The organism is Streptomyces sp. NPDC038200, assembly GCF_055600785.1.
The window spans coordinates 1-113,853 of sequence record NZ_JBVJYH010000018.1 but is presented as its reverse complement, the minus strand read 5'-3'; the positions used below and the strand labels follow the sequence as shown (position 1 = coordinate 113,853).

Here is a 113,853-nt window from a genome sequence, read left to right as displayed (position 1 = left end):
AGGACCACTCCGCGGGCGCGCAGCGGCACCGTGATCAGCGAGTGGATGCCGTAGTCCAGCGCCAGCCGGGCCCCCACCGGGTCCTGCGCCCGCCAGTCCTGGGCGGTGCGCAGGTCCGGTTCCAGGACGGCCGTGCCCCGGCGCAGTGCCACCGCCATAGGGGAGTCGGGCATCACGAACCGGATGAGGTCGCCCACCGGCTGCAGGGGAGGCCGGGCCCGGGCGGCGCACAGCGCGGTCCGGCGCATCTCGTGCACCGCCCCCGTGGGCTCCTCGCCGCGCAGGACCGAGTCGAGAAGCTCCACGGTGACGAAGTCGGCCATGCGGGGGACCGCCACCTCGGACAGTTCCTCGGCCGTGCGCCGCACGTCCAGCGTGGTGCCGATCCGCATGCCCGCCTCGTACAGGAACGACAGCCGGCCCCGCGCCAGCTCGGCCTGCCCGGACAGGGCCCTCAGCTCCGTGGTGTCACGGAAGGTGGCGACCAGCCCCTGGGCGCCGCCGTACGGGGCCGTGGGGCGGACGTTCACCGCCAGCAGCCGCTCCCCGACCGGGATGACCTCGTCGGAGGCGGCCTCGCCCGCCTCCAGCAACCCCGTCAGATCCGGGCCCAGCCCCAGCTCCGTGACGAGCCGCTGGTCGGCGTTCCCGGGCAGGTCCAGCAGTCGGCGGGCCTCGTCGTTGGCGAGCAGGACACGCCCGTCGCCGCCCACGATCAGCACCCCTTCGCGCACCGCGTGCAGCACGGCGTCGTGGTGTTCGTACATCCGGGTCATCTCGACCGGGCCGAGTCCGTGGGTCTGCCGGAGCAGTCGGCGGCTGACCAGGGCCGCGCCGCCGGTCGCCAGGACGAGCGCACCCGCCGCCGCGCCGAGCAGCAGGGGGATCTGCCGGTTCAGGACGTGGCCCACGTTCGCGTACTGGATACCGGCGGTGACCATGCCGACCACGCGTCTGCTCGCGTCCAGCACGGGTACGACCGCGCGCACCGCGTCGGTCGGCCGGCCGTGGTACGTCTCGGTGAACGTCTCGCCCGCGGCGGCCCGGCCGACACCCTGGGCCTTCGTGCCGATCAGCGCGGGGTCGGAGTCGGTGAGCCGGACCCCGTGGGCGTCCAGCACGCTGATGAAATCGAGACCCGAGCCCTTCCTGGCCTGCTCCGCCGCCGACTGGAGCCGGGCCGTGGGATCCGGCGAACGCAGCGCGAGGGCCGTTCCGGGCGCGTGTGCGAACGCCTGCGCCGCGGCCAGCGAGCGGTCCTCGGCGCTCTCCTGGGCGTCGTACCGCCCCTGCAGCACCAGGGCGCCGGCCCCGACCGCGACCAGCAACAGCATGATCAGGGCTTGCAGCAGAAAGACCTGCGCGGCGAGCGTGCCGGCGCTCAGGGACGACGAGAGACGGCGTCCGCGTGACGGCCACGGCCGTCGGCTACGGGACGGATCGGATGACCACCCTGTGCCGGGCGGCGGCGCCGCTCTCGCCCGTGGGCGGCGGGAACGTCCGCGCATCTCCCCTTTCTAGCACCGCCGCTCCGTGCTCGGCGACCGGGACGCCCAGCCGACGCGGCGACGGCGACCCGCCGGGGCCACACGACACGGCCACCCACCTCGGCTCCGCCCCCGGCACCGCCGTGCTCACCGCCCTGCCGGCCGGCCGCGCCCCCACCACCGTGCAGCTCGGCGTGCGCCTCGTCGAGCCGGTGCTCGCCACCACCCCGGCACTGCGCCGCGAGGGCCGGGCCGGCCACCTCGGCCACACCACGGCGACCGCGCAGGCCCGGATCGGCGGGGCGGCCGGGGGCGGGTACGACGGCTCGCCCCCGGCCGTCATGTCACCGGCCCCGCGCCACGAAACGCTCCGCTACGGCCAGGGCTGCCGCCATGATGCTCAGCTGAGGGTTCACCTCCGGACAGCTCGGCAGCACCGAACCGTCGGTGATCAGCACGCCGTCCACCCCGCGCAACCGCCCCTCCGGGTCCGCCGGTGACCGTTCGGGGTCGGCGCCGGCCGCCGCCGTGCCCGTGGGGTGGAACGCGGAGACATGGAGGTGCCGCGCGCTCACCGTGTCGAGCAGTGTCTCCAGCTCGGCGGGGGTGCGGGCGCGCGGGGCGTGCGGAACGCCCGTCAGCACCTCCTCGGCGCCGGCGGCGAACAGCAGACGCCCCATGGCGCGCTGGGCCCGGAGCAGCCGGCCCGCGTCGCGCGGCGCGAGGTCGTAGCGGGGCAGCGGGCGGACGCGCCCGAGGACGCGGCCCGAGGGGCGGTCGGCGATCATGGCGCCGAGAGTCGCCAGCCGTTCCGTCTCCTCCAGTTCGCGTCGCAGCGCGCGGCCGACACCGGGCAGGACGAACGAACTCATCCCCGCGGGCGCCGCGGTGGCCTCGATGAGGATGCCGTCGGCGCGCAACTCCTCCACCCCGACGCTCTGCAGGACGTTCCGCCGGCCGGTGACCGGGTGGCCGAAGCGGCCCGCGACGCTGAGCGCGGGGTGCACGCTGAGGTTGCGGCCGAGCCGCGGGTGGCCGCCGAGGCCGGAGCGGCGCAGCAGCGGCGGGGTGTGCAGTGTCCCGGCGGCGACCACGACCAGGGGGCTGAGGATCTCCAGTGCGCTGCCGTCCGGGCGGCGGACCAGCACCCCGGCGGCCCGGGGGCCGCCCGGCCCGTCCCGGTCGGTGAGGATCCGCCGCACCCACGCGCCGGTCACGATCCGGGCGCCGGCCGCGCACGCGTCGGGGAGCACGGACAGCTGGACGCTCTGCTTGGCGCCGGCGGGACAGCCGACGACACACTGGCAGGAGCCCCGGCAGCCGGGGGCGTTGCGCCGCAGGGGCGCGGCGGCCCATCCCAGTTCCCTGGCCCCGGCCAGCGCGAGCAGCCCGTTGCCGCCGAGGACGTCCAGCGGCTGGGGTGCCACCTGAAGAGCGCGTTCGACGTCGTCGAGGCGGGTGCCGAAGCCCTCGGCGGCCGCGAACCCGTGCCGGTTCAGCCAGCGGGCGACGACATGGTCCGGTGTGCGGTAGCAGGTACCGGAGTTGACCACGGTGGTGCCGCCGACGGCCCGGCCCACGGGCAGGAGCAGCGGGGGGTTCCCCACGGCGATGGTCGCGCCGCCGTCCCGGTACAGGTCGGCGAAGCGGTCGAGCGGAGCCCGCCGCCCGAACGACGCGGTCGAGTGGTGCTCGCCCTCTTCGAGGACCACCACGCGCATGCCGGCGGCGGCGAGCGTCCGGGCGGCCGTCGCACCCCCGGCGCCCGATCCCACGACGACCGCGTCGGCGGTGGACCGCGTGGGCCAGTCCCGGGAGGGCGTGCAGTCGAGCGGCGGGTCGTCGGGGGCGGACACCGAAGGCGCGGGGCCGTGGTGCAGCATCCGTTCGGTGCCGGCGGCCAGCAGGAGCGGCATCTTGACCGCGTCCAGGAGCGGCAGCAGGGTCCGGCGCGCGGCGAGCGACGCCAGCACGCGCTCCCGCTCCGGCGCGCCGAGCGCGGACAGCCGCCGGCCCGTGCGGGCGACGGCGTAGGCGTCGATCGCCGCGGCGGCGCCCCGTACCGCGACGCGTGCCGGGGCCGGCATGACGTCGAGCAGGGCCGTGACGCGCCGGGGCACGGCACCGGTCCAGGGGGCCGTCCCGTCGTCGGCGAGGACGGCGGCCACCAGGCCCGTCAGCGCGCGGGGAGCCGTGTTCACCGGTCGCCCACCTCCGCGTGCGCGGTGCCCGCCAGCCGCCACGCGGCCTCCGGCCGCCAGCGGCCCCGCCAGCGCTCCAGGCACACCTCCGCGTCCGCCCGCTCGCTGTTGCGGCACACCGCGGCGGAACCGTCCGGGTCGGTGTAGTCGAGGGCGAGCGTCCCGTCCGGCGGCAGGGTCACGGTGACCCGGACACGGCGCAGGCCCGCACGGCCCTCCACCCGCCACCGCGGAAGGCCGATGTCCGCGCGGAACCGCCCGACGCCCGCCCAGCCCACGGCCGGCCGCTCCGCCCGCCGGGGCCAGCCGCGGCCGTTCCGGTACAGGCGCAGGAACACCAGGGGCGGCAGCCGGTCGAGCCCGCGCCGCATCGACACCGCGGCGACGACCTCCAGCACGTCACCGCCTCCCAGGTCGGCGTGGAGCCAGGCCCAGCGGCGGGCATTGCCGTGGCCGTAGATCCGGGCGCTCGCGCCGGGCGCGTCCGTGAGCCGCAGCTCGCCGGTGCCGTGGCGGACGGTTCCGCCGTAGCGGGCGCTGGCCGCGGGCAGCATGTGCGAGGCAGGCAGCCAGGGATGCCGCCAGGACCAGCGCGGAAAGGTGTGCAGCGGCGGGCCCTGGGGCTCCTCGGTGAGGTCCCAGGCGAACGGACCGGCCGACCCGCTGAGGCGGCCGGGAGCGACACTGACGCCGTCGGCGGAGAAGCCCCGTGGGTCGCCCGTCCAGGGGGTGGGGCCGAAGCGGGCGTGCTCGGCCGGGCCGTCCTCGGGGAACACGGCGATCCAGCCGTGGGCGTAGGCGGGCGCACCGTCACGCGGTGCGACGACCTCGTGATGCAGCCAGACGCCGCTGCCGGTCGCCGGATCCGTCAGGGTGGTGTACCAGACCTCGGTCCGCCCCGCGGTCCCGTCCCAGCGCGGCGCGAGACTCCGCTCGACCTCGGCCGCCCGGGGGAACCGGAAGCCGGCGAGGAAGGGCAGCAGGCCGGTGGCGAGGGGGAAGCGCAGAACGCCCTCGCCGACGGGTTCACCGTCCTCGTAGAGGGTGTACGGCAGTACGGTCGTCGAGGACACGGGACGTCGGAGCGACACCGACTTCCAGCCGTCCAGGAGCAGCCGCCGACCCTCCAGCCGGAAGCCCAGCCGGTAGCGGATCCTGCGGCGTGCCAGCGGCGAGATCTCCAACTCGCCCTCGGCTGCCGGGTCGTCGGCCCGGCCCGCGATCCGGACCCGTCCCGTCAGCCGCGCCCGGGTCGTGCGACGGGGCAGCAGCAGGCTGTCGGCACGGGCGAGGAGGTCCAGCCGCACCGGGCGGTCGCTCTCGTCGCCGGCCAGCCGGACCCGGCCCAGCATCGTCTCCCGGAACATCGTGCCGCGTGGGGTCACCGGGCATCCTCCGGGCGTCCGCCGGAGCGTGCGAGCCCTTCGAGCATGATGCGTTCCGTCGTCGACAGATAGTGTCCCGCGGCGGTGCGGGCGGCTGCCGGGTCACCGGCCGCCACGGCCTCGACGACGGGTGCCAGCCGGTCGTGCGCCGCCCGCGCGTCCGCGAACGGCCCCACCAGCGCGGCCCGGACCGGCAGGTACGCGTTGAACAAGGTGTTGGTCAGCAGGACGTAGACGCGGTTGCCGGTGGCCCGGGCCAGGGCCCGGTGCACCTCGGCGTCCGCCAGCTGCGCGGGGTCGCCGCCGTCCGCGGCCCCCACGGCCGCCAGCAGCCGGCGCAGTTCGGTGACCTGTCGCGCCGTGGCGCGATCCGCGGCACGTTCGGCGATCAACGCGCCGACGCTGCGGCGTACTTCGAAGATCTCCCCGATCCAGTCGGGGCTGTGACGCACCAGCATGGGCAGCAGATCGGTCCCGCCCAGACGCAGGAAGTCCCGTACCCGCGTCCCCACGCCGTGGCGCGTCTCCAGCAGTCCGGACTGCACCAGCCGGCCGAACGCGTGCTTGAGCGTGGTGCGGGTGACCCCGAATCCGTCGGCGAGTTCGCGCTCGGGGGGCAGATAGCTCCCGGCCGGGTGACGCCCGGCGAGGATGTCCTCGCGGAGCTTCCTCTCCAGTACGTCGACGATCGTCTCGCGTGGCAGTGCTTCCACCCGGGCCTCCAACGACACAGTGGTTCAGTGGCTGAGCCACTCAACCAATAGCGGGTCGGGGAGTCAATGGCCATGACGGAACATGCCGTTGAGTGGAGCAATCCCGGCGTGCCGCGGTCCGGCACACCAGGCTGGACGTCTTGTCGAGTTCCTGTGACAGGAGTCCGTGTGCGAAGACCACGTATGCCGAAGTCCGGACATACCGGTCGAGAGTCGGAGGACGGTGCCGGCCCGCGGACGCACTTGGCGGCCCCTCCGGCGTGGATGCGGTGGCTGCCGGTCCTGTACGTCGTGGTCCTTCTGCTCCTGGAGCCCGTGACGCCCGTGCAGTGGCCGGTGAGCTTCGTGCTGATCGCCCTGCCGCTGGTGACGGCCTTCGCCCACGGGCCCGCCGTCGTCGCCGGTGCCGCAGCCTTCGCCATCCTCCTGGAAGGAGTCCTGGCCGGCACCCCGTGCTGCGCCGGCCGGGAGGTCGGCTATCTGTGGGACCGCCACTACGTGGCCGCCTACATCTGCACCGCTCTGGTGGGCGTCCTCGGCACGATCCTGGCCGCGCACCGCACCCACCGTGAACGCACGCTGGCCGACGTGCGCTTCGTGGCCGACATCGCACAGCGAGTGCTGCTCAGGCCGGTGCCCCACCGGATCGGCGGTCTGCACCTGGAGAGCCTCTATCTGTCAGCCGCCGCGGAGGCGCGCATCGGCGGCGATCTCTACGAGGCCGTCCCCACCCGGTACGGCGTCCGTCTGCTCATCGGCGACGTCCGCGGCAAGGGGCTGCTGGCGGTGGAGACCGCCGCGGCCCTGCTCGGCGCGTTCCGCGAGGCGGCTCACGACGAGGCCGCTCTTCCCGCCCTGGTCGACCGGGTGGAGACGAGCATGAGCCGCAGGGCGACACTGCTGGGCGGAAGCGAGGTGGGCGAACGGTTCGTCACCGCCGTCTTCGTCGAGATCCCCACCCACGCCCCGCGGATCCACGTCGTCAACTGCGGCCATCCGCCCCCGATCCGCATCCGCTGCGGCGAGGTGGGCGAACTGGACCGGGGACGCTCGGCCCCGCCGCTCAACCTGGGCATGCTCCTCGGCGAGCCGTACCACGTCGACGACTACTCGTTCCACCCCGGCGACCAGCTCCTGCTGTACACGGACGGCATCACGGAGACGCGCGACGCGGCCGGCTCCTTCTACCCCCTGCTCCAGCGCCTGCGTTCCTGGCCCACCCTGCCGCCGCGGGGGCTCCTGGAACGGCTCCACCACGACCTGCTGGACTACAGCGGCAACCGTCTGGAGGACGACATCGCCGCGCTCGCCGTCTGCCTCTCCGCCGACTACCGACCCGTACCGCCTCCGTCACCGGCCGGCTGAGCGCGGTGCACGGAGCACGGCCGCCTTCCTGGTGTCAGAAGGCCGTGTGCGCGAACCAGCGGTCGAGGACCGTGACGTCTCCCGAGACGTCGAACACGGGCTCCCGGTACGACCGGCGCCCGTAGAGCAGGAGCAGGAGATCCGCGGCCGGCCCCTGCACCACCGCGGTGGGGGCCGCGGACTCCGCGTCGCCGCCGCCGCGCGGCAGCAGCCGGAAGCCGTCCGGGTCGAGCCGCACCCGCCACTCCTCGCCGCCCGCGCCACCGGCATCCGCGCACCGGAACGCTAGGGTCTCGCCGTCACCGCGCAGCTTCGTCACCTCGGGAGCGAAGAGTCCCGCGTGGGGCAGGTTGACGAGGAACTCGTCCACGCCGTCCGCCGCCAGCACGGGGTCGACGTCCGGCTCGCGGCCCACGGCGCGTTCCGCGTCCACCCGGTGCACCAGCGTCTCGAAGAGCATCCGGCGGGCCCAGAACCGCGCGTGCTGGTCCACCCCCCAGGCCCACATCGCCGCGTGCGGGTCGGTGTCCCGCAGCACGGCCGACACCTCGGGCACCCCGGCGGCCACCCAGTCGGCATAGTCCCGCGCGCGGTCGGGCAGCCCCAGTTCCACGTCGCGGCTGCGCGGAGGTTCCTGCACGCGCCGGGTCAGCAGCACGCAGAACCAGCGCTGCACCGCCCCCACGTGCCGCGTCAGGTCGGCCAGCGTCCAGTCGGGGCAGGAGGGTACGGGCCTCGCGGGGTCGGCGCCCGCGACCACGTCGGCGAAGACGCGGGTCTCCCGTGCGATGGCCTCGCGGTAGGTGTCGTACGGCAGAGGGTGCCCCGCCCCGCTCGTCGTCGCCATGTGTGCCGCCGTTCTGTCCTCGACCCGGATTCCCGTCGTGGTCAGTGTGGACGCTGGAGCGCACTCGAAGGCAAATCGGCGCACGTCGGCGATGGCGCGCCGTACGGCAGCCGCCCGGTGCCGGGTCCGCGGCTCAGTGGCGGATCCGGCACCCGGGCGGCTGCCGGCCGTGGTCAGGACTGGGGGACCAGCTGGAAGCTCTGGGTGCCGGAGCCGTCGCACGGCCGCTGGGTGAGCCGGACGCTGTCGGTGGCGGAGGCGGACGCGGTCAGGCACTTCCCGCTGTGCCGGGCGGTGAAGCGGTACCGGCCGGTGGCCTCCTTCACCGGCTGCCACTGCTGGTTGGCGCCTCCGGCGTAGGACCACAGTTGCAGGGGCGCGTCGTCCGCTGGGGAGCGGTCGACGACATCGATGACCTGCTGGGGGTTGTTCCGGGCGGTGATGCGCAGGTAGCCGCTGTCGGTGGACCGGAACTGGAACTGCTGGGCCGTGGTGGCGTTGCAGGTGTACTGCTGGACGACCGTCCCGTCGGCCGTGCCGGCCGCGCGGGTGTCGACGCAGGTCCCGTTGCCCTGGTTGCGCACGGTGTACCAGGAGGTCTCGGAGATGCCGTCCGCGGGCGGCTGGGTGGACGTCGCCCCGCCCAGCCACTTGAGCCCGTCCAGGAGGAACCGGTTCTGCGTCGCGCTGGCGAACGTGGACGACAGTGTCGTGCCGGTGTCGTAGTTCATCGCGTTGTGGCCGAAGTTCGCGTACAGCATCCGGTACTTGGTGTTCGTCCACAGGATCGGGTAGTAGCCGCTGTACCAGGTCTGGCCGGGGTCGGTGCCGAGCGGGAAGGCGGCGGCGTCGACGGAGGCCAGGATCTTGATGTCGGGGTTCTGGCGCAGGTCGTTGGACCAGCTGTACCACTCGCTGACCGACGAGGTGAACGTCGCGGGCAGGTTCTTCGTGGCGGGATGCGTGCGGTCCTCCACCCGCAGGACCGCCGTGGTCGGCCCCCAGGTGTTGGAGCGGAAGTTGCCGCTGCCCAGGAACTGGTCGTGGTACCACGGCCAGCTCCGCGCGTCCGTGGTGAAGGCGGACACGTGGAAGCCCAGCCACGCGCCGCCGTTGCGCATGTACCGCTCGAAGCCGGTTCGCTGGGCGGCGGTCTGCGGCAGGTCGTCGAGGAAGAGGACGACCTGGTAGTCGTCGACGCCGCCGTTCGCGAGGAGGTCCCAGTCGTGGCTGGCGGTGTAGGTGAAGCCGTTCGCGGCCGCCTGCTGGGGGAACCAGCTGTTGGCCTCGTGGACGAAGCTGATGTGGGCGGCGTCCCAGGTGCCGTTGTAGAGCGCCAGCACGCGGAACGGCTGCGCGGCTGCCGCCGCCTGGGCGGGCGGCTGGGCCGTCAGGCCGAACAGTGCCGCGAGCAGAAAAGCCAGCCATGTGGGCACGCGCACTGCACCGGGTCTCACCTGTCGCATCCGATCTTCCCTTCGGGTGGGCCGCGAGGCGAAGTGGTTCATGTATGTGACCGCTGGGCGTATGCGTGGAAGGTGCTGGCCCGTGAAACTAAAGGTATGGACCAGGGCCGTCAAGAGGTGACGTCAAGAAAGTCCTTTCGGGCCAAACGAGTTGAGCACTTGGAGGCAGGAACCGCCGCGGCGCGGTCAACGCTCCGGCAGGGGCCGGCCGTCCCGGGACGGCAGCGGCTACGGAGACTGGAGACTCAGCCCACCGGCTCGACGGCACCCTCCGCGGGCAGGGTGCGCATGCCGCGCAGCGGTGACAGGAAGGCGGGCAGGACGCTCAGCGTCATGCCGGCCGTACCGATCCACAACGTGGCCGTCGCCCCGAACGCGGCGCCCGAGGCTCCGCCCAGGAGTCCACCCAGCGGAATGCCGCCCCAGGACACGAACCGGGCCGTCGCGCTCGTCCGGCCCAGCAGCCGGTCGGGGGTGAGGGCCTGCTGGAAGCTGGACTGGGCCACGACGCGGACGACCCCGCCGAGGGAGAGACCCGCGAGTCCGAGCGCCGCCACGCACACGCTCCAGCCAGGCCGGGCGAGCGGCATCAGAGCGGTCGGCGGACAGGTGACCAGCGGCGCGAGCCAGACGACCGGGCCCTGCCCGATCCGCCGGGAGACGGCGGTGGCCGACAACGCACCCAGCAGCGCGCCGCACCCCATTCCCGACAGCACGAGTCCGATACCGAACGACCCGAGTCCCGTTTCCCGCGCCAGGAAGACCAGCAGCATGGTCTGGTACATGACCAGGAAGAGATTGAACGTCGCGTCCCCCAGCATGATGGCCCGCAGGGCGGGCTGCCGGAGGACGAACCCCAGCCCTTCCCTGATCTCCCGGCCCAGCCGAGGGCGCCCGCTCGGCTCCGGCCGCTGTTCGCGTCGGCGGATGGTGAACGCCAGCAGCCCCGACATCGCCATCCCGGCCGAACTCGCCAGCAGCGTCGCCGGGGCCCCGACCAGACCGACCAGCGGCCCTGCCACCGCCGGCCCGCCGATGCCGGTCACCGAGCGGACGGCCGCCAGTTTCGCGTTTCCCTCCACAAGCTTGCCGCGCCCCACCAGGTGCGGGAGATAGCTGACGTAGGCGACATCGAAGAAGACGGTCAGCACCCCGTGGACCAGGGCGACCGTGTAGAGCCACCGGATGCCGAGAACCCCCGCCCACCACGCCACCGGTATCGTCAGCAGGACCAGCGCGCGCACGAGATCGGTGCTGATCAGCACCGACCGCTTCCGCACCCGGTCCACCCACGCGCCCGCCGGCAGTCCCACCAGCAGCGAGCCCGCCGTGGTCGCCGCGGTCAGCGCCCCGACCTGGAACTCGTCGGCACGCAGGGCGGTGACGGCCACCAGAGGCAACGCCAGGAAGATGATGCGATCGCCCAGTTGGCCGAGGGCGGTGGCGGCAGACAGACGGCAGAAATCCGGATCCCGTAAGAGCCCGGACCGAGGGGGATGCGGCATGCGAGTCTCCTGCTGTCGGAAGTGAGGTGTCGTGACCGTGCGCCGCATCGGCTACGGCCGGTCGACTCCGAACTCGTAGACCACTTCGCGGCGCGCGTCCGGGATGACGATGTCGGCGGTTTCCACCGGCCGTCCGTCCGTGTCGTGGATGGTCCGCTCGATGCGCAGCACGAGGTCCCCGACACCGATCCCCAGCAGATGCGCCTGCGCCCGGGTGGCACGAGCGGGACGCGGCACCTCGACCACGGTGTCGACGACCACGCCGATGGAACGCATCCGCTCGACCACCCCCTTGCCCGCCAGGGGGCCCGTTTCGGGCAGGACGACCGGCGTGCCGGCCGTGAGGGCCATCGGTTCCCAGGACTCGGAGAGCTGGACGGGCTGCCCGTCGGCGAGGAACTCGTACCGCGTGCGGACGCACGGGTCGCCGGAGCCGATGGCAAGCCGCTCGGCGATCGCCGCGGGGGCGGGGACCCGTGCCCGACTGTCCGCGTCCCAGGCGTCGGCCCTGCCCCGTTCCCCCAGGCCGAAGCGGGCGCGAGAGCCGGCCCGGCGCTCGCGGTGCCGGGAACGGACCAACCGCAGGCGCTCACGGGGCGGACGGACGTAGGTGCCGGAGCCGGCGCGTCCTTCGAGGAGACCGTCGACGATCAGACGGTCCATGGCCCGCTGCACGACATTGCGCCCCACCCCGTACTCCTCGGCGAACCGCAGCCGGGACGGCAGGCGCTCCCCGATCGCCCACTCTCCCGCGAGGAGCCGGGCGCGCAGCGCCTCGGCCACTGCGAGATACGGTGCCTCTCGGGGCATGCGGTCGACCTCTCTGTGCTCCACTGCGCGCACCCGGTGGTCCCGGGCGGAGTTGGAAAGCTACTGCACCGGGAGAAAGCTGCTGCAGTAGAAGTACGCCGGGCGTTCGCCCCCCTGCGGCCCGGCATGCTTCACCGGAACCGGAGCGGGGCAGGACGGCTCCATGACCGACCTTCCCCAGGAGATCCGCGAGAGGTTCGAAGCCCCGGAGATCTGGTTCGTCGCCACGGTCGACGCCGACGGGGCGCCGCATGTCAGCCCGATGTGGGTCGGCCTCGAAGGCGACCTGGTCTTCTTCAACACCGCCGTCGGACGCGTGAAGGAGCGCAATCTGCGCCGCGATCCGCGCGTGTGCCTGTCCCACGCAGACCGGGCCGACCCCTACGACCGCGTCCAGATCCGCGGCCGGGTGGTCCGGTTCGTCGAGGGCCCGGAGGCCGACCGGAACATGGACCGGCTGGCGGCCCGCTACGTCGGCACCGAGCGGTTCGAGTGGGGGATCCCGGGCGAACGGCGCGTCGTCGTGTACGTCGAGCCGACCAAGGTACGGCACGTCACCGGCGTCGAACCCCTCCCGCCCGGCGCCCCCGGCGCGGGGACCCGGTCCGGGGCGGAGGAGTGAACCGCCCACCTTCCGGACCGTTCGCGCGGACGGAGCGCGTCCGGGCACGTCGTCCACCGACGCGCGGTGGGCGCGGGCCGGGCCCGTGACCGGCCGGACGGCCGCCGGGGCGCGCGTGGGTCGAAGGGCGCAATTCACGTGCCGCCGTGTCTGACCGCGCCGATCCAGGGCATTCGGTGTTGCGAATCGCCGTACGAACGGCCTTGTGGAAGGAGCCTCGCCATGCCCCAGGACTTCACCCCCGCGTACACCGTGCCCGGTATCGAGCGGGAGGAGGCCGGCCGTCTCATCGGCCTGCTGCGCACGAGGCTGCACGCGTTGAACGACCTGCACCTCACCCTCAAGCACGTGCACTGGAACGTCGTGGGACCCCACTTCATCGCCGTGCACGAGATGATCGACCCCCAGGTGGACCGGGTCCGTGAGATGGCCGACGACGTCGCCGAGCGCATCGCCGCGCTCGGGGGAGTCGCCCAGGGCACGCCGGGCGCGCTGGTGGCCGAGCGGAACTGGGAGGACTACTCCATCGGCCGGGCCGACGCGATCGCCCACCTCGGCGCCCTCGACCTCGTGTACACCGGGATCGTCGAGGACCTGCGCGCCACGATCAAGGTGGCCGGTGAGATCGACACCGCGACGGAGGACCTCCTCATCGAACAGCTGCGGGACCTGGAGCAGTTCCAGTGGTTCGTGCGCGCCCACCTGGAGAGTGCGGGCGGCAAGCTCGCGACCGCGGGAGCCCGCACCGAGGAGGAGGCGGCGGAGCGCGGCGACCGGATCGGCTGACGTCGTACGGCGCTGTGACGGCAGACGCGCGCGGGCGCGCCGCCGTCACAGCCGTCGCACCGCACACGGACGCGGCCCCGCCGCGACCAGTGAGCACCCCGGTAGGATGCGCCGGTGGACACGGAGACGAGCAACGGGCACTCGGCGCGGCGGAGCGGCGGGGACACCGGTGAGGCGTCCCGTGTCGCCGGCGCCCTGCACCCCGCGGCCGGCACCCCCGCCACCGGCGACCTCCCTCCCTTCTCGGGCGACCTGCCGGCTTTCGCGGTGCAACTGCGCCGGATGCACGGCGAGGTCGGCCGGGTCATCCAGCAGTACGCGGCCCGGCAGAATCTGCACGCCACCGACGTCCAGGCGCTGGCCGCCATCCTCGACGCGCCCGAACCGATGACCCCCGGCCGGCTCCGTGCCGTGCTCGGCCTCACCTCGGGCGCGGTCACCGCCTGCGTCGACCGGCTGGAGCGCGCCGGACACGTCCGCAGGGTCCGGGAGGACACCGATCGCCGGGTGGTGCACCTGCACTACGCCGCCGACGCCCGCGCCGCCGCCCGGACCCACTTCCGTCCGCTCGCCGACGCCCTGCGCCGGGCCGGGGCGGACTTCGACGAGCACGAGCTGACCGTGGCGCTGCGGTTCCTGACGGCGCTGAACGACGCCCTCGCCCAGGTGCCCGGGGAACCCGTCGGCCGCTGAGACGACCGGTCCCGCCCCAGGGTGGCGACGCCCGCATCCGACCGGGCGGCGCACGGGGAAGCGGTGGTGATCTCGCATTCCGTCTTCGGGCAAGATTAACTCAATCATTGAGATTGTTTATGGTCGAGATTCTCAAGCCTCCGCATCGAGGAGTCGCATGACGCCCCCGCCTCGCCGAGCCCGCAGGCTCGTGCCGCTCGCGCTGATCGCCGTATGGCTGGTGGCCGGAGCCCTCTTCGGGCCCTTCGCCGGACGACTCGGCGAGGTCGCCACCGACGACCGGGCCGCCTTCCTCCCGCGCAGCGCCGAGTCCACCCGTGTCCTGCGCGAGCAGTCCGCCTTCCAGCAGCGCGAGACCCTCCCGGTCATCGTGCTCTGGACCGCCGACGGCGGGGGGACCGTCGACGGGCGGCAGCGGCCGGCCACCGCGGCGGTGGCCACGCTCGCCGGTACACCGGGCACGGCCGGTTCTCCCTCCCCGGCCCTGCCCTCGCAGGACCGCGGCGCGCTCCAGGCCGTCGTACCCCTGCGCCCCGATCTCGGCGACCGGCTCGCGCCCACGCTGGAACGGGTGCGGGCGGCGGCCGAGAAGGTGCCCGGCACCCGGGTACGGTTGGCCGGGCCGGCCGCGACCCAGGCCGACCTGGCCGACGCCTTCTCCGGGATCGACGGGGTGCTGCTCGCCGTCGCGCTGGCCACCGTCCTGGTCATCCTGCTGCTGGTCTACCGCTCCCTGCTGCTGCCGCTCGCCGTCATCACCGGCGCGGTGTTCGCCCTGGGACTCGCCTGTGCCGTGGTCTACGTGCTGGCCGACCACGACCTCGTGCGCGTCGACGGGCAGGTGCAGGGCATCCTCTCGATCCTGGTCATCGGCGCCGCGACGGACTACGCGCTGCTGGTCACCGCGCGCTGCCGGGAGGAACTGGCCGCCGGCCGGGACCGCCGCGACGCCGCCCGCGCCGCCCTGCGCCGCTCGGCCCCGGCCGTCCTGGCCAGCGCCGGCACCGTCGCCCTCGGTCTCCTCGCCCTGCTGCTGAGCGACCTCACGAACAACCGGGCCCTCGGACCGGTCGGCGCCGTCGGCATCGCGTGCGCCGTCCTCAGCGCGCTCACCTTCCTGCCCGCCGTCCTGGCCGTCCTCGGCCGCCGCGCCTACTGGCCGGCGAGGCCCGAGAGCGGCACCGGTGCCACCGGGCTGTGGCAACGCGTCGCCCGCCTGGTCGACCGGGCGCCGCGCCGGGTCTGGGCGCTGACCCTGACCGGCCTGCTCGTCTGCTCGGCGGGCGCCTTCACCCTGGACTCGCGGGGCGTGCCGCTGAACGAGACGTTCGTGCGGGACGTGCCGTCCGTCGCCGCCGAGCAGACCCTGGCCAGGCACTTCCCGGCCGGCGCGGGCACCCCCATGGTGATCGTCACCGACGCCGACGCCGCCGACCGCGTACAACGCACGGCGCGCGACACCCCCGGCATCGCGGCGGTGACCGCCACCGGTGCGGGGGGCCGCCCGGCGGCCGAGCCACGGGTCGTGAACGGCCGGGTCGGGTTCGAGGCCACCGCGGAGGCGGCTCCCGACACGCAGGCCGCCCGGGACACCGTGGCCCGGCTGCGCACCGCGCTGCACGCGCTGCCCGGCGCGCACGCCCTCGTCGGCGGTTACACCGCTCAGCAGTACGACACCCTGCGCGCGGCCGAACGCGACCGCACGGTCATCGTCCCGGTGGTGCTAGCCGTCATCCTGACCATCCTCGTGCTGCTGCTGCGGTCCCTCGCGATGCCCGTCCTGCTGGTGCTGACCGTCGCGCTCAACTTCACCGCGACCCTCGGTGCGGCGGCACTGGTCTTCCGTGACCTGTTCGGTTTCAGCGGCACCGACCCGTCCGTGCCGTTGTACGGGTTCGTCTTCCTGGTCGCTCTCGGCGTCGACTACAACATCTTCCTGATGTCCCGGGTGCGCGAGGAGACCCTGCGCCACGGCACCCGCGAGGGTGTCCGGCGCGGGCTCGTCACCACCGGTGGGGTCATCACCTCCGCCGGCGTGGTGCTCGCCGCCACTTTCGCCGCGCTCGGTGTGATTCCGCTGGCGTTCCTGGTGCAGATCGCCTTCATCGTCGCCTTCGGAGTGCTGCTGGACACCCTGGTGGTGCGCTCCCTGCTGGTTCCGGCGCTGGTACGGGACGCCGGGGACCGCGTGTGGTGGCCCACCCGGCCCCGTGCCGGGGAGCGGGACGGCCGCCCACCGGCCTCGGCCGGCGACCCCGAGCGTTCCTTCGCGCAGGAAGGCGGCGCCTGACGGCCGTCGTCCGGCCCGGCGGCAGGCGCGGCGGCTGCGCGGTTGATTCGATGCAGAGTCGATGCGAGTTGCCGCCCCGCATGCGCGGGGCGGACGGTGGCCGTGAGGCAGGGAGCCGTCCCGCACAAGGAGCACCCGCATGACCGCACTCGCTGTGACCGAAGCCCCGACCGTCTCCGTGGCGGACCCGGGGGACGAACTCGCCCTGCGTTTCGCGGCCGGGGACGAAGGCAGCCTGGAGACGGTCTACCGCCGCTGGGCACCCCTCGTCCTCTCCCTGGCGCGGCAGTCGCTGGGCGACGGCGCCGAAGCCGAGGACGTCACCCAGACGGTGTTCCTCGCCGCCTGGCGCGGACGCCACGGCTACCGCCCCGGTCGCGGGCCGTTGCCCGCCTGGCTCGTGGGCATCGCCCGGCGCAAGATCGCCGACGCGCTGTCCGCCCGCACCCGGCGCACGGAGATCGCCGCGGCGGCCGCGGCACGCGAGTCGACCCGCCCCCCGGACCCGTCGTACGCGCAGGACGCCGTCCTCAACCGAGTGGACGTCACCCGGGAGCTGCGCCGCCTTCCCGAGGCCCAACGACGGGTGCTGTGCCTGGCCTTCTACGGTGACCTGACGCAGACGCAGATCGCCCATGTCACCGGTTGGCCGCTGGGGACGGTCAAGAGCCACGCCCGGCGCGGCCTGCTGCGCCTGGGCCGGAGCCTGGACGCCGGCGCCATGGCGCGGGCACGCTGACCGGACGGTTCGCGCACCGGCTGCCGGGACGGGACCGGACGCTGATCCGGCGCACCGGCGGCCCAGCCGGGGAGAGGAACGCATGACCGCCGTGAACTCCGCTGCGCAACCGCCGTCCGAGCCGCCCTCCGTGCCGGACGGTGCCGGTCTGACCACGGGCGTACTGGCCCGCTGCCTCGGCGTGTCACCCATGACCCTGCGCTCGTGGGACCGTCGCTACGGCATCGGACCGACCGCCCGCACCGAAGGCGGGCACCGCCGCTGGACGGCGGCGGACGTCGCGACCGTGGAGGAGATGTGCCGGCTGACGGCGACCGGCGTCCCGCCGGCCGACGCGGCCCGCGCCGCCCGCGCCGTCGCTCCGCCCCTCGCCCGCACCGCGGCTCCGCCGCCCCCACCGTCCGCGGGGCGGTCGCGGGCCGCCGGCGCACTGCCCCTGGGCGATGTGCGGCAGGAGTGCCGCGGCCTGGCTCACGCCGCCGTACGACTGGACGCTCCCGCCCTGGACGAGCAGCTCACCGCCGCCGTCGAACGCCACGGCCTCGCGGTCGCCTGGCAGGAGGTGATGGTCCCCACCCTGCACGCCGTCGGGCGCCGCTGGGCCTCCTCCGCCGACCAGTACGTCGAGGTGGAGCACCTCCTCGCCTGGCACGTCTCCACCGTGCTGCGCCGCAGCGCCCCGCCCGCCGTCCCCGTGCTCGCTCCGGCGGCCGGCTGCGTCCTGCTGGCCTGCGTGCCCGGCGAACAGCACACCCTGCCCTTGGAGGCGCTGCACGCGGCCCTCGGCCGCGAGGGTCTGCCGGTACGCATGCTGGGGGCCGCCGTGCCGGCCGAGGCGCTGGATGCGGCGGTGCGCAGGCTCGGCCCGGTCGCCGTCGTGCTGTGGGCCCAGGAAAGCGCACGGGCGGCCCCGGCCCTGGCCCGGCATGTGGCCGGGCTGCGCTGGGGCATGAAGGGGGCGCGTCGCGGACCCGCGGTGCTGCTGGGCGGCCCCGGCTGGAGCCGGACCCAGCCCGCCGGACTGCTCAGACCGGCCGGACTGCCGCAGGCCGTGAAGTCGCTGCGCGGGCTGTGCGCCGCCCGGTGAGGGGACGGGGCCGTGTGCCACCCCTGCGCCGTCCGTGACGCCGGGGTGCCGGAACCGGTCCGCCCGTCCCGCTACGGTGCCTCGCCCGCCCGGCGACGTGCCTGCCGCAGCACGTCGTCGAGATCGCCGAGCCGGTCCAGGCCCTGCACCGCGCGCCCCATGCGGGCGTTGTCGGCCAGCAGCCGCCGGTGCCGGTGCAGGAAGGCCCAGTACCCGGCGGTGTAGGGGCACGCGCGCGGGCCGGTGCGCTCGGTGGGCCGGTAGGCGCAACCGTCGCACAGGTCGCTCATGCGGTGGATGTAGGCGCCGCCCGAGGTGTACGGCTTGGTGGTCATCCGCCCGCCGTCCGCGTACTGGGACATGCCGACCACGTTCGGCACCATGACCCAGTCGTAGCCGTCGACGAAGCAGCGGTGGAACCAGTCGGTCACCGCGGCCGGGTCCCAGCCGCGCTGGAGGGCGTGGCTGCCGAGCACCATCAACCGGGGGATGTGGTGCGTCCACCCGGTGTCACGCACCTGGGCGAGCACGCCGGCCAGGCAGCGCGCGGTGACCGCGTCGGCGTCCAGCTCCGCGAAGTACGCCGGCAGCTGCGCCGTGTGCCCGAGCGCGTTGCCGTGCCGGTAGTCCTCGCCGAAGTGCCAGTACAACTGCCAGACGTACTCCCGCCAGCCGGCGACCTGCCGTACGAACCCCTCGGCGCTGCTCACCGGGACGGCACCCTCCCGCCAGGCGTGCTCGGCTCGCTCCACGCACTCCGCGGGGTGCAGCAGGCCCAGGTTCAGCGCGGGCGACAGCAGGCTGTGGCTCATCACCGGGTCACCGGCGAGCATCGCGTCCTCGTAGGGACCGAAGGAGGCCAGCCGGTGCTCCACGAAGCGGCGCAGGGCCGACAGCGCCTCCCGTCGGGTGGCCGGGAAGCGGCGGGGCCCGTCCCGGCCGACGAACCGCACCCCGTCCTCGCGTTCCCACCGGTCGAGGTCCTCCCGTACCTCGGCGTCGATGTCGTCCTCCCGGGGCCGGTGCGGCCCCGGGACGTCCAGTTCGCGGGCCCCACGCGGCGGGGGCTCGCGGTTGGCGTGGTCGTGGTTGAACCGGCCGCCGGCCGGGGCGTCGCCGTCCATCAGCAGGTCGTGCTCCTGGCGCACCCAGTGGTAGAAGTCCTCCTGGCGCAGCCGCCGCCCCCCGCGCCCCTCGGCCCAGGCGGCGAACGCGTCGTGCGCCACCAGGAAGCCCCGCGCGGGCAGCACGCGCACCCGCGGCAGCGACCGCACCAGCCGCAGCGCCGCGTACGAGGTGGGGTGGCACACCGTCACCGGCGCGTCGTCCACCGCGCGGTGCAGGCCCTCGCGGTAGGTCTCGGCCCGCACGTACGTCACCCGCTCGCCCAGCTCCGCCGCGCGGTGCCGCATCGCGGACAGCACCAGATGCGCCTTGGCGCGGTGGAAACGGCGGCGCCGGAAGACCGACCGCGCCTCGATCATCACCACGGGCGCCCCGCGGTCCGGCCCGTCCTCGCCGGCCGGCGTGAGGAAATGGGGGCCGAGCTGGTCGCCGAAGAGCCAGTGCGGGGTGGTCATGGCGGGGGAGCCTTCCGGGAGGTGGGGAGTGTGGCGTGCGGGGCGCACTCCACCGCGTCGGCACGGCGGGTGTCGCCCTCGTACCGGTTCACGCCCCGACCTCGCCGTCGCGCCCCGGCGTGCGGCCCGCCGCTCGTCTCCAGTGCCGCGACGATCCGGTCCGCGGCCTCGCCGACCGTCAGTCCCGGGGGCAGCCGGGGCGGGTCCCCGACGACCCGGCGCCCGGCGAACCCGGACTCCACATGGGGCAGCCGGACGTCGAGCACGGTGACGCCGGTTCGCCGCTGCTCGCGGCGGACGGCGGCGAGCCAGGCCGCGAGTGCCGACTTCGCCGCCGCGTAGTCGGCCATTCCGGCCGGTGGCGCGTCCACCACGACCCCGGTGACGGCGGCCAGCACGCCGGGCGCGGGTGTCTGGGCGAGAGCGGCACGCAGGAGGGCGAGGGGGGCGAGGGCATTGACCGTGAACAGGTGCTCGGCGACCGCGTCGGGCACCGAGTCCGCCGGGCCGAAGCCGGCCACTCCCACGCAGACGACCACCGCGTCCAGCCCGCCCAGCGTCTGGGCCGCCCAGCGCGGGGCGAGGGCGCAGCGATCCAGGTCGTAGGCGTCGAACCGGAGACGGGGTGCGTCCGCGCACGCCGCCGCCACGCGGTCCAGTGCCTCGGGGTCGCGTCCCGCGAGGGCGAGCCGGGCACCGCCGTCGTGCAGGCGGACGGCCAGTGCCGAACCGATCGCGCCGGTGGCCCCCGGCAGCAGGACACGGGCGCCGGTGATGTCCATACAGGTCCTCCTGATCGCGCGTCACCTCACCCGTACCGTCGGGTGCGGTCGGCCCGACGGCCGGGGGCCGAGCGGCTCGCCCCCGGTCGACGGGGACGTGGTGAGGGTCGCCCGCCGGGCGCGGTGGCGTGCGGCCAGCGCCTCCCGGGCCGCCTCGCGCGAGTGACGGCGGCGCCAGTACGGGTTGTCGTGCGGCAGTCCGCCCGAGACACGGCCGTACATGCCGAAGGTCAGGATCAGCAGTCCCATGACGAAGGAGAAGAGGACGTTGGCCATCCCGAAGTCCAGGACGTTCGCGGGCCGGTCCAGGAGGAACAGGTGGACGAAACCGCTGGCCAGGAACAGCGCACCGATGCACATGTTGAGGTTCGAGGCGAGGTTCCCGCCCACCACGCCCCCGGCCACCAGCACGAGTCCGAAGACCACGGAGACCGCGCTCAGCGCGCCGTTGGTGCTCAGGCCCGCGATGCGGGTGCCCTCCGTGGCGAAGGGGCTGAGCCGGTCGGCGAAGCCGAGCACGCCGAACACCAGCAGGATCACGCCGCACAACGAGGCGCCGTAGCGGTACACGGTGGCCAGCTTGTGATCCACGGGAAGCTCGTCACGAAGTCGCATGCCGGGGTCTCCTCAGCGGGCCTTGGCGGGCGGGCGCCGATCGCTCTGCCTCTGTCTGCCCCTCTCTTCCCGCCAAGCGTGGCGAACGGTTGCAGACGGGTGCGATCGTCATGCGGACGGCGTTCGGTGCTCTATTGCCCCAAGCTCGGGCAAATCTGTACACGTGTCTCCTTCGGTCGGTGGGCGCCGACGCCGGGTTCCCGACCGGGCTCGCGCTCGCGCCGCTCAGCCCGGGAAGCGGCCCGTCGAACGCAGTCGCCAGCGGCGTTCGGCGTAGGCCAGGTCGTCCCGCCACAGCCGTCCGGCCGCGGCGCGCACCAGGGGACGCAGCAGGGGCGCGGCCCGGCGGGCGGCGGCGAAGCCCGGGCGGTCCGAGGCGGCGACCACCGCCTCGACGACAGCGGTGCGGGGGCGGCCGGACTCGTCGGGGCCGAGCGGGGTGGCATGGGTCTCCACGACGGAGCCCACGCCTTCGCCCTCGGTGATGTGCATGACGACCGTCCGGGGTTCGGGCGCGGTGAAGACGGCACGGACCGGCACGACCAGCCGGCCCGCCACCTTGAAGGACAGCTCGACGGTGAAGGCGTCCGCGCCGTCGTCCGTCATGCCGGCCGCGCCGCCGGGCGCGTCCACCACCGTCAGGTCGACGAACGAGTACGGGTGGAACCACGCCCCGTGCCACGGATCGAGCCGGTTGGCCATCACGTCCTCGGGCTCGCAGACACCCACCCCGGTGTAGACGGCCGTCAGGGCGCGCGTGGGCTCGGGCCGCCGCGGTACGACCGGGGTGTCCGACGGCTCCTCCCCGCCCACCGTGTCCAGCCGCACCCACACCAGCACCCCGTCGTCGTGCACCGGCAGCGGCGACCAGCCCGCGTACGGGCCGCCGTCCAGGGCGAGTCCGTGCCAGTGGCACACCAGCGTGCCGCAGCGCACCGGACTGTCCCGCAGCGGCGCCCCCAGGTGCGGGCAGATCCCCGGTCCGCCGACGAGCCGCCCGCCGGGCCCGCGCCACACCACGACCTCCTGGTCCGCCACGGTTCGCGCCAGCTTGCCGTCCCCCCGCAGAGCGCGGGAGGCACCGACGACGTACCAGTTCCCGGACGGGCGGGCCTGCGCCCGCTTGAGCGCCCCCGCGATCACCGCCGGCCGCGCCTCGCGCCAGGTGGGCCGTTGACGCTCCCACGGCACGGCGTGGCGGCGCAGCGACAGGGGCAGGCGACGGCGGTTCACGCGACCTCCTCGGCGGAGCGGACGGCCGCCGCCGGCGAGGGCGCGGCCGCGGGCAGGGGGCGGGCGCCGGCGGGGGGCCGGCGTTCGGGCGCGGTCCGCGCACGCAGCCGCGCCGCCGCCACCCGGGCCAGCCCGTCGGCGGCGACCACCGCCCTGCGGCGCCGCGGCACCACCGACCGCCGGTGCAGCACGGCGTAGCCGTCGGCGGCGACGGCGTCCAGGATGCCGCCGTACAGGACGGCCGCGGTGCGGATGCAGGGCCGAGCCACCGGTTCGAGCAGCTCGATGCCGGGCACCGCCGCCCGGTACACGTCCCGGGTCAGTGCCTCGAACTCCGCGAGCGCGGCGGTGATCCGGCGGTCCCGGCGGCCCGTCGCGCGGCTCCAGACCAGCAGCTCCCGGTCCACGCCGTGACCGCGGAGCAGATCGGCGGGCAGGTAGACGCGCCCGCGGTCCAGGTCCTCGCCGACATCCCGCAGGAAGTTGCTGAGCTGGAAGGCGACGCCCAGCGCCGCGGCGTACGGCGCCGCCTCCTCCCGCGGTACCACCGTGCCCAGCACCGGCAGCATCTCCAGCCCGATCACCGCGGCCGAGCCGTGCATGTAGGCGCGCAGATCCGCGTAGGCGGGGTAGTCCGTCACGACCAGGTCGGAGCGCATCGCGGTCATGAAGTCCCGGAAGTGGGCGTGGTCGATGGCGTAGCGGCGGGCGGTGTCGGCGAGCGCGCGCACCACCGGCTCACCGCTGCCGCCCCGCCGCAGTCCCTCGTCCAGCTCGTCCTGAAGCCGGGTCAGCGCCCGCACCCGCGCCTCCGCTCCGGCGCCGGGGTCGAGCGAGTCGACGATGTCGTCGGCCCACCGGGCGAAACCGTACAGGGCGTGCACGGCGGGCCGGCGCTCGACCGGCAGCAGCCGGGTGGCGAGGAAGTAGGTCTTGCCGTGCCGGGCGTTGAGGGCGCGGCAGTGGCGGTAGGCCGCACGCAGGGCCGGATCCGTGATCCCCGCCGCGTCGAGCTCTCGATCGCTCATCCGGTCCTGCCTTCGCTCGCGGGGGCCGTGGGGTCGGTGACGGCGGCCGAAGGGTTGCCCGGCGGGGACTGCCGTGCCGCGCCGGGGGACTCCGGCGAAGTGGCCGACGGATCCTGCGGGGCGGCCGGGGAGCCGCGGGGCGTCTCCACCGCTCGCGGGACGGCCGCCGCCTCCCGGGAGCCGGCCCGGACCGCGGACGGGCCCGCGGAGGCCGAGCGAGCCCGAGCGCCGGCCGTCGTCGGACGGGTGGCGGCCACCGAGGGGTGCGAGCGGGCGGTCCGCCGTCCGGGTACGCCGGTCACACGGGCCGCGGCCAGCTTCCCCGACAGCAGTACGGTCGGCACGCCGACGCCGGGGGTGGTGCCGCAGCCGGCCAGTACCGCGTTCTCCGTGCCGCGCACCAGGTTGCGCGGCCGGAACGGGCCGGTCTGGGCGAAGGTGTGGGCGGCGGAGAAGGGCGTCCCGGCGGCGTGCCCCTGGGCGTGCCAGTCGGCCGGGGTGACCAGGCACTCCTCCTCGATGGCGGCTTCGACGCCGGCCAGTCCCCGCCGCTCCAGCTCCCGCAGCAGGGTGTCCCGGTAGCGGGGGCCCAGGTCGGACCAGGCCGCCGCGTGCGGGCCGATGTCGGTGTTGGGGCAGGGCGCGAGGATGTAGTGCAGATGGCGGCCCGGCGGCGCGAGGCCGGGGTCGGTGGCGGTGGGGCGGGTGATGAGCAGCGACGGGTCGCTCATCAGCCGTCCGGCGCGGGTGAGTTCGTCGAACGTGGTGTGCCACGCCGCGCCGAACGAGATCGTGTGGTGGGCGAGGTGGGGCCAGGTGCGGTCCGTGCCGGCGTGCAGCACCACCGCGGAGGGGGAATGGCGCAGCCCGAGCGGCCTGCGCGGCCGACGGCCCAACAGCCGGTAGGCGGCGGGCAGGTCCGGGGTGAGGACGACCGCGTCGCACGGGATGCGGCCGGCGTCGGTGACGACGGCCCTGATCCGCTCGCCCGACCGCTCCAGACGGGTGACCCGCTGCCCGAACCGGAGTTCGGCGCCCGCGTCGGCGGCGGCCTGCGCCATCGCCCGCGGAAGGGCGTGCATGCCGCCCCGGGGGAAGTACACACCGGCGACGGTGTCCATGTAGGCGATGACCGCGTAGGCGGCCAGCGCCCGCGCCGGGGGCACACCCGCGTAGAGGGCCTGGAAGGAGAACACCCGGCGCAGCCGCTCGTCGGTCAGGAAGCGGCCGATCCGGGCGTCGAGGCGACCGAAGCCGCCCAGCGCGGCCAGCCGGGCGAGGTCGGCGTCGAGCAGGCCGAGCGGCGAGTCGAAGTTGACGTCGATGAACCGGCGCATCTGAACCCGGTACAGCCGCTCCAGCCAGTCGCGCAGCCGCCGGTAGCCCGCCGCCTCGGCCGGCCCCGCGAACCGCTCCACCTCCGTGGCCATCGCGTCCGCGCCGGTGTGCACGTCGAGGCTGCTGCCGTCCGCGAAGCAGGCCCGGTAGGCCGGGTGGAGGGGGACCAGGTCGACCCGCTCGTACAGGCTGTCGCCGACGGCGGCGAACGCCTCGTCGGCCAGTTCCGGCATGGTCAGCACGGTGGGCCCGGTGTCGATCCGGTAGCCGGCCAGATCGAGGCGTCCGGCCCGGCCGCCGGGCAGCTCCTCGCGTTCGACGACGGTGACGCGGCGCCCGGCGCCCAGCAGGTGCAGGGCCGCCGACAGCCCGGCGAGTCCGGCGCCGACGACCACCACGTGGTCCGTGGGACCGGGCAGGGCTCGCGTCATCGGCCGGTCCCCTCGGAGCCGCCGGTCCCCGTCCCGCACGGATCGTGCGCGGGCCGCGGAGGTACGGCGGCGTCCCGGTCCGGCCGCGCCCCGGCCGCCGCGCGCAGCAGACCGCGCAGCGGGCCGGTGCCCTCCGGGTCGAGCAGGGCGCCGTCGAAGTGCCGCAGACCCTGCGCGGCAAGCCGTTCGATCTTGCTCTCCACGGTGGCGCGCGCCCCTGTCGCGATCAGCACGTCCCGCACCTCGTCCAGACCGCGCTCGGTGAGCGCCGCGTCGCCCAGCCACCGCTCCAGCACGGCGAGCGCGGCGCCGTCGCCGGCGGTCTCGGCCCGCGCGCGGGCGACCGCGACCAGATAGGTCGGCTTGCCCTCCCGGATGTCGCCGCCGCACGCCTTGCCGGTGTCCCGCGGATCACCGAAGACGTCGTCCAGATCGTCCCGCAGCTGGAACGCCATGCCGACGCAGCGTCCGGCGTCGGACAGCCGGCGCAGCGTCGCCTCGTCCGCGCCCGCCACGGCGGCCCCCAGGGCCAGGGGCCGTTCCACCGAGTACAGGGCGCTCTTCAGGCAGGCGGCGCGCAGCGCCCGGGGCAGGGACCGCGCGGCGGTGATCTGGCCCTGCACGTCCAGGTACTGACCCGCCACCATCTCCGTACGCATGTCGCTCCACAGCCGCCGCACCACCACCCCGGTCCAGGGCGCCAGCGGTGTCTCCGCCACCAGGTCGTCGGCCCAGGCCAGCGCCAGATCCCCGGCGAGGACCGCCGCCGACTGCCCGAACCGCCGGGCCCGCTCGGGCCCCACCCGGACGGCGTACCGATCCGCCACGTCCAGATGCAGCGCGGGGCGGCCGCGCCGCAGCGCCGCCCGGTCCATCACGTCGTCGTGGACGAGCGCGCAGGTCTGGAGCAGTTCCAGGGCGCCTCCGATCCGCAGGGCCGCTGCCGCGCACGCCGGATCCCGGCCGGCGCAGGCCCGCGAGGCCCACCACACCAACTGCGCGCGCGTGCGCTTTCCACCCTCCAGGGTGAAGCGCGCCACCCGTTCGGCCAACTCCTCGGCGAACAGCGGATCCGCCAGCCGGGCCCGGCGCAGGCGCTCCGCCAGCACCCGGTCGAGCATCCGGCCGACGGCGCCGGGCACGTCGACGTCGACCTGGCGCACCTCGGCGAACCCGGCGGGCAGCGGCCCGCTCGCCGCGGGCCACTTCGTCGCCGTGCCGTGTCCTGCGCCGTCGTCGGACACCGGCCTGCGCGGAAGTGACGCCGTGGGCGCCTCCGCCACGGACCCCTCCGTCACCGCGACCGAGCGCGGCAGCGCGGGGTGGTCCTTCGCGTGGGTGGGACGCATCCCGTTTCCCTCCGTGTCGTGTCCGTCGCTCTCGTCACCCGTCTGCTTCGGCGCGGTCGGCGCGGGCGGATGCACGAACGCCCCCTGCGATCGCGGCGACCGCCGGGGATCCGTCCCTTCCACGGTGCCGTGTCCGGCACTCGGGTGCTCGCCGTCAGGGGGTGTCCTGCATCCGCCGGGGTACACAATCCGGAAGACCAGGCCGGGACGTCCGGGAGCGGGCGCGGTGTGCCACTGACGCCGGGCCCGGCCGGGGCATCCCGTGTCCGTCACCGCCGCAGGCCCCCGTCGCCGTCACCGCCGCGGGATCCCGCAGCCGCAAGCCGCCAAGCAGACCGAGGAGAGGGAGGCGCCGTGCCGGAGACGGACGTTGCCGTCGTGGGGGCGGGCGCCGCCGGGCTGTCCCTGGCCCACCGGCTCGCCGGACACGTTCCCGGCCTGCGGACACCGTCCGTGGTGCTGGTGGACGCGCCGCCCGGTCCGCTACGGCCGCCACCGCGTACCTGGTGCCACTGGGCGGCGGGACCCGGGCGGTTCGACGCCGCGGTGCGCGCGGAGTGGCGGCGGCTGAGGGTGCGCCCGCGCACCGGCGCCCCGATCGAGGGGGACATCGCCCCGCTGCGGTACCGGATGATCCGCTCCGACGACTTCGAACGCATGGTCTGCCGGGACCTGGCCGGCAGCCCCAACGTCCGGCGGCTGGAAGCGACCGTCGAAACGGTGGAGGACGTACCCGGTGGCGCGCACGTCCATCTGAGGGACACCGACGGCCGGACGAGGGTGCTCAGCGCCCGCTGGGTGCTGGACTCCCGCCCCCCGGGCAGCCTGCCGGCCGCTCGCACCACCCTGCTGCAGCACTTTCACGGCTGGTTCGTGCGCACCGCCCGGCCCGCCTTCGACCCGGCCACCGCGGAGCTGATGGACTTCCGTACCCCGCAGCCCGCCCACGGCCTGTCCTTCGGCTACGTCCTGCCGCTCGGGCCGTACGAGGCGCTCGTGGAGTACACCGAGTTCTCCCCGCGCACCCTCACGCCGGACCGCTACGAGGCCGCCGTGCGGCATTACGCCGACCAGGTGCTGCGGCTCGGCGAACGGCAGGTCCTGGCCACCGAGACCGGTGTCATCCCGATGACCGACGCGCCGATCCCGCGGCAGGTCGGCGCCTCCGTCTTCCGCATCGGCGCGGCAGGCGGAGCGACCCGCCCCGCCACCGGCTACACCTTCGCCGGACTGCAGCGCCAGACCGAGGCCGTTGCCGACGCCCTGCGCCGCGGGCGCCGCCCGGTGCCGCCGGCCGCCCACTCGGCGCGCTCCCGCGCCATGGACGCCGTCCTGCTGCGGGCCCTGGACAGCGGCCGGGCCGACGGCCCGGAACTGTTCTGCCGCCTGTTCGCCCGCGTGCCCATGGCACGGCTGCTGCGCTTCCTCGACGAAGGCACCCGCCTGCACGAGGACTTGTCCATCGGCCTGCGTACGCCCGTCGGGCCGATGCTGCGCTCCGCCCTGGAACTGCCCCACCTGCCCCGCCGCCCCTTCGACCTGCCCGCCCCGCCACGGTTCTCGCCCCGCCCCGCCACCCCGCCGCCTGCCGCGCCGGGCCTGTCCACCCCGCCTCTCCCCCCGACGGAGACCGCATGACGCTGCTGCGCGACGAGCACCTCGCCGCCGCCTTCGACCACGCCTCCCGCAGCTACGACACGCTCGTGGCCGCCAACCCCGGCTACCACGCCCACCTGCGCCGCTCGGTGCGCCGGCTCGGCCTGCCCGGGCACGGGCAGGGGGTGCGCCTGCTCGACCTCGGCTGCGGCACCGGCGCCTCCACCGCCGCGCTGCGGTCCGTCCTGCCCGCCGCTGACATCACGGCCGTGGACGCCTCGGCCGGCATGCTCCGGCGGGCCGCGGCCAAGCCGTGGGCGGACGGGGTGAGGTTCGTGCACGCCCCCGCCGAGCGGCTGTCCGAGGCCGGGGTGCACGGCCCCTTCGACGCGGTCTTCGCGGCCTACCTCTTCCGCAACGTCGCCGACCCCGACGCCGTCCTCGCCCTCGTGCGCGGACTGCTGCGGCCGGGCGGCCGGCTCGGCGTGCACGAGTACACCCTGAGCGGGCGGCGCGCCGACCGCGCGGTGTGGACGCTGGTGTGCCGAGGCGCCGTACAGCCTGTCGCGACCCTGCTGGGGGACGGTCCGCTGTACCGGCACCTGTGGCGCAGCGTGGTGGAGTTCGACTCCGCCGGGCGGTTCGCGCGGCGGCTCGGCGCGGCCGGCTTCGACCAGGTCCGCACCCTGCCGCTGCCGGGCTGGCAGACGGGCATCACCCACACCTTCGTCGCCCGCCGGGCGCACGAGCCGAGGGGGAACGCATGAGGATCCCCCACCGGGGCGCCCCACACCGTGGCGCCGCACGCCGGGGACGCGACCGGCGGGCCCGGATCCTGCCGGCCCGGCCCGGCGCCCCCCGGGTACCGGGGACCCCGCCGTCGGTGGCGGTGGTCGGCGCGGGCATCGCCGGCCTGGCCGCCGCCACGGTCCTCGCCGAGCGCGGAGTCGCCGTCACCCTGTACGAGAAGCGGCCGTACCTCGGAGGGCGGGTCGGCGGATGGCCGACCGAACTGCGCGACGGCACCACAGCGACCATGAGCCGCGGCTTCCACGCGTTCTTCCGTCAGTACTACAACCTGCGCGGACTGCTCCGCCGGACCGACCCCGGCCTCCGACGGCTCACCGGCCTCCCCGACTACCCGCTGCTCCACGCCGACGGCCTCCGCGACAGTTTCCGGCACGTCCCGCGCACCCCGCCGTTCAGCGCCCTCGGCTTCGTCGCGCTCAGCCCCTCCTTCCGGCTCGCGGACCTGCGCGTCATGGACCCCGTGGCGGCCCTGCCGCTGCTCGACGTGCGCGTGCCCGAGGTGTACGACCGCCTGGACGACACCAGCGCCCACGACTTCCTGGACGCCGTGCGCTTCCCCGAAAGCGCCCGTCACCTGGCCTTCGAGGTGTTCTCCCGCAGCTTCTTCGCCGACCCGCGGGAGCTGTCTGCGGCCGAGATGGCGCTGATGTTCCACATCTACTTCCTCGGCTCCGCCGAAGGGCTGCTGTTCGACGTGCCCCGCGCCCCCTTCCCGTCCGCCCTGTGGGACCCGCTCGCCGGCTATCTGGCCCGGCACCACGCCGAGGTGCGGACCGGCACGGCCGTCGAGCACATCGCGCCCGCCCCGGACGACGGCCTCGTGGTCGCCTCCGACCGGGACGAGCGCCGTCACGACGGGGTCGTCCTCGCCCTGGACACCACCGGGCTGCGCTCGCTGGTCGCCCGCTGCGGACAGCTGGGCGACGCGCCCTGGCGCGAGCGGATCGGACGGCTGCGCACCGCCCCGCCCTTCCTGGTCAGCCGCCTGTGGCTGGACCGGCCCGTCGCACCCGACCGGCCCGGCTTCCTCGGCACCAGCGGCTTCGGCTCCCTCGACAACGTCAGCGTGCTCGAACGCTACGAGGCCGAGGCGGCCCGTTGGCACGCGCGCACCGGCGGCTCCGTCGTCGAACTGCACGCCTACGCCGTCCCGCCCGACGCCCCCCGGGACGTCGAGGAGAAGCGTCTCCTCGGCCAACTGCACCGCGTCTGCCCGGAGACCCGCACGGCCACGGTCGTCGAGGCCTGCCACGAATGGCACGACGACTGCCCCCTGTTCCCGGTGGGCGGCTACGGCGACCGCCCCACCGTTCGCACCCCGCACCCTCGACTGGTCGTCGCCGGCGACCTGGTCCGCACCGGCCTGCCCGTGGCGCTCATGGAACGGGCGGCGACGAGCGGCTTCCTCGCGGCCAACGCCCTGCTGGAGCAGTGGGGGGTGCGGGGGCAGACCCTGTGGACGGTGCCGGACCGCGGGCGGAGCGCGCTGCTCAGAACCCTGGCCGCGCAGGGGCGGACGCCCGCCGTCCGCGGCCGGCCGGGCTGAGGTGCCTCGCGGGACCGAGCCGGTCCCGCCGACCCGAACGGCGCCTTCGGCGACGAGGACGCCGCAAAGCCGAGGGGGGAGGGGAGAGCGGACCCGGTGACAGGACCCGCACGGGGAACCGGTGCCGGGCCCGCAGGGGTACCGGTGGCAGGTGACGAGGACGCAGGTAGGCCGCTGGGGGAGACCCGGTGGCAGGAGACGAGGACCATGAAGACAACCGGACGAGGGCTCGGCCGTCACGGCATCGCCCGCCCCCCGAGCCCCCACACCGGTGCCTCACCACTGCGCGGACGCGTAGCGGTCGTCACCGGAGCCGCCCGCGGTGTCGGCGCGGCCCTGGCCGCCGCGCTGTCCGAGGCCGGCATGCGGGTGGCGCTGCTCGGCCGGGAGGCGGACAGGCTGCGGGAGGCGGCGGCCGGGCTGCCCTCGCCCACCCTGTGCGTGGAGGCGGACGTCACCGACCCGGCCGCCCTGGACGCCGCCGCACGCGACGTCGAGGCACGGCTCGGCCCCGCCGACGTGGTCGTGGCCAACGCGGGCATCGCCGTCAGCGGGCCCTTCCGCGACACCGGAGCCGACCTGTGGCAGCGGGTCATCGACGTCAACCTGACCGGTGCGGCCAACACCGCCAGGGCCTTCCTGCCCCAACTCACCCGCACTCGCGGCTACTTCCTCCAGGTCGCCTCCACCGCCGCCTTCGGCTCCGCGCCCATGATGAGCGCCTACTGCGCCTCCAAGGCCGGCGCGGAGTCCTTCGCCCAGGCCCTGCGCTGCGAACTCGAACCCGACGGCATCGCCGTCGGCGTCGCCTACCTGCACTGGACCGGCACCGACATGATCGACGGCATCGACGACAACCCGGTGCTGCGGGCCCTGCGCGCACACCAGCCCCGGTTCGCCCGCCGCGTCCAGACCCCGGCGCGGGTGGCCGGCCTGCTCACCGCCGGCATCGCCCGCCGCGCCCCCCGCGTCTACGCGCCGCCCTGGCTGCGCTGGTGCCAGCCGCTGCGCCCCGTCTTCCCCGCCCTCGTGGGCCGTGTCTCCCGGCGCGAGCTGCGGCACCGGAGCGAGGCGGAGTTCGCAGCCGGTACCGGCGTCCTGGGCGCGGGCGGCCTCGCCGACTGGAACGCGCGCCGCTCCGCGACGCGTCCGCGGCGGGGCGGCCGGGCAGACTGACCCGCAGGGAGCCGGCGGACCGGTGCGCAGCCGAAAGCCGATCGTCCCGGGCTGCGACGTACGGTCGGAGCATGAAGACGACCTCGGAGGCCCGGCCGACATCGGTCAGACCGGCGAGGAGTCCTGGCACGTCCTCGCCGACCCCGAGGGCAATGAGTTCTGTCTGTTCAAGGCCCGCCTCAACCCACTCTGACGGCTCCGTGTCACCTGAGGCGGCCACCTGCCCGCCGGGGCCCGCCCCGAGGACGACGACGCCGAAGTCGGTGTCCGTCCTCGCCGCTCCCACGCTGTCCGCGGGCACCGATCACACAGTCGGCTCCAGCAACGGCACGTGAGGTACGGGGGAGGGGCGGGCTCGTTCCCGTACGCGAAACCGGTCGCAGCGGCGGAGCGGTGCGGCGCGGCCTGGTGCTGACTCCCCGGGAGACCTTCCGCGCGGCGGTGTCGCCCCCGGACACAACTCATTCGTTGCCGTAGGCCCGCAGAAACGTGTCCACGGCCGCGTCCGCCAGGTCGCGCAGCTCGGCGGCGGGGACGCGGCGGGTCCCCAGCCCGGAGCGTGCCTCCAAGGGACCGGTGAGCAGGGCGAGGAACTGTTCGGCGGCCTGCTCCGGGTCGCACCGGCGCAGCCGCCCGTCGAGCGACAGGCGGGCCAGCCGATCGGCGAACGCCGTGCGGGGGCGGTGCGCGGTGCGCTCCTGCACGGTCTCGACCAGGTCGGGAAACGCAGCCACCTGGGAATACGTCAACCAGCGCAGCGACCGGGCGCGTGGGTCGCAGCAGATCCGCAGCAGGCGCCGGGCGATGTCCGTGAGCGCCGCCCTGAGGTCGTCGTCCGGGGCCAGGTCGCGCAGCCGCTCGACGACCGCGAGGATCTCCGTTGTCAGAGCGTCGGCCGCCGCCTCGACGGTGTGACGGAAAAGGGTCTCCTTGTCGTTCAGGTGGCTGTAGACCGTCGGTTTGGCGACGTGCGCCTCTTCCGCGATCTCCTGCACGCACGCCTGCGCGTAGCCGCGCCGCGCGAACACGGTGAAGGCGGCGTCCAGGATCGCCTGCCGCTTGTCGGCGCGCCCACGCCCCGTTCCCCTGGCGCCACTTGACGCAACTGAACTCATGGGTTCAGTCTAATCCTTGAACCGATCGGGACGCTTTACTGAACCAGTGGGTTCAGAAGAGCCCATGGGGAGGGACCAGGACCGTGATCGTTCACCTGCTGCGCTTCGCCTTCAAGGACGGTACGACCGAGGAGCAGAAGGACCGGGTGCTCACGCTGATGCGGCGGACGGCGTCCGTGGAGTCCGTGTCGTTCGCGACGGTCGGGCAGAGCCTGGGCGACCCCGCGGAGGGCTTCACCCATGCCTACTGCGTGGGCATCGAGGACCTGGCCGCCCTGGAGCGGTACATGCACGACCCGGTCCACCTGGCGGGTGACGACGACATCCTCCCGCACCTGGCCCGGATCGCGATCGGCCCCGATCTCTCCGACGACCCCGACCCGCTGCTCGGCGACAAGATCATGGCGCTGCACGAGCGGAAGACGGCGATGTACCCGGAGTGGGCCGCCCGACTCGCACCACTTGTGGACATCAGGGTCGCGTAGCGCGGGCCAGGCCGGCCCCCAGCGCTGCACGACGGACGGCCGTCGAGGTCCACTCCCGAGTGGGTGGGCTCGGCGGCCGTCCCGCTGCACAGCATCACCCGCCGCGCGGGTTCTACCGGGGCGCGACCGAGTGAACGAGGTCGATCCCCCGGCCGAGGTTCCCGATGCGGGCCTCCAGGGTGTCCCCGGCGGGGTACAGGCGTACGGTGTCCACGCCCGCCTCCTGCCAGACCTTCAGGCGGTCGCGGATCATGTCCTCGGTGCCGATCAGGGTGGTGGCCAGGACCATCTCGTCGGTGATCAACCCGGCGGCGCCGTCACGGTCACCCGCCTGCCAGCGTTCCCGCACCTGGGCGGCCGCGTCGGCCCATCCCTGTCGGCTGTAGGCGTTGTTGTAGAAGTTGGTGGAGCCGGAACCCATGCCGCCCAGGGAGAAGGCCAGCTCCCTCTTGCGGCTGCCGACGATGTCGGCGAGGTCGCCTTCGTCGGCCACGATGTTGATCTCGGCTCCCTGGCAGACGTCGAGCTCTGCCCGGGTGCGGCCGGCGCGGGCGAGCCCGGTGTCGAGATGGGTGAAGTAGGCGTCGGCCCCTTCCGGGACGAAGCTCGTGCCGAGCCAGCCGTCGGCGAGCTCGCCGGTGAGTTCCAGCATCTTCGGTGACAGAGTGGCGAGGTACACCGGGACGGACACCGGCGCGAGGCTGAGCCGCATGGGGCGACCCTCGCCGTCGGGCAGCGGGATGGTGAACTGGCGGCCCCGGTAGGCGATCTTCTCCCCGGTGAAGGCACTGCGCACGATCTCGACCGTCTCCCGCATCCGGGTCAGCGGGCGGCTGAACGGGATGCCGTGCAGGCCCTCGATGACCTGGGGTCCGGACGCGCCCAGCCCCAGAAGGAAGCGGCCCTCGGAGAGCTGGGCGAGGGTCATCGCGGTCTGGGCGATGGTCACGGGGGAGCGGGTGGCGAGCTGGATGACGCCGGAACCCAACAGCATCCGGTGGGTGCGTGCGGCCAGGTACCCGAGCGGCGAGGGAGCGTCGCTGCCCCAGGCCTCGGCCATCCAGCAGATGTCCAGCCCCAGCTTCTCGGCCTCCAGGACGAAGTCGACGGTCTCCCGCCAGGCGCCGCCGCCCGATGCCTCGATGGTGGTCGCGGTGCGCATCACTTCTCCTGTTCCGCGAGGTGCTTGAGGGCGGCGAGGTTGGCCTTCATCCCGGTCTCGAACTCCCGGAGCCTGACGAAGACGATCTTCTGCTCCTTGTCGGGCATGGCGTCGATGGCGAAGGTCAGCCCGGAAGGCGCCGGCCCCATCTGCGCCCACTGCTCCAGCACCGTCCCCGCGTCCCGCCGGGTCAGCGTGAAACGCCACACGCTGGAGGGGCGGTCAGGGTCGCCCACCGCCCAGCCGAAGCGCTGCGGGGCCGCACAGTCCACGACAGTGCTGATCGTCTCCCAGGTGCCCAAGGAGGGATGGGCACTGCGCCCGATGAAGCGCCCTCCCGGCCGCGGGGCGGTCACTCCGTCCAGCCACTCCACCTCCTGAAGCTCGGAACTCAGCCGTGGCATCAGGTGGATATCGCTCACCAGCGCCCACACCCGCTCCACCGGGGCGTCGATGTACGTGCTCACGGACACCGTCGGGGCGTCCGCGTAGACCTGTCCCGTCCATTCCACGGTGATGTGCCTCCTCCTCAGTCTTGACGTGCATAGTTGCGTATTGAGACTGACCCCCGCAAGGTCCGGAGTCGGGCATTTGCCTGCTGAGTTTCAAGAAGAGACCCGTATCATCGGGGCATGAGGCGTACGACGTTCGCGAACTGGCCCTGCTCGGTCGCCCGGAGCATGGATCTGCTCGGAGACCGGTGGACCCCTCTGGTGCTGCGGGAGGCGTTCTACGGCATCCGGAGGTTCGACGACTTCCAGCAGGAACTGGGCATCGCCCGCAACACCCTGGCCGAACGCCTCCGCCGCCTGGTCGACGCGGGCCTCCTGGAGAAGCGCGTCTACGAGACCCAGCCGCTCCGGCACGAGTACCTGCTCACCGAGTCGGGCCGCGACTTCTTTCCCGTGATCCTGGCCATCACCGCCTGGGGCGACCGGTGGCTCGCCGGGGAGGCGGGGGCCCCGGTCGCCGCCCGCCATGAGCCCTGCGGTCACGACACCCGCGCCGAGGTGGTCTGCTCCCACTGCAAGGAGCCGCTCACCTGGGAAGACGTCACTCCGCGGCCCGGCCCGGGCTACCCGCCCAAACTGCTCGACCGCCCGGACGTCCGCCGACGGTTCCGGCTCGACGCCCCGGAGGAACCCCGGTCCGTGTCGTCCTGACGCGTCCGATTCCCGCAGAGCGGCGGAGAACCCGGCATCCACTGCCGCGCGTACCCCCGGAGCAGCGGAGTCGACGGTGGCGCCGGGCAGCCGGGCAAGGAAACCGGGCCGTGGCGTCAGCGGTCGGAGTCGGCAGCCGTGGTGGCTCGCCACAGGTCGCGCAGCAGCGCCCGCTCGGCACTCACACTCCGGTCCTCGGCGATTCAGCGGCTCTGCTCACCTGGAAGGTCCGTACCGGATTCGACAAGTGATGAAAGGAAGGGGGCGGTACAGCCCATGCGATGGATCAGTGCTCGAACGCACTGACCGGCCGGACCCGTGACTCCCCTGAACTTCAACGATTTCGGCTTCAGTTGTTGACGTCGGATACCGGTACGACTACAACGCGGAGAGAGCGCTCTCACGCCTGCTGTTGCTCCTGACCCCCCGCACGCCGAACCGGCTTGAGGAGATCGTGCATGCAGACTCTTGCCAGCGCACCCGCGTCCAGACCAGCCGCCGACACGGCCCGCTCCCGCACCGCTCTCGGCCTGGTCGTGATCCTGATCGCGGCCTGCTTCGCCGTCCTGACACCGTCGCCCGCGCGCGCCGCCGACCAACTGCTGTCCCAGGGCCGGCCCGCCACGGCTTCCTCCGTCGAGAGCGGGGCGTTCGCCGCGGGCGCGGCCGTCGACGGGAACACCGGCACCCGCTGGTCCTCCGCCTTCGCCGACCCGCAGTGGCTCCAGGTGGATCTCGGCTCCGTCCAGCAACTCACGCGCGTCAGCCTGAACTGGGAGGCCGCCTACGCCAAGGCCTTCCAGATCCAGACGTCCAGCGACGCGCAGAACTGGACCACGCTCTACTCGACCACCACGGGCACGGGCGGCACCCAGGAGCTCGGCATCGCCGGCAGCGGCCGTTACGTCCGCGTCCACGGAACCACGCGAGCGACCCAGTACGGCTACTCCCTGTGGGAGTTCCAGGTCTACGGCCCCGGCGGTGGCACCGTCCCGCCGGACGACTTCTGGGGCAGCACCAGCGACATACCCCCCGCGACCAACGCGGTGGAGGTGAAGATCCTCAACCGCACCAACGGCAAGTACCCCGATAGCCAGGTGTACTGGAGCTTCAACGGCCAGGTCCACTCCATCGCCGAACAGCCCTACCTCGACATGCCGGCGAACTCGGCGGGCCGCATGTACTTCTACCTCGGCTCACCCAACAGCCCGTACTACGACTTCATCGAGTTCACGGTCGGCAACAACGTCTTCAACGGCAACACCACCCGAGTCGACGCCTTCGGCCTCAAACTGGCCATGCGCCTGCACAGCAGGGACGGCTACGACACCGAAGTCGGCGAGAACCGGCAGACCTTCGCCGAGGACCGCGCGGCCACCTTCCAGCGCTTCACCAACGCGGTACCGGACCAGTTCAAGGTGCTGGCCCAGACCCAGGCCCCGTACCGGATCATCGCGCCCGGCAGTGACCCGAGTTTCCGGGCGGGCGGCGCCCACGCGAACTACTTCACCTCGTACGCCCAGTCGGTCGGCGTCAACGCGGCCACCTCCGACATCTTCGGCTGCGCGGCGGCGCTGGCCGCCAACCCCGACATGTGCGCCGCCCTCAACCGCCATGTGGCCACGCTGCCCGCCTCGCAGCAGGCCGACCCGGCGCAGTACTACAAGGCGGCGCCCGCGAACCACTACGCCAAGTTCTGGCACGACAACGCCATCAACCACCTCGCCTACGGCTTCCCCTACGACGATGTCGCGGGTCAGTCGTCCTTCATCTCCCATGCGAACCCGCAGTGGCTGATGGTGGCCGTCGGCTGGTAGCCGTCCTTAAGCCGCTCAGACCTTCGCGCCCCGGTCCGCTCGGTGCCCCACCGAGCGGACCGGGGCGCGTGGGCTCGAAGCCTGCCGGGGCGCGCGATCGGCGGCCCGTGCGGTGGCTCTCGGATGAGTGGTCAACCTGTGTGTTCACTTCGCCACTTGACGGGAGCCCCGCTGTATCCGCCCTCGGGGTGATCACCGCGGACCGCCCGCGGTGTGCCGGTCGCGACCGGCCGGCAGGAGGGCCCTGAGCGGTTGTAGGACGAGGGCAGAGGGGGTCGACTTCTTCGTGTCATCTGCCAGTACGGCGTCCGCACGGGGCGGAGGGAGACTTCCTGCCACGGCCGTGACCCGAGGGTCCCGCACCCGGAGGACCGCCGCGGCCATCTACAGGAGCAGGCACAGGAGGGGGCGGCACGTGAGCGTGCAGCAGTACGACGAGATCGGCGAGGCATTCGAGGGTTTCAAGTCCCTGCCGCTGATCCGTTACGGGGAGGTGCCGAGCTTCCTCTGGGCGGACCTCCTCGCCAACCCGCCGCTGGAGATGCTGCGCTGCCGTGCCTGACCGATCGGCCGCCCGGACCATGGGTGCGGCGCCCCGGACGCGCGGGACCGCAGCCACTTCCCCCGCTCGACGCGTCAGCCGCGCAGGCGGACGTTGAGCCGGGCGGCCTGGCGGGTCAGGTGGTCGCGTTCGCCCAGATCGGACGCCTTGTGGGCCGCCTCGGCGTACAAGCGTGCCGCCGTCGCCAGATCGCCGTCACGCTCGTGGAGGTACGCCGCCACCGCGGTGTAGCGGGGCAGGGAGGCGTCCAGCGCGGTCAGGGCCGCCAGGCCGGCGCGCGGTCCGTCGGCCTCGCCCACGGCCACCGCGCGATTGAGCCGGACGACCGGACTGTCGGTCAGGCGCGCCAGCTCGTCGTACCACTCCACGATCTGCACCCAGTCGGTCTCCTCGGCGGTGGGCGCGTCGGCGTGCAGGGCCGCGATGGCGGCCTGGGCCTGGAACTCGCCCAGCCGGTCGCGGGCGAGGGCCGCCTGGAGGATCTCGACGCCCTCGGCGATCGACACGGTGTCCCACCGGCCGCGGTCCTGCTCGGCGAGCGGCACCAGGCTGCCGTCGGGTGCGGTCCGGGCGGCGCGCCGGGCGTGGTGGAGCAGCATGAGGGCGAGCAGCCCGGCCACCTCGGGGTGGTCGATCACGGCCGCGAGCTGCCGGGTGAGCCGGACGGCCTCGGTGGCCAGGTCGACGTCGCCGGAGTAGCCCTCGTTGAACACCAGGTACAGGACGCGCAGCACGGTAGCGACGTCTCCGGGCTGGTCGAACCGCACCCCGGAGACGGTGCGCTTGGCCCGGCTGATCCGCTGCGCCATGGTCGCCTCCGGCACCAGGTAGGCCTGGGCGATCTGACGGGTGGTGAGACCGCCGACGGCGCGCAGCGTGAGCGCGACCGCCGACGCCGGCGTCAGGGAAGGATGGGCGCACAGGAAGTACAGCTGGAGTGTGTCGTCCACCGCGGGCGCGGGACCGGGCGCCGGCTCCTCGTCGACCAGGTCCTCACGCCGGCGCCGGGCGGTGTCCGCCCGGGTCGCGTCGAGGTAGCGGCGCCAGGCCACGGTGACCAGCCAGCCCTTCGGGTCCCGGGGCGGATCGGCCGGCCAGACGCGGACCGCCTCGACCAGCGCGTCCTGTACGGCGTCCTCGGCCGCCGCGAAGTCGGCTCCGCGGCGGACGAGGATGCCGAGGACGCTCGGCGTGAGGCTCCGGAGCAGGTCCTCGTTCATGGCCGAGGTCACTCCGTGACGGTGGGCGGCTCGGCCAGGAACGGGCGCAGCTCGAGCCACTCGTGGATCGCCTCCCCGCCCGCCCCGGGGGCCGCCGACAGCTCCCCGGCCAGCTCGACGGCACGCTCGTAGCTGTCGACGTCGATCACCATCCAGCCGGCGATGAGGTCCTTGGTCTCGGCGAACGGGCCGTCGGTGACCGGCGGGCGCCCCTCACCGTCGTACCGCACGAACGTCCCCTCGGACGCGAGCGCCTGAGCGTCGACGAACTCACCGGTCTCCTCCAGCCGGGCCGCGAAGTCGCGCATGTACTGCACGTGCGCCGAGATCTCCTCCGGCGTCCACTGGTCCATCGGCACGTTGTTCACCGGTGCCGGAGCGCCGCGGTAGTGCTTGAGCAGCAAGTACTTCGCCATCGTCCTACTCCTTCGTGCTGAGGCGACCCATTGTGGTCGCTGTCACCACGGGGACGGAGCCGGCCACGGGTTCTCGACATCGTCGGGAAAGTTTTTTCCGCAGGCGATCAGCAGCAGGATCGGCGTGTGCCGGCTGCATCAATGGAGCTTGCGATCTGTTTTCCGGCGCACGGAACAGTGTGTACCGGTGGCGGGTGCGGGGAAGGCGCGCCAGGCGGGCACGGGTGCGCCTTCCCGCAGCGAGTCGGCGGGGTCAGCCGAGCTGCGCCGCCGACGGCACCACCACGCCGTACAGGTCGCCGATCGTGGCGAGCGCACCGTGGTGCAGCGCCTCGGCGGAGACCTCGGCGACCGACGTCCGCAGCGGCCGGGTCGCCGAGGCGTCCGCGACCACGGTGGGCCGGTTGCCCCGCAGGAACGCGCCCTGCGCGGTGAAGGCGACGCACATGTGCGTCATGAACCCGGCGATCACGACATCGTCGTTCCCGGCCGCGTCCACCAGGGCCCCGAGGTCGGTGTCGAGGAACGCGTTCGGCTTGGTCTTCACCACGGTCTCTTCGCCGTCGACCGGCGCGACCTTCGGGTGGATCCGGCCGATCTCCGCGCGGATGTCGTACGGAGTGCCCTCGCCGCCGTCGTTGACGACGTGGATGACCTTCGCGCCGGCCGCTCGGGCCCGCGAGAGCAGCTCGGCCCCGGCGTCCAGGGCCTCCTTCCAGCCTTCCAGCTCCATGACGCCCTGGGTGTAGGTGTTCTGGTAGTCGATCAGGATCACCGTGGCGGACGCGAGCGACGCGGGGGTGTCGTCGAACGAGTTCAGCTCACGCAGAGTGGTGGTGGACATGCCTGTCCCCTTCAAGTGGTGTGCTCGACAGTGGATTTGGGGCACTACGCGGTGACCCGATGTGAACCGTACGGGACCCCGAGACATGTCGGCAATGACATCCGAACCGCAGATACGGACATCGGGGAGCGCGGTCGGCTCGCTGTGCGGGAGCTTCGGCACCTCGCGCGAAAGGTCCCTGCCGAAGGGATCACGGCAGGGGCCGGTGCGGGCGAGCGGGCCTGACCGGCCCGGTGCCGTGCAGCGCGATGGCCGCGGGGCGCCCGACTGCTTGTCGGTCGCAACCGCGCGGGCCGGGGGCCTTCCCGCGGTTGCGGCGGGCGGTGGTCAGGGTGCGCCGGTCGGCGGGATGTCGAGGTGCGCCCGGTACCACGGGGCGGTGTCCGCGAAGGCGTCCGTGAAGGCGGGCCCGGGATCCAGGTCGAGATGGCGCCAGAGGGGGACGCTGTCGAAGCAGTGGTCCTGGGTGAGGAGGTTGAGGCGGCGGCGCAGGGTGGGGTTGTGGCGGGTCCCGAAGCGGTCGTGGGCCTGCTCGGTGGTGATGTCGTCCTGGGGGAGAGGGAGCCCCAGGTGGTGGGCCACGGTGGTGATGAGGGTGCGGACGGTGACGGGTTCGGGGTGATCGGCGTGGAAGACGGTCGCGTGGGGGATGGTGGTGGACCGGGCGAGGCGGGCGATGGCGGTGGCGAGGCGGTCGACGCGGATCATCGACAGGCGGGCCCGGCCGTGGTCGACCCAGTGCGGCAGACGCTGGAGGAGGGCGACGAGGGAGGGGACGACCCAGGTGTCGCCGCGGCCGTAGATGAGATGGGGGCGCAGGACGGTGCCCCCGGCGGCGAGAACGGCGGTCTCGCCGGCGAGCCGGGTCTCGCTGGTGGCGGAGACGGGGGCCGGGCGGGGGGCGGCCCCGGGGTCACCGTGATGCGGGCCGTCACCGTAGACGGCGGCGGTGCCCAGTTGAAGGACGCGGCCGGTCCCGGCGCGCTGCGCTTCCCGGAGGAGGGCCTCGGTGCCGCCTACGTTGACCGCGCGCAGTTCCTCTTCGGTGCCCGTGATGCGTGCGGCCAGATGCAGGAGGGTGTCGGCGCCTTCGCAGAGGCCGCGCAGTGAGGCGGGGTCGGTCAGGTCGCCGTGGACCACCTCGTCGCCGGGAGCGAGGTGGGCGGGCACGCGGTCATGGGTGAGCAGGCGCAGGCGTGGCGCGGGGGATCCGGGCAGGGGCGTGCGCAGTGCGTGCAGGACCTGCGTGCCGACGAACCCGGTGGCGCCGGTGACGAGGACGAGGGGCCGGGTCATGGGGTGGTGGCTCACCTCTGCGGAGTGGGGGAGGCGTGGGTGGGCGGGGCGGCGGGCTGCGGGGTCGAGTCGGCGGGGAGAGCGTTGTCGAGGGTGGCCTCGAAGATGCGGTGACCGTTCTGATGGCCGGATATCTCGGTCGTTCCCGTGCTCTGGGCGCTGCGCGCGGTGTGCGCGGAGATGGTGCAGGGGGTGGCGAACTCGGCGTAGCGGTGGAAGCTGATGGTGAAGTTCCGGGGGTAGTACGCGCCGGCGCCGTGGGCGTGGGCGGCTTGGAAGGCGGCTTCGGCGAGGACGATGCCGGGGAAGTGGTCGTTGGGGTGGTCGTAGAGGGCGCGGTTGGTGGTGGGGAGGCGGAGTTGCCACTGGTGGGGGGTGGCGGTGGGGGTGAGGACGACTTCCTCGGGGCGGGTCTTGCCGACGAGGTGCGGGGCGAGGGGGCACTGCGGTGTGGGGGGCTGGGCGGCCAGCTGGGCGGAGCGGAGGCGTTGGTAGGCGGCGCGGGTGGTGATGAGGAGTTCGCCGCCGCCTCGGGCGGTGACCTGACCGCGGTGACGGATGATCATGTGGCAGTTCATGCCGGCCAGTGCGCGGCCACGGCGCCGGATGTCGGTGAGGGTCACGTCGACGTCGACGGGGCCGTGGTCGGCGTGGGTGGTGAGGTGGTGGGGGTCGGCGGTGAAGCGGAGGGTGCGGATGACGAAGTGTTCGCCGGGTGGGACCCCGAGTTCGGCGTGGGCGAGGAGGAGGGCGCACTGGCGAAGCGTCTCGGTGAGGATCAGGGGGGAGTGGCGGCCCTGGAGGGGGGTGAAGTAGGCGTGGTCGTGGGGCCAGCGGACGGTGACGGTGTAGTGGGTGGCGCTGTGTCTGGTCCAGCTGACGGGTAAGACCTCGCTGTCGTGGTGGCGATGTACGAGGTGCTTGTCCACGGTGCCTGTCGAGCGTTCGGCAGGTGATGTCACGCGATCCCCCTGTAGCCTCAACTTGCCCTGTGGGAGCGTTAGTTCGATCCCATTGCGTAACATACGGGCAAGGGGGAATGTCGATCAATGCACATCCGGGTGGCTGCCGTGTCGCGGTGCGGCCCCGCCCGGCCCGGCCCGCGAACAGGCGGGTGGGTCGTCCTGGCTCCCGGGCCGGGAGAGGTGTCGGGTGCGACGGGGCGCTTCGCGGGTGACAGCGAGGGTGTCGGGGTGGGGAGGATCTGTGGCACAGCGGCGCCAGGGGTTGCGGACGCGACAGCGGATTTTGGAGACGGCCGGGGCGGTCTTCGCCGAGCGGGGCTATGACGGGGCGACGATCTGCGATGTGTACGAACGGCTGGGGCTGACCAAGGGGGCGTTCTACTTCCACTTTCCTTCCAAGGCCGCCCTGGCCGAGGCGCTGCTGGCGGCGCAGCTGGACGACGAGACGTATCCCGTGCTCCCGCGCCAGCTGAAGCTGCAGGAGCTGATCGATTTCGGCATGGTGTTCGCGAACGCGCTCATGCACGATCCGATGCTGCAGGGCAGTATCCGGCTCGCGATGGAACCCAGTACCGGAAGTTTCGACCGTGGACGTCCCTACCGCTCCTGGATCGCACTGAACCTGCGAGGTCTGCAGCAGGCGTGGGACCACGGGGAGCTGCAGCCGCATGTCGACATCGCCGAGGCGGCCGACGTCCTGGTGGGGGCGTACTCGGGTGTCCAGGCGCTGTCGCAGGTCCTGACCGAGCGCAGGGACCTGGAACAGCGGGTCTCGGTGCTCCTGGGCTACATCCTGCCGGGTATCGCCGTGCCCGGTGTCCTCGCCCGGCTGGACCTGGCACCGGACCGGGGGGAGAAGGTCCTGGCCGAACTGGGCCGGACGTCCACCGGCTGACGCGTCCGGTTCCGTGATCTTCGGCAGGGTGCGGGCGCGCAGGGTCCTGGGGCGACCAGCGGCGCAGAATGCCGTCCTGCGAAGACGCTGGAGGCCCCATGGAACAATCCCTCTCGTCACGGGCCCAGGGGGATGACACCGTATGGAACGGGTTGAGGCTGCGCGAGACCTCGTACTCGGTTACGTCCGCGCTCTGAACGCGGTTGACGAGGCCATGAGGGTGGCGATCCCATCGCTTGAGCGGCTCGTGGACGTCGTCGGCCTGGCCCGTTCGCGCCGGATCAGCCGAAGTGATCACGTCGGCACCTACTTCTACCAGGTCCATGGGGCAGGGTGCCGCTTCGTCGGCGACAACGGCACCGTGGTCGATGTGGACTTCGCAGCCGACGGGAGTGCAGTCTTCGACCTCTGGCGGCTGCGCGGGTACGGGCTGAGCCTGCCGGAGCCTCTTGACGTCACGGATCAGGACATGCGGTCCGCAGTGCAGTCGCTGCAACCGCTGCTGACCGAGGTGCGGCCGGGGTGGTACGGCGTAGCCACGACGTCATGGCCCCGGTCGGCGAACGGACGTCGGCGTTTGCGACGGGGGTGTCCTTGAAGTCCCCGAGTCGGTGGGATGGCGGCCGGCAGACCAGGAGTTGTGTCGGGTCGTGCCGGTTGGTGCCGGTGACGGTGGGGCGAGCGGGGTTCAGTGACGGTCGACGATAAGGTGGTGCTTCGAGCCGGGGTCGGCACGGTCGACGGGTGCAGGCCCGGTAGAGCTGACGAGGAACACCCCACCGTGCGGGTGCTCGCGAGCGTACTCGATCGCGGACAGCCGGATGACAGCGTGGCTTGCCGGATCAGGGACGCACATCGACGTAGTCGCCGGGAGCCTTGGCCGGGCCGGTGGTGGTGGTGCCGGTGAAGCTCCATCGCCAGGAGCCGTCCTCGACTGCCTTGACCGTGGTGCGAAGGGTGCCGGTGCCGCTGGTCTTCACCGTGACCACCGTGGTGTAGGTGCTGCTGCCCTTCGGGCGGAACTGCAGGTTCACGGCTTGGCCCGCGTATCCCGCATACCGGTAGGTGTCCCAGTTGGCCCGCGCGAGCTTGCCGGTGATGGTGATACGAGCGCCCTTCGCCACCGGTTCCGGTGCGGCGTTGACCGTGAGCCGCGCGGCACGCTTGAGGCCGAACGATCCCACGCCGGGGGCGAAAGCGGAATCGCCGTCCCTGGCGTCGACCAAGGCGTCGACCGACCATGTTCCCGCGTTGGCGTTGGCCAGGTCCACCGGGTCGTCGCTGCCCGGAGCCGGGTGGGCGTTGACGGTGAACACCGTCGTGCATGCCGTCGTGGTCTCGCAGAACGCGTCGGTGGTGTAGAAACCGCCGTGCGGCCCCTTGAGGTCCACATCGGCGAAAGACAGACCGGAGTCATCCGCTCCGGTGATCGTGACCGGGAACTGCACGTTGTGCGTGATACCCACGATGACGTCATGCCCGGAGTTGACGGTGGCACCGCCGACCACCGGATCGCTGGGCGCGGTATCGGACACGGCATCGGCCGAGGCGCCGACCCCCGCCAGCAGAACGGCGACGGCCCCCACCACGACACCGCGGCTTGCGGCGCGACCGACGGGCCTGCGCCGTATGGCGCGTGCGGCGGCGATGGGCGGGGCGGTGTCGCGCCCGCCGCTTTGTCCGTCGCTAGGTGGTGCGGCGAAGCGGCTCATGAATCCTCCCGGGGGTGATCGGCCTTGCTGCCCACCATGCCGCGCGTGCGTGCAGTTGGTGGCGAGCGCAGGAGACCGATGGGTGTCACTGCCTACGACTGCCGAACCGGCCCGATCGTTGCCCCGTCCGCGCGAGAAAACAACGAAGAGGAACCGGCAGCCGCGGGCGTGGGTGAAGGAGATGGAGCTCGAGCGGGAGATCGGGTTGGTGCGCCACTGCCGGCCCATCGTGGTGACCGGTGAGCCACGATGCGGGCCGAGAAAACGGCTTTGCACCCCGTGTGATCGGCGTGGAAGCTGGCTCGCCGGAGGTACTGAAGATGACCGACATGGTGTTGAAGCTGTCAGTCCGGGACTTAATGCATGCGGACCTGGCATCGTGCGGGTGGGCAGGGTCCGACCACCACCTGGCCGGCGTCGCCAGACAGTTGGAACGTGCGCGGATCGGTGAGATCGACTACCTTGCGGTCTGCCCCGCAACCAACATCCCTGTGGCGAAGGGCGGGGTCGACTACCAGGTCAAGGACGGTGTCGGCACTCTGTGGCAGCTGGCGGTCCACCCCGCACTGCAGTCGTGCGGGATCGGCACGTTCCTTGTCGAAGCGGCTGAACTGCGGATCAGGAATCGCGGTTTGCGGCAGGCCGAGCTGGCGGTGGAGGAAGACAACTCCCGGGCACGGGCACTGTACGAACGACTGGGATATGTCGCGTACGACCGTCAGCCGGACTCGTGGGACGAGCAAGCCCCTGACGGATCGTTGCGCCGCTACGAAACTGTCTGCACGTTGATGCGGAAGAAACTCACGTAGCTCAGTCACCTTCACGAACCTCCTGGTGAACGCGTCGCCGCAGGTCATGCAGTCATCGGCTCCGGGTGTCGTCCTGCAACTCCCACAGCTCGTCCGGCACCAGCCGCTCGACGACCCCCACCGCGACCGGTTATCGATCACGCCACATGAGATGGCCTGTCAAGACAGCGTGGCCCTTGGTTGTCGTCAGCCGGCTCCAGCCGCTCACGGCTGCTTGTCAGGGTGAAGTGAGATCCTCGCGGGCATGAGCCACGACTTGGCCGTCTGGGAAGGCGAGAGACCAGCGGACGACGCGACCGCTGGTCGGGCCCTCCACAACCTCTACGGCCGCCTCATCGACCAGGAGGCCGGCCAGGCTCCGACTGCGTGGATGCGTTCAGGACGGTTGTCGCCACAGTCGGTCCTGGAGCTGCCGACGGGCGGTCGACCAGACGATGTCGAACTCTTCCGCCGACAGCCACTGCGGGTCGTGCCCTTCCCACGCAGCGATGGGCGGCTCCGTGGTCAGGCCGTGGACACTCTCGTATTCAGCCAGCCGGCCGTCCCTTCGGGCTTCTTGCACTCGGCCGGCGAGGCAGCGGCCAATGCCGTGCTCCCGGGTTCCTGCAACTCGACTTGCCGAATCACGTACCCATCGCTGTCCAACTCGAAGTGGAAACAGACGGCTTCCTCGTCCCAGAAGCAGCGAACCCAGCGCGTCACTCGTTCACCGTGCCGAAGGGCTCGTCGTGCCAGCGCCGGCCGGCGGTGCCGTCGTCGTGGATGCGCAGCATGAACTCGGCGACCGGGCTGCCGTCGGGAAACGTCATGGTGAGCGCACTGCGCGACACAAACAGCCAAGGAAGCCCTCCGTCGGGCACCCGAACGAGACACCTCCGAGAGTCCGGAGAACCGCCCCCCGGCCCCCTGTGGCTCCGCTGCCCGCCTCGGGGGCAGATGGAAGCCGTCCACGGTCGTTCCGGCACGGCTGACACTGCCCGCGCCGACCGGGCCGTACCCGGTGGGCACGGTGGCGCTGCACCTGGTCGCCGCCGCCCGCCCGGACCTCGTGGCGCAGCGGCCGCGACCCGGCTGTCGGGGACCACATGGCCGCCTGGGCAGTCCGCCCAGCCGCTACGAGTTGCGCAGGGTGAGCGTCACATCGGCCTTGTCGTCGGGCTGTCCTTCCGACACATTCTGCACGTGTACGTTCCTGGAATCCGTTTGTCCCGGGTAGAGGAACATGTTGGCGAAGGCTGACGCGCCGTCCAGGTCGTTCGTATTCGTACTGGTGCCCTCGTAGAACTTGACCAAGCCGCCGGTCACCCTGATGAAGCCACCCTGCTGGTGAGTGAGCGTGTAGTGAACTTCGACCCTGATCTCTCCACCGCACCGGGCGGAGACCGCGATGTCCATGGGACGGCCGACCGCGATGTCACGCGGGGTGAGCCGGACGTCACTGCGGCAGCGCTCGTTGCGGCCGATGTTCTCGTGATCCATGATCTGGAAGACGGCGCTTCCGGTGACCGTCCGCAGGTCGGCGGCGTGGGCGGACGTCGCCAGAGCGGGGAATGCCACGACGGTTGCGGCGGGGACCACGAGCGCTCGCCAGAGCGCGGAACCGTATGCGCCGCGGCGTATGCCTTCTGCCTTCACGACGATTCCCTCCGTCAGAATGGGTGCACGAGATCGCGACCCAGCCGCTCGACGCCCCCTCGTCATCCACGCTACGCCCTGGGCCATCCGTGTGCATTTCGTGGCCCGAGCGTCAAGTCGTGTGCGCTGAGGGGGCGGTGGTCGTCCGGGGCGCACCGGACACGGATCCCGCGGCGCTGTCTCAGTCGGCCGAGTCCCTCGGGAGCCAGTCCGCGAAGACCTCCGGGAGACGGTCCAGGTCGTCGGCCGTGACCGTGACGAGACGCAGGCCGTGGTGGCGGGCCAGTGCCCGCTTGCGCGCGACCTTCGCCGCGTACGCCTCCTTCGTCATGAGGCCCAGGGCTTCGACGAACGTGCCGTCCGCCAGGCGCCAGTCGGCACGCAGGCCGGTCGTGTTGAGCTCCGGGTGGCGCGGGTAGGAGGGCTCCGGCTCGTGGCCCACGCCCCAGCGGTGGAGGAAGTCGTCCACGTGCCGTTCGAACAGGGAGCGGCACAGGTGCCCGTCCGTGGCCGTGGTCACCGTACCCATCGACGCGCGGACCCCGTCCGTGAGGAGACCCGCGTGTGCCAGCCACTCCGTCCAGGTGCGGGCCGGGCGAGCCGACCGCGCACTCAACAGCGCGGAATCGGGGCGCGGCACCAGGAAACGGCAGAGCATCGCCTCGTCGACCAGGCCGGGGCTCTCGAACGGGACGCAGAGGCGGTTCAGTTGGGCGAGGGACGGCGGCCCGGAGAACTCGATCTCCGCGAGCCTGCGCAGCGCGTACACGATGGCTTCCGTCCACGCGCCGTCCTCACCGGTGTCCCGGAGCGTCCCGTTTCGCGCGAGGGCGCAGCAGCCGTGGCAGTAGAAGAGCCCCCGGCGTGCCGACTGGGCGGAGCGACCGCAGAGCCGGCACGGTCCGCGCTCCGCGAGGTCCACGGGGGCCCCGAAGAGCGCTTCCAGGGCTCGCCGGTAGTACGGGTTCTCCGCCGCGTCGTCGATGAGCGGCGGCAGCGGGCTTCCGGCCGTCGCGGCCGGAGCCGTCCCGCTCCCGGGCTTCGCGGCGAGCCAGCGGCGGTGGGGCTCGGGGATCAGCCGCTGGACGGCGGTCGTCACCCGGCTGGCGCGGCTGACCGGGCTGACCCGGGCCGGCGCGACCGCGGCGCGCAGGTTGTGCCGCTCCACCTCCTCGCGCGGCGCGCCCCAGGTCACGAGCAGCGGCCGTACCCCGTGCCGGCGCAGCAGCACCGTCAGCGGCTCGGCGAGCGGTGCCGCGTACACGGTGAGCGTGCCCGAGTCCGGGTCGAACCATCCGGCTTCGGGGAGCCGGTCCCGTGACAGCCCCGGCTTCGAGAGCCGGATCGACCAGGTGCCCGAGCCCACCACGACCACCGCGTCCGGGAAGCCGTCCAGGGCCGCCAGGTGCTCGGGTGCGTCCACGTCCACCCCGTGCGCGCGCAGCGCGTCGAGGGCCTCGGCGCGCACCCGCTCGTCGACGAGGGTGAGCGGGCCGTCCGGCTGGTGGTACTGCCCGATCTCCACACCGGACGCGTCCAGGACGAGGATCCGGGTGTGCCGGTAGACGGACCGGGTGACGGCGCGCAGGCCGCGGACCCCGTGCCCCGAGTTCCGGTACGACTCCCAGGCACGCAGGAGCGGCAGCGCCTCGGCGTCCCGTCGCCGCCGTGCGCGGTCCCGTTCGGTCTCCCGGCCCCAGGTCCCGCCGGCGGCGCGGTGGCTCAGTCCGGTCCGCATCCGGATGGCGAGCCGTTCGGCGAGCGCCCGGCGCAGGCCCGACTCGACACCGGTCGGGGCCGGCTCCTTCTCCGGGTGCGGGTCGGCTGTCGGCCGGTGGGCCTCCAGGTATGCGTCCACGAGGGCGCGGACGGTCTGCCGTTCGGGCAGCAGGACCCGCACGGAACCGATCGCGTACCCGAAGGCCCTCTGCTCCGCCCACGACACCGGCTCGTCGCGGCTGGGCTCCCAGCCGGTGCCGTCCTCGTCGTCGTCCTCCTCGTCGAAACGGCTGTCGCTCTCGAGGTCGTGGAGCTCTATCCATCCATGACAGCCGACGGGCGTCCCGGTCTCGTCGGTGAGCCTGCGGATGCTCTCGCTCGTGACGTGCAGCGCACTGCTGTACAAGTAGCCCATGTGCCGGTCGAGAACGGAACCGTGGTGGGCGGGCGGGGCGGCGACCGAGACGGCACGCGCGTCGTAGTCGTTGTCGGGCCGGGGGACGAGATTCACGCGTACCGGTATGACGGCGTCGCAATCGGCCTTGCGCGGTGCCGGCCTGACGCTGTCCTTCCGCAACTGGCCGAGGACGAAGGCGCGCAGGGCGGGCACGGAGTCGTCGAAGACGGCGAACCCCGGGGAGAAGTCCTTCGCCGGGTCCCCCGGGATCATGAGCATGCCCGCGTCGGAGGCGTACTGGATCGTGTCTCGGCTCGACATGCGCGGATTATGTCAGAGGCATATGCATGGCCTGCGGAGAAGCGGGCCGACGACCCCCGCGTGCCGAGCGGTGCGCACTGCGGCTCCGGGAAGCAGTCAGCCGCTCGAACACACGGGCGGCAGCCGCTATGATCTTCGCGGCAAGGCTGTAGCGCAGAGGTCGTCGCGCCCAAGCATCAAGCTGGAGGACGTCGGTTCGAATCCGACCGGTCTTGCCACCCTTGTCGTGGAGGAAAGTCGATTGGCGTCGGTTCGTCCTGGGCGGGCGGAGGGCGATGCCGCCCTCGGCGCGCCGGGCACCGGCGATGGACCGGTGGAGTGGTGATGACGCAGCCGACACCCGTACGCTGCCCCGCGATCGAGCACCCGGACATCCCGCTCAGCGATCCCGCCGGTCTGGAACCGTTGCTCACCCGACTGCGGTCCGCGCGGCCGGTCGAGACCGACGAGACCTTCCCGCTCGGCACCGTGCGCGCGGACGGACGCATCGACCTGTGCAAGCAGGGCCTCGGCGCGGGCGGCGCCGCCCGGCTGATGCCCGTCGCCGCGGGCTCCCCGCACGCCACGCACGTCCTGCTCGGCACCAACGCCATCGGCGACGAGGGAGCCCGCACGATCGCCGACGCGCTGGCCGACGGCCACGGCCTGCACACGCTCTACCTCGGCTGCAACCGCATCGGCCCCGACGGCGCCGCCGCGCTCGCCGACGCGCTGACGACGGACGGCACCGTCCGCGCCCTCTGGCTCAAGCGCAACCCGGTGGGCGACGACGGCGCCCGGGTGCTCGCCCGCATGCTCCGCCGCAACACCACCTTGCGCACCCTCGACCTGGTCAACACCGGTCTGACCACCGACGGTCTGCGGGCCCTGCTCGACGCCCTCACCGGCCGGCCCGACCCCGTGGAGCGACTCTTCCTCGGCGGCAACGGCCTCACCGCCGACGCCGCACCGCTCCTGACGGCGCTGATCCGCGAGGCGGGCGTGCGCGAGCTGTACCTCCCCGCCAACCACCTCGGCGACGAGGGCGCCGCGCTCCTCGCCGCCGCGGCCGACCCCGCCCGGCCGGTCCGCCTCGGCCTGGGCGGCAACGGCATCGGCCCCCTCGGCGCCAGGGCCCTCGCCGACTCCCTCGACGGGATCGAGGCACTCGACCTGGGCCGGCCGCCCTCGGAACGCAGCCTCGGCGCCCCCGCCAACACCACCGGCGACGAAGGCGCCCACGCGCTGGCCGCCGCCCTGTCGGGCAGCCCGCTGCGCCGGCTGGAACTGTGCCACACCGGCCTGACCGGCCGGGGCGCGAAGACACTGCTGGCCGCGGTGCCCGACGACTCGCCCCTGGAGTACGTCGGTCTGGGACCCGGGCTGCCCCGCAAGGTGAAGCGGTCCTTCACCCGGCGTCTGCGACCTGTCGGCAGGTCGCACCCCGACCTGCGCGCGATAGGGAGCGTCTACCGGTGAGCTCTCGAGGCGAACTCCGCTGCTTCCCGCCGGACGAGGCGGCGAGCCGCCGCCGGATCCGCCGGTACGCGGTGCCCGGCTGGATGATCGAGCGCGCGACCGAACGCCGCCTGGCCGGTGACTGGCGGGGTGCCTGCGCGGCGGCGAACGTCGACGTCGCCTTCGACCTGGCCGATGTCGCCGACCACTGCGGCGACGACGTCGCCGCGGCCCTCGAGGACGACCTGCGCCACTTCGCCCCCGACCTGCTGCGCTGGCATCTGCCGCGCGTGCTGGGCGGGCGGACCACCCTGGCCACGGACACGACGGTCGTCCTCGCGCGCTACCGGCCGAAGCAGGCGGGTGAAGGCCGCCGGGTCACCCCGTATCTGCACATCACCACGCCCGCCATGAGCGACGGCCCGCAGCGGATCGCCCTGCGCTTCCGGACCGTCCGGGACGAGCGGGCCGCGGGCGTCTTCGGCCGGAGCACCCAGGACTGGCGATCCGCGCGGCACCTGTGGGACGCACGGCACGCCGCCGAACTGCGCGAACGGTGCGGCGGTGGCGCCGACAGGCCGCCGTTCCTCCACGCCGACGCCGTCCCGCGCGCCGTGGACGAACTGCCGACGGCCGATCCCGGCGACGGCGACCCGGCGGCACGGACCGAGTGGGTCACACTGCTGCACCAACAGGGCGACACCCAGGCCGCCTTCGCCGCCGCCGGCATCGACCTGGACCTCACACCACCGCGGACTTCGGGCTGGCACCGAGCCGACCCGGAGGCGCTTCTGGGCGGCCTCGCGCTCAACCTCACCCGCCTGGAGCCCGAGGTCCGCCTGCAGATGGCCGAAGGAGGCGCCGAACGGTTCCTCGTCGCCGGGCACTGGCGGACCCACCTCCTGCTGGAGCCCGTGGACGCCCGCGGGCTGCGGGCGCGAGCCGTCGACCGGGACGACGTCGAGGACGTACCCCTCCTCGCCGAGGCCCTGTGGCGCAGACTGCCCGACCTCGACCTGATGCGCGTCCAGGGCGTCGCGGCGGAGCATCTGCATCCGCTGGTCCGCGAGGCGCTGTTCCCCGCTCTCACGGTCCCCGAAGGCCCGGTCGGGCCGCCCGGACCGACAGCTCCCGCCCCCGTAAGGGTCAGGTGCCGTGGGGAATGGCACGAGGTGGCCTTCCGGCCCGGCGGCCTGCTGCGCATGCCGCACAGCGACGAGGAGCAGCAGCGCGAACGCGCCATGCGCGCCTTCGGCGGAGCCGTCGCCGGATGCTTCGCCGTGGAACAGACCTGGACCTCCGGGAAGGGCCGTCTGCCGAAGGCACTGCGGGCGCAACGCAACGAACTCTTCCTGCGTGCCCAGCACGGTGACACCCCCGGCGTGCTGGAACTCCTGGACGCGGGTGTCGATCCGCGCGTACGGGACGGCAACGGGCGCACCTTGCTGCACGTGCTGAACCTCCTCGACCACGAGAGGCTGCTGCCTCGGCTGCTGGCGGAGGGACTGGACCTGGAGGCCCTCGACCGGCGGGAGCGCACCCCGCTGTTCGCGGCGGTCAACGACCTCGGTTCGAAGGCGCTGGTGGAGGCGCTCCTCGCCGCCGGAGCACGACTCGACGTGATCGACCAGTCCGAACTGTCGCTCGCCCAGCTGGTGCGTCGCTACAAGCGGCCCGACCTGGCCTTCCTGCGGCACCGCGTGCAGGCGGAGCACCCGGGCGTCGGCGCCGAGTGGTGGGACGAATGGATGGACGACCAGGAGCAGTACTACGCCGACGAGTCCGACGACCCCGACGACCCCGACGACGAGGAAGAGCCGGCCCTGTGAGCAGCGACCGTACCGCCCCCACCGTGGCGTCCGGCCCGCTGGCGGCCGCGGACGACCTCAACCGCAGGCTGCGTACGCTCCGGACCGAGCCCGCCGCGAACTCCCAGGCGGAGGCGCTCGCCCTCGCCGTGACGGCCAATCAGCCCGTGCTGCTCTGGGGAGAACCGGGAATCGGCAAGTCGGCCGTCCTGGAGCAACTCGCCGCCGGGCTCGGCCTGCCGCTGGAGACGGTCATCGCCAGCGTGCACGAGCCCTCCGACTTCGCCGGACTGCCCGTCGTCGGGGACGACCCGGCCGTGACCGGTGTGCCGATGGCCCCGCCCGACTGGGCCGTCCGCCTCGCCCGGGCCGGACACGGCCTGCTCTTCTTCGACGAACTGTCCTCCGCGCCCCCGGCCGTCCAGGCGGCGCTGCTGCGGGTGGTCCTCGAACGACGCGTCGGGAGCCTGGTACTGCCGGCGGCGGTACGGATCGTCGCCGCCGCGAACCCGCCCTCCAGCGCGGCGGACGGCTGGCATCTCAGCCCGCCGCTCGCCAACCGGTTCGTCCACCTCGAATGGACCCACGACCCCCGCACGGTGGCCCGCGGCATGGCCGGCACCTGGCCGGAGCTGACCGTCCCCGTCGTCGACGCCGGCAAGGTGCCCGGTGCGGTCGCGCGGGCCCGTGGCGCGATCTCCGGCTTCCTGACCGCCCGGCCCGGCCTGGTCCACCACATCCCCGGCGACGCCGAGAGCCGGGGCCGCTCCTGGCCGTCCCCCCGGACCTGGGAGATGGCACTCCGGCTGCTCGCCACCGGGTACGCGGCCGGCGTCGGCCGCGAGGCGCTGGCCGCCGCGCTCACCGGTGCCGTCGGGGACGGCGCGGGCATCGAGCTGCTGTCCTACCTCGAACACCTCGATCTGCCCGACCCCGACCGTGTCCTCGCCGATCCCGACGCCTTCGCCCTGCCCGACCGCGGCGACCGGCAGCTGGCCTTCCTCATCGCGGTGGTCGCCGCCATCCAGAGCGACCTCACCCGGCCCCGGTGGGAGGCCGGCTGGGCGGTGCTGGCGAAGGCCGTGGACGCGGGCGTGCCGGACGTGGCCGCCCGGGCGGCCACCGACCTCGCGGCGATGCGGCACCTCGACTGGCCCGTGCCGCCCGGCATCGACGGGTTCCTGGACCTGCTCCAGATGTCCGGGGCGCTGCCCGGCGCCGGCCGGTGAGGCGTGCGGGGATGACCGACGGTTCCCGCCGCGCCCTGGACATGACCAAACTGCTCGCCGCCCGCTACCGGGCGGCGAGCGACCGGCCGTATCTGGCGTCGGCGTTGTACGCCCTGACCGTCGTCCCCAGCACGGAGCTGCGGACGATGGGGGTGGACCGGCACTGGCGCTGCTATGTGTCCCCCGACTTCGTCGACGCGACGCCGGTGCCCGAACTCGCGGGCGTCTGGGTGCACGAGGCGGCGCACCTGCTGCGCGACCACCACGGCCGGGCGGACCGGCTCCCCGCCGCCGCCCAGCGCGACCGGCACCGCGTCAACGTCGCGCAGGACTGCGAGATCAACGACGACCTCCTCGCCGACGGCCTGCGCCTGCCCGAGGGGCGCATGGAACCCCGCCTCTTCGGTCTCCCCGAGGGCCAGCTGTTCGAGGTGTACCTCGACCGGCTGCCACCGCAGGTGCGGACGCCGGACTGCGGATCGGGCGCCCACGGCCGTCCCGCGCCCTGGGAACTCCCCGAGTCCGCCGGCCCCGCGCGGCTCGGCGAGGTCGAGGCGCAGGCGCTGCGACGGCAGACCGCCGAGGCGATGCGCGCCCACCAGCGCACCCGTGGCACCCTGCCCGCGGGCTGGCAGCGCTGGGCCGAGGAGGTCCTGGAACCCACGGTGGACTGGCGGCGGGCACTGTCCGGCGCGGTCCGGGAAGCCGCCGCGTGGGCCGGCGGAGCCGTCGACTACACCTACCGCCGGCCCTCGCGCCGTACCCCGGCGCTGCGCGGGGTCGTCCTGCCGAGCCTGCGTCGCCCCCTGCCGCGGGTGGCCGTCGTCATCGACACCTCCGGTTCGATGGGGGAGGGCGAACTGGCCGTGGCGCTCGCGGAGGTGACGGGCGTTCTGCGCGAGGTGGGTGTACGGGGCAATCGCGTGACCGTGCTCGCCTGCGACGCCGACGTGCGGGCCGTCTCCCGGGTGGCGACCACCGAGCAGATCACCCTGGGCGGTGGCGGCGGCACGGACATGCGCGTCGGCATCGCGGCGGCGCTCGCGACACGCGACCGCCCGAACATCGTCGTCGTCCTCACGGACGGACTCACCCCCTGGCCCGACGAGAACCCGCCCTGCCGCCTCATCGCGGCGCTGATCGGCTCCGCCCCTCCGCAGCCCCCGAGCTGGGTGGAGACGGTGCGGATTCCCCCCGGCACGATCACGTGACCTGCTTCGTGCGGAACCGGAATCCGCGACGCGAGCGTGCGTTGAGTCCACAGGGTCCCCCGGACGGCACCGTTGCGCTCCTGGAGGGAGTCGAGGCCCACCGGGGCGATGCGGCAGTGACCCGGGCCCTGCCAGGTCTTCGCTGAACGGCACCCGGGCAGGCGTTTGTTAGGCTCCCCTTGCCTCCCGTGGGGGAAGTCCGGTGAGAGTCCGGCGCTGACCCGCAACGGTGTGCGCGGCGACCCGTCCGAGGGCCGTCGCGCGAGCCCGATCGCCTGCGGGGGCGTATCGACCCGCTGACTGCTCGCCGTGGACTGCGAGAGGGGACCGGGTGGCCGGCACGGCCGCGCGGGCTGTCTCCTGCTCGACGTCCAGCAGGCGGCCCGTGTGTGAAGGACGGCCCCTCCCGTGCGCCGAAGTACGGCTCCCAGCCGCATACCCGTGCTGCCGCTCAGCCTCGCGCTGGGACTGCTGCTCCTGCTGTCGCTCGCGTGCGGTGTCGGGCTCGGCGCCGCCGGGATCGGCTGGGCCGATGTGCTGCGCTTCCTGTGGGCAGGACTCACCGGCGCCACCGTGCACGAGCGGGACGCGGCCGCCTACACCATCGTCTGGGAGATCCGGCTGCCGCGCGTGCTGCTCGCCGCCGTGGTCGGCGCGGGACTCGCGGCCGTCGGTGTGGCCGTGCAGGCGATGGTCCGCAACGCGCTGGCCGACCCGTTCGTCCTGGGCATCTCCTCGGGCGCCGCGGTCGGTGCCAACGCCGTCATCCTCCTCGGCGCGTTCGCCGGGCTCGGGGTGTGGGCGCTGTCGGCCTCGGCGTTCGCCTCGGCACTCGCGGCCATGGCCCTGGTGTACACCGTGGCCCGCTCACCGCGGGGTCTGACGCCGCTGCGGCTGATCCTGACGGGTACGGCACTGGCGTACGGCTTCGAGGCCGTCACGACCGTCATGGTGTTCGGCGCGGCCAGGGGCGAGGCGGCCCGGTCGGCGATGATGTGGCTGCTGGGCAGCCTGGGCGGCGCCACCTGGGCCCAGGTGCCGCTCGCCGCGGTCACCGTGACGGCGGGCTGGGCCTGGCTGCGCCGGCGCGCCGAAGCCCTCGACGCGCTGGCGATGGGGGACGAGACCTCGGCCGCGCTCGGCGTCCGGCCCGCGCTGCTGCGCCGGGAGCTGTTCCTCGTCACCGCGGCCGTCACCGGCACCGTCGTCGCGGTCAGCGGGGCCATCGGATTCGTCGGACTGATGGTGCCGCACGTCGTACGGATGCTGGTCGGTGCCGGCCACCGACGGGTACTGACCGTGGCTCCGCTCGCGGGAGCCGTGCTGCTGGTGTGGGCGGACGTGGTGTCCCGACTGCTGTTCGCCCCGGCTGAACTGCCGGTCGGCGTGATCACCGCGGTGGTCGGGGTGCCCGCGTTCCTGCTGCTGATGCGGCGGGGCGGCTACGCGTTCGGAGGGCGTTGAGCATGCGGCTCGACATCGACGACGTCACGATCGAGGCGGCCGGCATCCGTCTGGTCGAACACATCCGGCTCACCGTGGACGACGGGGCGTTCGTCGGACTCGTCGGCCCCAACGGCAGCGGCAAATCGACCCTGCTGCGCTCCCTGTACCGGGCCCTGCGGCCGGCCGGCGGAACCGTACGCCTGGACGGCGAGGACCTGCACGCCATGAAGCCGCGAGCCACCGCCCGTGTGCTGGCCGCGCTGCCGCAGGAGTCCTCGGCCGAGTTCGACTTCACCGCCGCCGAAGTGGTCGCCATGGGAAGGCTGCCGCACCGGGGCCGCACGGCCGCCTCGGACCGGGACACCTGCGCTCGGGCGATGGAACGCACGGGCGTCAGCCACCTCGCCGACCGCGGGTTCCTCAGCCTGTCCGGCGGCGAGAGGCAGCGCGTCCTCATCGCCCGCGCCCTGGCCCAGCAGCCTCGGGTCCTGGTCCTCGACGAACCCACCAACCACCTCGACATCGCACACCAGTTGGACGTCCTGTCCCTGGTCCGCGACAGCGGCCTGACCGTACTGGCCGCGCTGCACGACCTCAACCTCGCCGCCGCCCACTGCGACGTCCTGTACGTCATCTCGGGCGGCCGGATCGTCGCCTCCGGGCCGCCCCACGACGTACTCCGGCCTCCGCTGCTGGCCGAGGTGTTCGGCGTCCGCGCCCATCCCGTCCGGCACCCCGAGACCGGCGCCGTCCAGCTCCTGTTCGACCTGCTTCCGCCCACCACCTGAAGGACGCCCATGCGCAAGCTCCTCGCCGCAGCCCTCTGCCTCGCCACGACCGCCACCGGCTGCGGCGCCACGGTCGAGTCGACCCGGGGCGCCCCGGCCCCGGCGGTCACCCTCACCAACTGCGGCCGCAAGGTGACGTACGACAGGGTTCCCGAGCGGGTCGTCACCAACGATGTCGGCATCACGGAACTGATGTTCGCCCTCGGCCTGGAGAAGCGCATGGCCGGCTTCGCCATGCCCGACGACAAGGGCGACCTGGACGGTGTGCCGTGGAAGGACGGCTACGACAAGGTGAAGTGGCTGTCGAAGGACCAGCTCACCAAGGAGAACGTCCTCGACGCCCGCGCCGACCTCGTCCTCGCCGGTTGGAACTACGGCTTCCGCGAGGACAGCGGCTTCACCCCCGACGCGCTGAGGAAACTCGGCATCCCCTCGTACATCCTCACCGAGTCCTGCCACAACGGCCGTACGAAGTCCTCGCGCGGCATCATGCCGCCCCTGGACGCCCTCTACGCCGACCTCACCAACCTCGGCAGGCTCTTCGGCGTCGAGAAGCGTGCCGCCGCGCTGATCGCCGACTTCAAGAAGCGGATCGCGGGAGTCCGGGCGAACGCGTCCGAGTCCGCCGCCCGCCCTGCGGTCTTCCTCTACGACAGCGGCCGGGACACGCCCTTCACCGCCGGCCGCTACGCGGCCCCGGAGCAGATCATCACCGAGGCCGGCGGCGTCAACGTCATGCACGACGTGGCGGACTCCTGGACCACCGTCGGCTGGGAGAGCGTCGTCGAGCGAGACCCGGACGTCATCGTCATCTGCGACTACGGAGACGTGAGCGCCCGGCAGAAGAAGGAGTTCCTCCTCTCCTACGCCCCGCTGCGCGGCGTCTCCGCCGTCAAGCACCGGCGGATCATCTCCCTGGACTACGCCGACCTGGTCGAGAGCCCCCGCAATCCCTCGGCCATCGCCCGGCTCGGCGCCTATCTGCGGACGGTGCCGGGCGACCGGTGACCCACCGGCTACCGGACCGTACTGCGCCCCACGACCGATCCGGCCCGGTCGATGCAGATGACGTCCACGGCGACCGGCGCTCCCCGCAGGACGGCCAGCGCCTCGTCGCGGGCCGCCCTCGCCACCAGGTCGCCGAGCGGTACTCCGGCGGCCTGGCAGGACTGGAGCGCGGCGAGACCGGTGTTGGCGGCGGCCACTTCGGCCACGAGCGTCTCGTCGGCGCCGCCGTGCCGGGCCAGTTCGGCGAGGAAACCCTTGTCGACCTGGGAGCGGCCGGAGTGCAGATCGAGATGGCCCACGGCGAGCTTGGAGATCTTGGCGAAGCCGCCGCAGATCGTGAGACGGTCCACCGGGTGCCGGCGGATGTACTTCAGCACCGCGCCCGCGAAGTCGCCCATGTCGAGCAGGGCGTCCTCGGGCAGACCGTACCGGGCGACGACCGTCTTCTCGGACGTCGACCCCGTGCACCCCGCCACATGGGTCCGCCCCGCCGCCCGGGCGACGTCCACGCCGCGGCGGATGGAATCGATCCACGCCGAGCAGGAGTACGGCACGACGATGCCCGTGGTGCCGAGGACGGACAGGCCCCCGAGGATCCCGAGCCGCGGGTTCCAGGTGGAGCGGGCGATCTCCTCACCGTGGTCGACGGACACGGTGATCTCCACGTCACCGCCGCCTCCGTGGCGTGCGGCGACCTCGGCGACGTGCTCGCTCATCATCCGCCGGGGGACGGGATTGACGGCCGCCTCACCGACGGGCAACGGAAGTCCGGGCCGGGTGACGGTCCCCACGCCGGGGCCCGCCCTGAAGACGACGCCACTGCCGGCGGGCAGCAGCCGGACCGTGGCCCGGACGAGCGCGCCGTGCGTGACGTCAGGATCGTCACCCGCGTCCTTCACCACTGCCGCCATCGCGGTTCCCCCGGTCAGCTCCTCGGCGGCCAGCGCGAACGACGGGGTCTGCCCCTTGGGTAGCGTGATCGTCACCGGGTCGGGAAACTCGCCGGTGAGCAGGGCGGTGTACGCGGCCGTCGTGGCCGCCGTCGCGCAGGAACCGGTGGTCCAGCCGGGCCGCAGGCCGGTGTGTTCCAACTGGGCGCGCCGACCGCCCTTCGCCCGGCCGGTACCCTGCGCCCCGCCCGCACCGCTCGCCTCGCCCACGCCTCGACCCTCACTGCTCCTCATGAACGGACCCGGACTCCCATGCACGTACTGATCCTCGGCGGCACCACGGAGGCCCGCCGGCTCGCCGGACTGCTGCACGGCACCCCCGGGCTGAAGCTGACCAGCTCCCTCGCCGGACGTGTCGCCGGCCCCCGGCTGCCCCCGGGCGAGACGCGTGTCGGCGGCTTCGGCGGGGCAGCGGGACTGGCGGCGTGGCTGCGCGAGCACACGATCGACGCGGTCGTCGACGCCACCCACCCCTTCGCCGGAACGATCAGCTTCAACGCCGTACAGGCCGCTGCTGCCACCCATGTTCCCCTGCTCGTCCTGCGCCGGCCCGGCTGGGTCCCCGTCGAGGGCGACCGGTGGCACGAGGTGGACTCGCTGGCGGCGGCGGCCCGGTCCCTGCCCGCACTCGGCCGGCGTGTCTTCCTGACCACCGGGCGCCTGGGCCTGGCCGCCTTCGCCGACCTGGACGACCTGTGGTTCCTCGTCCGGTCCGTCGACGCACCCGAGCCTCCGCACCCGTCCCGCATGGAGGTGCTGCTCGACCGTGGCCCCTTCACCCTCGAAGGCGAGCGCGAGCTGCTGCGCCGCCACCGCATCGACGTCGTCGTCACGAAGGACAGCGGCGGAGCGGCCACGGCGCCGAAACTGACCGCGGCCCGCGAGGCGGGGCTGCCCGTGGTCATGGTCCGCAGGCCACCGGTTCCCGAGGGTGTGCCCGTCGCCCCCGATCCCGAGAGCGGGGCGCGGTGGGTCCGGGAAACCCTCGGACAGGGTTCTTCTCCGGACCGCTGACCCGGGGGACGCGCCTGCGTCACGCCCACGGCCGGCTGCCGGGACGGTCGGTCGTCCCCGTCCTGCCGGGTGGACCAGCGGTTCCTCGGCGAGGTCGGCGCGGATGTGCCTCGCCGCGACGGAGCGGACGACGGAACGGCCGTGCCGGGCGCCGCGGACCGCGACCACGTGGGTCTGGGCCATGCCCCGACCGCTCGCACGGACATGAGGTAGGGGTCACCGGGACCCGGGACCGGCCCCGTACGGCTTGTCGTTCACTCTTCCTCGCTCGCGATGGCGTTGAGCGCTGCCGCGGCGATGGCGCTGCCCCCGCGGCGGCCCCGCACCACCAGGTGCTCCAGGCCCGACGGATGCGCGGCCAGGGCCTCCTTGGACTCGGCCGCGCCGACGAAGCCGACCGGGACGCCGATGACGGCGGCGGGCCGGGGAGCACCCTCCTCGATCATCTCCAGCAGGCGGAAGAGAGCGGTGGGCGCATTGCCCACGGCGACCACCGCGCCCTCCAGCCGGTCGCGCCACAACTCCAGCGCGGCGGCGCTCCGTGTGGTCCCCATCCTCGCGGCCAGCTCGGGGACTGCCGGGTCGGACAGCGTGCAGAGCACGTCGTTGCCGGCGGGCAGCCGCTTGCGGGTCACGCCGCTGGCCACCATCTGCACGTCGCAGAAGATCGGGGCGCCGGAGCGCAGGGCCGCGCGGGCGCGGGCCACCACCGCCGGCGTGTGGACCAGGTCGTGGACGAGGTCGACCATTCCGCAGGCGTGGATCATGCGTACCGCGACCTGGCTGACGTCGGCGGGCAGACCCGTGAGGTCCGCTTCGGCGCGGATGGTGGCGAAGGACTGGCGGTAGATCGCCGCCCCGTCCTTCTCGTAGACGTGGGGGGTCACGGTGCTCTTCTCGCTGCTCTCGGTCGTCTTACGGTTCATGAGGGGGTGTCACGGCCCCGGTGGCCCGGCTCGCCCGCCGACGCGGGGCGTCCGGACACCCGCCACCCGCCCTCCGGACCGCGCGGCCGTCCCCGGGCAGGCGTCACCGCGGTCACGTGCGGCCCGGGGTGATCGAGGAGAGGTCGCCGTGGGCATGGCGGTGAGCATACCCATGATCACGAGAGAGGTACGTTCCGCGCTCTCCGCACAGCCCTTGCCGCGCTCCGCGGCGGACCCTCCGCTCCGCGTCCGTGCCGACGGAGGCTCGCAACCGACGCCGTGGCGCCCGGATCCCGGGCCGTGGACTTCCCCGACACCCCCGGCGCGACAGGGGGGAGGGGTCCTAGGTCCAAGGCCTGATCGCGAGGTACCGTTCTTGCTGTTAGCGTGCAGCTGCATACAACTCGCAATAACGTCGGAGGACGTTGACATGGCGCTTTACACGCTCCCGGAACTCCCCTACGACTACGCGGCGCTCGCGCCCGTGATCAGCCCGGAGATCATCGAGCTGCACCACGACAAGCACCACGCCGCCTACGTGAAGGGGGCGAACGACACGATCGAGCAGCTCGCCGAGGCGCGGGACAAGGAGTCGTGGGGCTCGATCAACGGGCTGGAGAAGAACCTGGCCTTCCACCTCTCCGGGCACATCCTGCACAGCATCTACTGGCAGAACATGACCGGCCCGAAGGACGGCGGCGGCGAGCCCCTGGCCCAGGACGGCGTCGGCGACCTGGCGGACGCCATCACCGAGTCCTTCGGCTCCTTCGCCGGCTTCAAGGCCCAGCTGTCCAAGGCCGCGGCCACCACCCAGGGCTCGGGGTGGGGGGTCCTCGCCTACGAGCCGCTGAGCGGCCGCCTGATCGTGGAGCAGGTCTACGACCACCAGGGCAACGTCGGCCAGGGCTCCACCCCCGTCCTGGTCTTCGACGCCTGGGAGCACGCCTTCTACCTCCAGTACAAGAACCAGAAGGTGGACTTCATCGAGGCCATGTGGGCCGTCGTCAACTGGCAGGACGTGGCCAAGCGCTACGCCGCCGCCAAGGAGCGCGGCGACAGCCTGCTGCTCAAGCCGTGAGGCCGTAGCACACCCGAGCGCGTCCTGCCTCGTGACCGTCTTCTCACCTCTCACGGGCGGACAGCGCGGCGGAAGGCTCCCGCGAGGACGTCCTCGCGGGAGCCTTCCGCCCCGCCGGGACACGCACGGACCGCTGCCCCGCATGTGAGGGGCGCCATACGAGTCCCGCGGAACTGGACCCTCCCCGGCCCCGACTCCTGAAGCGGTACGGATCGATCCGAGCGACTCCGTACGACGTGATCTGGAGACGCGGTTGATGGACGAGTCCTGGCAATCCTCCTTCGGCGCGGGAGCCGTGCTGCGGAAGCTGATGCCTCCGCCCGCCCTGTGCGGCTTCCTCCTTCTGCTGGCCCTGGTGTTCACGGTGTCGTACGCCGTGGGAGCCGCCGCCGGTCCCGTGGCGCCCGGCGTGCACGGCACCGGCACGAGCCGGGGTGACGGCGATCCCGGCGGGGGCGGCGACATGGGGGACATGCACGGGGCGGGTCACTGATGGGCGCGGACACCACGCTCGACCTGGTGACGACCGATCTCACCGTCGGCGGAATGACCTGCGCGGCCTGCGTGCGACGGGTCGAGAAGAAGCTCGCCGGGCTGGACGGGGTGACGGCCAGCGTCAATCTGGCCACGGGACGGGCCCGGGTCAGTCATCCGGCGCGGATCAGTCCCGCGGAACTCGTCGCGACGGTGGAGCAGGCCGGCTACACGGCCGCGCTGCCCGAACCGCCCAGGAAGCTGCGGCCCGGGGCCGGCGGCGCAACCGAGGCCACGCGGCGGGAGCGGGACCGGCTCCTGGTCACGGCCCTGCTCGCGGTGCCGGTGCTCGTGCTGTCCATGACGCCCGCCCTGCAGTTCCGCAACTGGCAGTGGCTGTGCTTCGCGCTGGCCGCGCCGGTCGCCGTATGGGGTGCGTGGCCGTTCCACGAGCGGGCGGCACGCGGGCTGCGGCACTCGGCGGCGACCATGGACACCCTGGTGTCACTGGGCGTGGTGGCCTCGTTCTCCTGGTCGGCGTACGCCCTGTTCCTCGGAGGCGCCGGAGAGCCGGGGACGCGGATGCCCTTCTCGCTCGTCCCGTCGGCCTCGGACGGCGCCGCGCACCTCTATCTCGAAGCAGCCGTCGGCGTGCCGTTGTTCGTCCTGGCCGGGCGGTTCCTGGAGGCCCGCGCCCGGCGCGGCACGGGCGCGGCCCTCGAAGCGCTGGCGCAACTCGTGGTCAAAGAGGTGACGGTCCGCGAAGACGGCTCCGAACGGCTCCTGCCCGTCGAGCAGCTGACCGCCGGGCAGATCTTCGTCGTACGGCCCGGAGAACGGGTGGCCACCGACGGCGAAGTGGTCGAGGGCAGTTCCGCGGTGGACATGTCCCTGGTCACCGGGGAGAGCGAGCCGGCCGAGGTCGGGCCGGGCTCGGCGGTGGTCGGCGGGGCCGTCAACGCCGGCGGGCTGCTGCTGGTCGAGGCCACGGCCGTCGGAGCCGACACACGGCTCGCCCGGATCACCCGCCTGGTGACCGAGGCACAGGCCGGCAAGGCACGCGCGCAGCGGCTGGCCGACACCGTGGCGGGATTCTTCGTCCCCGTCGTGCTGACACTGGCCGTCACGGCGCTCGGGTTCTGGCTCGGTGCCGGAGCGGAACCGCAGGCCGCCGTCACGGCGTGCGTGGCCGTCCTGGTGGTGGCCTGTCCCTGCGCGCTGGGCCTGGCGACGCCGACCGCGCTGATGGCCGCGACCGGGCGGGGGGCCCAGCTGGGTGTCCTCGTCAGTGGCCCGCAGGCGCTGGAGGGGCTGCGGCACATCGACACGGTCGTGCTCGACAAGACCGGCACGCTCACTTCGGGCCACATGACCGTCGCCCGGGTCACGGTCGTTCCCGGCGGCCTGGGGACGGAGGCGGTGCTGCGGCTGGCCGGCGCGGTCGAGCGGGCGTCCGAACACCCGCTGGGCCGGGCCGTCACCGCATACGCGCAACGAGTGGCGGCCGGCCGGCCGTTGCCGGAGGTGAGCGAGTTCGGCGCGCGGCCGGGCCGGGGAGTACGCGGCCGGGTCGAGGGGCGACTCGTGGAGATCCTCGCGCCGGACGGCGACCTGCCCCCGGTCCTCTCGGACGCCGTGCTCGTGGCCGACGGTGCCGCGCACACACCCGTCGTGGTCCGTGTGGACGGGGTGGCCGAGGCCCTGATCGAGGTCGGCGACGTCGTACGCCCCGGCAGCTACCGGGCCGTGGACCGGCTGCGGCGCCTCGGCGTGCGACCGGTGCTCGCCACGGGCGACCGGAAGGCGCCCGCGCGGGCCGTGGCATCGGCCCTGGGCATCGACGAGGTGCACGCCCGCTGCGCCCCCGAGGACAAGGCCGGCCTCGTACGGGACCTTCAGGAGCACGGACACCGGGTCGCGGTCATCGGCGACGGAGTCAACGACGCCGCCGCGCTCGCCGGCGCCGACCTCGGCATCGCCATGGGCAGCGGCACCGACGTGGCCATCGGGGCGGCCGATGTGACACTGGTGCGCGGCGACATCGAAGCCCTGGCGGACGCGGTCCGGCTCGCGCGGCGCACGCTGGGCACCATCCGCGCCAACCTCCTGTGGGCCTTCGGCTACAACGTCGTCACCGTGCCGCTCGCCATGGTCGGCCTGCTCACCCCGATGCTCGCCGCGGCCGCCATGTCGGCCAGTTCGCTGCTGGTGGTCGGCAACAGCCTGCGGCTGCGCGCCTGGCGACCCACGCCCGCCCGGAGGCGCACGCGATGACCACGCGCAACCCCTGGCGGCCGTCGCGCCGCCGACTCACCGACACCCTGCTCGCCGCTGTCGCCCCCGTGGCCGCGTGCGGTCTCGCGCTGGGCGGGCTGACGACCTGGGCGGGGTCGGGCAAGGCGGGCAGCCCGCCGAGGATCGCCGTCTCGTCCGGACGGGTCCTCCTGCCGTACGGCGACAGCACGGAGACCGCCGCGTTCTTCGACGTCGCCAATCACGGCGGGGCGGACGACCGGCTGATCGAGGTGACCTCGTCCGCCACGCGAGGCGGGATCGGGCTCAGCCGCCACCGCGTCACCGCCGGCGGAGCCGCCTACAAAGCGGACGTGACCTCGGCCGCCGTACCGGCGGGCGGCCGGCTGGCCATGTCCCCGCACGGCGTGGACGTCGTCCTGCGGGCCGGGGCCGGCTGGCAGGCGGGCGACCTCGTGCCCTTCACCCTCCGCTTCGAACGCAGCGCGCCGGTCGAGACGTTCGCGGTGGTGGTCCGCCCCGGCGGCCGAGCCGCCTGATCAGGTGCCGACGTCGTAGCCCGCCGGATCCTTGAGGGGCGCGCCGCCGTGATCCCGGAGCACGGGCTCGGGAACGAGTGCGGTGGCCGGGGGATGTCCGTACCCACCCACGACGACCGAAGCCCGGATGCGAGGAGGAGGCGCCATGACGGCAGGGCGGTGTGCCCGCACGACACGGGCCGCGGTGTTCGCGGCCATGTGCGTGCTGCTCGCCGCCCTGGGCCACGTCCTGATGTCCGGCAGTGACGTCCCCGCGTGGGCGCCGGCCGCCGGATTCGCCGTGACCGCTGCCGCGGGCTGGTGCCTGGCGGGGCGGGAGCGCGGGCTGCCGTTGATCGTGACGGCCGTGGTCGTCGCCCAGACGGCGCTGCACGAGGCTTTCTCCTACGCCCAGTCGACGTCCGCCGCGTCGACGTCCGTCCAGTCGACGTCCGCCGCGTCCGCGGGCTCGGCCGCGACGGACGTGGGCGGCACGCACAGGGGCGGCATGGGTTCCATGGACATGGGCTCGACGGGGAGGGGTGCCCTGGACATGGGCTCCACGCCCACGCAGCACCTCAGCGCGGGCCACATGAGCCACACGGGGCACATGGGGGACTTGGGGGACTTGGGGCACTCCATGGACGGCGGCATGTCGTCGCTCGGCATGCTCGCCGCCCACCTGCTCGCCGCGGTGCTGTGCGGGCTGTGGCTGGCCCACGGGGAGAAGGCCGCGTTCCGTGTCCTGCGGACCGCGGCCGGATGGCTGGCCGCCCCGCTGCGGCTGCTGCTGGCCCCGCCCGCCACCCCGGACCGCCCGCGCGTCCCCACGCGGCGGTGCCGCTCGGACCGGGCGCCGCGTCTTCTCCTCCTCGTCCACGCGATCACTTCTCGGGGGCCGCCCGCGGAAACCGCTGTCGCCTGACGACAGCTGGATTCCCGAGGCCGCCCGACTGCGCCTCGGGTCACGGCCGTACGACCGCACCGGCGTGGTGACGCCACGGCGACGTGGGGCCGACTTCCCACTTCACCGGACCGGCGGCGCCTTGTCGCGCCCCGGCCCGGACCACGGTTGACCCGAGAAGGACACCACGTGACTACCTCTGCCCTGCCCACGTCGCGCGCAAAGAGCGGCATTACGGCAGCCCCCGACGACTCGATCACCGCATGGGCGCTGGCCGCCCGGGGCGGTGACACGGACGCGGTCGAGCACTTCGTGGGCGCCCTGCACCGAGACGTCCAGCGCTATGTCGCCCATCTGTGCGGCGACCCCCAGGCGGCGGACGATCTGGCCCAGGACACGTTCCTGCGCGCGCTCGGCAGCCTGCACCGGTTCGAGGGGCGCTCCTCGGCCCGGGCGTGGCTGCTCTCCATCGCCCGCCGCGCGGTGATCGACAGCTACCGCTACGCCGCCGCCCGCCCGCGTCTGTCGGACGTACCGGACTGGCAGGTGGCCGTCGAACTCGCCCAGCCGTGCGACCTGCCCGGCTTCGACGACGGCATCGCACTGCTGGATCTGCTGGCCTCGCTGCCCGTCGATCGGCGGGAGGCGTTCGTCCTCACGCAACTGCTCGGCCTGCCCTACGCGGAGGCGGCCGAGGTCAGCGACTGCCCGATCGGTACGGTCCGCTCCCGCGTGGCCCGAGCCCGCGCGACCCTGATGGACCTGCTGGACCAGGCGGAACGCCCCGCCGCCGTGGCGGCCTGAGGCCCCGGGAGGGTGCCGGTGCCGAGAGGAGGCACTCCGCGCCTGCCGTGGATCCCGCCGCTCCGCTGCCAGCAGGAATGCTCCCGAGCCGTGCCGCCGACTGCCCGGGAACTCGGACGGTGTCCGGTCCGACTTCTGGAGCGGGTGACGGACGTTCGCCCGCGTACCGAGTGATTCCGGGAGTTCTTCAGATGCGTTCTCGTAGGTGGGGCGGCACGGCGGCCGTCGTCCTGGGCGGCCTGCTGGTGACGGGCTGCGGCGGCGGGGAGAAGGGCTCGGACGGGAGCGGGGGGCAGGCCGGGAGGAACCCGGTGTCCGTCACCGACTGCATGGGCACCAGGACCACCTTCTCCGGCACCCCGAAGAGGATCGTCACCAGCAACGCCTCCGGCCTGGAGCTGCTGCTGCGCCTCGGCGCCGGGGACAAGGTGGCCGGCACGGGCTTCCCGCCCGGCAAGGGGACCCTGCCCGGCGGGCTGGACGCGCAGGCCCGGAAGGTCGAGGTGCTCAGCCGGACGGTGATCCCGAAGGAGAAGCTGCTCGGCTCCGGCGCCGACCTGTACCTCGACACGTTCGCCTCCATGGGGAGCATGGGCGGGGGCGGCGCGGGGGACGCGCCCACGGCGGAGGAGTTCGAGGCGGCCGGCATCAAGCACATCTACCTGAAGTCCACCGCCTGCGCCGCACAGGGCAAGAGCCCGGTGACCGACCTGTCCGCCGTCGAGGACGACATCACCACCCTCGGCGCGGTCACCGGCACGAGCGCGCGGGCGAAGGAACTCGTCACCGGGATGAAGGACAAGGTGGGCGCGGTCCGGAAGGCGATCGGCGGAACGGCGCCGAGCGCGCGGCCCACGTACTTCTTCTTCGACTACGACGCCGGCACGAAGCAGCCCAGCGTCACCTGCAACCGCCAGATCGCCCACGCCGTGATCACCCTGGCCGGTGCCCGCAACGTCTTCGGCGACTGCGACGGAGACTTCCGGCAGGTCGGCTGGGAGGACGTCCTCGCCAAGAACCCGGACTGGATCCAGCTCGGAGTCCGCGACCGGGGCAGCGAGGCGGCGAACAAGAAGGCGTTCGACGAGGCCGAGCAGTGGCTGAGGTCCAACCCCGCCACCAAGGGGCTGAAGGCGGTCGAGAAGGGCCACTTCCTGCGCATCGGCTCCGAGCAGACCACCATCGCCGGGGTCCGGAACGCCGACACCGTCGAGGAGATCGCCAAGACCCTCTACCCGGGCAAGGTCGGCTGATCGTGGTGTTCACGCCGGTACGCCGGAAGACCGCGGCTCCGGACACCGGAGGCAGCCTGCCCGCAGGCCCCCTCGCGGCGGTCCTGGCCGTGCTGCTGCTGGCCACGCTGACCGCGGCCGTCGCCTGGGGCTCGACCTCCGTCCCGCCCGCCGAGGTGGGGAACGTGGTGTGGCGGCGGCTTTCCGGCGAGGCGCCGCGCCCGGGCACGGACGACCTCATCGTCTGGCAACTGCGCGTCCCGCGCGCCCTGCTCGCCGCCCTGGTGGGGGCGGGCCTCGGGCTCGTCGGGACCGCGGTGCAGGCGCTGGTGCGCAACCCGCTGGCCGACCCCTACCTGCTGGGCATCTCCAACGGAGCCTCCCTCGGCGCGGTCGCGGCGATCGTGCTCGGTCTCGGTGCCGGCGGGGCGCTGGGGCTGGGACTGTCCGGCGCGGCCTTCGCCGGGGCGCTGGCCACCTTCGCGCTGGTATGGACGGTGGCCCGGCGAGGCGGGGGATTCGCGCCGCTGCGGCTGGTGCTGGCGGGAGTCGCGATCGGCCAGTTCCTGTCCGGGTTCACCAGCTACCTGGTGTTGCGGACCGGCGACGAGCAACAGACCCACAGCGTCCTGTTCTGGCTGATGGGCAGTCTCGGCGGAGCCACCTGGGAACTGCTCGCGGTGCCCGCGACGGCCGTACCGCTCGCCGCGCTGTGGCTCCAGGCGCGCGCCCGGGGCCTCAACGCCCTGCTGATGGGCGACGAGACGGCCGCCGCGCTCGGCGTCGACGTCACCCGGCTGCGCCGTGAGCTGTTCACCGTCACCAGCGTGCTCACCGGGGTCCTGGTGGCGGTCTCCGGCGCGATCGCCTTCGTCGCGCTGATGGTGCCGCACGCCTGCCGCCTGGTCGTCGGCGGCGACCACCGCCGTCTGCTGCCGGTCTCGGCGCTGTTCGGAGCGGTGCTGCTGGTGGTGGTCGACATCGTCTGCCGTACGGCCATGGACGCCCAGGAGCTGCCGGTGGGAGTGGTCACCTCGCTGCTCGGGGCTCCGGCCCTGCTGTATCTGCTGGACCGGCGCCTGGGGAGCGGCAGTTGAGGATCGACATCGAGGACCTGCACGTCGCCTACGCCGGCCGTACGGTCGTGGCGGGCGCCCACCTGGTCGCCGCCGAAGGGGAGATCACGGGCCTGGTCGGCCCGAACGGCAGCGGCAAGTCCACGCTCCTGCGCACCGTCTACCGGCACCTGAAGCCCACCGCCGGGCGCGTCCTGCTCGCCGGCACCGACCTGGGCGAGCTGACCCCGGCCCGGTCGGCGCGGCACGTGGCGGCCCTGCCCCAGGAGCGGGGGAGCGACTTCGAACTGACCGTGCGCGAGGTCGTCGCGATGGGCCGCACGCCCTACAAACGGGCCTTCGCCGGGGAGGACGCCGCCGACCGGGACATCGTCGCGCGGGCACTCGCCGATGTCGGCATGGCCGAGCAGGCCGGGCGCCGCTTCACGGCCCTGTCCGGCGGCGAACGTCAACGCGTCCTGCTGGCACGGGCGTTCGCGCAGGAACCGGACGTCCTGGTGCTGGACGAGCCGACCAACCACCTCGACATCCGTCACCAGGTCGAGCTGCTCGCCCTGCTGCGGGACCGACGCCGTACGACCCTGGTGTCGCTGCACGACCTCAACGCCGCCGCGTCCGTCTGCGACCGCCTCCACGTCCTGCACGCCGGATCGGTCGTCGCCTCCGGCACGCCGCGCGAAGTCCTGACCCCCGGCTTGATGGCCGAGGTGTTCGCGGTGCGGGCTGCTGTCGTCGACCATCCCCTCACCGGTGACCCGCTGATCGCCTTCGACCACCGGACGCCGACGCACCCCGCGCCGACGGACCACGCGCCGACGGATCAGACACCAAAGGATCCAGCACCAACGGATCAGGCGCCGACGACCGTGGCGTCGGAGACCGGCGCGCGCGGCTGACCACGGTCGGGCAGGACGACGGGCGAACCCTGCCCGACCACGCGGCGGCCGCCGCGACCGACTGGCACGACCGGCCGCAGTGACCGGCCACCGGCCGCAGTGACCGATCGTCGTGACCGGCCGCAGTGACCGGCCGCCGCGAGCGACGGTCCGCGACCGGCCGTCGCGGACACCCCCTGCCGGGCCCGCCCCGATTTCCGGGCGCGCCCGGGAACTCACCCGCGATCAGTCCCGACTTGTGGGACGAGGCTGCCGTCCCGGCAGCGCACTTACGACCTCAGAGGGGCGGCAACGGTGACACGCCACAGTCCCGGTTCGCAACAGCCCGGCCACGTATCCGTCGGCGAGACACCTGTCGGCGAGGACCGGTGGCTGCTCGTCGCCGTGGCCGGCCTGCTGTCGTTCGTGGCGATGCTCGACATGAACATCGTCAACGTGGCCCTGGCGGACATCGCCACCGGACTGCACGTCTCCGCCGCGACCGCCCAGTGGGCGGTCCTGGCCTATCAACTGCCCGTGGTGGCCCTGCTGTTGCCGGTCGGCCGCTGGCTGGACGGCGTCGGAGCACGCTCCGCCGTACTGACCGCGACCGCCGGATTCGGCCTGTGCAGCGCGCTGGCCGCCGCCGCACCCTGGTCGGCCTGGCTGATCGCCGCCCGCCTCGCGCAGGGCGCCTTCGGGGCCGTGCTCTTCGTCCTGATGCCCGTGCTCGCCCTGCGTGCCGTACGGCCGGAACGGCGCGGCCGGGCCATGAGCGTGCCCGCGACGCTGGGCCCGCTGGGCGCCGTGACCGGCCCGGCCGTCGGCGGGCTGCTGCTGGACCACCTGGGCTGGCGCTCCGTCTTCCTGGTCAAGCTCCCTTTCTGCCTGCTCGCCCTGGTCGCGGCGTGGCGGGCGATGCCCGCGGACGGCGGCCTGCGCCGCCCCGACCGCCGGACCACGGCGGAAGCCCTGCTGGTGGGCTCGGGAGTGGCCGCCCTGCTGCTCGCGCTGACCACCGCGTCGAGAAGCCCGGGGTGGGCGGTGCTCGCGCTTGCCGCCGTGCCGCCGTTGTGGTGGTGGCTGCGCGGACCGGGCGGCCGTCCGGTGATCGGCGTCCTGCGGGCGACGGGCCTGTTCCCGGCACATGCGGCGGTGCTGGCGTCGGCGGCAGGGTTCGCCGCGATGCACTACGTCGTCGCCCTGCACCTCCAGCGCGATGACGGCGTCAGCGCCACCACGACCGGGCTGACCGTGCTCGCCTTCCCTCTCGGCATGGGGCTGGCCGGACCGGTCGGCGGTCGCCTGGCCGACCGGTGCGGGCCCCGGCCGGTGGCGGTCGGCGGCGCCGCCCTCACCGCCGCCGGCCTGCTCCTCCTCGTCCCGCTGGAGGGCGACTGGTCCCCGTGGTCCGTGGCCTGGCGGCTGGCGGTGGCCGGCATCGGCATGGGCTTGCAGGGCGGCCCCACCCAGGCCCTGGTCATGGGCGCCGCACCACCCGACCGCACGGCAACCGTGGGCTCTTCGGTTCAACTGGCCCGCGGTCTCGGCTTCACCCTCGGCCCGGCCCTGGCCACCGCGGCCTGGGCCCCGGCCGGAGGCGACAGCGGCGCGACGGCCGGGCTGGCCCTCGCGGCCGTCGCCGCCTGTCTCGCCGTACCCCTGCTCGCACTCCGCGCACACGGTCCCGCGTGCGCGCACCGGAAGTCCACCGACGCGGCACCCGCCGCCCCCCGCCCCTGACCGAGGAGTCCTTCCCATGTGCGGAATCACCGGCTGGGCGTCCTTCCACCACGACGCCCGCACCCAGGCCCCGGCCATCGAGGCCATGACCGCCGCCCTGACCCGCCGCGGCCCCGACGCCGGAGGCGTCTGGCTGGGCGAGCGCGCCGCGATCGGCCACCGGCGCCTGGCCGTCATCGACCTGGCCGGCGGCGCGCAGCCGATGACGGACCGCCCCGACCGGCCGGACGTCGTGCTCACCTACAGCGGCGAGGTCTACAACCACCACGAGCTGCGGGCCGAGTTGCGCGCCCGCGGTCATGTCTTCCGCACGCGCAGCGACACCGAGGTGGTGCTGCGGGCCTACGCGGAGTGGGGCGAGGACCTCGCCGAGCACCTGGAGGGCATGTTCGCCTTCGCCGTCTGGGACGAGCGCGCCGGGCGACTGCTGCTGGTCCGTGACCGGCTCGGCGTCAAACCACTGTTCTGGGCGCCCGTCGACGGCGGCCTCGCCTTCGCCTCCGAACCCAAGGCGCTCTTCGCGCATCCGGAGATACGGCCCCGCGTGGACGCCGACGGGCTGCGGGAGGCGTACAGCCTGCTGTTCAACACCGGGCCGACGGTGTGGTCCGGAGTACGGGAGGTCGAGCCCGGTGGCCTGCTGATCCTCGACCGGGACGGAGTCCGGGAACGCCGCTACTGGCAGCTGGAGGTCCGCGACCACACCGACGACCGGGAGACGACGGTGGACCGGATCCGTGCGCTGGTCGGCGCGGCGGCGCGCAGCCGGCTCGAAGCGGACGTCCCGCTGTGCAGCCTGCTGTCCGGAGGCATCGACTCCACCGTCCTGACCGCACTGCTCGCCGACGAACTCCGGGTGCGGGAAGGCGGGGAGGCGAGGATCCGTTCGTACGCCGTCGACTACAGCGACCAGGCCGAGCGGTTCACCGGAGACGTCCTGCGCACCGGCCACGACACGCCGTACGCCGCGGAGGCCGGCGCCTTCATCGGCACGGCGCACAGCACCGTCGTCCTGGACCCGCGCGAACTGCTCGACCCCGAGCACCGCAGCGCGGTCGTCGTGGCCCGTGACTCGCCCATCGGCGTGGGCGACATGGACACCTCGCTGTACCTGCTGCTCGGCGAGATACGCCGGCACTCCACCGTGGCCCTGTCCGGCGAGGCGGCCGACGAGGTCTTCGGCGGTTACCCCTGGTTCCACCGTCCCAGGGCACTGGCCGCGCAGACCTTCCCGTGGCTGCTGGTGACGGGCGACGAGGCCGCCATGCCCCTGAACCCCGAACTCGACCTGCGCATCGCGGAGTTCCGCGACGACACGTACCGCGGCGCGCTGGCCGCCGTGCCCCACCTCGACGACGAGAGCCCTGCCGAACACCGGCAGCGCGAGATGCAGCACCTGTCCCTGACCCGCTGGCTGCGTCAGCTCCTGCACCGCAAGGACCGGTTGAGCATGGCGCAGGGCCTGGAGGTGCGCGTCCCGTACTGCGACCACCGGCTCGTCGAGTACGCCTTCAGCACACCCTGGGCGCTGAAGAGCTTCGACGGCCGCGAGAAGAGCCTCCTGCGTGCGATGGGCGCCGGCCTCGCTCCGGAGTCGGTCCTGCACCGCCCCAAGAACCACTATCCGGCCACCCACCACCCCGACTACAACCGCGGCCTGCAGGACATGGCCCGCGACGCCCTGGCCACCGAGCGGGTCCGCGCCCTGGCCGACGAGACCCGCATCAAGCCCTGCCTCGACACCCCGCCCGACCGACTGGAGTGGGGCCATCGGCTGCGCCTCGAACGCGTCGTCGACCTCGCCCTGTGGCTGGACCACTACCAGCCCGAACTCGCCCTCTGAGGAGCCACGCCCATGACCCTCCGGGAACCGCTGCCCGCCGCCGATTCCGCCGCCGATCCCGACGCCCTGCCCGATCCCGTCCCGCTGACGGGCTGCCCCTACAAGGCCGACCCCTACCCCCTGTACGACCGGATGCGCGAGGCGGGCCCGGTCCACCGCGTCCTCTTCCCCAGCGGCGTACGGGCCTGGCTCGTCACCGGCTACGACGCCGCGCACTCCGCCCTGAACGACGAACGCCTGGGCAAGAACCACGACCGGGGCAACGACCGCTGGCGAGCCCGTGCCTCGATCATGCCCGAACCGCAGCACTCCCAGCTCCAGGTCCACCTCCTCCACCAGGACCCGCCCCGGCACACCCGCATGCGGGGCCTGGTCACCGACGCCTTCACCCCGCGCCGGATCGAGAGCCTGCGCCCCCGCTTCCAGGAACGGGCGGACGCGCTGGTCGACGCCCTGCCCGAGAGCGGCCCCGCCGACCTCGTCACCGGCTTCGCCGCCCACTTCCCCTTCCAGGTCCTGGCGGAAGTCATCGGCCTCCCGGAGGAACTGGCGGCGCGCTTCGACCGGGACTGGGGCAAGGTCGTGCAGCCGGTCGGCCCCACCGACCCCGGACGCCCTCTCTACGAGGCCCGGCTGCGCGGACTGCAGAGCTACATCGCCGCCGTCGTCACCCACAAGCGAGAGCACGGCGACGACGACCTGCTCAGCGGCCTCGTCGCCGCGCGCGACCGCCGTGAACTGTCCCAGGAGGAACTGGACTCGATGATCTTCCAGCTCCTCGTAGCGGGCCAGGAACCGGTCACCAACCAGATCACCACGGCCCTGGTCGCCCTGTTCCGCCACCCGGACCAGCTCGCCCGGCTGCGCGACGAGCCAGGACTGCTGCCCCGCGCGGTCGAGGAACTCCTGCGCCACGACAGCGCCTTCGAACTCACCACCTGGCGCTTCTTCGACCAGGACAGTGACCTGCACGGCACCCGGATACCGGCCGGGGACTCGGTGATCGTCTCGCTGTGTGCCGCCAACCGTGACCCGCGCCGCTTCTCCGCCCCCGACACCCTCGACTTCGACCGCAGTCCCAACCCCCACCTCGCCTTCGGTCACGGGATCCACTTCTGCCCCGGCGCGGCACTCGCCCGGGCCGAACTCCAGATCGCCCTCGGCACCCTGCTCGCCCGGCTGCCCGGTCTGCGCCTCGCCGTCCGGGACGAGGACATCGAGTGGATCCCGGCGGTCCTCGGCCGCGGCACCCGCCGCCTGCCGGTCGACTACGACCGACGCCTCTGACACCGAGGTCCCGCCGACGGGCTACGACCGACGTCTCTGACACCGAGGTCCCGCCGACCGGCTTCGACCGACGTCTCTGACACCGAGGTCCCGCCGACCGGGGGCGGCCACACCGACGGAGCCGCCCGGCCGTCCCGCTCCCACCGACCCCGGCGCCTGGCCCGAGTCCCGCCACGGCGCCATGTCCACGTGCCCTCGTACTCCTGGAGGAACGGCATGCCACTGACGACCGCGCCGGACACCGCCCCCACCCGTATCGGCGCCGAGATCCTGAACCTGCTCCTGCCCCATCACCGCACCCCGGACCCCGATCGCGCTCCCGCTCTTCCGGAAGCGTTCCCCCATCAGCTGCGCCGCATCAACGAGTTCGTACGGGACGGCGCCCCCGTCGTCTTCACCCTCCCCGCCTTCCCGTGCAAGTCCCCCAACCCCGCCAAGGTCCTCGGCCGCCTCCCCGACCAGGGCGAACGCCTCTCCCTGAGCTTCCTGAACAGCCTGTGCACCGACATCGAGCGGATCTATCCACCCGGCGCACACGTGATCATCTGTTCCGACGGCCACGTCTTCGGCGACCTCATCGGCGTCCCCGACCACCACATCGACGCCTACGCCGACGAACTGCGCCTGCAGATGGACCGGTCGGGCCTGGACAGACTGTCCGTCCTCGACCTGCGCGACATGCTCGGCGACCTCCCGCACGACACCAAACGCGCCCGCCTGCACGCCCGCCACGCCCCGACGGTGGAGGCCCTGCGCGCCGAGTTCCGTGCCGACGAGCAGGCTCTCGCCCTCTACCGGGGCATCACCCGCTTCCTCGTCGAGGACACCGCCGACTGGGCCGGCACCCGCTCCGCCCTCCAGCGCGCATGCCGGCAGCGCGCCTACGGCGTCATACAGCGCAGTCGCGCCTGGGGCGATCTGATCGCCGAGCACCACCCCCACGCCGTACGCCTGTCCATCCACCCCCAGCCCGTCGGGGCGCCCAAATTCGGCATCCGGCTCCTCCGCGCGCCGGACGCCTGGACCACTCCCTGGCACTCCGCCGCCCTGCGCCGAGCCGACGGCACCTGGACCCTCATGCCCCGGAGACGGGCGGCCCGGGTCGGCCGGCTGGTGCGGCAGGGCGGCCGGGACAGTCACTTCGAGCAGCACGGGGCGGCCTGAACCGGGACGGTGTCCTGCCCCGGTCACCCCCTCCGGGTGCGCGGCAGCCGGCGACGAGGCCGCTCCTGCCGGCCCCGACGGGATGCCCTGTCGACGCGGGACATCAGTGACAGGGCATCCCCTCACCGGATCAGCGGCCGAGCAGTTGCTTCAGCTTCCTGCCCTTGGCGGACTCGCCCAGTGTGTCCCACAGCTTGGCCGAACCGGTGTACGTGTACACGCCCGGCGCTCCCTGCGCCGCGCAGCCGTCGCCGTACGACACGATGCCCACCTGGTAGACCCCGCGGCGGCCCGGCAGCTTGCGGAACATCGGTCCGCCGCTGTCCCCCTGGCAGGAGTCCTTGCCCTCGACCCCCGCGCAGACGTTGACCTTCTTGTCGTAGCCCGGGTAGGACGCCTTGCACTCGATGTGCGAGACGATCGGGACGTCCACCGCTCGCAGCCGGTCCGGGTACCGCGGCACCTCCGTGTCGGTGTTGCCCCAGCCGATGACCGTGGCCTTGGCACCCGGGCGGATGAGCGCGTCCGTGCCGGCGGTCGGCAGGTTGACCGGCGCGGTACCGGTGACGGGCTTGTCCAGCAACAGGAACGCCATGTCGTACGCCTCCTGGCCCCTGGCGTAGCGGGGGTGGACGACGACGTCGATGACGTTGCGCAGCCGGCCCTGGTTCTTCTTGGACAGCACGGTGCGGCCGACGACCGTCTCGAGCTGCTTGGGCTGTACATCGACGACGCAGTGGGCGGCCGTCATGACGACGTTCGAGTCCAGCAGGCTGCCGCCGCAGAACTGCCGGTCCTGCGGGTTGCCCCGGCCCTTGGTCAGCAGCGCCGCCATGAACGGATACGAGCCCACGGGCTTCTCGGTGCCGCCGATGACGGGGCTGTCCGGGCGGGCGGGGTGCGCCGGTGTCGCCGCGCCGGCCGCCCCGGTGGACGTACCGACGAGCCCGAGCACCGCACCGGCGGCGATCGCCAGGGAGGCGATGCGGCGGGGCGCGGTTCTGTGGGCAAGGGAAAGACGCATGGGGGGTGTCTCCAATCTCCGAAGTGCCACCACGGCGGACACTCCCGAGGCGTTCGGTCGGGCCGGACGACACGGAACTGAGCCGGCGGTGGCATACCGCCCTGTCAGAGGGGATCTTGCGGAGGGAGGTTCCCGAGACACCCGTCGGCACGGAGGGAGGCCGTACCGGTCAGAGGACGTCGAGCAGATCGGTCACCGGCCGCCGGGGGCTCGCGGGACCTACCGGGCCGTAACCGATCCGGATCACCATCTGGACATGCCCCATGGCGGACACGGGATCCCGGACGGCCCACCGGAACTCCGGCCACTCCAGCGGTTGGGAGGTGACCGAGGCGACCAGTCCGTCCGCGGTGGCCCGGAGCAGGACCCGCTCCAGCGCCTGACCGGCACTCAGCCAGTCCACCGGCTCGTCGTACGCCGTGCCCAGCAGAGCGATGTTCGGGTTCTTCTCGAACGGCGCCCAGCCACGCCCGGGCATCGCACGGTCCCTCGCGAAGTCACGGACCGGGGCCGAGGCACCGCGCTGCCGAGGACCCAGCGCCTCGGCGGAGATGCCGTCGGTCGCCCCGCCGACACCGGCCGGCTCCGTACGCGTCCACCGGGCCGTCTCCTCGCGCATCTCCGGCGAGCGTGTCTCCCTGCCCTCGGCGTCCTGCACCAACTCCAGGATCGACCGCACATGCCAGGCACCCGGGAACGTCAACTGGGCGCCCTCCGCGCGGGCCGCCTCGCACAGCCTGTCCACCGTGGCGGCGGAGATCGCCTCGTCGCGGAAGGGCATGCGGCTGGAGTGACGGCGACGGATCGCGGAGCCCAGCTCGGCGAGCGCGCCGTCGGGTGTACCCGCCCCGAGCAGGTGCACCTCGGCGAGGAGCTCGGGGAAGGCCGGTTCGGGCAGTACGCGGACGATCGGCGCCAGCCCCGCCGCCGCGGCGGCCACGCGCAGGTTGAGCAGGGCGGCACCACATCCCACGTGCAGTCCGCGGTTCTCGGGGTCGGTTCGCGGAAGCGCCCGTTCCAGGTCCGCGTACAGGCGCAGGACGCCGACGTCGCGCAGATAGCGGAAGGACCAGGGCTGCGCGTTGTGCAGCGAGGGCGCCGCGGCGGCGTCCGCCACGAGCGCGGTCACGGCGTTCACGTCGAGAGGTTCTGCGGTCACGGTGGCTTCCCTTCGGGCCGGTTCGGCGGCTCACCCACGGGTCGGGACGGCGATGACGGGACAGCGGGCGTAGCGCAGCACGCCCTGGCTGACCGAGCCCAGCAGCATCCCGGTGAAGCCGCCACGGCCTCGGGTCCCCACGACCAGGCCCAGTGCGTGCGCCGCGGCGTCGGCGAGGACGTGAACGGGATGGCCGACCAGCACCTCGTGGTGCAGGTCCACCTCGGGGTGGTCCGCGCGCCGGCCCGCGACGATCTCGGAGAGCAGCCGGCGGCACTCCTGTCGCGGCTCGTGCTCATCGAAGATCTTGAACGGCCCGGGCTCCCAGACGAGCAGGGCCCGCAACCCGGCGCCGCGCAGGGCCGCTTCCTCGAACGCCACATCGACCGCTGCGCCGGACTGCTCACTGCCGTCGACGCCGACGACGTAGTACGGGGGCTCCTGTGTGATGTGCTCGGACTCGGGAACGACCACCAGGGGACAGTGCGTGTGGGCCATGAGCGGCAGGGCGACCGACGCGGAGCCGAACACCTCCTGCCGCCGGTTCAGGTGCCGTGATCCCAGCACGACGGCGGCGGCGTCGCGACTCTGCTCGCGCAGCACCCACACCGGATCACCCTCCGCGAGCAGGGACTCCATGTCGAGCCGCGGATGCCGGGCCGCGGCGAAGTCCATCGCCCCCTCCAGCACCTGCCTCCCGGCCTTGTGGAGCGCCTCGTTCCACTCCTCCCACGACGGCGGGACCTCCCGTCTCCGGTAGCCCCGGGTGGGCACCCCCTCCACATGGACCGGGCGCAACGGCAGCCGACGGCGGTCGGCCTCGTCGGCAGCCCAGGCCAGTGCCATCCGGCGGGCGGGATCAGGATCGACGCCCACCACGATCGGCCGGCGGTCACCGGGCCGGGGCACGGTCGCCTCCGGTCATCGATGCGGGAGCGTTCATCGCCCTCGCCTCCTCACGGTGGCGCGAGGCAGCGCCGCCACCGATTCCATGGAAAGCGGTGCCCCGGCGGCCTGCCATGGGCCATTGGTCCCCACGACGGGCCTGCCGGGCCACGGTCGCGCGGGAGGGGACCACCGCGCACCGGCCCAGAGCGCCGATCGGGAACCGCTGGTCGGGAACCCGCTCGGTGACCCTCCGGCGCGGTCTCGCGCACGAGCGGCCTCAGGAAGGGACCTCAGGCCCCGGCGCGGGGGCTGTTCGGCCCCAGCGCGGAGGGACCGGACGCGGTGCACTGGATGCGGCCGCCCCGGGCCTCGCCCCGGGGCGGTGGCCCACGCCGTGCTTCTTCTCGCAGCGCGCCCGATGGCTGTGACGCCCGAACTTCTCCGACAATGCTTATAAAACAGCAGATACCGGACAACATCCGAGGTGCCCATGTCCCATGCCGTCCGCCAGGAGCCCACTCCGCTCACCGACGAGGAAATCCGCACCTTGGACGCGCACTGGCGCGCAGCGAACTATCTGTCCGCCGGACAGATCTACCTCATGGCCAACCCGCTGCTGACCGAGCCACTGCGACCCGAGCACATCAAGCCGCGGCTGCTCGGCCACTGGGGGACCTCGCCGGGACTCAACCTCGTGTACACCCACCTCAACCGCGTGATCAAGGCGCGCGGACTGAACGCACTGTGCGTGTGGGGCCCGGGGCACGGCGGGCCGGCTGTCCTCGCGGGCTCCTGGCTGGAGGGCAGCTACAGCGAGACCTACCCCGATGTGACGCGGGACGCGGAGGGCATGGGCCGCCTGTTCCGGCAGTTCTCCTTCCCCGGCGGTGTGCCGAGCCACGTGGCGCCGGAGACCCCCGGGTCGATCCATGAGGGAGGCGAACTCGGCTACTCGCTCGCGCACGCCTACGGCGCCGCCTTCGACAACCCGGACCTCCTGGTGACCTGCGTGATCGGGGACGGTGAGGCGGAGACCGGGCCGCTGGCAGCGTCCTGGCACTCCGACAAGTTCCTCGACCCGGTGCACGACGGAGCCGTCCTGCCGATCCTGCATCTCAACGGCTACAAGATCGCCAATCCGACCGTGCTGTCCCGCCTCCCGGAGGAGGAACTCGACGCCCTGCTGCGGGGCTACGGCCATGAACCGCTGCACGTCACCGGCGACGACCCCGCCGAGGTGCATCGCGGCCTGGCGGCCGCGTTCGACGAAGCCCTGGACCGGATCGCACGCGCGCAGCGCACCGCCCGCGAGGAAGGATCCGCCGACCGGGTGCACTGGCCGATGATCGTGCTGCGCACCCCTAAGGGCTGGACCGGCCCGGCCGAAGTGGACGGCGAGCCGGTCGAGGGCACCTGGCGTTCCCACCAGGTCCCGCTGGCCGGCGTCCGCGACAACCCGGATCACCTGCGGCAGCTGGAGGACTGGCTGCGCTCGTACCGGCCCGAGGAGCTGTTCGACCCGGACGGACGGCCGAGTGCCGACGTGCTCGCCTGCGTCCCCGACGGAGCCAGGCGCCTCGGGGCGACTCCGCACGCCAACGGCGGCCTGCTCGTCCGCGATCTTCCGCTGCCGCCGCTCGACACCTTCGCCGTGCCCGTCGACAAGCCCGGCGCCACCCTGCACGAACCCACCCGGATCCTCGGCGACCTGCTCGAACAGGTCATGCGGGACACACGAGCGCGCCGGGACTTCCGGCTGGTCGGTCCGGACGAGACCGCCTCCAACCGGCTCCAGGCCGTCTTCGAGGCCAGCGGGAAGGCCTGGCAGGCCGGGCTGCTTCCGGTGGACGAGCACCTGGACCGGCACGGCCGGGTCATGGAGATTCTCTCCGAACATCTGTGCCAGGGCTGGCTGGAGGGATATCTGCTGACCGGGCGGCACGGACTGTTCTCCTGCTACGAGGCGTTCGTCCACATCGTCGACTCGATGGTCAACCAGCACATCAAGTGGCTCAAGACCTCGCGCGAGCTGCCCTGGCGGGCCCCCATCGCCTCCCTGAACTACCTGCTCACCTCGCACGTCTGGCGTCAGGATCACAACGGCTTCTCCCACCAGGACCCCGGATTCGTGGACCACGTGCTCAACAAGAGCCCCGAGGTGGTCCGCGTCTACCTGCCGCCGGACGCCAACACGCTGCTCTGCGTGGCCGATCACGTCCTGCGCAGCCGTGACTACGTCAACGTCGTCGTGGCCGGCAAACAACCCTGCTTCGACTGGCTGACGATCGAACAGGCCCAGGTCCACTGCGCGCGCGGCGCCGGGATCTGGGAGTGGGCCGGCACGGAGAACGGCGGGGAACCCGACGTGGTCCTCGCCTGCGCCGGTGACGTCCCCACCCAGGAGGTCCTGGCCGCCGCCCAGTTGCTCCGCCGTCACCTGCCCGGACTGTCGGTGCGTGTGGTCAACGTGGTCGACATGACCCGGCTGCTGCCGCACGGGGCGCACCCGCACGGCATGACCGACGCCGAGTACGACGGCCTGTTCACCACCGGCACACCAGTGATCTTCGCCTACCACGGCTACCCGTGGCTGGTCCACCGCCTCGCCTACAGCCGCACCGGCCACGGGAACCTGCATGTGCGCGGGTACCAGGAGTCCGGCACCACGACCACCCCCTTCGACATGGTCGTCCGCAACGATCTCGACCGCTACCGCCTCGTCATGGACGTCATCGACCGCGTACCCGGCCTCGCCGTGCGCGCCGCGGCCGTACGCCAGACGATGGTGGACGCCCGCACCCGCCACCACGCGTGGATCCGCGAACACGGCACCGACCTGCCCGAGGTCGCGGAGTGGAGCTGGAACGCCTGAGCGTTCCGTGCGGCGCCCGAGGGCATCACGACGAACCACAGCGAGTTCCGGTACCGCGTGATGAGCCCTCGGCCGGCAGATCGGCCCCGGGGACCGCTCGGCCCCGGCCGGCCTCCGCGGCGACTGCCCGCGGAGGATCGGTCGGCCCCCGATGGGGCCATGTGGCCCCTGATTTCGGCCGGCGCCGTGGCGCCACGCTGGTGGCGGAACCCTCACCCCGGGAGGCGGCGACCATGTCCCGAACCATCACCGTGGGCCTCGACGACTCGCCAGAAAGCCGGGCCGCTGTCGAGTGGGCGGCGCGCGAGGCACTGCTGCGGGGCCTGCCCCTGAAGATCGTGCAGGTGCGGGAGCCGATGCCCAGGTACATGGGGCCGACCCCGCTGCTCGACCTCGAGGGCTACCACCGCTGGTCCGAGCAGCTGACCCGCGAGGCCGCGGACGGCGTCCGGCTGCACCACCCGGGCATCGACGTGCACACCGAGCAGCTCACGGGAAACGTGGCCGACGTGCTCTGCGAGGCGGCGGTCCAGGCCGAGCTGCTGGTGCTGGGGTCACGGGGCCTGGGCGGCCTCCGCGGGTTCGTGGCCGGTTCGGTGAGTCTGGGTGTCGTGGCCCGCGCCGAGCGACCGGTGGTCCTGGTGCGGGCCGGGGAGCAGGCCGCTGACGAGCACGAGACGGACGCGGCGGGCGTACCGTCCGCCGCGGCGGCCTTCCGGCCCGTCGTGCTCGGGCTCGACGTCCCACACCCGGACGACACGCTCCTGGAGTTCGCCTTCGACGCCGCCGCCCGGCGGAAGGCCGCCCTTCGGGCCGTCCACGCCTGGCCCGAGCCCTCGACCTCGTTCCACGGCATCTCCGCCGACGGCGCACACCACGACTCGCTCGAACGCGGGCAGGCCTCCGCCCTGAGTCAGGTGCTGCGGCCCTGGCGGCAGAAGTTCCCCGACGTCGAGGTGATCGAGGCGAGCCGGTGCGGCAGCGCTCCCCAGGTCCTCGTCGACGAGTCCCGTGACGCCTCGCTCGCCGTCGTCGGCCGGCGTGTCCGCACCGGCTCCTTCGGTTCCCACATCGGGCATGTCACCCACTCCGCCCTGCACCACATCGCCGCTCCCGTCGCTGTCGTCGCACACGGCTGACCCGTCACCGACGAGGAGGAGAGCCATGTGCCGTCGGAGCGGGCTCAGCCGGGTGCCGTCGAGGCTTCACCCGGCTCCGTCAGGCGGATCCCCGCGACCACCTCGGGGTGGATGCGTACCGTCTGGTCGACGCCCTCGACGGGCGCCCAGGACCGCAGCGACGGTCCGATGCGGGCCAGTTCGACGGGATCCGTCACCAGCCGGGCATAACCCGTGACGAACACGCTCCAGCCGAGGTGCGTGTCCGGGTCGATGGCGTCGGCCTCGTAGGCGACGACCACGCCTCGGCCGTCGGCATCCGCGCCCGGCGACGTCAGGGCCGCGCCATCGTGCGTGCGGATGAGGATGTCCCCGTGGTCCAGGACGTGGGCGACCGGACGGACGGTGGGCAAGGCCTGCCGGGTGAAGACGATCCTGCCCAGCGACACGCTGCCCAGCAGCCTCAGCGCCTCGTCGGGGCCGAGGTCGACGCGCTGGCACGCGAGGGCATCGTTGCGGGTCATGACCTGCCTCTTCGGGGAGGACGGCGGCGGTCTTCGCACCGGCTCCGGCCGGTCCACGGACACGGAGTGCGATGCGAGCGGAGCGACACCGCGGGGGACCGGTGCCGCTCCTGCTCCCACTGTCCCGCTCGACGAACCCGCCGCCCAGTGCCGTTCGGGTCCGTCGAGGGGCCGGATGACCCTCTCAGCTGCTGTCACCGGTGTCCGTGCCGGTCAGCGCCCCCGGAGCGCCTCCTCCGCCACCAGAAGGGGAACGGAGTCGGCGGCGTCCCACTCGGCCGGATCCGCGCCTGGCCGGTCCGCGGAGCGCTATCGTGGCGAATGACACCGAAATCCCACCCCTTCGGTTATCAGGGGCATGGAGGCGCGTGGTGGCAAGCCCGGAAGAGCCTCGTGTACGCCTGCCGCAGCTCAAGCTCGACGAGTTGCTGGAGGAGCTGCAGGCCAGGATCGACGCGGCTCGGGGCACGCAGGAACGCGTGCACAGCCTGCTGGAGGCGGTGCTCTCCGTCGGCCGCGAACTGGACCTTGAACACGCGTTGCACGCCATCGTGGAGTCGGCCGCCGTGCTCGTCGACGCCGAGTACGCGGCCCTCGGGGTCATCGGCCCCGACGGCAGCTCTCTGTCGGCCTTCCACACCGTCGGTGTGACCGACGAGCGGATAGCCGAGATCGGTCACTATCCGGAGGGCCACGGCATCCTCGGTGAGGTGATCCGCCACCCGGAGCCGCTCCGGCTGGAGAAGATCCCCCAGCACCCGGCCTCCTACGGCTTCCCGCTCCACCATCCGCCGATGAACACGTTCCTGGGCGTGCCGATCCGGGTCCGTGACCAGGTCTTCGGCAACCTGTACCTGACCGAGAAGCGCGGCGGTGTCCAGTTCGACGAGGAGGACGAGTCGGTGCTGTGCACGCTGGCCGTGGCGGCCGGCGTGGCCATCGACAACGCCCGGCTGTACGAGGAGTCCCGGCTGCGTGAGCGCTGGCTGCTGGCGAACGCCGAGATCAGTCACAGCCTGATGTCCGGCAGCGCCCACGCGGAGGCCCTCAAACTGATCGCCGAACGGGCTCGCGAGCTGATGGGGTCCGCCCTGGCGGCGGTGGCGATGCCGCTGGAGGACGGTGAGTTCCTCACCGTGGAGATAGCCGTGGGCGTGGACGCGGAGGCACACCGGGGCCTGGTCCTCCCCCTGACCGGGAGTCTGATGGGTCTCGCCTTCTCGGCTGCCGCTCCGGTCGCCACCGACGACGTGGGGGATGACGAGCGGATCTGTCCCGAGCCGCCGCGTTTCCAGGGACTGGGCCCGGCCCTGGCCGTTCCCATCGGCACCGGCCGGGGCGGCGTACGAGGCGTGGTGCTGGTGGCCCGCGAGTCCGGTGGGCCGGTGTTCTCCGGCACGGAGGCCGAGATGCTGCGGGGCTTCGCCGCCCAGGCCGCGATCGCGATGGAACTGGCCGAGCGCCGCAAGGACGCCGAGCAGATCGCCGTGCTCCAGGACCGCGACCGGATCGCCCGTGACCTGCACGATCTGGCCATTCAGCGACTCTTCGCCACGGGGATGACCCTGCAGAGCGCGGGCCGCTTCATCGAACACCCGGAGGCGGCCGAACGCGTGCTGAGGGCCGTGGACGACCTGGACGAGACCATCAAGATCATCAGGTCGGCCATCTTCGGGCTGCGGGCCCGCACGGGCGGGGCCGGCGACGGGCTGCGAGCCCGGGTCGTCCGGGTGGTGGGGCAAGAGACCCCGGTCCTCGGCTTCGCGCCCAGCGTGCGCATGGAAGGGCTGGTGGACACCGATGTGCCGCGCGAGACCGCCGATCACGTCGTGGCCGTCCTGTCCGAGGCACTCACGAACATCGCTCGCCACGCCCACGCCGACCGGGCCCAGGTCGTCCTCACGGCCGACGGCCACGAGGTGTCCCTCACGGTCTCGGACAACGGGGTGGGCATCCCGGCGGACGGGCGGCGCAGCGGACTGCGCAACATGGCCGAGCGGGCGGAACAGCTGGGCGGTCACCTCGACGTCTCCCGTCCCGAGGGCGGGGGCGCCGCAGTGTGCTGGCGAGCGCCCCTCACCGCCGCGTAGGCGACATCGACGCGGGAGCGGGAACGCGAGATCACGACGACCACCGCCCCGGCCTCGCGGAGACCCGGACCACCGCCCCGGGCGTGGGCGTCGCGGAGACCCGGGGCGGTGGTCCCGCTGTGCCCGTGGGCCGGCCCCGATTCCAGGGTCAGCGCAGTCGTCGCGGGCAGGAGTCTTGCGGCCGGCGCGGAACGAGCCGCACGCGGGCATCGAGGCAGGTGACGCCGTGCGGCCCGGCCCGACCACCTCGTCCTGATCGAGACGGACGGCGTGCTGCTCGCTCCTGTGCACCAGACCCGGCCGGTGCGCCCGGGCACACCGGCTTGCCGTTCGAAGCCGACCTTGTCGTCGATGTCGGCTCGACGGCACCGATCACGGCCTTCCGTCCACGACGTCGGCGTACGATCTGCGCTCCCCACGGACACCGGCGCCACCTGTTCCCTGTCCGGTCGCGGATGGCGATGGCAGAGCCCCCTTTCCGTAATTGATGTTCATTTACGATCAATATCGGGCGATGTGATCTATTAGGGAACCCGCAGGCCGTGCCTGGCGTCGTTCCGATAAGCAGTCGGTGTTGGGGGGCAGAGGGCGGTCGGAGTTCCGGCGACTGCCTCGGATGTGCTTCCCACAGCAGTCGGCCGCAGGCGTTGCCGTGGTCGCGACCGGGAGGGGGAAGCATGAAGCTGCGTTCTCGCAAGACCGGGGGGCAGGAGCCGGCCGATCAGGAATTGGTCATGGACATCGCTCGCGAGGTCGTTCAGCGTGTTGCGCCGAGTGAGGTCCGCTCCTTTCCGCTCACCAGCCAGGCGTACTTCGCTGATCCGGAGCGCGCCCTGAAGGGCGACCGGCCCGGCGACAAGGCGGTGGGCAGCGGGCTGAGCCAGGTGGTGGACGCTGTGACTCCTCTCGCCCTCGCGGTCTCGTCCGAAGTCGCCGTCTATCTGGTCGCCGAATCCCTCCGCCGGGGGACGGTGCGCCTGGCGAAGGAGACGACCCAGGCCGTGCGGCGGCTGATCCGGAACCGGCCGGCCGAGGACGACGCGAGCTCGGGTCGCGCGGAACCCGTCCTGGATCTGCCTGCGGAGGAGCGCCAGGAGGTGCGCCGGATCGTGGGGGACGTGGTGCGGCGCAACGGCCAGTCCCAAGCGGTCGCGCGGGAGATCGCGGATGCGCTGATCGGCACCGAAGCCGGATCCGATGCGCACTCCACGCGGGAGCCGGGACCCACGGCCCAGCCGGACGCCCGCGGACCCCGTCCCGAGCGAGAGCAGGGTGAGACGGCGGCGCGGGACGCATGACCACGCCATCGCTTCAACCGGCTGCGCCCCCGCCGGGGCCAGGCGACCCGCATGCCTCGAGGGATCCCGAGGACGAGCCGCTGCTCTCCAGCGGCACCTCCTCCCTGTTCGTCCTGTTGATCGGTGCCGTGGCCGCTACCACGTCGATGGTCTTCTATGTCCTGCACACCGTGCTTCCCCTGGGCGCCCATGGGAGGACTTCACTCATCGCCGCGGGCACCGCCGCCGTGTTCGTCATCGCGGTCACTCTTTACGCAGCCCGTCCCTGGTGGACCAGGCGCAAGGACGCCCTGCAGCCCCTGACAGACGCACTCGGTCCGGAACTCGTGGCCGAGCTGCGCGGCCTGTGCCGAAGAGCAGGCCCGGACACCGAGCCGGTGTTCTTACTGGCGCCGTACGACAAGGGCCTGGGCGCCTTGGCGTTCGGACGGGTCGGGCGCCGGTACGTCAAGCTGCCCATCGGCCTGTTCAACACCTATGACACCGAGCCGGACCTGCTGCGGGAGTCGGTCCTGCACGAACTAGCGCACCTGCGCAACCGGGACGTCGATCAAGCCCACTTCACGATGGCTCTCTGGTGGTCGTTCGTGACCGTCGTGGTTCCGCTGATGCTGTTCCTCGCACTGGTGCCGTCGTTCTTCCCCGGCGCCGCGCCGGACGGCACATCGGAGGTTGGCCTCGACTGGCAGCGAGCCGGACGGGTTTCGATGTCCTTGGCTGCTTTGACCCTGTTGGTGTACCTCACCCGCAACGCCCTGCTGCGAAACCGTGAGATTCACGCTGACGCGCGGGCCGCGCTCTGGCAGGGATCGTCCTCCGGTCACACCGGGCTGCAGGCCTTGCACGCCCGCCTCCGGCAGGAAGAGGTGGGGCGTCTGGCCTGGGTTCGCCGGTATGGGCATCACCATCCGCCGCCCCTGCTCCGGATCGAGCGCGCGAGCGACCCCTTGTGGCTCATCCGCCCACGGCTGTGGGAATGTGTCGGCGTCGGCATCGTGACAGCGGTCATCCTGGAAAACGGCCACTTCATCCTCGCCGCCTTCATGCCCTGGTCGAGCAATCAGGCGACCTTCCTGACTGCCCTGATCTTCACGGTCCCGGTAGCCGCGACGCTGGTGCTGGCCGTCTCCCGGGCCCTGGCCGCGGCGCCGAATCGCGTGTCCGCACTGCGCACGGCAGGCTTCCCTGTGGCCGTGGCTGTGGGCTTTCTCGCGGGTGATGCCATTTCGTTGATCAACACCGGGGGAAGTCGATGGATGCTCTTCTCCCAGATCGATCGCAGTGATTCCTTCCACGCCGGAACGGTGCTGATCACTCTTGCTCCGCTGCTGGCCGGCGGGCTCCTGTTGGCCCTGTGGACGAGATCTGCCGTTCGGGCGGTGACCGCGATGCGGGGCCGGGCCTCTCGCGGAGTGGTGTACGGACTGGCCGCCACCGCCGTGGTCGCGACCACCCCCTGGATGGGTCTATGGATGACGTTGCGTCAGCAAGTCGACGAGACGCTCGTATCCGCGCTGCGGAAGGACGTACCCTTCGTCCATTCCATGCCGAGCGGTCTGGGCCACGGACATGCCGCGTTCCTCACCGCCATCGAATCGCTGATGATGTGGCCGTTCCGACTCTTGTTCTTCGTCGGCAGCTACTACGTGCCGTGGGTCCTGGTGGGTCTGGCACTGCTGTGGATCGTGCCGCTTGCCTGCACGGTTCGCCGACCGTGGCCGACGGGGGAAGCCGCGCACGACCGCTGTGTGCACGACGCCCGTCGGGCCCTTGCCGTCGCAGCGGCCGGTGCCTTCCTGTGCACGCTGGCCTGCCTCGTCCAGCTGCTGCTGGCAAGAGCCGCCTTCCGCGCAGCCACGGGCAATGCGGAGCTGGAGAAGTGGGCCCAAGGCAACATGGACGCCTTCTTGGCGATCACCGTTGCCGCTCTGAGCCTGGCTGCGGGAGCCACCACGGTCGTTGTCACCCGGCAGCGGATTCCTCTCGCCCTCATGACGGTGTTCGTCGCGGGAACCTTGGTGACCGGTGTGGTGTGGCTGGGCTCCATGCCCGGCAACTGCTACGCATTTGGGGACGGCGGCCTGGTGGACATGTGCTTCAGGCCGTTGTCCGCCCATACCACCGGCAGGTTCTGGCACCACGCGATTGTGCTCGGCACACTCGCCGCGGTGCCCGTGGTCCTGGTCGCCGCGGGGGCGCGGGCAGCGCTGCGGCAGCGGCGGAATCACTTCAAGGGAGACATACCGCCCGTCGGCAGCCCGAGCGCCCTGCCGCTCGGCGACCACCGGCCGCTGCGTGTCCGCATCGTCGGCACGCTGACGGCTGCAGCCCTGATCGTCCCGCTCGTCCCCGCCGCCTTCCTCAACCACCGGAACTGGTACGTCTTCACGCTCGACATGCCGCCTGCCCGATGTCTCGAAGGAACCTGGGTGGAGACGTCGTACCGCAGGACCCTCCCCTTGAAGGCAGGCAAACTCACCTTGACGCGTCAGGGCGGTGCCTCCCACCGATTCGAGCAGGACGGCACGCTGATCGTGGACTTCGGTTCCGGCATAGAGGAAAGCGGCTCGTTGGCTGGCCATCGTCTCTCCTACGTCTACGAGGGAAGCGTCCGCGGCACTTACCGAATCGAGGATGGACTCATCGTCTACGGCGACCGGGTCTCCAAGGGACGGCAGCACCTGTTCTTCGACGGTGCACAGCAGATGACGACGTCGCTGACCGGCCATATGACGAAGGTCGAGGAGTTCTCATGTGCCCAGGACAGACTGAGGCTTCGTGCCACGCGCTACACCATCATGCTGCGACGCGCTGAAGCTGCACCGTAAACCCCATCGGCCACGCACCCGGGATGCGCCGGGTGCCGCATTCCTGGGCCTTGCCCGCAAGGCGGCCGGTGCGGCCCGGCCGCGGGAAGACAGGCAGCAGGTCGGCTGGCCCCGCCCCCGCACCGATGTCACCCGGCGTCAGGGCTCGGGGGGCTCACGGGGTGGTGGGCCCGGTGTCCGGGAGGAAATGCACGTCGTAGCGGTCCTGCTCCGGCAGAAGGCGGTCGAAGGGTTCCTGCCCGAACTGGATACGCCCGAGCGTGCGGAAGTAGTCGAAGCGGTCGACGCCCGGGGTCAGGATTGCCAGCAGGTCCGCGGTGGAGTCGACGGTCGCCCCGAAGGAGTGCGGGATGCCGGGCGGGACACAGACCAGGCCGCCGGCGGCGACGGCCGTCGTGCTGCCGGCCACGGTGAACCACATCGTCCCCTCCAGCACGTGGAACAGCTCAGTCGATCGCGCGTGGTAGTGGGTTCGGGCCCCGGTGGCGCCCCGTCCGAGGGTCAGGCGGTTCGCACCGAGCGCCCCTCCGGTGTCCGAGCCGTCCGCCAGGAGCACGAAAGTACGGGTGTTGACCGTCCTTGCCCGAAGGTGGGGGAGTCCCCCAATGCCATCAATGGTTCGTTGTCAGGCACACCGTGAGCCTCTGCGTACGAGTGGTGGGTCAGCGCACGTGTGAGGATGTCGGGTCCGGTTGAGATCCCCAGCGTCGCTGACAGTTCGCCAAGGGCAGGGTTGCTGAGGTGCAGGCCACGCGGGTCTGTCTCCGAATGACCAGCGGGCTGTGCGGATCTGGCTTGGAAGACCGCGCCCTGAACTGTCGTTTGGGCACGGAGTACCAGGGTCTCCGCCGGTGTCTTGTGCCCGCTGCGGTCCTTGTGCGGAGCGGTTGGACCACGGCCGAAAAGGCGTCGCGTATGGCGCTGACTGAAACTCAAGCGCTCCTGCGAAAACCGCCTTGCGGCATCAGTCCATGTCCGAGGCGGCCCGATCCGCGTCAGCGCTGCCCAGTACGGGGATACGAAACGGTCACCGGCCACTGGCTGCGCTTCCTTCCGTCTCCGCTGGGCGTGCACGGGGAGCCGCGACTGCTTCAGTGCCGTCGGCGTTCCCTGGCACAGCCGTGCCGGATGGGGTGACATCCGGCCCTGCAGGCAGCCGTCCTAGCTGCGCGAGAGCACCGGTGCGCAGGCGCCGATAGCAAGCAGACCGGCCACGCCTTCCGCTTGCTTGCCCGCACCGAACGCCGCAGCAGCCGCCGCGCCAAGCACTGCACGAGTCAGCGCTACAGCGAAGTCCGGCCCGACGCCGAAGTAATCACGGAACAGATGTGAGACATCCGAAGCCTGTGCCCGCCTCGCCTGTCTCCAGGCCGCGACACGGTTATCGATCCTGGGGCGGGCCAACTACAGGTCCTCGCTGCCCGCCGACCGAGTCGACTCCCGCGGGCACGGGGCCGCCTGTCGATCGAAGTCACCGTTGTGAGACGGGCGGCGATGGTTGGCGGATGGTCGCCGGTAGTCGGCGTGTGACGCTCGGCGCGCAACGGAATCGGAACCGGAAGCTACGCTGGCACTCCTTCCGTCCGTCCAAGGAGCAGCGTGCCGCCGTCCTTCGTGCACCGGATCACCAAGTACGACCCCGCGGACCGCGACGAGCACGGCCACTACACCGGCGCCCAGGACACAGTCAGCGACCACGGACCTGTCGAAGCGGCGTACCTGGCGGCGATCGCCGCTTTCGCGGAGGCCTCGGACATCGACCGGTTGGAGATCCGCGAACCTGCGGTCACCGGCTTCGTGCACTTCGGTGCGGAGCCGCCGGTTGAGGGGCACGGCCTCGGCGGGCTCTTCCCACCCGACCTCACCGGCTATCACGACGGGGCCGAGGTCTCCCTTCCGGTCGCCCTGGAGCTGGTCCGGGCCATGCTCCGCGACCAGGGCGCCTGGTGCCGACTGGAGGTGGGAGATGTGTTCACCGTGCATGTCGGGTGGGACCAGTATGTGTACGTGGGCAGCGATCGGCCCTGTGAGGACGCCGTGGCCCGTACCCGGGAACTCGGCCTCTTCCCGGAACCGCTGACGGCGTCGCCCTATGCGGCTGAGGTCGACGAAGCGGAAGTGACAGAGCCGGCCGACGAGGACTTCTGGACGCGCGTGCGCGCCGTGCTTGCCTCGCGGCACACCTTGCTCCTTGAGGAGACCTACGTCCGCAACGCCGCACGCTGGCACCGCCTCACGCCGGAGAACCTCGACAGAGTGCGCGCCGGTCTCGGCCCGCGCGCCCTGCTGACCCTCTGGCCTGACCTGACCCCGGACGTCGGCGCGGTTCTCGCCGCGCTGCCCGAGGAGGGATCCGTGGAGTTCGTCTGGGAGGCGCAAGACGGGATGATCAGCTACGCGATCGTCGACGACACCGAGTACCAGGAGCTCGCCACCCAAGTGGCCGATGCGCGAGCGGCCTGCGTCCTGCCTCTGTCCCTCGACGAACGCCACCCGCTGCTCTGCGCTGTCCTGCCGGACAGCGACGGCGTGCTGCGCGCCCGTTGGTGACCCGGTTCGCGCGCGCCGCGCGGGACAGCTGGAGAGCTACCGCTGGGCAACACCGCCCCAGTCGTCCGCCGCCACTGCCGGCACCCTGGGCGCCGAGGCCGTCGACCTCCTCTGCACCGACGAACTCGGCTACAGGGAACTCGACCGCCACGGCGCCGAACTCCCCGTCGACCGTCTCACCTTCAACGGCACCGTCATCGAAACCGGCACCGACTCCCACCGCCTCGCCAGCACCCGAGCCCGAGCCTGAGAACCCGCCAGAGCCGGCTGACTCACTGGAGGGGGACTCGCACCAACGGCGCACCAGGCCGGGGATAAGGTCGGCGGATGCGCCGGTTCACGGATGGTGAAGCCCTGTCAGGGATCGTGCACGAGGCACTGGGGGCGGGAGCCCACGTTGTCGGAGTGGACCGGTTGCGCGGCGGAAGCAAGAAGGGCGTCTACCGGGTTCACACGAGCGGATCACGGACAGCGAGTGTGATCGTCTACAGCTGGGCCGAGGCCGAGAACTTCTGGCCGGCGGCGGGAGCCATCGACGCGGCTCACCCGTTTGCTCCCGCCTCCGGGCTGGTCCCCTTCCTGGCCGCTCAGCGGAAGCTGGACCGCCTTGGCGTCCGGGTTCCGGGGGTGCTTCTGACTGATGACAGCCGACGCCGTTACCCGGCCGATGTGGCAGTTGTCGAGGACGTTGACGGCCGCACTCTGGAAGGGCTCCTGCAGACGGACCCCGCACGCGCATCAGATGCCTTGAGCGAGCTGGCAGGAATGCTCGACGTCATGCACCAGCAGCACAGTCGGCACTACGGCAGGGTGGACGTGCTCGAACGGGGCCACGAAGCGAGTGGTGATTCATGCGAGCAACTGGTGCTCGAGCGTGCAATCGAAGACCTTGTCGAGGCGGCCGAACGCGACCCCAGGGTCGGATCAGCCTCGGCCTCTTTGCGCGATCGCCTGCAGGAGCTGGCCGCACGAGTGGCTCCGCGCACGCAGCACGGACTGATCCACGCCGAACTCGGGCCCGACCACGTCCTGGTCGACGCCTCCGGACACGCCGTCCTCATCGACATCGAGGGCCTGATGTTCTTCGATGTCGAGTGGGAGCACGTGTTCCTGCGGCTTCGTTTCGGCGACCGGTACCCGGTCTTGTCACGCCCCGGACTCGATCCAGCACGGCTCGACCTCTACATGCTCGCGATGCGTCTCTCACTGGTGGCCGGCCCTCTTCGCCTGCTCGACGGCGACTTCCCGCACCGCACGCTGATGCAGGACATCGCCGAGCACAACGCGAAGGAAGCGCTGGCCCTGCTGGTCCATTAGCACCGCGTCCGCCACAGACGTATCGCTCCCACCGCTACCCGTCTCGACGGCCAGCCGCCCTGACGGGCGGTCGACCGTCCCGCCCGCCCCTCGCCCAGTCGGCAGTGCCGTCATTCGAGCCCAGTGCGATGGTCCGGATGGCCTGTCGCGGCTGCGCGTCACGGGTCGCGTCCGTCGTCACGCGAGCGACCACGTCGCTGGTGGCCTCGGCCGGCCGGTCGTCCTTCCGCTGCTTCGAGAGCGCGTCGGTGCGCCGTGCGGAGCGTTGAGCCCGGGTTGTCACGAGTCCAAGTTTGACACATCTGGAACGGCGTTCCAACATGGCGGTGGAACAGCGTTCCATTCCTGTTGCGAACGAAGGAAACCCATCATGACGACGACACCGGTAACGATCATCGGAGCGGGCCTGGGCGGCCTCACCCTCGCCCGCGTCCTCCACGTCCACGGCATCCCCGCGACCGTGTACGAGGCCGATCCCTCGGCCGAGTCCCGCACCCAAGGGGGCCAGCTCGACATCCACGAGGACGACGGACAGCGCGCGCTCGCCGACGCCGGCCTCACCGAGGCTTTCCGCGCCATCATCCACGAGGGCGCGGAGGCGGCACGCGTGCTCGACCGCCATGGCGCGCTGCTCCTCGACATGCCCGACGACGGCAGGGCCGCCCGGCCGGAAGTCCTCCGTGGCGACCTGCGCCGGATCCTCCTCGACTCCCTCCCCGCCGGCGCAGTCCGGTGGGGCCACAAGCTCACCGCGGTCCACCCCCTCGGCGACGGCCGCCACGAGCTGGCCTTCGCCGAGGGGTCCACCGTCACCAGTGGTCTGCTCGTCGGCGCCGACGGAGCCTGGTCGAAGGTCAGGCCGCTGCTGTCGCCCGCCACGCCGGAGTACACCGGCACGACGTTCATCGAGACCTACCTCCATGACGTCGTCGCACGGCACCCCGCCACGGCGGAGGCCGTCGGCCGGGGTGCCATGTACGCGCTCAGCCCGGGCAAGGGCATCACCGCCCACCGTGAGGCCGGGAACATCTTGCACACCTACGTCCAGTTGACCCGGCCCGCCGAATGGATCACTGCTCTGGACTTCACCGACCCCACCGCGGTACGCACCCGGATCGCGTCCGAGTTCGAGGGCTGGGCCCCGCACCTCACCGCCCTGATCACCGACGGCGACACCGCCCCGGTCGCCCGCATGATCCACACCCTCCCCGACGGCCACCAGTGGGGCCGCGTACCCGGAGTCACCCTCATCGGTGACGCCGCACACCTGATGCCCCCGTCCGGTGACGGCGCGAACCTGGCGATGTTCGACGGCGCCGAACTCGGCAAGGCCATAGCCGCCCACCCGGGCGACGTGGAGGCGGCCCTCGCTGCCTACGAAGCCGCCCTGTTCCCGCGCGTCAAGGCCTTCTACGCCGACGCTCGCCACATCCTGGACCTCTGCCTCGGCGACAACGCCCCGCACGGGTTCATCGACTTCTTCACGCAGGCAGCGGACGCCTGATCACGTCCTTGTGCCGACCTCTCGCAAGCGCGCAGAGCCCCCCACCCCGCCATCTCCGCGTGCAGCCGCAGGACGGCCGCACGGTCGGCCGGTCCCGCCCGCCGTATCCGTCCGGTGGTGCCGTCGGTCGGCAGGGCGTGCACGGGAGGCTCGTGGATACCGGTCATCGCGAATCCTTCTTGGAGGACGCGGCGCCCTCAGCGTGCGGCCCCGACGGACCGGGGAGGCCAGGGGCCGACCGGGTACCGGGCAGGGCCGAGCGGCCTTGCGTCCACGGCCTTCCTCAGGGGCGACCGGCCCATGGCGAGGCCATGCGGCCCCGTGACAGAAGGCGCTTGACGGGCGAGTGTGGAAGTGGCGGGGTGCACGTCCCTGACGCCGCCCGGCAGCGGCGTGGCGCGCGGGCGTGTCCCCGGATCATCCGGAGCCGACCGGGGCCTGGCACGAGGAGGCAGCCGTGAAGGAGCAGCCCACGGTGCGAAGTCTGATGGACCCCGCCCCGTACACGATCAGCGAGGACGAGAGCGTGCTGATGGCCTGGGAGGTCATGGAGCGCTCCCGGCAGCGTCAGCTCCCCGTGGTCCGCGGGAACGGCTGCTGTGCGGGCCTCCTGGACCGGGCGGAACTGGCCGTGGTCTGCGCGGCCGCCGCCACGACGCTGTCCCGCCGCCGGGTGTACGACCTGCTGCGCACCCGGCGGACCGTGACCGTCCACCCCGAGGACTCCGTTCTGCGTGCGGCGGCCGTGATGACGGACGAGCACCTCGACGCTCTGCCGGTCACGGATCCGCGGGGGCGACTGGTGGGCCTGCTCACGGCCCAGGACTACGTCGCCGCCGCCGCGGGCCTGCAGAACGGCGTCGCACCGTTCAGCCGGGGCCCGGAACGGGCCACCCTGCCCGGTCTGCCGCCTCGCCGCATGGCACCGGAACGCGGAATCACCATTCCGTGACGGGCCGTCGGCCCGCCCCGGCCTCGCGGGAGTAGTCGAGCGTTGCCTGCTTCACGATTCGGCGCGGTCACACCGTTGGTGCGGCACTAGAGTGGGACGGTGACCTCTCCGCAGGAAGATCCGTCGCGACGGCTCGACGAGGACGACCGCGAGACGGCCGTGCAGCGACTGCACGAGGCGTACGTCCATGAACGCATCTCGCACGAGGAGATGGACGAACGTCTCGGCCACGTACTCACCGCCGAGACGGACAGTCAACTCGCGTCGGCTCTGGGCTCGCTCCCGGAGGTGCACCCTGACACCGCCTCGACGATCGCCGCGGCCGGCGGCCGGATCCAGCGGCGAGGCGTATGGCGGGTGCCGCGGACCCTCAAGGTCGAGTCCGCCTTCGGCAGGGTGCGCCTGGATCTGTCCCAGGCGGTCATCGAGCATCCGGTGGTCGACATAGAGCTGCGGCTCGGAACCGGCGCGGCCAGGATCACGGTGCCACGCGACGCCGTCGTCGACGTCGAGGGTGTGCGTACGGGGTGGAAGGACCTGCGCTACCGGCCCCCACGGCATGTCCGCTCCGGCGGACCGAGGATTCGTATCTCCGGGAGCATGGGGTTCGGGCGGCTGAAGATCCACCACGCCCGGCACTGAGGCGCCGTCCGGAGGGTGGCAGCCGCCTCACCGGCCCAGACCGGTGACCGTTCGTCACGGGTCGAACCGGTTAGCCCTGGAAACTTGTCACGGGCGGAGTGTTGCGTATCCGTGAGTCACTCGTCAGAATGGTTACGTGAACCATGCCTTTCCCTGCGGGACGCTGCCCCTCGACTTCGTCGGGACGCTGCGGGCGCGACGCACTGCCGAGCCGATGGAGAAGCTGGCCTCCCCGGAGCTGCTCGACGACTGGTTCCTGGAGTCCGGGATGCTCGATCTGGCGCCCGGGGCGAGCGAGGCCGACCTCGCCCTCGCGCTGGATCTGCGCGAGGCGATCTACTCTCTGGTCGCGGCCCGGATCGAGCGGCGGCCCCTGCCCGTCGAGGCGGTCGCCGAAGTGAACCTGCAGGCGGCGGGTCTCCCCGTGACCGTGCGGCTCGGTCCCGACGGTGCAACCCGGACCGGCACGGTGATCCAGGGACTCGCCGCCCTCGCCCGGGAGACGGTCGAGATCATCGGGGGCGACGAGGCGACACTGCTGCGCGAGTGCACGCGTCCCGAGTGCACGCAGGTCTACCTCGATCGCTCCCGAGGCCACCGACGGGAGTGGTGTGCCATGCGAACGTGCGGCAACAGGGTCAAGGCCGCCTCCTACCGGGCACGCCGGCACAGCGCGAAGAGCTGATGTCGCACAGGTGTGACGCGCGACCTCATCCGGCGATCACCGAGGAGTGAACGGTTGTGACCAGCCCATCGGCCGCCTCGCTCCGAGCGCGGTACGTCGAACAAGCCGTGGCGGATCTGGCGGAGAACCGCCGCCGACAGCGGGAACTGGCCGAGAAACTCAAGATGTTGAAGCAGGAGGAGACACTCCTGACGGACATCCTGAAACTCGCCGAACGGCACGAGGCGGTGAACCCTTCCCCTCTGCCCGAGCAGACAGGGCCCCCGCCCGGCACCATCCGGTCGGAGACCGCCGCGACGGACAAGCCGCGGCAGCCCCTCCTCGGAGAAGTCCTGGTCGAGCTGCTCGGTACGCACGACGAGCCGCGCTCTGCCAAGGAACTGCGCGACGAGCTGATGCGGCGGTACCCGGATCGATCGCCCACACCGCAGGTCGTGCGCAACGCCCTCGAATCGCTCGTCGCCAAGGAACGGATACGGCGTCACAAGCAGGAGCGCTCGGTGTCCTACACCCTCGCGGGGCGCGTGACGGGCTGACCCGCCCCGAGCGGCCGGGCCCCCGTCGAACGGGACCGTCGCCGCCCGGCCGGCTCACGCGGCGAGTGGTGCCGCGGGACGGACAGCCGGCGCATGGACGGCCGGTGCCCTGCGGGGTGTGCTCCGTCAGAGGCGGTCCGCGTCGACGACGGCCCGGGCGAACGCCGCCGGTGCCTCCTGCGGCAGATTGTGGCCGATGCCGGTCAGCGTCCGGTGCTCGTACTTCCCGGTGAACTTGTCGCGGTACTTGGAACCGTCACCGGGCAGCGTGAAGGGGTCCTTCTCGGGGTCGAGGGTGATGGTCGGCACCGCGATGGACGGTGCCGTGGCCAGCTTCGCCTCGTAGCGGTCGTAGCGGCGTTCGCCGTCGGCCACGCCGAGCCGCCAGCGGTAGTTGTGGATCACGATCGCGGCGTAGTCGGGGTTGTCGAAGGCGGCCGCCGTGCGGGCGAAGGTCGCGTCGTCGAAATCCCAGGTGGGGGAGACGAGGTCCCAGACGAGCCGGGTCAGCTGGAGCCGGTGGTCGTGGTCCTCCATGGCCTTCTTGCCGCGGTCGGTCGCGAAGTAGAACTGGTACCACCAGGTGTGCTCCGCAGCGGCCGCGAGGGGTTCGAGCTGGGCCTTGCGGTCGGTGACGAGGTAGCCGCTCACCGAGACCAGGGCCTTGACGCGCTCGGGCCACAGCGCCGCGAGGATGTCGCCGGTCCGCGAACCCCAGTCGAAACCGGCGAGCACCGCCTGGTGGATCTTCAGAGCGTCCATCAGCGCGATGATGTCCAGCGCGATCGCCGACTGCTGCCCGTTGCGGAAGGTGCGGGAGGACAGGAACCGCGTCGAGCCGTGGCCGCGGAGATAGGGAACGATCACGCGGTAGCCCTCGGCCGCCAGCAGGGGAGCGACGTCGACGTAGCTGTGGATGTCGTAGGGCCAGCCGTGCAGGCAGATGACCACGGGGCCGTGCGCGGGGCCCAGCTCGGCGTAGCCGACGTTCAGCACACCGGCCTTGACCTGCTTCAGCGGGGGGAAGGAGGCGGAGGTGCCCGGCGTGGCCGATGGGCCGGCGGGGGAGGTCCGGGAGGCACCCGAGGCGCCTTGCGCACCGGCCAGGGAGACGGCGGCCGCCCCTGTGCCGAGACCCATCACCTTGCTGAAGGTACGCCGGTTGATCATGTGAAGCCTCCCGTGTCGTGGGGCGAGCGTCGCACCGGTGCGGCGAGTTTGCCTGCTGGACGACTCTGGCACGAAAAGTCATCACCAGTCAAAGCGGTTACGAAGAGAAGTTCGTAACCGACTCAACGGGCCACTTGTCTTGCGGTCGGCACCGTCACCCGTCAAAGTGGTTACGCGGTGCGGGCGGGGCGATCGTGAGACGACCGCACCCGCCGGCACCGATCCGCCCGCACGACGACCGAAGAAGAAGAGGAGTCAGGCCATGGACAAGGAACCGACGACGGACGCCGCCGCGGCGGTACGGCACGCCCGGTACGGCAGGCTTCCCGAGCGCATCCTCTTCGAAGACATGACCGAAGAGGTGGTGGCCGACCGGAACGATGCGCTGACGGCCTCGTACCACCCCGAGGGCTCGTGGAATTACCACTCGTGCCTGGCCCTGGACCTGGGACTGTAGCCCTCATGGCAGCGGGGAGCGGCGTCCGCCGAGCGCCGACTGCGCACCCTCCCGGCGCGAGCCGAGCCGGATCTCACGGCCCTGCCAGCGCCTGCGCAGCCAGCGGTCGTGGCTGGCCAGCACGATCGCGCCGGGACCGGTCCCCAAGGCCGCCTCCAGCTCGTCGCACAGCAGCGGGGACAGATGATTGGTGGGCTCGTCGAGCAGCAGCAACTGTGGCGGTCGCGCCACCAGAAGCGCCAGCGCGAGCCGTCGGCGCTGGCCGACCGAGAGCCGGCCGACCTCCTTGTCCAGGTCCGCCTCGTGCAGCAGGCCCAGTGAGCCCAGCGGCACCGCCTCGGCCCGTTCGGGGCCCAACGCCCGCTCATAGGTGTCTCGCACGGTCCGCTCCGGGACCCCGAAAACGGTGTCCTGAGCGAGCAGTCCCACGCTCAGCCCCTGCCGCCGCCGCACCTCGCCCACGGGTGTCGATCGCCCGGCGAGCACGGCCAACAGGGTCGACTTCCCGGCCCCGTTCCCCCCGGTGACCAACACCCGGTCGCTCGCCGACACCTCCGCGCTGACAGGCGCGAGCCGGCCCGGCACCCCGGCACCGTCCAGAGACACCAGGGGACCGTCCCCTTCGACCGCCTGTACGGCGAACCCCGTGCCCCGGAACCGCAGCGGCTTCGGCGGCTCGCCGACCTGGCTGCGCTCCAGGTCCTCCAGCCGGCGGGTGGCGTTGCGCACCCGCCGGGAGACCTGGTTCTGCACCCGGCCGGCCCGGTGGCCGTACCCCATCTTCTCGTTGTCGCGCGGCCCCCGGTCCGGCGCGACGCGGTGTGCGGTCACCCCGGCCGACACCCGCAGCGCGGCCAGTTCCTCCTGCTCCTCGGCCCAGCGCCGCTCCCAGCGCACCCGCTCCTTCCTTTTCTCGGTCAGATAGGCGCTGTAGTTGCCGCCGTAACGGACCGGACCGTCGATCGCGGGGTCGAGGTCGATCAGATCCGTGCACACGGCGTCGAGAAGGGCCCGGTCGTGGCTGGCCACCACGACGACCCCGGGCAGGCCGCGCACCTCCTTCTCGACAAAGGCGGCGGCGCCGTCGTCGAGATGGTTGGTCGGCTCGTCCAGCAGGAGCGCGGAGGGCCGCCGGACCAGCAGCGCGGCCAGTGCCAGCCGGCCGCGCTGCCCACCGGAGAGCGATCCGAGCGTCCGGTCGGGTCCGAAGGAACCGAGGCCGAGGCCGCCCAGCACGAGCGCTGCGCGCCGGTCCGCGTCCCAGGCTTCCCGTGCCTGGGCCTGTTCGAGCCGGACACCGTACGCGCCGAGCAACTCGGCGTACCCGGGTGCGTCCTGCGCGGTCCGTGCGAGGCGTTCGGTCAGACGGTCCAGCTCGGCGAGATCGTCCCTCACCTCGCGCAGGGCGTCGTCGAGTACGTCGGCGATCGTCGCATCGGCGTCGTACGGCATCTCCTGTTGCAGAAAGCCCAGGTCGGCCGGGCGGGTGACGCTCCCGGCGTCGGGTTCGTCGACCCCCGCGAGCAGGCGCAGCAGGGTCGACTTGCCGACGCCGTTCTCCCCGATCAGCCCGATACGGCGCCCGGGGGAGGCGGTCAGGGAGACGCCGTCGAGCACCCTGCGGCCACCGAGGGTGCGGACGACGTCGTGTGCGAGCAGGGCAGGCTGAGGCATGGGTCCGTCCAAGGTGATCGGTGATCGGTGCTCGGCCCGCGGGGCGACAAGCCTCGGACGCGGGCCAGGTCGGCACAGTGCCGGATCACACCTCGGGCGCCCCCGTCTCCTTCAGTTCGCCGTCGGCCAGCCGCAGCCACCGGCCGACGCCGATCTCGCTCAGGAAGCGCTCGTCGTGACTGACCACCACGAAGGCCCCCTGGTAGGAATTCAGGGCACTCTGCAACTGGCCCGCGCTGACCAGATCGAGGTTGTTCGTCGGCTCGTCCAGGAGCAGCAGGTGCGGGGCCGGCTCGGCGCACAGCACACAGGCCAGGGTCGCGCGCAGCCGCTCGCCGCCGGAGAGCACACCGACGGGCAGATGGGCGCGGGTGCCCCGGAAGAGGAAGCGGGCGAGCAGATTCATCCGCTCCGCCTCCGGCCGCTCCGGGGCGAAGACGGCGAAGTTCTCGGCGACCGTGCGCTCCGGGTCCAGCAGGTCGAGGCGCTGTGAGAGGTAGGCGATACGTCCTTCCGCCCGCTTCATCTCGCCGCTGCCCGGGGTGAGATCGCCGCTCAGCAGCCGGAGCAGCGTGCTCTTCCCGGCTCCGTTGGGACCGGTCAGTGCGATGCGCTCCGGGCCCCGGACGGTCAGGTCGACACCGTGTCCGGTGAACACCTCCTTGTCGCCGAGCCGGACGCGGAGCCCTGCGCCGAGGAACAGATTGCGTCCGGCGGGCACACGGGTGTCCGGCAGGTCCAGCACGAGGCGCTGTTCCTCGCGCAGGGCCCGACCGGCCTCGTCCAGCCGGGCCTTCGCCTCGCCGACGCGGCCCGCGTGCACCTGGCCCGCCCGGCCCGCGGACTCCTGCGCGCCCCGCTTCATGTTGCCGGCGAAGATGCGCGGCAGACCGGCGTTCTTCAGGTTGCGGGCGGCGTTGCTCTGCCGGCGTTCGGCGCGCTCGCGGGCCTGCTGCAGCTCCCGCTTCTCCCGCTTCAGCTCCTGCTCGGCGTTGCGGACGTTCTTCTCGGCGACCTCCTGCTCCGCCCGCACGGCGTCTTCGTACTCGGTGAAGTTGCCGCCGTGGAAACGCAGTTCGCCCCGGTCGAGTTCGGCGATGCGTTCCATGCGGTCGAGCAGGGCGCGGTCGTGGCTGACCAGGAGCAGGCACCCGGTGAAGTCCTCCAGCACGTCGTAGAGCCCGCGCCGGGCGTCGAGGTCGAGATTGTTGGTGGGCTCGTCGAGCAGCAGTACGTCGGGCCGCTTCAGCAACTGGGCGGCCAGGCCGAGGGAGACGATCTGGCCGCCGCTGAGGGTGCTCAGGCGGCGGTCCAGGCCGAGGTCGGCCAGGCCGAGGCGGCTCAGCTGCGCACGGGAGCGTTCCTCGATGTCCCAGTCGTCGCCGATGGCCGTGAAGTGCCTCTCGTCGACGTCCCCGGCTTCCACGGCGTCGATGGCCTGGATGATCGGGGCGACCTCCAGGACCTCGGCGACCGTGAGTTCGCCGGTCAGCGGGAGGCTCTGGGGGAGGTGACCGAGCGTGCCGGCCACGGTGACCGAGCCGGTGCCGGGTCGCAGCTCACCGGCGATGAGTTTGAGCAGAGTGCTCTTGCCGCTGCCGTTGGGCGCGACCAGGCCCGTGCGGCCGGAGCCGACGGTGAAGGACAGGTCCTGGAAGACGGGAGTGTCGTCGGGCCAGGTGAAGGACAGGTTCGAGCAGACGACGGAGGCGTCGGACATGAAGGTGACCTCGCGAGGAGAGGGGCAGGCATGACGCTTCTGCCCCCATGACAGACAGGGGGAGGGAGGGGACGACAAAGGGACCACCTCGGCGATGCTTGCGCGCACCTGCCGGTGGTCTGCCGGGCCGGGTATCACCCGGAGATGTCGTCGTCCACCACCATGTCTGGTCTCCTCGAAGACGGTCGATGTCCCCAGCACTGTAACAGCGGGCGAGGGGAACGTGCCCGACGGGATCACCCCCGTCGGGTCGACACCGTGACAGGTGACGGTGGTTCAGGGCAGGAGCAGCAGCTTGCCGGTGGTCTTCCGCGACTCGATGTCCGCGTGCGCCTGTGCCGCGTCCGCCAGCGCGTAGCGGCCTCCGATGCGCACGGTGAGCTGCCCGGCGAGGACCATGTCGAAGATCTCGCCGGTCCGCCGTACCAGTGCCTCGCGGGTGGGGACGTGGTCGAACATCGTCGGGTACGACAGCAGGATGCTGTGGGGCAGGTCGGTCGGCCGGAACAGGGGAACGCCCATCATGGGGCCGTAGTACGCGTGCACCCCGTGCCGGCGCAGGGCGAGCTGCGAAGAGCGGAAGGTCTCGGTGCCGCCGCCGTCGTAGACGACATCGGCTCCCTCACCGCCGGTCAGCTCCTTGATCCGGTCCTCGAAGCCGCCGCCGGACCAGACCAGGACGTGGTCGGCTCCGGCTTCCTCGGCGACGGGCACCTTCTCCTCGCGGGAGACGAGACCGATCACCTTCCCGCCGCGCGCCTTGATCATCTGGGTGAGCAGCAGGCCCACTCCGCCCGCCGCCGCGTGCACCACGGCCGTGTCACCCGGCTTGATCGGGTAGGTCTCGGTGCTGAAGTGGTTGGCGGTGAGTCCCTGGAGCATGACCGCGGCCGCGACCTCGTCCGGGATGCCGTCGGGGACCTTCACCAAGGACGCGGCCGGAACGGCGAGCAGTTCCGCGTAGCTGCCCCGGTGGTAGAACCAGGCGACCCGGTCGCCGACGGCGAGGTCTTCGACGCCTTCGCCGAGAGCGGTGACGTATCCCATGCCCTCGGCCCCCAGGACCAGCGGGGCGACCCAGCCGGGCGCGCCCTGTCCGCGGGCACCGGTGTCCATGTAGTTCACTCCCGCGACGCCGAGCCGGACCAGGGCCTCGCCGGGGCCGGGCGCGGGATCCGGCAGCTCCGTCCACCGCATGACCTCGGGGCCGCCGTGTTCCTCGATATGGATCGCATACATGGTGTGACACCTCTCTGGACGTAATACGTGTGCCGAAGGAACTGACAGGCAACGTAGAACTTCTAGATTGGACCAGCAAGTCCAGAAAACTGGCCTTGCAGGCGAGCCTCAACTGCCCATGTGCATCCGTTCCTTGACGGTGTACGCCGAGCCATGCAAGGGTTATCACCAGTTAAAGCGGTTACTGACAAGCCCGACGGGATGTCAGCCTCTTCACACGTGTTGCGCTGCCCGAGGGCGGACGCACCCCCCTCCTCATGACGGGAAAGTCAATGAGACGACTTCTGTCCCTTCTCGCGGCCGGTCTACCGCTGGTGGCGGCCGTATGCCTGCCGGCCGGCGCTTCCGCGGACGCTCGAAGCCCCGCCGCGGCCTCGTTCACCTGCTCGGCCGTCTCGGTGACGGCCCCGGCCGGCACCGAGGTGGAGTCCGTGACAACGACCCGGCAGGCGGGTGGCACGGTGTACGGGACCGGGCTCCTCGGTGGTTCGGTCTCCGGCGTACCGGCCCACTGCGAGGTGTCGGTCACCCTCACCCATCCCGGCGACGGCGACCACGCCGAGGTGCGGACCTGGCTGCCCGCGGACGGGTGGAACGGCCGCTTCCAGGCACTCGGCGGCAGTGCCTACGCCGCCGGGGACAACGGTGTGGGCATGGGGACGGCGGTCAAGAACGGCTACGCCGCCGCCACCACCGACGCGGGCGTGGGCGACGTCCTGGACACCGGCTGGGCGCTGAACAGCACGGGACAGACCGACACCGCGCTGCTGAAGAACTTCGCCGACCGCTCCCAGCACGAGATGGCGCTCGTCGGCAAGCAGGTCGTCGACGAGGTCTACGGCGAGCCCGCCGCCTACTCCTACTGGAACGGCTGCTCCACCGGTGGACGCCAGGGCTACAGGGAGGCCCAGCGCCACCCCGACGACTTCGACGGCATCCTCGCCGACGCGCCCGCCGTCAACTGGGACGAGTTCGAGGTCGCGACCCTGTGGCCGCAGGTGGTGATGAACGAGACGAAGACCCGCCCCACCACCTGCGAGTTCAACGCCTTCAACCAGGCCGCCCTCACGGCCTGCGACAAGCTCGACGGTGTCGACGACGGCCTGGTCTCCGACCCGGAGCGCTGCCACTACGACCCTCGTGAGCTGATCGGCACCAAGATCGTCTGTGCCGGCGAGGAGGAGACCGTCACGGCTGCCGACGCGGCCGTGGTGCGCAAGATCTGGGACGGCCCGCGGACCACGTCGGGCCGGCGGCTGTGGTACGGCCTGCCGGTCGGCGCCGACTTCACGAGTCTGGCGGGCGACGCTCCGTTCCCCGTCCCGGCCGCCTGGGTCGCGTCATGGGTGAAGAAGCAGCCTTCCTTCGACACCTCGAAGCTGACCTACGACCAGTTCACGAAGGTGTTCAGGCAGTCCCACAACGAATACGGCGAGATCATCGGCACCGGCGATCCCGACCTGTCGGCGTTCCGTGACTCGGGTGGCAAACTCCTCACCTACCACGGTCAGACCGACCAGCTGATCCCCACGCAGGGCACCGTGGACTACCGCCGTGGTGTCGAGCGGAAGCTCGGTGGCTCACACCGGGTCGACGACTTCTACCGCCTCTTCCTCGCCCCGGGCACGGCCCACTGCACGCTGGGCGGCAAGGTGGACGACCTGACGGCGTTGACCGAGTGGGTCGAGCGGGGCAAGGCACCCCAGACGCTCACCGCCTCGCTCACCGACGCCGCCGGACGGACACTCGACCGCCACCTGTGCCGCTACCCCCAGGTCTCCCGCTACACGGGCCAGGGCGACCCGGCCGACGCCGACAGCTTCCGCTGTGTCCCGCCGCACCGGCACTGACCGACACCCCGGCAGCACACCTCCCGACCACCATCCGACCGGAAGCAGAGACCTGTCATGGCAGTCAGCTACACAGCCGTCGTCGACGTCACGGGAGAGGGCCGCAACGGCGGCACCGTCCGCTCTGAGGACGGCCTCCTGGAACACCGCCTGTCCATACCCAAGGAACTCGGTGGCGCGGGCGACGCCACCAACCCGGAACAACTCTTCGCCGCGGGCTGGGCGGCCTGCTTCCTGGGGGCCCTGCGTCGCGCCGCCGCCACCCGCGCGATCCGGCTGACCAGCACCGCCGTCACCGCCGAGATCACGCTCACGCACGGCGACGACGGCGAGTTCAGCCTCTCCGCCACGCTCAGCCCCACCCTCGGCGGCGTCGACCCGCACACCGCCCGGGAACTCGCCGAGGCCGCCCACCAGATCTGCCCCTACTCCAAGGCCACCCGCGACAACATCCCCGTCACCATCCACGTGGCCACGCCATCGTCGAAGGACGACTCACGGTGAACGCCGCGAAGGGTTCCCACCGGGCACGGTCGTACGTCTGCCGAGAGAGATCCCTCATGGTCGGCACGGAGGCGGCGCGGTCGGCTGCCGGCCCGCCTGTGCCCGCGTAGCGACATCAGGCGGGCTGCCACAGTTCGAGCCGATTGCCCTCGGGATCGGTGACCCAACCGAATCGTCCGACACCCTCCATGTCCTGAGTCTCTTCGGCCACGTCCGCTCCCTTGGCGCGCAGCTGCGCGAGCATCGCGTCCAGGTCGCGGACCCGGAAGTTCAGCATGGTCCGCTGCGCGCGGGAGCCGAAGTAGTCGGTCTCGGACTCGAACGGAGCGAACACCGTCGCCCCGGCCTCCTGACGCCACAAGCCGTTGTCGTCGGCGTCCAGGCCCAGGCAGTCGCGATACCACGCGCCGAGGGCCGCCGGGTCGGTGGCCCGAACGAAGTATCCGCCGATTCCAAGCACACGTTCCATGCCGCCATCTTGCCAGTGACGACCATCGGCGGGCCGCACGGAACCGTCGCCGTCACCGCCGCGAGCCGGCCCCTGCGGACGGTGCGAACCAACCGTCCCGTCACACGAGGACTGGTACATGCGTTTGATCGCGGGCGGTAGGGCTACTCGCACCTGCAAGCCTGCGACGCAGCGAGGGACGGCGCCGACGGGACCACGCCGACAGTTGGCAAGGGGCTGGTCGTGATGACCGTGGCGACACAGCAGGGTGGTGGCGGGGGAGGTTCCAGTGGCCTCTACGACGTCCTGGAACTCATTCTCGACCGAGGGCTGGTGATCGACGCGTTCATACGGGTCTCCCTTGTCGGTATCGAGATACTCAAGATCGACATACGGATCGTGGTCGCCAGCGTCGACACCTATCTGCGCTTCGCCGAGGCGTGCAACCGCCTCGACCTGGAAGCGGGGCCGCGCAAGCCGGCCGGCCTCACAGAGCTCACGGGGCAGCTCACGGAGTCCGGTGCCCGCGGCAAGACCAGGGGAGCTCTGTCCGGCGCCGCGGAGACGGTCTCCGAGGCTTTCCAGCAGGCCCGTGACGAGGGCAGGGAACGTCAGGGCGCCCGGCCCGCCGCCCGCCGGAGGGAGACAGAGCGATGAGCACCTACGTCTACGGCATCAGCCGCGCCGCGCGCGCCTCGCTCCCACAGGACACGGACGGCATCGGAGACCCACCGCGGCCGGTGCGTGTGCTGCGCCAGGGCGAGCTGGCCGCGATCGTCAGCGACGCCCCCGAGGAACTGCGGCCCAAACGACGCGACCTGCTCGCTCACCAGCGGGTACTGGACGCGGCCGGAGCGGACGGCGTGGTGCTGCCGATGCGGTTCGGCAGCGCCGCCCCGGACGACGAAACGGTGACCGCGGTGCTCGCCGAACGGGCGGAGTACTTCCTCGGGCGGCTGGACGCACTGGACGGCACGGCGGAGTACAACGTCAAGGCCCATCACGATGAGGAGGCCGTGCTGCACGTGGTGATGGCGGACAACGACGAGATCCGGATGCTGGCGGAGGCGAACCGGCAGGCCGGCGGAGGGGCGCACGAGGACAGGGTCCGGCTGGGAGAAATGGTCGCCGCTGCCGTTCAGGCGCGGGAGGCGACGGACGCGGAGCTGCTTCGGCGGGCGCTGGAGCCGACGGCCGAGTCGGTCAGCGTCGGCCCGCAGAGCACCGGCTGGCTGGCCAATCTCTCCTTCCTGGTGGCCCACGGTTCAGCGGAGCAGTTCCTGGCCGCGGTCGACCGACTCCGCCAGGAGCATCCGCACCTGGAGCTGCGTGTCCACGGCCCGCTGCCGCCCTACAGCTTTGTCGACACTCCCTCGTCACAACAGGCCGAAGGCGGCACCGCGGAAGCATTCGGAGCCGCGACGGCCCAGCCGTCCAACGGGTGACCGGAGAAGCCGCCCGCGCGCGGCTTCAGTCCTGCCCCGAGACGATCGGCCAGACGGCAGGCCGTGCGGTCCGGATGACCCGCGGGATCACGGCCATGACATCGTGAGTGCTTCGCTGTGCCACCGCTGCTGCGTTCAGACGGCAGTCGGCCAGGGCGATCAGCCCCTCGCGTAGCCAATCCACACATCGTTCAAAGAATCCGGGCGCCGCTCCCGGTGCTCCTGACGCTCGTCTCGCTGCCGGGGATCGCCGGCCAGTCGGCGACCCGGCGGGTACGGGGACGACAGCCAGAACCTTGCCCCCGGTGCCGCTGAGGATGTCCTGAGCCACGCGGTGAGGCAGACGCAGGGCAACGGCGGTATCGGCTCGATCGTGGCGATCCATCGCTCCGCCCCGGCTGCCGCCCAGCCCTCCACCGGGCGGGTGTCTTCCGGCGTGCCGCACGACGCCTTGAGGCGAACGGTCGCGGGCACCTCCTAGCCTCTGCGGCATGCTGGGGCTTCCTGCTCATGTCCGTGCCTGTCTCTTCGACCTCGACGGCGTGCTCACGCAGACCGCGAAGGTGCACGCGGCTGCCTGGAAGGAGATGTTCGACGGCTATCTCCGCGAGCGCGCGACACGCGAGGGTGCCGACTTCGTGCCCTTCGACGCGGTGCACGACTACGACGAGTACGTGGACGGACGGCCCCGGGAGGACGGCGTGCGCACGTTCCTCGCCGCACGCGGGGTGCGCCTGCCCGAGGGCACACCGGACGACCCGCCGCAGGCGGAGACGGTGAACGGACTGGGCAACCGCAAGAACGTCCTGGTGCTGCGAAGGATCCGCGAGGAAGGGGTGGAGCCCTACGAGGGCTCGGTCCGCTTCGTTCACGCGGCACGGGAGGCCGGCCTGCGCCGCGCGGTGGTGTCGTCCAGCGCGAACTGCCGGGACGTGCTGGCGGCGGCCGGCATCGAGGACCTGTTCGAGGAACGCATCGACGGAGTGGTGGCGCACGAGCGCCGTCTGCGGGGCAAGCCGGCCCCGGACACCTACCTGGAGGCGGCCCGCCGGCTCGGCACGGAACCGGGCGAGGCCGCGGTGTTCGAAGACGCTCTGGCCGGCGTCGACTCCGGACGAGCGGGGCGGTTCGGCGTGGTCGTGGGCGTCGACCGGGTGGGCCAGGCGGATCAGCTGCGGGCGCACGGCGCGGACATCGTGGTCCGCGACCTGGCCGAACTTCTGGAGTCGCAGTGATCACCCACCCCAGTTACACGGTCGAGCCGTGGTGCCTGCGCGAGACCGAGCTGAACCTGGACGTGATCGCCCAGAGCGAATCGGTCTTCGCGCTGTCCAACGGACACATCGGGTGGCGCGGCAACCTGGACGAGGGAGAACCGCACGGGCTGCCCGGCGCCTACCTCAACGGCGTGTACGAACGCCACCCGCTGCCCTACGCGGAGGCGGGCTACGGGTACCCCGAGTCCGGCCAGACGATGATCAACATCACCGATGGCAAGGTCATCCGGCTGCTGGTCGACGACCACCCCTGCGATCTGCGCTACGGCCGGCTCCAGGCGCACGAGCGGGTCCTGGACTTCCGGTCCGGTGTGCTCAGCCGCACGGCACGGTGGACGTCGCCCGGCGGTCGCACGATCCGGATCACCTCACAGCGGCTCGTGTCCTTCACCCAGCGTGCGGTGGCCGCGGTCGTCTACGAGGTCGAGCCGGTGGACGGACCGACCACCGTGGCCGTGCAGTCCGAGCTGGTCGCCAACGAACAGCTGCCCGGCCTCCAGGGCGACCCGCGGGTGGCCGCCGCGATCGAGTCCCCCCTGGGGGCCGAGGAGTACTTCGCCCAGGACACCCGCCTGCGGCTCGTGCATTGCACCGCCCGCAGCGGACTGCGGGTGGCGGCAGCGGCCGACCATCTCGTCGAGGGGCCCGAGAGCACGCGCTGGACGGCGCAGAGCGAGCCCGACGTCAGCCGTCTGACGGTGACCGCGGACCTGCTGCCCGGGCAGCCGCTGCGACTGGTCAAGTTCGTGGCGTACGGCTGGTCCGGAGAGCGGTCCCTGCCGGCCGTGCACGATCAGGTGGACGGAGCCGTGGCGGCCGCGGTCAGCACCGGCTGGGACGGGCTGGTCGCCGCGCAACGGGCGTATCTGGACCGCTTCTGGTCCGGGGCGGACGTCGAGGTCGAGGGCGACGCGCAGATCCAGCAGGCGGTGCGGTTCGCTCTCTTCCACGTGCTCCAGGCGGCCGCCCGCAGCGAGAACCGCGCCATTCCCGCGAAGGGCCTGACCGGAACCGGGTACGACGGGCACTCCTTCTGGGACACCGAGTCCTACGTGCTGCCGGTTCTGACGTTCACCGCGCCGGAGGCCGTCGCGTCGGCGCTGAGATGGCGGCACCGGATGCTCCCGGCGGCCCGGGAACGCGCGGGCCAGCTGGGGCTCGCCGGAGCGGCGTTCCCCTGGCGGACGATCGACGGTGGTGAAAGCTCCGCCTACTGGCCGGCCGGCACGGCCGCCTTCCACATCAACGCCGACATCGCCATGGCCGCCGTCCGGTACATCATGATGACCGGGGACGAGGACTTCGAACGCCACGAGGGGCTCGACCTCCTCGTGGACACCGCCCGGCTGTGGCGTTCCCTCGGACACCACGACGCCGAAGGCGTCTTCCACATCGACGGGGTCACCGGACCCGACGAGTACAGCGCCATCGCCCGCGACAACCTGTACACCAACCTGCTGGCCCGGCAGAACCTGCTGGCCGCTGCGGAGGCGGCCGCGCGCCATCCCGACCGGGCCGCGGAACTGGGCGTCGACGACGAGGAGACCGCCGTGTGGCGGGACGCCGCGACCCGCATGGCGGTGCCGTACAACGAGTCTCTCGGTGTGCACGAACAGTCGGCCGGGTTCACGAGTTTCCAGCGCTGGGACTTCGAGGCGACCCCGCCCGAGAACTACCCCCTGCTGCTGCACTACCCCTACTTCGACCTGTACCGCAAGCAGGTGGTGAAGCAGGCCGATCTGGTGCTGGCGATGATGGAGTGCCCGCACGTCTTCTCCGACGAGCAGAAGGCGCGCAACTTCGCCTACTACGAGGCGCTCACCGTCCGCGACTCCTCCCTTTCCGCGTGCTGTCAGGCGGTGCTCGCCGCCGAGACAGGCCACCTGCGGCTGGCCTACGCCTACCTCGGCGAGGCCGCGCTGATGGACCTGGACGACCTGGAGCACAACACCCGCGACGGGCTGCACATCGCCTCGCTCGCCGGCACGTGGATCGCTCTGGTCTCGGGGTTCGGCGGTATGCGCCGGTACATCGGCGAGGACGGAAAGCCCGACCTGCTGGCGTTCGCACCGCGCCTGCCGGAAGCGCTGTCCAGGGTGGCGTTCACGGTGCTGGTGCGCGGACGCAGACTGAAGGTGGACATCGGCCCGACCCATGCGCGATACCGGCTGGTGGAAGGTGAACCGCTGGTCCTGATGCATCACGGAGAACGCATGACCGTGACCGCCGACGCCCCTGTGGACCGACCGATGCCTCCCGCGCCGGTACGTCCCGATCCGCAGCAGCCGGCAGGCCGCCGTCCGGCCGGCCTGCTCCCCGGGGAGGAGCAGCAGGCGGAGCCACAGGATTAGACGCGCCGACGCGACCTACGACGCACAGGGTCCGGTCGGGAAGGAGGGCGACACGAGGCGCCTGGTGTTCGGCTCAGTCGGTGTGTGGGGACAGGCATACCGGTGTGGCTGTTCGGCAGGGTGTGCCCCCTGTCGCATACGGGTTGTTCGTCCAGGTTGACGGCGTTCTCCGGGGCGCTGTTTCTTTCAACTCGGATTGCCCCTACAGCCATCTGGGTATGGTTGCGCCCAACTGGGGCTCACCGCAGCCGTGTTGGCGTGTCGTCCAGTGGCCGGTGGAACCGGTCCCGGTCGCGTCGTCGGTGGTCTTCCCGGGGGTGAGGGGCGGGGACGGTGTTGTCCCGGGTCCTTGGTTTTCGCACCCCCCTGAGCGTCGATGGCGGAGTGGCCTTACTCACTCGCTATTGTCGCCGGGCGGCGCGTAATTCGGCGTCCCCAAAAAGTGTTCTCACGATGTTCGGGCGCGAGGTGATTCCGTGCTCGGTGTGACTTTATATGGGGCATAGGGGGCCACGTGGGGTGGTTCGGAGTGGGGTGTTGTCGCGGACGGTAGCTGCGGACAATTACGTTAGGTGTGACTGGTTGCTGCAGCTGGGTGGGGCATGATGGGGGTGGTCGGACTCTTTGACGCTGGATATGGGGGATGGCGT

96 protein-coding genes and 3 pseudogenes (1 of these 99 only partly in view) are annotated in these 113,853 nt (G+C 72.5%); 61 read left to right on the top strand and 38 right to left on the bottom strand.

All coding sequences use genetic code 11. The features are described 5' to 3' along the window. The 4 genes from ACZ7KF_RS30720 to ACZ7KF_RS30705 form a co-directional block, all read right to left on the bottom strand. Positions 1-1,334, bottom strand: partial view of a SpoIIE family protein phosphatase gene (locus tag ACZ7KF_RS30720; protein ID WP_471082117.1) — the 5' portion only. 1,279 nt of this gene lie to the left of the window's left edge; the window shows 1,334 of its 2,613 coding nt (coding positions 1-1,334); it begins with the start codon at positions 1,332-1,334; its stop codon lies beyond the left edge, outside the window. A gap of 497 nt (positions 1,335-1,831) precedes the next feature. Then, on the bottom strand, positions 1,832-3,688 hold the full coding sequence (locus ACZ7KF_RS30715) for a GMC family oxidoreductase (RefSeq protein ID WP_471082114.1): 1,857 nt from the start codon (positions 3,686-3,688) through the stop codon (positions 1,832-1,834). Then, positions 3,685-5,073 carry a hypothetical protein gene (locus ACZ7KF_RS30710; RefSeq protein WP_471082111.1) on the bottom strand — a complete coding sequence of 463 codons (1,389 nt, stop codon included), beginning with the start codon at positions 5,071-5,073 and terminating at the stop codon, positions 3,685-3,687. The genes ACZ7KF_RS30715 and ACZ7KF_RS30710 overlap by 4 nt, the downstream gene beginning before the upstream one ends. Then, complete coding sequence (locus tag ACZ7KF_RS30705; protein ID WP_471082108.1) at positions 5,070-5,786, bottom strand: FadR/GntR family transcriptional regulator; 717 nt, start codon at positions 5,784-5,786, stop codon at positions 5,070-5,072. Before ACZ7KF_RS30705 ends, ACZ7KF_RS30710 begins: the two co-directional genes overlap by 4 nt. A gap of 264 nt (positions 5,787-6,050) precedes the next feature. Between ACZ7KF_RS30705 and ACZ7KF_RS30700 the strand changes: the two genes are divergently transcribed. Next, positions 6,051-7,151, top strand: a complete 1,101-nt coding sequence (locus tag ACZ7KF_RS30700; RefSeq protein ID WP_471082105.1) for a PP2C family protein-serine/threonine phosphatase — start codon at positions 6,051-6,053, stop codon at positions 7,149-7,151. Between the two features lie 34 nt (positions 7,152-7,185). Here the strand turns inward: ACZ7KF_RS30700 and ACZ7KF_RS30695 are convergent, their stop codons facing one another. The 4 genes from ACZ7KF_RS30695 to ACZ7KF_RS30680 form a co-directional block, all read right to left on the bottom strand. Continuing rightward, positions 7,186-7,998 (bottom strand): maleylpyruvate isomerase family mycothiol-dependent enzyme, encoded by an 813-nt coding sequence (locus ACZ7KF_RS30695; protein WP_471082102.1) that lies wholly within the window; start codon positions 7,996-7,998, stop codon positions 7,186-7,188. 173 nt (positions 7,999-8,171) lie between these two features. After that, positions 8,172-9,464 (bottom strand): ThuA domain-containing protein, encoded by a 1,293-nt coding sequence (locus tag ACZ7KF_RS30690; RefSeq protein WP_471082099.1) that lies wholly within the window; start codon positions 9,462-9,464, stop codon positions 8,172-8,174. Between the two features lie 245 nt (positions 9,465-9,709). Next, on the bottom strand, positions 9,710-10,969 hold the full coding sequence (locus ACZ7KF_RS30685; protein WP_471082096.1) for an MFS transporter: 1,260 nt from the start codon (positions 10,967-10,969) through the stop codon (positions 9,710-9,712). Between the two features lie 51 nt (positions 10,970-11,020). Then, positions 11,021-11,779 carry a GntR family transcriptional regulator gene (locus ACZ7KF_RS30680; RefSeq protein ID WP_471082093.1) on the bottom strand — a complete coding sequence of 253 codons (759 nt, stop codon included), beginning with the start codon at positions 11,777-11,779 and terminating at the stop codon, positions 11,021-11,023. A 163-nt stretch (positions 11,780-11,942) separates the two neighbouring features. Here ACZ7KF_RS30680 and ACZ7KF_RS30675 point away from each other — a divergent pair, with 163 nt between their 5' ends. The 6 genes from ACZ7KF_RS30675 to ACZ7KF_RS30650 all read left to right on the top strand — a co-directional run bounded on the left by ACZ7KF_RS30675 (position 11,943) and on the right by ACZ7KF_RS30650 (position 17,996). Then, positions 11,943-12,401 (top strand): PPOX class F420-dependent oxidoreductase, encoded by a 459-nt coding sequence (locus ACZ7KF_RS30675; RefSeq protein WP_471082090.1) that lies wholly within the window; start codon positions 11,943-11,945, stop codon positions 12,399-12,401. Positions 12,402-12,623: 222 nt separating this feature from the next. Next, a complete protein-coding gene (locus tag ACZ7KF_RS30670) occupies positions 12,624-13,187 on the top strand; it encodes a Dps family protein (RefSeq protein WP_471082087.1) in 564 nt (187 codons plus the stop codon). Positions 13,188-13,382: 195 nt separating this feature from the next. Next, the gene (locus ACZ7KF_RS30665) at positions 13,383-13,880 is read left to right on the top strand and encodes a MarR family winged helix-turn-helix transcriptional regulator (protein WP_471082315.1); all 498 of its coding nucleotides are present in this window, start codon (positions 13,383-13,385) and stop codon (positions 13,878-13,880) included. Between the two features lie 157 nt (positions 13,881-14,037). Beyond that, positions 14,038-16,170, top strand: a complete 2,133-nt coding sequence (locus ACZ7KF_RS30660; protein WP_471082084.1) for an MMPL family transporter — start codon at positions 14,038-14,040, stop codon at positions 16,168-16,170. A 139-nt stretch (positions 16,171-16,309) separates the two neighbouring features. Then, positions 16,310-16,909 carry an RNA polymerase sigma factor gene (locus ACZ7KF_RS30655; protein ID WP_471082081.1) on the top strand — a complete coding sequence of 200 codons (600 nt, stop codon included), beginning with the start codon at positions 16,310-16,312 and terminating at the stop codon, positions 16,907-16,909. 82 nt (positions 16,910-16,991) lie between these two features. Then, positions 16,992-17,996 carry a MerR family transcriptional regulator gene (locus ACZ7KF_RS30650; protein WP_471082079.1) on the top strand — a complete coding sequence of 335 codons (1,005 nt, stop codon included), beginning with the start codon at positions 16,992-16,994 and terminating at the stop codon, positions 17,994-17,996. Between the two features lie 71 nt (positions 17,997-18,067). Here ACZ7KF_RS30650 and ACZ7KF_RS30645 read toward each other — a convergent pair whose 3' ends face one another. The 7 genes from ACZ7KF_RS30645 to ACZ7KF_RS30615 all read right to left on the bottom strand — a co-directional run bounded on the left by ACZ7KF_RS30645 (position 18,068) and on the right by ACZ7KF_RS30615 (position 26,352). After that, positions 18,068-19,576 carry a cryptochrome/photolyase family protein gene (locus ACZ7KF_RS30645; RefSeq protein ID WP_471082076.1) on the bottom strand — a complete coding sequence of 503 codons (1,509 nt, stop codon included), beginning with the start codon at positions 19,574-19,576 and terminating at the stop codon, positions 18,068-18,070. Next, positions 19,573-20,358 carry an SDR family NAD(P)-dependent oxidoreductase gene (locus tag ACZ7KF_RS30640; protein ID WP_471082073.1) on the bottom strand — a complete coding sequence of 262 codons (786 nt, stop codon included), beginning with the start codon at positions 20,356-20,358 and terminating at the stop codon, positions 19,573-19,575. The genes ACZ7KF_RS30645 and ACZ7KF_RS30640 overlap by 4 nt, the downstream gene beginning before the upstream one ends. A gap of 21 nt (positions 20,359-20,379) precedes the next feature. After that, a complete protein-coding gene (locus tag ACZ7KF_RS30635; RefSeq protein WP_471082070.1) occupies positions 20,380-20,973 on the bottom strand; it encodes a DUF4383 domain-containing protein in 594 nt (197 codons plus the stop codon). 225 nt (positions 20,974-21,198) lie between these two features. Next, entirely contained in the window at positions 21,199-22,206 is a 1,008-nt protein-coding gene (locus tag ACZ7KF_RS30630) for a DUF5914 domain-containing protein (protein WP_471082067.1), read from the bottom strand. Continuing rightward, positions 22,203-23,234, bottom strand: coding sequence for a phytoene/squalene synthase family protein (locus ACZ7KF_RS30625; protein ID WP_471082064.1), 1,032 nt, complete (start codon positions 23,232-23,234; stop codon positions 22,203-22,205). The genes ACZ7KF_RS30630 and ACZ7KF_RS30625 overlap by 4 nt, the downstream gene beginning before the upstream one ends. Beyond that, positions 23,231-25,003, bottom strand: a complete 1,773-nt coding sequence (gene crtI, locus ACZ7KF_RS30620; RefSeq protein ID WP_471082061.1) for a phytoene desaturase family protein — start codon at positions 25,001-25,003, stop codon at positions 23,231-23,233. Before crtI ends, ACZ7KF_RS30625 begins: the two co-directional genes overlap by 4 nt. Further along, positions 25,000-26,352 (bottom strand): polyprenyl synthetase family protein, encoded by a 1,353-nt coding sequence (locus ACZ7KF_RS30615; RefSeq protein ID WP_471082058.1) that lies wholly within the window; start codon positions 26,350-26,352, stop codon positions 25,000-25,002. The genes crtI and ACZ7KF_RS30615 overlap by 4 nt, the downstream gene beginning before the upstream one ends. Positions 26,353-26,706: 354 nt before the next feature. On the opposite strand from ACZ7KF_RS30615, the gene ACZ7KF_RS30610 reads away from it, so the two are divergent. The 5 genes and pseudogenes from ACZ7KF_RS30610 to ACZ7KF_RS30590 form a co-directional block, all read left to right on the top strand. Continuing rightward, positions 26,707-27,990 carry a lycopene cyclase family protein gene (locus ACZ7KF_RS30610; RefSeq protein WP_471082055.1) on the top strand — a complete coding sequence of 428 codons (1,284 nt, stop codon included), beginning with the start codon at positions 26,707-26,709 and terminating at the stop codon, positions 27,988-27,990. Beyond that, complete coding sequence (locus ACZ7KF_RS30605) at positions 27,987-28,715, top strand: methyltransferase domain-containing protein (protein ID WP_471082052.1); 729 nt, start codon at positions 27,987-27,989, stop codon at positions 28,713-28,715. Before ACZ7KF_RS30610 ends, ACZ7KF_RS30605 begins: the two co-directional genes overlap by 4 nt. Next, complete coding sequence (locus ACZ7KF_RS30600; RefSeq protein ID WP_471082050.1) at positions 28,712-30,304, top strand: FAD-dependent oxidoreductase; 1,593 nt, start codon at positions 28,712-28,714, stop codon at positions 30,302-30,304. Before ACZ7KF_RS30605 ends, ACZ7KF_RS30600 begins: the two co-directional genes overlap by 4 nt. A gap of 207 nt (positions 30,305-30,511) precedes the next feature. Continuing rightward, entirely contained in the window at positions 30,512-31,480 is a 969-nt protein-coding gene (locus tag ACZ7KF_RS30595) for an SDR family oxidoreductase (RefSeq protein WP_471082047.1), read from the top strand. A 91-nt stretch (positions 31,481-31,571) separates the two neighbouring features. After that, positions 31,572-31,673 (top strand): annotated as a pseudogene (locus ACZ7KF_RS30590) (VOC family protein); the annotation flags it as partial. 268 nt (positions 31,674-31,941) lie between these two features. Here ACZ7KF_RS30590 and ACZ7KF_RS30585 read toward each other — a convergent pair. Beyond that, the gene (locus ACZ7KF_RS30585; RefSeq protein ID WP_471082044.1) at positions 31,942-32,595 is read right to left on the bottom strand and encodes a TetR/AcrR family transcriptional regulator; all 654 of its coding nucleotides are present in this window, start codon (positions 32,593-32,595) and stop codon (positions 31,942-31,944) included. Positions 32,596-32,678: 83 nt separating this feature from the next. Here ACZ7KF_RS30585 and ACZ7KF_RS30580 point away from each other — a divergent pair, with 83 nt between their 5' ends. Beyond that, positions 32,679-33,080 (top strand): Dabb family protein, encoded by a 402-nt coding sequence (locus ACZ7KF_RS30580; RefSeq protein ID WP_471082041.1) that lies wholly within the window; start codon positions 32,679-32,681, stop codon positions 33,078-33,080. A gap of 112 nt (positions 33,081-33,192) precedes the next feature. Here ACZ7KF_RS30580 and ACZ7KF_RS30575 read toward each other — a convergent pair whose 3' ends face one another. Continuing rightward, complete coding sequence (locus ACZ7KF_RS30575) at positions 33,193-34,242, bottom strand: LLM class flavin-dependent oxidoreductase (RefSeq protein WP_471082039.1); 1,050 nt, start codon at positions 34,240-34,242, stop codon at positions 33,193-33,195. Continuing rightward, positions 34,242-34,754 carry an SRPBCC family protein gene (locus ACZ7KF_RS30570; RefSeq protein ID WP_471082036.1) on the bottom strand — a complete coding sequence of 171 codons (513 nt, stop codon included), beginning with the start codon at positions 34,752-34,754 and terminating at the stop codon, positions 34,242-34,244. Before ACZ7KF_RS30570 ends, ACZ7KF_RS30575 begins: the two co-directional genes overlap by 1 nt. Positions 34,755-34,874: 120 nt before the next feature. Here ACZ7KF_RS30570 and ACZ7KF_RS30565 point away from each other — a divergent pair, with 120 nt between their 5' ends. The 4 genes and pseudogenes from ACZ7KF_RS30565 to ACZ7KF_RS30550 form a co-directional block, all read left to right on the top strand. Next, positions 34,875-35,405: a winged helix-turn-helix transcriptional regulator gene (locus ACZ7KF_RS30565; protein WP_471082033.1), complete on the top strand. Its 531-nt coding sequence runs from the start codon at positions 34,875-34,877 to the stop codon at positions 35,403-35,405. A gap of 110 nt (positions 35,406-35,515) precedes the next feature. Continuing rightward, positions 35,516-35,656 carry a hypothetical protein gene (locus ACZ7KF_RS30560; protein ID WP_471082030.1) on the top strand — a complete coding sequence of 47 codons (141 nt, stop codon included), beginning with the start codon at positions 35,516-35,518 and terminating at the stop codon, positions 35,654-35,656. 207 nt (positions 35,657-35,863) lie between these two features. Beyond that, the gene (locus tag ACZ7KF_RS30555; RefSeq protein ID WP_471082027.1) at positions 35,864-37,222 is read left to right on the top strand and encodes a beta-1,3-glucanase family protein; all 1,359 of its coding nucleotides are present in this window, start codon (positions 35,864-35,866) and stop codon (positions 37,220-37,222) included. A gap of 286 nt (positions 37,223-37,508) precedes the next feature. After that, positions 37,509-37,730, top strand: a pseudogene (locus ACZ7KF_RS30550) (class I SAM-dependent methyltransferase); the annotation flags it as partial. Positions 37,731-37,858: 128 nt separating this feature from the next. Here ACZ7KF_RS30550 and ACZ7KF_RS30545 read toward each other — a convergent pair. From ACZ7KF_RS30545 to ACZ7KF_RS30525, 5 genes are all read right to left on the bottom strand, one after another. After that, positions 37,859-39,004, bottom strand: coding sequence for an RNA polymerase sigma factor (locus ACZ7KF_RS30545; protein ID WP_471082024.1), 1,146 nt, complete (start codon positions 39,002-39,004; stop codon positions 37,859-37,861). Positions 39,005-39,012: 8 nt separating this feature from the next. Next, entirely contained in the window at positions 39,013-39,420 is a 408-nt protein-coding gene (locus ACZ7KF_RS30540; RefSeq protein WP_471082021.1) for a YciI family protein, read from the bottom strand. A 253-nt stretch (positions 39,421-39,673) separates the two neighbouring features. Further along, a complete protein-coding gene (locus ACZ7KF_RS30535; protein WP_471082018.1) occupies positions 39,674-40,264 on the bottom strand; it encodes a cysteine hydrolase family protein in 591 nt (196 codons plus the stop codon). A gap of 327 nt (positions 40,265-40,591) precedes the next feature. Then, positions 40,592-41,560 (bottom strand): NAD-dependent epimerase/dehydratase family protein, encoded by a 969-nt coding sequence (locus tag ACZ7KF_RS30530; RefSeq protein ID WP_471082015.1) that lies wholly within the window; start codon positions 41,558-41,560, stop codon positions 40,592-40,594. Positions 41,561-41,571: 11 nt separating this feature from the next. After that, on the bottom strand, positions 41,572-42,522 hold the full coding sequence (locus ACZ7KF_RS30525; RefSeq protein ID WP_471082012.1) for a ScbA/BarX family gamma-butyrolactone biosynthesis protein: 951 nt from the start codon (positions 42,520-42,522) through the stop codon (positions 41,572-41,574). Positions 42,523-42,766: 244 nt separating this feature from the next. On the opposite strand from ACZ7KF_RS30525, the gene ACZ7KF_RS30520 reads away from it, so the two are divergent. Together ACZ7KF_RS30520 and ACZ7KF_RS30515 are read left to right on the top strand one after the other, a co-directional pair. Beyond that, a complete protein-coding gene (locus tag ACZ7KF_RS30520) occupies positions 42,767-43,420 on the top strand; it encodes a ScbR family autoregulator-binding transcription factor (RefSeq protein ID WP_471082010.1) in 654 nt (217 codons plus the stop codon). A 142-nt stretch (positions 43,421-43,562) separates the two neighbouring features. Beyond that, on the top strand, positions 43,563-44,018 hold the full coding sequence (locus ACZ7KF_RS30515) for a DUF6896 domain-containing protein (protein ID WP_471082008.1): 456 nt from the start codon (positions 43,563-43,565) through the stop codon (positions 44,016-44,018). A gap of 244 nt (positions 44,019-44,262) precedes the next feature. On the opposite strand, the gene ACZ7KF_RS30510 is transcribed toward ACZ7KF_RS30515, so the two are convergent. Next, positions 44,263-45,132: a calcium-binding protein gene (locus ACZ7KF_RS30510; protein WP_471082007.1), complete on the bottom strand. Its 870-nt coding sequence runs from the start codon at positions 45,130-45,132 to the stop codon at positions 44,263-44,265. A 320-nt stretch (positions 45,133-45,452) separates the two neighbouring features. Between ACZ7KF_RS30510 and ACZ7KF_RS30505 the strand changes: the two genes are divergently transcribed. Continuing rightward, positions 45,453-45,941: a GNAT family N-acetyltransferase gene (locus ACZ7KF_RS30505; protein WP_471082312.1), complete on the top strand. Its 489-nt coding sequence runs from the start codon at positions 45,453-45,455 to the stop codon at positions 45,939-45,941. A 1,113-nt stretch (positions 45,942-47,054) separates the two neighbouring features. Here the strand turns inward: ACZ7KF_RS30505 and ACZ7KF_RS30500 are convergent. Together ACZ7KF_RS30500 and ACZ7KF_RS30495 are read right to left on the bottom strand one after the other, a co-directional pair. Continuing rightward, entirely contained in the window at positions 47,055-47,576 is a 522-nt protein-coding gene (locus ACZ7KF_RS30500) for a hypothetical protein (RefSeq protein ID WP_471082005.1), read from the bottom strand. Between the two features lie 181 nt (positions 47,577-47,757). Further along, positions 47,758-50,013: a hypothetical protein gene (locus ACZ7KF_RS30495; RefSeq protein WP_471082003.1), complete on the bottom strand. Its 2,256-nt coding sequence runs from the start codon at positions 50,011-50,013 to the stop codon at positions 47,758-47,760. A gap of 324 nt (positions 50,014-50,337) precedes the next feature. Here ACZ7KF_RS30495 and ACZ7KF_RS30490 point away from each other — a divergent pair, with 324 nt between their 5' ends. The 7 genes from ACZ7KF_RS30490 to ACZ7KF_RS30460 all read left to right on the top strand — a co-directional run bounded on the left by ACZ7KF_RS30490 (position 50,338) and on the right by ACZ7KF_RS30460 (position 58,940). Continuing rightward, entirely contained in the window at positions 50,338-51,471 is a 1,134-nt protein-coding gene (locus ACZ7KF_RS30490) for a leucine-rich repeat domain-containing protein (RefSeq protein WP_471082000.1), read from the top strand. Continuing rightward, a complete protein-coding gene (locus ACZ7KF_RS30485) occupies positions 51,468-53,279 on the top strand; it encodes an ankyrin repeat domain-containing protein (RefSeq protein ID WP_471081997.1) in 1,812 nt (603 codons plus the stop codon). The genes ACZ7KF_RS30490 and ACZ7KF_RS30485 overlap by 4 nt, the downstream gene beginning before the upstream one ends. Then, complete coding sequence (locus ACZ7KF_RS30480; protein WP_471081993.1) at positions 53,276-54,487, top strand: AAA family ATPase; 1,212 nt, start codon at positions 53,276-53,278, stop codon at positions 54,485-54,487. The genes ACZ7KF_RS30485 and ACZ7KF_RS30480 overlap by 4 nt, the downstream gene beginning before the upstream one ends. 11 nt (positions 54,488-54,498) lie before the next feature. Continuing rightward, positions 54,499-55,698 carry a vWA domain-containing protein gene (locus ACZ7KF_RS30475; protein ID WP_471081990.1) on the top strand — a complete coding sequence of 400 codons (1,200 nt, stop codon included), beginning with the start codon at positions 54,499-54,501 and terminating at the stop codon, positions 55,696-55,698. A 408-nt stretch (positions 55,699-56,106) separates the two neighbouring features. Further along, positions 56,107-57,162 carry a FecCD family ABC transporter permease gene (locus ACZ7KF_RS30470; RefSeq protein WP_471081987.1) on the top strand — a complete coding sequence of 352 codons (1,056 nt, stop codon included), beginning with the start codon at positions 56,107-56,109 and terminating at the stop codon, positions 57,160-57,162. A gap of 2 nt (positions 57,163-57,164) precedes the next feature. Further along, positions 57,165-57,932 (top strand): ABC transporter ATP-binding protein, encoded by a 768-nt coding sequence (locus ACZ7KF_RS30465; protein ID WP_471081984.1) that lies wholly within the window; start codon positions 57,165-57,167, stop codon positions 57,930-57,932. 9 nt (positions 57,933-57,941) lie between these two features. After that, positions 57,942-58,940 (top strand): ABC transporter substrate-binding protein, encoded by a 999-nt coding sequence (locus tag ACZ7KF_RS30460; RefSeq protein ID WP_471081981.1) that lies wholly within the window; start codon positions 57,942-57,944, stop codon positions 58,938-58,940. Positions 58,941-58,948: 8 nt separating this feature from the next. Here ACZ7KF_RS30460 and ACZ7KF_RS30455 read toward each other — a convergent pair whose 3' ends face one another. Next, complete coding sequence (locus ACZ7KF_RS30455; RefSeq protein ID WP_471081978.1) at positions 58,949-60,100, bottom strand: cobalt-precorrin-5B (C(1))-methyltransferase; 1,152 nt, start codon at positions 60,098-60,100, stop codon at positions 58,949-58,951. Positions 60,101-60,142: 42 nt separating this feature from the next. Here ACZ7KF_RS30455 and ACZ7KF_RS30450 point away from each other — a divergent pair, with 42 nt between their 5' ends. Continuing rightward, positions 60,143-60,904 (top strand): cobalt-precorrin-6A reductase, encoded by a 762-nt coding sequence (locus ACZ7KF_RS30450; RefSeq protein ID WP_471081975.1) that lies wholly within the window; start codon positions 60,143-60,145, stop codon positions 60,902-60,904. A 254-nt stretch (positions 60,905-61,158) separates the two neighbouring features. On the opposite strand, the gene ACZ7KF_RS30445 is transcribed toward ACZ7KF_RS30450, so the two are convergent. Continuing rightward, entirely contained in the window at positions 61,159-61,830 is a 672-nt protein-coding gene (locus ACZ7KF_RS30445; RefSeq protein ID WP_471081972.1) for a precorrin-8X methylmutase, read from the bottom strand. A gap of 430 nt (positions 61,831-62,260) precedes the next feature. On the opposite strand from ACZ7KF_RS30445, the gene ACZ7KF_RS30440 reads away from it, so the two are divergent. The 13 genes from ACZ7KF_RS30440 (at position 62,261) to ACZ7KF_RS30380 (ending at position 77,081) form a co-directional block, all read left to right on the top strand. After that, positions 62,261-62,908, top strand: a complete 648-nt coding sequence (locus ACZ7KF_RS30440) for a superoxide dismutase (protein ID WP_471081969.1) — start codon at positions 62,261-62,263, stop codon at positions 62,906-62,908. A gap of 256 nt (positions 62,909-63,164) precedes the next feature. Beyond that, positions 63,165-63,401: a hypothetical protein gene (locus ACZ7KF_RS30435; RefSeq protein ID WP_471081966.1), complete on the top strand. Its 237-nt coding sequence runs from the start codon at positions 63,165-63,167 to the stop codon at positions 63,399-63,401. Continuing rightward, positions 63,401-65,656: a heavy metal translocating P-type ATPase gene (locus ACZ7KF_RS30430; RefSeq protein ID WP_471081963.1), complete on the top strand. Its 2,256-nt coding sequence runs from the start codon at positions 63,401-63,403 to the stop codon at positions 65,654-65,656. Before ACZ7KF_RS30435 ends, ACZ7KF_RS30430 begins: the two co-directional genes overlap by 1 nt. Beyond that, positions 65,653-66,174: a copper chaperone PCu(A)C gene (locus ACZ7KF_RS30425; RefSeq protein WP_471081960.1), complete on the top strand. Its 522-nt coding sequence runs from the start codon at positions 65,653-65,655 to the stop codon at positions 66,172-66,174. Before ACZ7KF_RS30430 ends, ACZ7KF_RS30425 begins: the two co-directional genes overlap by 4 nt. Before the next feature lie 145 nt (positions 66,175-66,319). Then, entirely contained in the window at positions 66,320-67,078 is a 759-nt protein-coding gene (locus ACZ7KF_RS30420) for a hypothetical protein (protein WP_471081957.1), read from the top strand. 168 nt (positions 67,079-67,246) lie between these two features. After that, positions 67,247-67,861 (top strand): sigma-70 family RNA polymerase sigma factor, encoded by a 615-nt coding sequence (locus ACZ7KF_RS30415; RefSeq protein WP_471081954.1) that lies wholly within the window; start codon positions 67,247-67,249, stop codon positions 67,859-67,861. Between the two features lie 191 nt (positions 67,862-68,052). After that, on the top strand, positions 68,053-69,114 hold the full coding sequence (locus ACZ7KF_RS30410; protein WP_471081951.1) for an ABC transporter substrate-binding protein: 1,062 nt from the start codon (positions 68,053-68,055) through the stop codon (positions 69,112-69,114). 5 nt (positions 69,115-69,119) lie between these two features. Continuing rightward, positions 69,120-70,190 carry a FecCD family ABC transporter permease gene (locus tag ACZ7KF_RS30405; protein WP_471082309.1) on the top strand — a complete coding sequence of 357 codons (1,071 nt, stop codon included), beginning with the start codon at positions 69,120-69,122 and terminating at the stop codon, positions 70,188-70,190. Then, a complete protein-coding gene (locus ACZ7KF_RS30400; protein WP_471081948.1) occupies positions 70,187-71,065 on the top strand; it encodes an ABC transporter ATP-binding protein in 879 nt (292 codons plus the stop codon). Before ACZ7KF_RS30405 ends, ACZ7KF_RS30400 begins: the two co-directional genes overlap by 4 nt. A 294-nt stretch (positions 71,066-71,359) precedes the next feature. After that, positions 71,360-72,787 (top strand): MFS transporter, encoded by a 1,428-nt coding sequence (locus ACZ7KF_RS30395; RefSeq protein WP_471081945.1) that lies wholly within the window; start codon positions 71,360-71,362, stop codon positions 72,785-72,787. 16 nt (positions 72,788-72,803) lie between these two features. Further along, positions 72,804-74,630, top strand: coding sequence for an asparagine synthase (glutamine-hydrolyzing) (asnB, locus tag ACZ7KF_RS30390; RefSeq protein ID WP_471081942.1), 1,827 nt, complete (start codon positions 72,804-72,806; stop codon positions 74,628-74,630). A gap of 12 nt (positions 74,631-74,642) precedes the next feature. Further along, positions 74,643-75,917: a cytochrome P450 family protein gene (locus tag ACZ7KF_RS30385; protein ID WP_471081939.1), complete on the top strand. Its 1,275-nt coding sequence runs from the start codon at positions 74,643-74,645 to the stop codon at positions 75,915-75,917. Between the two features lie 216 nt (positions 75,918-76,133). After that, positions 76,134-77,081, top strand: coding sequence for an L-tyrosine/L-tryptophan isonitrile synthase family protein (locus ACZ7KF_RS30380; protein WP_471081936.1), 948 nt, complete (start codon positions 76,134-76,136; stop codon positions 77,079-77,081). A gap of 130 nt (positions 77,082-77,211) precedes the next feature. Here the strand turns inward: ACZ7KF_RS30380 and ACZ7KF_RS30375 are convergent, their stop codons facing one another. The 3 genes from ACZ7KF_RS30375 to ACZ7KF_RS30365 form a co-directional block, all read right to left on the bottom strand. Continuing rightward, on the bottom strand, positions 77,212-78,105 hold the full coding sequence (locus ACZ7KF_RS30375; protein ID WP_471081933.1) for a S1 family peptidase: 894 nt from the start codon (positions 78,103-78,105) through the stop codon (positions 77,212-77,214). Positions 78,106-78,274: 169 nt separating this feature from the next. After that, on the bottom strand, positions 78,275-79,264 hold the full coding sequence (locus ACZ7KF_RS30370; RefSeq protein ID WP_471081931.1) for an Acg family FMN-binding oxidoreductase: 990 nt from the start codon (positions 79,262-79,264) through the stop codon (positions 78,275-78,277). Positions 79,265-79,294: 30 nt separating this feature from the next. Then, positions 79,295-80,110, bottom strand: coding sequence for a universal stress protein (locus ACZ7KF_RS30365; protein ID WP_471082306.1), 816 nt, complete (start codon positions 80,108-80,110; stop codon positions 79,295-79,297). Positions 80,111-80,642: 532 nt separating this feature from the next. Here ACZ7KF_RS30365 and ACZ7KF_RS30360 point away from each other — a divergent pair. Beyond that, a complete protein-coding gene (locus ACZ7KF_RS30360) occupies positions 80,643-83,024 on the top strand; it encodes a phosphoketolase family protein (RefSeq protein ID WP_471081929.1) in 2,382 nt (793 codons plus the stop codon). A 233-nt stretch (positions 83,025-83,257) separates the two neighbouring features. Continuing rightward, complete coding sequence (locus ACZ7KF_RS30355; RefSeq protein ID WP_471081927.1) at positions 83,258-84,163, top strand: universal stress protein; 906 nt, start codon at positions 83,258-83,260, stop codon at positions 84,161-84,163. Positions 84,164-84,207: 44 nt separating this feature from the next. On the opposite strand, the gene ACZ7KF_RS30350 is transcribed toward ACZ7KF_RS30355, so the two are convergent. Further along, entirely contained in the window at positions 84,208-84,666 is a 459-nt protein-coding gene (locus ACZ7KF_RS30350) for a pyridoxamine 5'-phosphate oxidase family protein (protein WP_471081925.1), read from the bottom strand. Between the two features lie 371 nt (positions 84,667-85,037). On the opposite strand from ACZ7KF_RS30350, the gene ACZ7KF_RS30345 reads away from it, so the two are divergent. The 3 genes from ACZ7KF_RS30345 (at position 85,038) to ACZ7KF_RS30335 (ending at position 90,882) form a co-directional block, all read left to right on the top strand. Further along, positions 85,038-86,756 (top strand): sensor histidine kinase, encoded by a 1,719-nt coding sequence (locus tag ACZ7KF_RS30345; protein ID WP_471081923.1) that lies wholly within the window; start codon positions 85,038-85,040, stop codon positions 86,754-86,756. 677 nt (positions 86,757-87,433) lie between these two features. Beyond that, entirely contained in the window at positions 87,434-88,054 is a 621-nt protein-coding gene (locus ACZ7KF_RS30340) for a hypothetical protein (protein WP_471081921.1), read from the top strand. Next, positions 88,051-90,882, top strand: coding sequence for a M48 family metalloprotease (locus ACZ7KF_RS30335; protein WP_471081920.1), 2,832 nt, complete (start codon positions 88,051-88,053; stop codon positions 90,880-90,882). The genes ACZ7KF_RS30340 and ACZ7KF_RS30335 overlap by 4 nt, the downstream gene beginning before the upstream one ends. A 154-nt stretch (positions 90,883-91,036) precedes the next feature. On the opposite strand, the gene ACZ7KF_RS30330 is transcribed toward ACZ7KF_RS30335, so the two are convergent. Continuing rightward, entirely contained in the window at positions 91,037-91,438 is a 402-nt protein-coding gene (locus tag ACZ7KF_RS30330; RefSeq protein WP_471081918.1) for a cupin domain-containing protein, read from the bottom strand. Positions 91,439-92,481: 1,043 nt separating this feature from the next. Here ACZ7KF_RS30330 and ACZ7KF_RS30325 point away from each other — a divergent pair. The 8 genes and pseudogenes from ACZ7KF_RS30325 to ACZ7KF_RS30290 all read left to right on the top strand — a co-directional run bounded on the left by ACZ7KF_RS30325 (position 92,482) and on the right by ACZ7KF_RS30290 (position 99,068). Beyond that, positions 92,482-93,432, top strand: a complete 951-nt coding sequence (locus tag ACZ7KF_RS30325; protein WP_471081915.1) for an RNA-binding protein — start codon at positions 92,482-92,484, stop codon at positions 93,430-93,432. Positions 93,433-93,532: 100 nt separating this feature from the next. After that, positions 93,533-93,682: pseudogene (locus ACZ7KF_RS30320) on the top strand (IS21-like element helper ATPase IstB); the annotation flags it as partial. A 77-nt stretch (positions 93,683-93,759) separates the two neighbouring features. After that, positions 93,760-94,749, top strand: a complete 990-nt coding sequence (locus tag ACZ7KF_RS30315) for a phosphotransferase family protein (RefSeq protein ID WP_471081912.1) — start codon at positions 93,760-93,762, stop codon at positions 94,747-94,749. 370 nt (positions 94,750-95,119) lie between these two features. Then, positions 95,120-96,253, top strand: coding sequence for an FAD-dependent oxidoreductase (locus ACZ7KF_RS30310; RefSeq protein WP_471081909.1), 1,134 nt, complete (start codon positions 95,120-95,122; stop codon positions 96,251-96,253). Positions 96,254-96,710: 457 nt separating this feature from the next. Further along, a complete protein-coding gene (locus ACZ7KF_RS30305; protein WP_471081906.1) occupies positions 96,711-97,205 on the top strand; it encodes a CBS domain-containing protein in 495 nt (164 codons plus the stop codon). 99 nt (positions 97,206-97,304) lie between these two features. Then, positions 97,305-97,847, top strand: coding sequence for a DUF1707 SHOCT-like domain-containing protein (locus tag ACZ7KF_RS30300; RefSeq protein ID WP_471081903.1), 543 nt, complete (start codon positions 97,305-97,307; stop codon positions 97,845-97,847). 136 nt (positions 97,848-97,983) lie between these two features. Beyond that, on the top strand, positions 97,984-98,532 hold the full coding sequence (locus ACZ7KF_RS30295) for a CGNR zinc finger domain-containing protein (RefSeq protein WP_471081900.1): 549 nt from the start codon (positions 97,984-97,986) through the stop codon (positions 98,530-98,532). Positions 98,533-98,588: 56 nt separating this feature from the next. Continuing rightward, complete coding sequence (locus tag ACZ7KF_RS30290; RefSeq protein ID WP_471081897.1) at positions 98,589-99,068, top strand: hypothetical protein; 480 nt, start codon at positions 98,589-98,591, stop codon at positions 99,066-99,068. 126 nt (positions 99,069-99,194) lie between these two features. Here the strand turns inward: ACZ7KF_RS30290 and ACZ7KF_RS30285 are convergent, their stop codons facing one another. Next, positions 99,195-100,238 carry an alpha/beta fold hydrolase gene (locus ACZ7KF_RS30285; RefSeq protein WP_471081894.1) on the bottom strand — a complete coding sequence of 348 codons (1,044 nt, stop codon included), beginning with the start codon at positions 100,236-100,238 and terminating at the stop codon, positions 99,195-99,197. 262 nt (positions 100,239-100,500) lie between these two features. On the opposite strand from ACZ7KF_RS30285, the gene ACZ7KF_RS30280 reads away from it, so the two are divergent. Next, positions 100,501-100,695, top strand: a complete 195-nt coding sequence (locus tag ACZ7KF_RS30280; protein WP_471081891.1) for a hypothetical protein — start codon at positions 100,501-100,503, stop codon at positions 100,693-100,695. 3 nt (positions 100,696-100,698) lie between these two features. On the opposite strand, the gene ACZ7KF_RS30275 is transcribed toward ACZ7KF_RS30280, so the two are convergent. The 3 genes from ACZ7KF_RS30275 to ACZ7KF_RS30265 form a co-directional block, all read right to left on the bottom strand. Continuing rightward, the gene (locus ACZ7KF_RS30275; RefSeq protein WP_471081888.1) at positions 100,699-102,369 is read right to left on the bottom strand and encodes an ABC-F family ATP-binding cassette domain-containing protein; all 1,671 of its coding nucleotides are present in this window, start codon (positions 102,367-102,369) and stop codon (positions 100,699-100,701) included. Between the two features lie 85 nt (positions 102,370-102,454). Beyond that, entirely contained in the window at positions 102,455-104,089 is a 1,635-nt protein-coding gene (locus ACZ7KF_RS30270) for an ABC-F family ATP-binding cassette domain-containing protein (RefSeq protein WP_471081885.1), read from the bottom strand. Positions 104,090-104,365: 276 nt separating this feature from the next. Further along, positions 104,366-105,328: a quinone oxidoreductase family protein gene (locus tag ACZ7KF_RS30265; protein ID WP_471081882.1), complete on the bottom strand. Its 963-nt coding sequence runs from the start codon at positions 105,326-105,328 to the stop codon at positions 104,366-104,368. 272 nt (positions 105,329-105,600) lie between these two features. On the opposite strand from ACZ7KF_RS30265, the gene ACZ7KF_RS30260 reads away from it, so the two are divergent. Further along, a complete protein-coding gene (locus tag ACZ7KF_RS30260; protein ID WP_471081879.1) occupies positions 105,601-107,178 on the top strand; it encodes a tannase/feruloyl esterase family alpha/beta hydrolase in 1,578 nt (525 codons plus the stop codon). A gap of 57 nt (positions 107,179-107,235) precedes the next feature. Next, positions 107,236-107,682 (top strand): Ohr family peroxiredoxin, encoded by a 447-nt coding sequence (locus ACZ7KF_RS30255; protein WP_471081876.1) that lies wholly within the window; start codon positions 107,236-107,238, stop codon positions 107,680-107,682. Between the two features lie 115 nt (positions 107,683-107,797). Here the strand turns inward: ACZ7KF_RS30255 and ACZ7KF_RS30250 are convergent, their stop codons facing one another. Then, the gene (locus ACZ7KF_RS30250; protein ID WP_471081873.1) at positions 107,798-108,151 is read right to left on the bottom strand and encodes a VOC family protein; all 354 of its coding nucleotides are present in this window, start codon (positions 108,149-108,151) and stop codon (positions 107,798-107,800) included. Between the two features lie 225 nt (positions 108,152-108,376). On the opposite strand from ACZ7KF_RS30250, the gene ACZ7KF_RS30245 reads away from it, so the two are divergent. The 4 genes from ACZ7KF_RS30245 to ACZ7KF_RS30230 all read left to right on the top strand — a co-directional run bounded on the left by ACZ7KF_RS30245 (position 108,377) and on the right by ACZ7KF_RS30230 (position 113,203). Next, complete coding sequence (locus ACZ7KF_RS30245; protein ID WP_471081870.1) at positions 108,377-108,787, top strand: gas vesicle structural protein GvpA; 411 nt, start codon at positions 108,377-108,379, stop codon at positions 108,785-108,787. Then, the gene (locus ACZ7KF_RS30240; RefSeq protein WP_471081868.1) at positions 108,784-109,575 is read left to right on the top strand and encodes a GvpL/GvpF family gas vesicle protein; all 792 of its coding nucleotides are present in this window, start codon (positions 108,784-108,786) and stop codon (positions 109,573-109,575) included. The genes ACZ7KF_RS30245 and ACZ7KF_RS30240 overlap by 4 nt, the downstream gene beginning before the upstream one ends. Before the next feature lie 491 nt (positions 109,576-110,066). After that, positions 110,067-110,810 (top strand): HAD family hydrolase, encoded by a 744-nt coding sequence (locus ACZ7KF_RS30235; protein ID WP_471081865.1) that lies wholly within the window; start codon positions 110,067-110,069, stop codon positions 110,808-110,810. Next, complete coding sequence (locus tag ACZ7KF_RS30230; protein WP_471081862.1) at positions 110,807-113,203, top strand: glycoside hydrolase family 65 protein; 2,397 nt, start codon at positions 110,807-110,809, stop codon at positions 113,201-113,203. Before ACZ7KF_RS30235 ends, ACZ7KF_RS30230 begins: the two co-directional genes overlap by 4 nt. Positions 113,204-113,853: the final 650 nt, after the last annotated feature.

What these genes read in the sequence shown, in the direction of transcription:
- ACZ7KF_RS30460 (WP_471081981.1), top strand. Translation starts at nt 57,942, where the DNA reads ATGCGCAAGCTCCTCGCCGCAGCCCTCTGCCTCGCCACGACCGCCACC.
- ACZ7KF_RS30340 (WP_471081921.1), top strand. Translation starts at nt 87,434, where the DNA reads ATGAAGCTGCGTTCTCGCAAGACCGGGGGGCAGGAGCCGGCCGATCAG.
- ACZ7KF_RS30695 (WP_471082102.1), bottom strand. Translation starts at nt 7,998, where the DNA reads ATGGCGACGACGAGCGGGGCGGGGCACCCTCTGCCGTACGACACCTAC.
- ACZ7KF_RS30240 (WP_471081868.1), top strand. Translation starts at nt 108,784, where the DNA reads ATGAGCACCTACGTCTACGGCATCAGCCGCGCCGCGCGCGCCTCGCTC.
- ACZ7KF_RS30655 (WP_471082081.1), top strand. Translation starts at nt 16,310, where the DNA reads ATGACCGCACTCGCTGTGACCGAAGCCCCGACCGTCTCCGTGGCGGAC.
- ACZ7KF_RS30435 (WP_471081966.1), top strand. Translation starts at nt 63,165, where the DNA reads ATGGACGAGTCCTGGCAATCCTCCTTCGGCGCGGGAGCCGTGCTGCGG.
- ACZ7KF_RS30275 (WP_471081888.1), bottom strand. Translation starts at nt 102,369, where the DNA reads ATGCCTCAGCCTGCCCTGCTCGCACACGACGTCGTCCGCACCCTCGGT.
- ACZ7KF_RS30595 (WP_471082047.1), top strand. Translation starts at nt 30,512, where the DNA reads ATGAAGACAACCGGACGAGGGCTCGGCCGTCACGGCATCGCCCGCCCC.
- ACZ7KF_RS30510 (WP_471082007.1), bottom strand. Translation starts at nt 45,132, where the DNA reads ATGAGCCGCTTCGCCGCACCACCTAGCGACGGACAAAGCGGCGGGCGC.
- ACZ7KF_RS30475 (WP_471081990.1), top strand. Translation starts at nt 54,499, where the DNA reads ATGACCGACGGTTCCCGCCGCGCCCTGGACATGACCAAACTGCTCGCC.
- ACZ7KF_RS30450 (WP_471081975.1), top strand. Translation starts at nt 60,143, where the DNA reads ATGCACGTACTGATCCTCGGCGGCACCACGGAGGCCCGCCGGCTCGCC.
- ACZ7KF_RS30235 (WP_471081865.1), top strand. Translation starts at nt 110,067, where the DNA reads ATGCTGGGGCTTCCTGCTCATGTCCGTGCCTGTCTCTTCGACCTCGAC.
- ACZ7KF_RS30465 (WP_471081984.1), top strand. Translation starts at nt 57,165, where the DNA reads ATGCGGCTCGACATCGACGACGTCACGATCGAGGCGGCCGGCATCCGT.
- ACZ7KF_RS30675 (WP_471082090.1), top strand. Translation starts at nt 11,943, where the DNA reads ATGACCGACCTTCCCCAGGAGATCCGCGAGAGGTTCGAAGCCCCGGAG.
- ACZ7KF_RS30315 (WP_471081912.1), top strand. Translation starts at nt 93,760, where the DNA reads ATGCGCCGGTTCACGGATGGTGAAGCCCTGTCAGGGATCGTGCACGAG.
- ACZ7KF_RS30350 (WP_471081925.1), bottom strand. Translation starts at nt 84,666, where the DNA reads ATGACCCGCAACGATGCCCTCGCGTGCCAGCGCGTCGACCTCGGCCCC.
- ACZ7KF_RS30685 (WP_471082096.1), bottom strand. Translation starts at nt 10,969, where the DNA reads ATGCCGCATCCCCCTCGGTCCGGGCTCTTACGGGATCCGGATTTCTGC.
- ACZ7KF_RS30335 (WP_471081920.1), top strand. Translation starts at nt 88,051, where the DNA reads ATGACCACGCCATCGCTTCAACCGGCTGCGCCCCCGCCGGGGCCAGGC.
- ACZ7KF_RS30645 (WP_471082076.1), bottom strand. Translation starts at nt 19,576, where the DNA reads ATGACCACCCCGCACTGGCTCTTCGGCGACCAGCTCGGCCCCCATTTC.
- ACZ7KF_RS30635 (WP_471082070.1), bottom strand. Translation starts at nt 20,973, where the DNA reads ATGCGACTTCGTGACGAGCTTCCCGTGGATCACAAGCTGGCCACCGTG.
- ACZ7KF_RS30250 (WP_471081873.1), bottom strand. Translation starts at nt 108,151, where the DNA reads ATGGAACGTGTGCTTGGAATCGGCGGATACTTCGTTCGGGCCACCGAC.
- ACZ7KF_RS30310 (WP_471081909.1), top strand. Translation starts at nt 95,120, where the DNA reads ATGACGACGACACCGGTAACGATCATCGGAGCGGGCCTGGGCGGCCTC.
- ACZ7KF_RS30505 (WP_471082312.1), top strand. Translation starts at nt 45,453, where the DNA reads ATGACCGACATGGTGTTGAAGCTGTCAGTCCGGGACTTAATGCATGCG.
- ACZ7KF_RS30270 (WP_471081885.1), bottom strand. Translation starts at nt 104,089, where the DNA reads ATGTCCGACGCCTCCGTCGTCTGCTCGAACCTGTCCTTCACCTGGCCC.
- ACZ7KF_RS30420 (WP_471081957.1), top strand. Translation starts at nt 66,320, where the DNA reads ATGACGGCAGGGCGGTGTGCCCGCACGACACGGGCCGCGGTGTTCGCG.
- ACZ7KF_RS30650 (WP_471082079.1), top strand. Translation starts at nt 16,992, where the DNA reads ATGACCGCCGTGAACTCCGCTGCGCAACCGCCGTCCGAGCCGCCCTCC.
- ACZ7KF_RS30430 (WP_471081963.1), top strand. Translation starts at nt 63,401, where the DNA reads ATGGGCGCGGACACCACGCTCGACCTGGTGACGACCGATCTCACCGTC.
- ACZ7KF_RS30640 (WP_471082073.1), bottom strand. Translation starts at nt 20,358, where the DNA reads ATGGACATCACCGGCGCCCGTGTCCTGCTGCCGGGGGCCACCGGCGCG.
- ACZ7KF_RS30365 (WP_471082306.1), bottom strand. Translation starts at nt 80,110, where the DNA reads ATGGCACTGGCCTGGGCTGCCGACGAGGCCGACCGCCGTCGGCTGCCG.
- ACZ7KF_RS30385 (WP_471081939.1), top strand. Translation starts at nt 74,643, where the DNA reads ATGACCCTCCGGGAACCGCTGCCCGCCGCCGATTCCGCCGCCGATCCC.
- ACZ7KF_RS30515 (WP_471082008.1), top strand. Translation starts at nt 43,563, where the DNA reads ATGGAACGGGTTGAGGCTGCGCGAGACCTCGTACTCGGTTACGTCCGC.
- ACZ7KF_RS30670 (WP_471082087.1), top strand. Translation starts at nt 12,624, where the DNA reads ATGCCCCAGGACTTCACCCCCGCGTACACCGTGCCCGGTATCGAGCGG.
- ACZ7KF_RS30490 (WP_471082000.1), top strand. Translation starts at nt 50,338, where the DNA reads ATGACGCAGCCGACACCCGTACGCTGCCCCGCGATCGAGCACCCGGAC.
- ACZ7KF_RS30600 (WP_471082050.1), top strand. Translation starts at nt 28,712, where the DNA reads ATGAGGATCCCCCACCGGGGCGCCCCACACCGTGGCGCCGCACGCCGG.
- ACZ7KF_RS30535 (WP_471082018.1), bottom strand. Translation starts at nt 40,264, where the DNA reads ATGTCCACCACCACTCTGCGTGAGCTGAACTCGTTCGACGACACCCCC.
- ACZ7KF_RS30540 (WP_471082021.1), bottom strand. Translation starts at nt 39,420, where the DNA reads ATGGCGAAGTACTTGCTGCTCAAGCACTACCGCGGCGCTCCGGCACCG.
- ACZ7KF_RS30355 (WP_471081927.1), top strand. Translation starts at nt 83,258, where the DNA reads ATGTCCCGAACCATCACCGTGGGCCTCGACGACTCGCCAGAAAGCCGG.
- ACZ7KF_RS30265 (WP_471081882.1), bottom strand. Translation starts at nt 105,328, where the DNA reads ATGTATGCGATCCATATCGAGGAACACGGCGGCCCCGAGGTCATGCGG.
- ACZ7KF_RS30545 (WP_471082024.1), bottom strand. Translation starts at nt 39,004, where the DNA reads ATGAACGAGGACCTGCTCCGGAGCCTCACGCCGAGCGTCCTCGGCATC.
- ACZ7KF_RS30380 (WP_471081936.1), top strand. Translation starts at nt 76,134, where the DNA reads ATGCCACTGACGACCGCGCCGGACACCGCCCCCACCCGTATCGGCGCC.
- ACZ7KF_RS30605 (WP_471082052.1), top strand. Translation starts at nt 27,987, where the DNA reads ATGACGCTGCTGCGCGACGAGCACCTCGCCGCCGCCTTCGACCACGCC.
- ACZ7KF_RS30565 (WP_471082033.1), top strand. Translation starts at nt 34,875, where the DNA reads ATGAGGCGTACGACGTTCGCGAACTGGCCCTGCTCGGTCGCCCGGAGC.
- ACZ7KF_RS30495 (WP_471082003.1), bottom strand. Translation starts at nt 50,013, where the DNA reads ATGTCGAGCCGAGACACGATCCAGTACGCCTCCGACGCGGGCATGCTC.
- ACZ7KF_RS30375 (WP_471081933.1), bottom strand. Translation starts at nt 78,105, where the DNA reads ATGCGTCTTTCCCTTGCCCACAGAACCGCGCCCCGCCGCATCGCCTCC.
- ACZ7KF_RS30680 (WP_471082093.1), bottom strand. Translation starts at nt 11,779, where the DNA reads ATGCCCCGAGAGGCACCGTATCTCGCAGTGGCCGAGGCGCTGCGCGCC.
- ACZ7KF_RS30280 (WP_471081891.1), top strand. Translation starts at nt 100,501, where the DNA reads ATGGACAAGGAACCGACGACGGACGCCGCCGCGGCGGTACGGCACGCC.
- ACZ7KF_RS30700 (WP_471082105.1), top strand. Translation starts at nt 6,051, where the DNA reads ATGCGGTGGCTGCCGGTCCTGTACGTCGTGGTCCTTCTGCTCCTGGAG.
- ACZ7KF_RS30575 (WP_471082039.1), bottom strand. Translation starts at nt 34,242, where the DNA reads ATGCGCACCGCGACCACCATCGAGGCATCGGGCGGCGGCGCCTGGCGG.
- ACZ7KF_RS30425 (WP_471081960.1), top strand. Translation starts at nt 65,653, where the DNA reads ATGACCACGCGCAACCCCTGGCGGCCGTCGCGCCGCCGACTCACCGAC.
- ACZ7KF_RS30410 (WP_471081951.1), top strand. Translation starts at nt 68,053, where the DNA reads ATGCGTTCTCGTAGGTGGGGCGGCACGGCGGCCGTCGTCCTGGGCGGC.
- asnB (WP_471081942.1), top strand. Translation starts at nt 72,804, where the DNA reads ATGTGCGGAATCACCGGCTGGGCGTCCTTCCACCACGACGCCCGCACC.
- ACZ7KF_RS30445 (WP_471081972.1), bottom strand. Translation starts at nt 61,830, where the DNA reads ATGAACCGTAAGACGACCGAGAGCAGCGAGAAGAGCACCGTGACCCCC.
- ACZ7KF_RS30245 (WP_471081870.1), top strand. Translation starts at nt 108,377, where the DNA reads ATGACCGTGGCGACACAGCAGGGTGGTGGCGGGGGAGGTTCCAGTGGC.
- ACZ7KF_RS30255 (WP_471081876.1), top strand. Translation starts at nt 107,236, where the DNA reads ATGGCAGTCAGCTACACAGCCGTCGTCGACGTCACGGGAGAGGGCCGC.
- ACZ7KF_RS30285 (WP_471081894.1), bottom strand. Translation starts at nt 100,238, where the DNA reads ATGATCAACCGGCGTACCTTCAGCAAGGTGATGGGTCTCGGCACAGGG.
- ACZ7KF_RS30440 (WP_471081969.1), top strand. Translation starts at nt 62,261, where the DNA reads ATGGCGCTTTACACGCTCCCGGAACTCCCCTACGACTACGCGGCGCTC.
- crtI (WP_471082061.1), bottom strand. Translation starts at nt 25,003, where the DNA reads ATGACGCGAGCCCTGCCCGGTCCCACGGACCACGTGGTGGTCGTCGGC.
- ACZ7KF_RS30690 (WP_471082099.1), bottom strand. Translation starts at nt 9,464, where the DNA reads ATGCGACAGGTGAGACCCGGTGCAGTGCGCGTGCCCACATGGCTGGCT.
- ACZ7KF_RS30530 (WP_471082015.1), bottom strand. Translation starts at nt 41,560, where the DNA reads ATGACCCGGCCCCTCGTCCTCGTCACCGGCGCCACCGGGTTCGTCGGC.
- ACZ7KF_RS30555 (WP_471082027.1), top strand. Translation starts at nt 35,864, where the DNA reads ATGCAGACTCTTGCCAGCGCACCCGCGTCCAGACCAGCCGCCGACACG.
- ACZ7KF_RS30585 (WP_471082044.1), bottom strand. Translation starts at nt 32,595, where the DNA reads ATGAGTTCAGTTGCGTCAAGTGGCGCCAGGGGAACGGGGCGTGGGCGC.
- ACZ7KF_RS30360 (WP_471081929.1), top strand. Translation starts at nt 80,643, where the DNA reads ATGTCCCATGCCGTCCGCCAGGAGCCCACTCCGCTCACCGACGAGGAA.
- ACZ7KF_RS30625 (WP_471082064.1), bottom strand. Translation starts at nt 23,234, where the DNA reads ATGAGCGATCGAGAGCTCGACGCGGCGGGGATCACGGATCCGGCCCTG.
- ACZ7KF_RS30260 (WP_471081879.1), top strand. Translation starts at nt 105,601, where the DNA reads ATGAGACGACTTCTGTCCCTTCTCGCGGCCGGTCTACCGCTGGTGGCG.
- ACZ7KF_RS30615 (WP_471082058.1), bottom strand. Translation starts at nt 26,352, where the DNA reads ATGCGTCCCACCCACGCGAAGGACCACCCCGCGCTGCCGCGCTCGGTC.
- ACZ7KF_RS30660 (WP_471082084.1), top strand. Translation starts at nt 14,038, where the DNA reads ATGACGCCCCCGCCTCGCCGAGCCCGCAGGCTCGTGCCGCTCGCGCTG.